At 69.8% G+C, this 114,175-nt stretch carries 100 protein-coding genes and 1 pseudogene (2 of these 101 running past the window's edge); 34 read left to right on the top strand and 67 right to left on the bottom strand.

Features of this window, described 5'->3' with window-relative positions:
- The 3 genes in view from purH to FVO59_RS09900 are tightly spaced (at most 42 nt apart) and all read right to left on the bottom strand, a layout consistent with a single transcriptional unit that may run on beyond the window.
- Positions 1-1,028, bottom strand: the 5' portion of a protein-coding gene (gene purH / locus FVO59_RS09910) for a bifunctional phosphoribosylaminoimidazolecarboxamide formyltransferase/IMP cyclohydrolase (RefSeq protein WP_182252487.1). It extends 580 nt beyond the left edge of the window; the window shows 1,028 of its 1,608 coding nt (coding positions 1-1,028); it begins with the start codon at positions 1,026-1,028; its stop codon lies off the left edge, out of view.
- A gap of 42 nt (positions 1,029-1,070) precedes the next feature.
- Entirely contained in the window at positions 1,071-1,652 is a 582-nt protein-coding gene (purN, locus tag FVO59_RS09905) for a phosphoribosylglycinamide formyltransferase (protein WP_182252486.1), read from the bottom strand.
- Between the two features lie 4 nt (positions 1,653-1,656).
- Positions 1,657-2,925, bottom strand: a complete 1,269-nt coding sequence (locus FVO59_RS09900) for a cell division protein PerM (RefSeq protein WP_182252485.1) — start codon at positions 2,923-2,925, stop codon at positions 1,657-1,659.
- 91 nt (positions 2,926-3,016) lie between these two features.
- On the opposite strand from FVO59_RS09900, the gene FVO59_RS09895 reads away from it, so the two are divergent.
- Positions 3,017-4,456 carry an NCS2 family permease gene (locus FVO59_RS09895; RefSeq protein WP_182252484.1) on the top strand — a complete coding sequence of 480 codons (1,440 nt, stop codon included), beginning with the start codon at positions 3,017-3,019 and terminating at the stop codon, positions 4,454-4,456.
- Positions 4,457-4,484: 28 nt separating this feature from the next.
- On the opposite strand, the gene FVO59_RS09890 is transcribed toward FVO59_RS09895, so the two are convergent.
- Positions 4,485-4,886: a VOC family protein gene (locus FVO59_RS09890; RefSeq protein ID WP_182252483.1), complete on the bottom strand. Its 402-nt coding sequence runs from the start codon at positions 4,884-4,886 to the stop codon at positions 4,485-4,487.
- Positions 4,887-4,961: 75 nt separating this feature from the next.
- On the opposite strand from FVO59_RS09890, the gene FVO59_RS09885 reads away from it, so the two are divergent.
- Positions 4,962-5,540 carry a TetR/AcrR family transcriptional regulator gene (locus FVO59_RS09885; protein WP_182252482.1) on the top strand — a complete coding sequence of 193 codons (579 nt, stop codon included), beginning with the start codon at positions 4,962-4,964 and terminating at the stop codon, positions 5,538-5,540.
- Between the two features lie 172 nt (positions 5,541-5,712).
- On the opposite strand, the gene sucD is transcribed toward FVO59_RS09885, so the two are convergent.
- Complete coding sequence (sucD, locus tag FVO59_RS09880) at positions 5,713-6,615, bottom strand: succinate--CoA ligase subunit alpha (protein WP_182252481.1); 903 nt, start codon at positions 6,613-6,615, stop codon at positions 5,713-5,715.
- A gap of 18 nt (positions 6,616-6,633) precedes the next feature.
- On the bottom strand, positions 6,634-7,800 hold the full coding sequence (gene sucC, locus FVO59_RS09875) for an ADP-forming succinate--CoA ligase subunit beta (RefSeq protein ID WP_182252480.1): 1,167 nt from the start codon (positions 7,798-7,800) through the stop codon (positions 6,634-6,636).
- A 130-nt stretch (positions 7,801-7,930) separates the two neighbouring features.
- Here sucC and FVO59_RS09870 point away from each other — a divergent pair, with 130 nt between their 5' ends.
- A complete protein-coding gene (locus FVO59_RS09870; RefSeq protein ID WP_182252479.1) occupies positions 7,931-8,590 on the top strand; it encodes a TetR/AcrR family transcriptional regulator in 660 nt (219 codons plus the stop codon).
- Between the two features lie 13 nt (positions 8,591-8,603).
- Here FVO59_RS09870 and FVO59_RS09865 read toward each other — a convergent pair whose 3' ends face one another.
- A complete protein-coding gene (locus tag FVO59_RS09865) occupies positions 8,604-9,107 on the bottom strand; it encodes a hypothetical protein (protein ID WP_182252478.1) in 504 nt (167 codons plus the stop codon).
- A gap of 64 nt (positions 9,108-9,171) precedes the next feature.
- On the opposite strand from FVO59_RS09865, the gene FVO59_RS09860 reads away from it, so the two are divergent.
- Positions 9,172-10,620: a phytoene desaturase family protein gene (locus FVO59_RS09860; protein ID WP_182252477.1), complete on the top strand. Its 1,449-nt coding sequence runs from the start codon at positions 9,172-9,174 to the stop codon at positions 10,618-10,620.
- Between the two features lie 43 nt (positions 10,621-10,663).
- Here FVO59_RS09860 and FVO59_RS09855 read toward each other — a convergent pair whose 3' ends face one another.
- Entirely contained in the window at positions 10,664-11,071 is a 408-nt protein-coding gene (locus FVO59_RS09855; RefSeq protein WP_182252476.1) for an arsenate reductase ArsC, read from the bottom strand.
- 22 nt (positions 11,072-11,093) lie between these two features.
- Entirely contained in the window at positions 11,094-12,083 is a 990-nt protein-coding gene (locus FVO59_RS09850; protein ID WP_182252475.1) for a metalloregulator ArsR/SmtB family transcription factor, read from the bottom strand.
- Positions 12,084-12,247: 164 nt separating this feature from the next.
- On the opposite strand from FVO59_RS09850, the gene FVO59_RS09845 reads away from it, so the two are divergent.
- Entirely contained in the window at positions 12,248-13,282 is a 1,035-nt protein-coding gene (locus FVO59_RS09845; protein WP_182252474.1) for an ATP-dependent DNA ligase, read from the top strand.
- A 6-nt stretch (positions 13,283-13,288) separates the two neighbouring features.
- Here the strand turns inward: FVO59_RS09845 and ligD are convergent, their stop codons facing one another.
- From ligD to FVO59_RS09815, 6 genes are all read right to left on the bottom strand, one after another.
- Positions 13,289-14,350: a non-homologous end-joining DNA ligase gene (gene ligD, locus FVO59_RS09840; RefSeq protein WP_182252473.1), complete on the bottom strand. Its 1,062-nt coding sequence runs from the start codon at positions 14,348-14,350 to the stop codon at positions 13,289-13,291.
- Positions 14,351-14,509: 159 nt separating this feature from the next.
- Positions 14,510-15,640: an SseB family protein gene (locus FVO59_RS09835; protein WP_182252472.1), complete on the bottom strand. Its 1,131-nt coding sequence runs from the start codon at positions 15,638-15,640 to the stop codon at positions 14,510-14,512.
- Positions 15,641-15,684: 44 nt separating this feature from the next.
- Positions 15,685-18,162 carry an ATP-dependent helicase gene (locus FVO59_RS09830; RefSeq protein ID WP_182252471.1) on the bottom strand — a complete coding sequence of 826 codons (2,478 nt, stop codon included), beginning with the start codon at positions 18,160-18,162 and terminating at the stop codon, positions 15,685-15,687.
- A 92-nt stretch (positions 18,163-18,254) separates the two neighbouring features.
- On the bottom strand, positions 18,255-19,628 hold the full coding sequence (locus FVO59_RS09825; protein ID WP_182252470.1) for a pyridoxal phosphate-dependent decarboxylase family protein: 1,374 nt from the start codon (positions 19,626-19,628) through the stop codon (positions 18,255-18,257).
- Between the two features lie 84 nt (positions 19,629-19,712).
- The gene (locus FVO59_RS09820) at positions 19,713-20,732 is read right to left on the bottom strand and encodes an ABC transporter permease (RefSeq protein WP_182252469.1); all 1,020 of its coding nucleotides are present in this window, start codon (positions 20,730-20,732) and stop codon (positions 19,713-19,715) included.
- A complete protein-coding gene (locus FVO59_RS09815) occupies positions 20,729-21,685 on the bottom strand; it encodes an ABC transporter ATP-binding protein (RefSeq protein WP_182252468.1) in 957 nt (318 codons plus the stop codon). The genes FVO59_RS09820 and FVO59_RS09815 overlap by 4 nt, the downstream gene beginning before the upstream one ends.
- 35 nt (positions 21,686-21,720) lie before the next feature.
- Between FVO59_RS09815 and FVO59_RS09810 the strand changes: the two genes are divergently transcribed.
- The gene (locus tag FVO59_RS09810) at positions 21,721-22,113 is read left to right on the top strand and encodes a YccF domain-containing protein (RefSeq protein WP_182252467.1); all 393 of its coding nucleotides are present in this window, start codon (positions 21,721-21,723) and stop codon (positions 22,111-22,113) included.
- A gap of 167 nt (positions 22,114-22,280) precedes the next feature.
- Here FVO59_RS09810 and FVO59_RS09805 read toward each other — a convergent pair whose 3' ends face one another.
- Together FVO59_RS09805 and FVO59_RS09800 are read right to left on the bottom strand one after the other, a co-directional pair.
- A complete protein-coding gene (locus FVO59_RS09805) occupies positions 22,281-24,791 on the bottom strand; it encodes a lamin tail domain-containing protein (RefSeq protein ID WP_182252466.1) in 2,511 nt (836 codons plus the stop codon).
- Positions 24,792-24,949: 158 nt separating this feature from the next.
- Positions 24,950-25,933, bottom strand: coding sequence for a glycerophosphodiester phosphodiesterase family protein (locus FVO59_RS09800; RefSeq protein WP_259363148.1), 984 nt, complete (start codon positions 25,931-25,933; stop codon positions 24,950-24,952).
- Between the two features lie 87 nt (positions 25,934-26,020).
- Here FVO59_RS09800 and FVO59_RS09795 point away from each other — a divergent pair, with 87 nt between their 5' ends.
- Together FVO59_RS09795 and FVO59_RS09790 are read left to right on the top strand one after the other, a co-directional pair.
- Complete coding sequence (locus tag FVO59_RS09795; RefSeq protein WP_182252464.1) at positions 26,021-26,950, top strand: Bax inhibitor-1/YccA family protein; 930 nt, start codon at positions 26,021-26,023, stop codon at positions 26,948-26,950.
- 174 nt (positions 26,951-27,124) lie between these two features.
- Complete coding sequence (locus FVO59_RS09790) at positions 27,125-27,394, top strand: GlsB/YeaQ/YmgE family stress response membrane protein (RefSeq protein WP_182252463.1); 270 nt, start codon at positions 27,125-27,127, stop codon at positions 27,392-27,394.
- A gap of 83 nt (positions 27,395-27,477) precedes the next feature.
- Here FVO59_RS09790 and FVO59_RS09785 read toward each other — a convergent pair whose 3' ends face one another.
- Both FVO59_RS09785 and FVO59_RS09780 read right to left on the bottom strand, forming a co-directional pair.
- Positions 27,478-28,767, bottom strand: coding sequence for an RNA polymerase sigma factor (locus FVO59_RS09785; protein WP_182252462.1), 1,290 nt, complete (start codon positions 28,765-28,767; stop codon positions 27,478-27,480).
- A 10-nt stretch (positions 28,768-28,777) separates the two neighbouring features.
- Positions 28,778-29,203 (bottom strand): YciI family protein, encoded by a 426-nt coding sequence (locus FVO59_RS09780; RefSeq protein WP_182252461.1) that lies wholly within the window; start codon positions 29,201-29,203, stop codon positions 28,778-28,780.
- Between the two features lie 109 nt (positions 29,204-29,312).
- Between FVO59_RS09780 and FVO59_RS09775 the strand changes: the two genes are divergently transcribed.
- A complete protein-coding gene (locus tag FVO59_RS09775) occupies positions 29,313-29,975 on the top strand; it encodes a DNA alkylation repair protein (protein ID WP_182252460.1) in 663 nt (220 codons plus the stop codon).
- A gap of 48 nt (positions 29,976-30,023) precedes the next feature.
- Here the strand turns inward: FVO59_RS09775 and guaA are convergent, their stop codons facing one another.
- The 6 genes from guaA to FVO59_RS09750 form a co-directional block, all read right to left on the bottom strand.
- On the bottom strand, positions 30,024-31,610 hold the full coding sequence (gene guaA / locus FVO59_RS09770; RefSeq protein WP_182252459.1) for a glutamine-hydrolyzing GMP synthase: 1,587 nt from the start codon (positions 31,608-31,610) through the stop codon (positions 30,024-30,026).
- Positions 31,607-32,095, bottom strand: a complete 489-nt coding sequence (locus FVO59_RS09765) for a DUF3817 domain-containing protein (RefSeq protein WP_182252458.1) — start codon at positions 32,093-32,095, stop codon at positions 31,607-31,609. Before FVO59_RS09765 ends, guaA begins: the two co-directional genes overlap by 4 nt.
- Positions 32,096-32,213: 118 nt before the next feature.
- Positions 32,214-33,986, bottom strand: a complete 1,773-nt coding sequence (locus tag FVO59_RS16520; RefSeq protein ID WP_259363539.1) for a bifunctional metallophosphatase/5'-nucleotidase — start codon at positions 33,984-33,986, stop codon at positions 32,214-32,216.
- On the bottom strand, positions 33,881-36,475 hold the full coding sequence (locus FVO59_RS16515) for an ExeM/NucH family extracellular endonuclease (protein WP_259363146.1): 2,595 nt from the start codon (positions 36,473-36,475) through the stop codon (positions 33,881-33,883). Before FVO59_RS16515 ends, FVO59_RS16520 begins: the two co-directional genes overlap by 106 nt.
- Positions 36,476-36,634: 159 nt before the next feature.
- Entirely contained in the window at positions 36,635-37,435 is an 801-nt protein-coding gene (locus FVO59_RS09755; protein ID WP_259363144.1) for an SURF1 family protein, read from the bottom strand.
- Positions 37,432-38,550 carry a GuaB3 family IMP dehydrogenase-related protein gene (locus FVO59_RS09750; protein ID WP_182256680.1) on the bottom strand — a complete coding sequence of 373 codons (1,119 nt, stop codon included), beginning with the start codon at positions 38,548-38,550 and terminating at the stop codon, positions 37,432-37,434. The genes FVO59_RS09755 and FVO59_RS09750 overlap by 4 nt, the downstream gene beginning before the upstream one ends.
- A gap of 248 nt (positions 38,551-38,798) precedes the next feature.
- Here FVO59_RS09750 and FVO59_RS09745 point away from each other — a divergent pair, with 248 nt between their 5' ends.
- On the top strand, positions 38,799-39,644 hold the full coding sequence (locus tag FVO59_RS09745) for a type IV toxin-antitoxin system AbiEi family antitoxin domain-containing protein (RefSeq protein WP_182252457.1): 846 nt from the start codon (positions 38,799-38,801) through the stop codon (positions 39,642-39,644).
- Positions 39,645-39,754: 110 nt separating this feature from the next.
- Here the strand turns inward: FVO59_RS09745 and FVO59_RS09740 are convergent, their stop codons facing one another.
- The 6 genes from FVO59_RS09740 to guaB form a co-directional block, all read right to left on the bottom strand.
- The gene (locus FVO59_RS09740; protein WP_182252456.1) at positions 39,755-41,443 is read right to left on the bottom strand and encodes an ABC-F family ATP-binding cassette domain-containing protein; all 1,689 of its coding nucleotides are present in this window, start codon (positions 41,441-41,443) and stop codon (positions 39,755-39,757) included.
- An 80-nt stretch (positions 41,444-41,523) separates the two neighbouring features.
- Entirely contained in the window at positions 41,524-42,972 is a 1,449-nt protein-coding gene (locus tag FVO59_RS09735) for a pyridoxal phosphate-dependent decarboxylase family protein (RefSeq protein ID WP_182252455.1), read from the bottom strand.
- Positions 42,969-44,273 carry an MFS transporter gene (locus tag FVO59_RS09730; RefSeq protein WP_430736348.1) on the bottom strand — a complete coding sequence of 435 codons (1,305 nt, stop codon included), beginning with the start codon at positions 44,271-44,273 and terminating at the stop codon, positions 42,969-42,971. Before FVO59_RS09730 ends, FVO59_RS09735 begins: the two co-directional genes overlap by 4 nt.
- A 207-nt stretch (positions 44,274-44,480) precedes the next feature.
- Positions 44,481-45,032 carry an OsmC family protein gene (locus tag FVO59_RS09725; RefSeq protein WP_182252454.1) on the bottom strand — a complete coding sequence of 184 codons (552 nt, stop codon included), beginning with the start codon at positions 45,030-45,032 and terminating at the stop codon, positions 44,481-44,483.
- 81 nt (positions 45,033-45,113) lie between these two features.
- The gene (locus FVO59_RS09720) at positions 45,114-45,389 is read right to left on the bottom strand and encodes a DUF2277 domain-containing protein (protein ID WP_182252453.1); all 276 of its coding nucleotides are present in this window, start codon (positions 45,387-45,389) and stop codon (positions 45,114-45,116) included.
- A gap of 79 nt (positions 45,390-45,468) precedes the next feature.
- A complete protein-coding gene (gene guaB / locus FVO59_RS09715; protein WP_182252452.1) occupies positions 45,469-46,971 on the bottom strand; it encodes an IMP dehydrogenase in 1,503 nt (500 codons plus the stop codon).
- A 359-nt stretch (positions 46,972-47,330) separates the two neighbouring features.
- Between guaB and FVO59_RS09710 the strand changes: the two genes are divergently transcribed.
- Genes FVO59_RS09710 through FVO59_RS09695 form a run of 4 tightly spaced genes read left to right on the top strand, consistent with a single transcriptional unit; the run spans position 47,331 to position 51,354 of the window.
- The gene (locus tag FVO59_RS09710) at positions 47,331-48,590 is read left to right on the top strand and encodes a branched-chain amino acid ABC transporter permease (protein ID WP_430736347.1); all 1,260 of its coding nucleotides are present in this window, start codon (positions 47,331-47,333) and stop codon (positions 48,588-48,590) included.
- A gap of 1 nt (position 48,591) precedes the next feature.
- Complete coding sequence (locus FVO59_RS09705; protein ID WP_182252451.1) at positions 48,592-49,569, top strand: branched-chain amino acid ABC transporter permease; 978 nt, start codon at positions 48,592-48,594, stop codon at positions 49,567-49,569.
- A gap of 40 nt (positions 49,570-49,609) precedes the next feature.
- Positions 49,610-50,590, top strand: a complete 981-nt coding sequence (locus FVO59_RS09700; protein WP_259363538.1) for an ABC transporter ATP-binding protein — start codon at positions 49,610-49,612, stop codon at positions 50,588-50,590.
- Positions 50,590-51,354 (top strand): ABC transporter ATP-binding protein, encoded by a 765-nt coding sequence (locus tag FVO59_RS09695; protein WP_182252449.1) that lies wholly within the window; start codon positions 50,590-50,592, stop codon positions 51,352-51,354. The genes FVO59_RS09700 and FVO59_RS09695 overlap by 1 nt, the downstream gene beginning before the upstream one ends.
- 100 nt (positions 51,355-51,454) lie before the next feature.
- Here the strand turns inward: FVO59_RS09695 and FVO59_RS09690 are convergent, their stop codons facing one another.
- Positions 51,455-52,717, bottom strand: a complete 1,263-nt coding sequence (locus FVO59_RS09690) for an ABC transporter substrate-binding protein (RefSeq protein WP_182252448.1) — start codon at positions 52,715-52,717, stop codon at positions 51,455-51,457.
- 128 nt (positions 52,718-52,845) lie between these two features.
- Complete coding sequence (rarD, locus tag FVO59_RS09685) at positions 52,846-53,769, bottom strand: EamA family transporter RarD (protein WP_182252447.1); 924 nt, start codon at positions 53,767-53,769, stop codon at positions 52,846-52,848.
- A 177-nt stretch (positions 53,770-53,946) separates the two neighbouring features.
- On the opposite strand from rarD, the gene FVO59_RS09680 reads away from it, so the two are divergent.
- The 3 genes from FVO59_RS09680 (at position 53,947) to FVO59_RS09670 (ending at position 59,236) form a co-directional block, all read left to right on the top strand.
- Complete coding sequence (locus tag FVO59_RS09680; RefSeq protein WP_182252446.1) at positions 53,947-55,713, top strand: Hsp70 family protein; 1,767 nt, start codon at positions 53,947-53,949, stop codon at positions 55,711-55,713.
- Between the two features lie 21 nt (positions 55,714-55,734).
- A complete protein-coding gene (locus FVO59_RS09675; protein WP_182252445.1) occupies positions 55,735-58,284 on the top strand; it encodes a LuxR C-terminal-related transcriptional regulator in 2,550 nt (849 codons plus the stop codon).
- A gap of 130 nt (positions 58,285-58,414) precedes the next feature.
- Positions 58,415-59,236: an IniB N-terminal domain-containing protein gene (locus FVO59_RS09670; RefSeq protein WP_182252444.1), complete on the top strand. Its 822-nt coding sequence runs from the start codon at positions 58,415-58,417 to the stop codon at positions 59,234-59,236.
- A 487-nt stretch (positions 59,237-59,723) separates the two neighbouring features.
- Here the strand turns inward: FVO59_RS09670 and FVO59_RS09665 are convergent, their stop codons facing one another.
- The 5 genes from FVO59_RS09665 to groES all read right to left on the bottom strand — a co-directional run bounded on the left by FVO59_RS09665 (position 59,724) and on the right by groES (position 65,293).
- Positions 59,724-61,346, bottom strand: coding sequence for a dynamin family protein (locus tag FVO59_RS09665; protein ID WP_259363141.1), 1,623 nt, complete (start codon positions 61,344-61,346; stop codon positions 59,724-59,726).
- Complete coding sequence (locus tag FVO59_RS09660) at positions 61,343-63,244, bottom strand: dynamin family protein (protein ID WP_259363140.1); 1,902 nt, start codon at positions 63,242-63,244, stop codon at positions 61,343-61,345. Before FVO59_RS09660 ends, FVO59_RS09665 begins: the two co-directional genes overlap by 4 nt.
- A gap of 36 nt (positions 63,245-63,280) precedes the next feature.
- Complete coding sequence (locus FVO59_RS09655; protein WP_182252443.1) at positions 63,281-63,529, bottom strand: hypothetical protein; 249 nt, start codon at positions 63,527-63,529, stop codon at positions 63,281-63,283.
- 94 nt (positions 63,530-63,623) lie between these two features.
- Positions 63,624-64,772 carry a hypothetical protein gene (locus tag FVO59_RS09650; RefSeq protein ID WP_182252442.1) on the bottom strand — a complete coding sequence of 383 codons (1,149 nt, stop codon included), beginning with the start codon at positions 64,770-64,772 and terminating at the stop codon, positions 63,624-63,626.
- Between the two features lie 224 nt (positions 64,773-64,996).
- A complete protein-coding gene (groES, locus tag FVO59_RS09645) occupies positions 64,997-65,293 on the bottom strand; it encodes a co-chaperone GroES (RefSeq protein WP_099196502.1) in 297 nt (98 codons plus the stop codon).
- A 127-nt stretch (positions 65,294-65,420) separates the two neighbouring features.
- On the opposite strand from groES, the gene FVO59_RS09640 reads away from it, so the two are divergent.
- The gene (locus FVO59_RS09640; RefSeq protein ID WP_182252441.1) at positions 65,421-66,686 is read left to right on the top strand and encodes a class I SAM-dependent methyltransferase; all 1,266 of its coding nucleotides are present in this window, start codon (positions 65,421-65,423) and stop codon (positions 66,684-66,686) included.
- Here the strand turns inward: FVO59_RS09640 and FVO59_RS09635 are convergent, their stop codons facing one another.
- The 9 genes from FVO59_RS09635 to FVO59_RS09595 all read right to left on the bottom strand — a co-directional run bounded on the left by FVO59_RS09635 (position 66,687) and on the right by FVO59_RS09595 (position 73,662).
- Positions 66,687-67,832, bottom strand: a complete 1,146-nt coding sequence (locus FVO59_RS09635; RefSeq protein WP_182252440.1) for a hypothetical protein — start codon at positions 67,830-67,832, stop codon at positions 66,687-66,689.
- A 4-nt stretch (positions 67,833-67,836) separates the two neighbouring features.
- Positions 67,837-68,895 (bottom strand): hypothetical protein, encoded by a 1,059-nt coding sequence (locus FVO59_RS09630; RefSeq protein ID WP_182252439.1) that lies wholly within the window; start codon positions 68,893-68,895, stop codon positions 67,837-67,839.
- Between the two features lie 3 nt (positions 68,896-68,898).
- A complete protein-coding gene (locus tag FVO59_RS09625) occupies positions 68,899-69,336 on the bottom strand; it encodes a hypothetical protein (RefSeq protein ID WP_182252438.1) in 438 nt (145 codons plus the stop codon).
- Positions 69,333-70,400, bottom strand: coding sequence for a tRNA (adenosine(37)-N6)-threonylcarbamoyltransferase complex transferase subunit TsaD (gene tsaD, locus FVO59_RS09620; RefSeq protein ID WP_182252437.1), 1,068 nt, complete (start codon positions 70,398-70,400; stop codon positions 69,333-69,335). The genes FVO59_RS09625 and tsaD overlap by 4 nt, the downstream gene beginning before the upstream one ends.
- Positions 70,397-70,993, bottom strand: a complete 597-nt coding sequence (rimI, locus tag FVO59_RS09615; protein ID WP_182252436.1) for a ribosomal protein S18-alanine N-acetyltransferase — start codon at positions 70,991-70,993, stop codon at positions 70,397-70,399. The genes tsaD and rimI overlap by 4 nt, the downstream gene beginning before the upstream one ends.
- Positions 70,990-71,577: a tRNA (adenosine(37)-N6)-threonylcarbamoyltransferase complex dimerization subunit type 1 TsaB gene (gene tsaB, locus FVO59_RS09610; protein ID WP_182252435.1), complete on the bottom strand. Its 588-nt coding sequence runs from the start codon at positions 71,575-71,577 to the stop codon at positions 70,990-70,992. Before tsaB ends, rimI begins: the two co-directional genes overlap by 4 nt.
- Positions 71,578-71,714: 137 nt before the next feature.
- On the bottom strand, positions 71,715-72,197 hold the full coding sequence (tsaE, locus tag FVO59_RS09605; protein WP_182252434.1) for a tRNA (adenosine(37)-N6)-threonylcarbamoyltransferase complex ATPase subunit type 1 TsaE: 483 nt from the start codon (positions 72,195-72,197) through the stop codon (positions 71,715-71,717).
- Positions 72,194-73,303 (bottom strand): alanine racemase, encoded by a 1,110-nt coding sequence (alr, locus tag FVO59_RS09600; protein ID WP_182252433.1) that lies wholly within the window; start codon positions 73,301-73,303, stop codon positions 72,194-72,196. Before alr ends, tsaE begins: the two co-directional genes overlap by 4 nt.
- Complete coding sequence (locus FVO59_RS09595) at positions 73,300-73,662, bottom strand: holo-ACP synthase (protein WP_182252432.1); 363 nt, start codon at positions 73,660-73,662, stop codon at positions 73,300-73,302. The genes alr and FVO59_RS09595 overlap by 4 nt, the downstream gene beginning before the upstream one ends.
- A 283-nt stretch (positions 73,663-73,945) precedes the next feature.
- On the opposite strand from FVO59_RS09595, the gene FVO59_RS09590 reads away from it, so the two are divergent.
- Positions 73,946-74,779: a DUF559 domain-containing protein gene (locus FVO59_RS09590; RefSeq protein WP_182252431.1), complete on the top strand. Its 834-nt coding sequence runs from the start codon at positions 73,946-73,948 to the stop codon at positions 74,777-74,779.
- Positions 74,780-75,014: 235 nt separating this feature from the next.
- Here FVO59_RS09590 and glmS read toward each other — a convergent pair whose 3' ends face one another.
- Entirely contained in the window at positions 75,015-76,862 is a 1,848-nt protein-coding gene (gene glmS / locus FVO59_RS09585; protein ID WP_182252430.1) for a glutamine--fructose-6-phosphate transaminase (isomerizing), read from the bottom strand.
- A gap of 98 nt (positions 76,863-76,960) precedes the next feature.
- On the opposite strand from glmS, the gene FVO59_RS09580 reads away from it, so the two are divergent.
- Positions 76,961-77,989, top strand: coding sequence for an LCP family protein (locus FVO59_RS09580; RefSeq protein WP_182252429.1), 1,029 nt, complete (start codon positions 76,961-76,963; stop codon positions 77,987-77,989).
- A gap of 15 nt (positions 77,990-78,004) precedes the next feature.
- On the opposite strand, the gene coaA is transcribed toward FVO59_RS09580, so the two are convergent.
- Complete coding sequence (coaA, locus tag FVO59_RS09575; RefSeq protein WP_182256669.1) at positions 78,005-78,958, bottom strand: type I pantothenate kinase; 954 nt, start codon at positions 78,956-78,958, stop codon at positions 78,005-78,007.
- 66 nt (positions 78,959-79,024) lie between these two features.
- Here coaA and FVO59_RS09570 point away from each other — a divergent pair, with 66 nt between their 5' ends.
- On the top strand, positions 79,025-79,759 hold the full coding sequence (locus FVO59_RS09570) for an arsenate reductase/protein-tyrosine-phosphatase family protein (RefSeq protein WP_182252428.1): 735 nt from the start codon (positions 79,025-79,027) through the stop codon (positions 79,757-79,759).
- Positions 79,756-80,124: pseudogene (locus tag FVO59_RS16675) on the top strand (VanZ family protein); the annotation flags it as partial. The gene FVO59_RS09570 and the pseudogene FVO59_RS16675, both read left to right, overlap by 4 nt.
- A 132-nt stretch (positions 80,125-80,256) precedes the next feature.
- Here FVO59_RS16675 and FVO59_RS16505 read toward each other — a convergent pair.
- The 9 genes from FVO59_RS16505 to FVO59_RS09525 all read right to left on the bottom strand — a co-directional run bounded on the left by FVO59_RS16505 (position 80,257) and on the right by FVO59_RS09525 (position 91,446).
- Positions 80,257-81,687 carry a lipopolysaccharide biosynthesis protein gene (locus tag FVO59_RS16505; protein WP_259363138.1) on the bottom strand — a complete coding sequence of 477 codons (1,431 nt, stop codon included), beginning with the start codon at positions 81,685-81,687 and terminating at the stop codon, positions 80,257-80,259.
- 11 nt (positions 81,688-81,698) lie between these two features.
- Positions 81,699-83,189 carry an O-antigen polysaccharide polymerase Wzy family protein gene (gene wzy, locus FVO59_RS09560; RefSeq protein ID WP_182252427.1) on the bottom strand — a complete coding sequence of 497 codons (1,491 nt, stop codon included), beginning with the start codon at positions 83,187-83,189 and terminating at the stop codon, positions 81,699-81,701.
- On the bottom strand, positions 83,186-84,439 hold the full coding sequence (locus tag FVO59_RS09555; protein WP_182252426.1) for a glycosyltransferase: 1,254 nt from the start codon (positions 84,437-84,439) through the stop codon (positions 83,186-83,188). The genes wzy and FVO59_RS09555 overlap by 4 nt, the downstream gene beginning before the upstream one ends.
- A gap of 4 nt (positions 84,440-84,443) precedes the next feature.
- Positions 84,444-85,052, bottom strand: a complete 609-nt coding sequence (locus tag FVO59_RS09550; protein ID WP_182252425.1) for a sugar transferase — start codon at positions 85,050-85,052, stop codon at positions 84,444-84,446.
- A complete protein-coding gene (locus FVO59_RS09545; RefSeq protein ID WP_182252424.1) occupies positions 85,049-85,918 on the bottom strand; it encodes an NAD-dependent epimerase/dehydratase family protein in 870 nt (289 codons plus the stop codon). The genes FVO59_RS09550 and FVO59_RS09545 overlap by 4 nt, the downstream gene beginning before the upstream one ends.
- Positions 85,911-87,017, bottom strand: coding sequence for an ATP-grasp domain-containing protein (locus tag FVO59_RS09540; RefSeq protein WP_182252423.1), 1,107 nt, complete (start codon positions 87,015-87,017; stop codon positions 85,911-85,913). Before FVO59_RS09540 ends, FVO59_RS09545 begins: the two co-directional genes overlap by 8 nt.
- Positions 87,018-87,030: 13 nt before the next feature.
- A complete protein-coding gene (locus FVO59_RS09535) occupies positions 87,031-88,227 on the bottom strand; it encodes a DegT/DnrJ/EryC1/StrS family aminotransferase (RefSeq protein ID WP_182252422.1) in 1,197 nt (398 codons plus the stop codon).
- A 49-nt stretch (positions 88,228-88,276) separates the two neighbouring features.
- Positions 88,277-90,175 (bottom strand): nucleoside-diphosphate sugar epimerase/dehydratase, encoded by a 1,899-nt coding sequence (locus FVO59_RS09530; protein WP_182252421.1) that lies wholly within the window; start codon positions 90,173-90,175, stop codon positions 88,277-88,279.
- A gap of 98 nt (positions 90,176-90,273) precedes the next feature.
- On the bottom strand, positions 90,274-91,446 hold the full coding sequence (locus tag FVO59_RS09525; protein ID WP_182252420.1) for a hypothetical protein: 1,173 nt from the start codon (positions 91,444-91,446) through the stop codon (positions 90,274-90,276).
- 99 nt (positions 91,447-91,545) lie between these two features.
- Here FVO59_RS09525 and FVO59_RS09520 point away from each other — a divergent pair, with 99 nt between their 5' ends.
- Both FVO59_RS09520 and FVO59_RS09515 read left to right on the top strand, forming a co-directional pair.
- Positions 91,546-92,916 (top strand): tyrosine-protein kinase domain-containing protein, encoded by a 1,371-nt coding sequence (locus tag FVO59_RS09520; protein ID WP_182252419.1) that lies wholly within the window; start codon positions 91,546-91,548, stop codon positions 92,914-92,916.
- 46 nt (positions 92,917-92,962) lie between these two features.
- Entirely contained in the window at positions 92,963-94,435 is a 1,473-nt protein-coding gene (locus tag FVO59_RS09515) for a tyrosine-protein kinase domain-containing protein (RefSeq protein WP_182252418.1), read from the top strand.
- A 44-nt stretch (positions 94,436-94,479) separates the two neighbouring features.
- Here the strand turns inward: FVO59_RS09515 and galE are convergent, their stop codons facing one another.
- Complete coding sequence (galE, locus tag FVO59_RS09510; RefSeq protein WP_182252417.1) at positions 94,480-95,502, bottom strand: UDP-glucose 4-epimerase GalE; 1,023 nt, start codon at positions 95,500-95,502, stop codon at positions 94,480-94,482.
- Between the two features lie 79 nt (positions 95,503-95,581).
- On the opposite strand from galE, the gene FVO59_RS09505 reads away from it, so the two are divergent.
- The 5 genes from FVO59_RS09505 to FVO59_RS09485 all read left to right on the top strand — a co-directional run bounded on the left by FVO59_RS09505 (position 95,582) and on the right by FVO59_RS09485 (position 100,906).
- A complete protein-coding gene (locus tag FVO59_RS09505; protein WP_182252416.1) occupies positions 95,582-96,601 on the top strand; it encodes a glycosyltransferase in 1,020 nt (339 codons plus the stop codon).
- 91 nt (positions 96,602-96,692) lie between these two features.
- Positions 96,693-97,349, top strand: a complete 657-nt coding sequence (locus FVO59_RS09500; RefSeq protein WP_275943027.1) for an arsenate reductase/protein-tyrosine-phosphatase family protein — start codon at positions 96,693-96,695, stop codon at positions 97,347-97,349.
- The gene (gene lepB, locus FVO59_RS09495; RefSeq protein ID WP_182252415.1) at positions 97,346-98,095 is read left to right on the top strand and encodes a signal peptidase I; all 750 of its coding nucleotides are present in this window, start codon (positions 97,346-97,348) and stop codon (positions 98,093-98,095) included. The genes FVO59_RS09500 and lepB overlap by 4 nt, the downstream gene beginning before the upstream one ends.
- Positions 98,096-98,301: 206 nt before the next feature.
- Positions 98,302-99,747, top strand: coding sequence for a sugar transferase (locus tag FVO59_RS09490; RefSeq protein ID WP_182252414.1), 1,446 nt, complete (start codon positions 98,302-98,304; stop codon positions 99,745-99,747).
- Positions 99,748-99,760: 13 nt separating this feature from the next.
- Positions 99,761-100,906: a glycosyltransferase gene (locus tag FVO59_RS09485; RefSeq protein ID WP_259363135.1), complete on the top strand. Its 1,146-nt coding sequence runs from the start codon at positions 99,761-99,763 to the stop codon at positions 100,904-100,906.
- Here FVO59_RS09485 and FVO59_RS09480 read toward each other — a convergent pair.
- The 4 genes from FVO59_RS09480 to FVO59_RS09465 are packed head-to-tail and all read right to left on the bottom strand — an operon-like array spanning position 100,870 to position 104,349.
- Entirely contained in the window at positions 100,870-101,877 is a 1,008-nt protein-coding gene (locus FVO59_RS09480; RefSeq protein ID WP_182252413.1) for a MauE/DoxX family redox-associated membrane protein, read from the bottom strand. The genes FVO59_RS09485 and FVO59_RS09480 overlap by 37 nt on opposite strands.
- 38 nt (positions 101,878-101,915) lie before the next feature.
- Positions 101,916-102,188 (bottom strand): PqqD family protein, encoded by a 273-nt coding sequence (locus tag FVO59_RS09475; RefSeq protein ID WP_182252412.1) that lies wholly within the window; start codon positions 102,186-102,188, stop codon positions 101,916-101,918.
- The gene (locus FVO59_RS09470; protein ID WP_182252411.1) at positions 102,185-103,069 is read right to left on the bottom strand and encodes a nucleotidyltransferase family protein; all 885 of its coding nucleotides are present in this window, start codon (positions 103,067-103,069) and stop codon (positions 102,185-102,187) included. The genes FVO59_RS09475 and FVO59_RS09470 overlap by 4 nt, the downstream gene beginning before the upstream one ends.
- 17 nt (positions 103,070-103,086) lie before the next feature.
- Positions 103,087-104,349, bottom strand: a complete 1,263-nt coding sequence (locus FVO59_RS09465) for a glycosyltransferase family 4 protein (RefSeq protein ID WP_182252410.1) — start codon at positions 104,347-104,349, stop codon at positions 103,087-103,089.
- 290 nt (positions 104,350-104,639) lie between these two features.
- Here FVO59_RS09465 and FVO59_RS09460 point away from each other — a divergent pair, with 290 nt between their 5' ends.
- From FVO59_RS09460 to FVO59_RS09445, 4 genes are read left to right on the top strand one after another with little or no spacing between them, the layout of a single operon-like run.
- Positions 104,640-106,481 carry a glycosyltransferase gene (locus FVO59_RS09460; RefSeq protein WP_259363537.1) on the top strand — a complete coding sequence of 614 codons (1,842 nt, stop codon included), beginning with the start codon at positions 104,640-104,642 and terminating at the stop codon, positions 106,479-106,481.
- Complete coding sequence (locus FVO59_RS09455; RefSeq protein WP_259363536.1) at positions 106,481-107,614, top strand: glycosyltransferase; 1,134 nt, start codon at positions 106,481-106,483, stop codon at positions 107,612-107,614. Before FVO59_RS09460 ends, FVO59_RS09455 begins: the two co-directional genes overlap by 1 nt.
- The gene (locus FVO59_RS09450) at positions 107,611-108,651 is read left to right on the top strand and encodes a glycosyltransferase (RefSeq protein ID WP_182252408.1); all 1,041 of its coding nucleotides are present in this window, start codon (positions 107,611-107,613) and stop codon (positions 108,649-108,651) included. Before FVO59_RS09455 ends, FVO59_RS09450 begins: the two co-directional genes overlap by 4 nt.
- The gene (locus tag FVO59_RS09445; RefSeq protein ID WP_182252407.1) at positions 108,648-109,748 is read left to right on the top strand and encodes a glycosyltransferase; all 1,101 of its coding nucleotides are present in this window, start codon (positions 108,648-108,650) and stop codon (positions 109,746-109,748) included. Before FVO59_RS09450 ends, FVO59_RS09445 begins: the two co-directional genes overlap by 4 nt.
- A 55-nt stretch (positions 109,749-109,803) precedes the next feature.
- Here the strand turns inward: FVO59_RS09445 and FVO59_RS09440 are convergent, their stop codons facing one another.
- On the bottom strand, positions 109,804-110,286 hold the full coding sequence (locus FVO59_RS09440) for a hypothetical protein (RefSeq protein WP_182252406.1): 483 nt from the start codon (positions 110,284-110,286) through the stop codon (positions 109,804-109,806).
- 141 nt (positions 110,287-110,427) lie between these two features.
- On the opposite strand from FVO59_RS09440, the gene FVO59_RS09435 reads away from it, so the two are divergent.
- Positions 110,428-112,239 carry an ABC transporter ATP-binding protein gene (locus tag FVO59_RS09435; RefSeq protein ID WP_182252405.1) on the top strand — a complete coding sequence of 604 codons (1,812 nt, stop codon included), beginning with the start codon at positions 110,428-110,430 and terminating at the stop codon, positions 112,237-112,239.
- 5 nt (positions 112,240-112,244) lie between these two features.
- On the opposite strand, the gene FVO59_RS09430 is transcribed toward FVO59_RS09435, so the two are convergent.
- The 3 genes in view from FVO59_RS09430 to FVO59_RS09420 are tightly spaced (each overlapping or abutting the next) and all read right to left on the bottom strand, a layout consistent with a single transcriptional unit that may run on beyond the window.
- The gene (locus FVO59_RS09430) at positions 112,245-113,081 is read right to left on the bottom strand and encodes an alpha-1,2-fucosyltransferase (protein WP_182252404.1); all 837 of its coding nucleotides are present in this window, start codon (positions 113,079-113,081) and stop codon (positions 112,245-112,247) included.
- Positions 113,078-114,016, bottom strand: a complete 939-nt coding sequence (locus FVO59_RS09425; protein WP_182252403.1) for a hypothetical protein — start codon at positions 114,014-114,016, stop codon at positions 113,078-113,080. The genes FVO59_RS09430 and FVO59_RS09425 overlap by 4 nt, the downstream gene beginning before the upstream one ends.
- A protein-coding gene (locus tag FVO59_RS09420; protein WP_182252402.1) for a glycosyltransferase family 2 protein crosses the window boundary here: on the bottom strand, positions 114,004-114,175 show its final stretch. The gene runs 800 nt beyond the window's last position; 172 of the gene's 972 nt are visible here — the last part of the coding sequence; the start codon falls outside the window, past its right edge; it ends in the stop codon at positions 114,004-114,006. The genes FVO59_RS09425 and FVO59_RS09420 overlap by 13 nt, the downstream gene beginning before the upstream one ends.

Genomic DNA, 114,175 nt, shown 5'->3' with positions numbered 1-114,175 from the left:
TCTTTGAGGTTCTCGGCCATCTTGAGGGTGACGGTGCCGTTCGCCGCGATCACCCCGCCGTATGCCGAGACCGGGTCGCATTCGTGGGCGCGCAGGTGCGCGCTGGCGATCGGGTCGAGGGCGCTGGGCGCGGTGGTGGCGATGCCGCACGGGTTCGCGTGCTTGATGATGGCGACAGCCGGCTGCACCATGTCGTACGCGGCGCGCAGCGCGGCGTCGGCATCGACGTAGTTGTTGTACGACATCTCCTTGCCCTGCAGCTGCGTGGCCTGCGCGATGCCGTGACCGCCCGCGCGGGTGTAGATGGCGCCGCGCTGATGCGAGTTCTCGCCGTACCGCAGCGTCGCGAGACGCTCTGCCTTGACGGTGAGGTGCGCGGGCAGGTCGCCGCCCTCGACCAGCGTCCCCTCCGAGAACCACTGCGCGACGGCGGAATCGTAGTTCGCGGTGTGCGCGAAGGCGCGGGCGGCGAGCTCGCGACGGTGCACGAGGGTCGTTCCGCCCTCTTCGATCGCCTCGATGATGGCGGGGTACGACTCGGGCGAGACGACGATCGCGACGTTCGCGTGGTTCTTCGCCGCGGCGCGCACCATGGCGGGTCCGCCGATGTCGATCTGCTCGACGATGGCGTCGGGCTCGGCGCCGGATGCCACGGTCTCGACGAACGGGTAGAGGTTGACGACGACGAGTTCGAACGGCTCGATCTCCAGGTCGGCGAGCTGGCGCTCGTGGTCCTCGAGACGAAGGTCGGCCAGCAGGCCGCCGTGCACCTTCGGGTGCAGGGTCTTCACGCGCCCGTCCAGCATCTCGGCCACGCCGGTGACCGCGGCCACGTCGGTGACCTCGTGCCCTGCGTCGCGGATCGTCTGAGCCGTCGACCCGGTCGAGACGATCTCGACGCCCGCATTCGTCAGCGCCTCGGCGAGCTCGAGCAGGCCGGACTTGTCGCTGACCGAGACGAGGGCGCGCTTGATCCGCACGAGGTCGCGGTCGCGGTACAGCGAGGGATCGAGGCGGGGGCCGGCCATGAGAGTGCTCCTTCGTTCGGGCGGGGTGTCAGCGGGGTGGATTCAGCGGGAGAGCGCCAGCCCACCGGTGGCGATGCGCCGCACGGTGTCGATGAGCAGGCGGCGCTCGACAGGTTTGATGCGGTCGTGCAGGGTGGACTCGGTGTCGCCCGGCAGCACCGGCACGCGCTCCTGCGCGAGGATGGGGCCGCTGTCGATGCCGTCGTCGATCACGATGATGCTCGCCCCGGTCTCGGTGACGCCCGCGGCCAGCGCGTCGCGCACGCCGTGCGCGCCGGGGAACTCGGGCAGGTACGCCGGGTGGGTGTTGATGATGTTCGGCGCGTAGCGCTCTACGACGGCTGGCGGCAGCAGGCGCATCAGACCGCTCAGCACGATGAGATCGGGCTGCCAGGCATCCAGCTGCTCGGCCAGCTCCTGTCCCCACTCCTCACGACTCGTGTACGCGGTGTAGGGGACGGTGAAGGTGGGGATGCCGAACTCCTCGGCGTGGACCAGCCCCGCCGCGTCCCGGTCGGCGCCGACGGCGATGACCCTGGCGGGGAACTCGGGGTGGCTCGCGGCCTCGAGCAGGGCTCGGAGGTTCGAGCCGGTACCGGAGATGAGAACGGCGAGCGTCAGCACCCGCTCAGTCTATCGGGGCGGTGAGCCCCGCCATCTCCTCGTTCCAGCGGTCGGTGCGCTCCTCCGCGAGCTCATCGCGGTGCCGCGGTGCGAGCAGCAGGATGCCGGCGCCGATGAGCACCTCCACGCCGATCGCCAGCGCGAAGGGCCCCACCGCGGGGCCTGCCTCGGCGAGACGGCCGGGGCCGATCGATCCGGATGCCAGCAGTGCGGCGAGAGCGGCGATTCCGGAAGACGACGCAGCGATTCCGGCGGCGATCGCCGCCCGCGGGCCGTAGCCGCGAGCGGTGTCCTCCCAGACGAGGCGAGAGCGCACCATCCATCCGGCCACGGCACCGCACGCGATCGGCACGAGCACGCTCACCAGCATCCAGATCGACGAGTTCTCGGGCACCAGCCCGAGAATCGGGATGCCGGGCACGACACCCAGCTCGGTGCCCGCCGGCGAGACCGACGTGCCGCTGCCGAGGGCGAAGCCCGGCCCTGCGAGCCAGCTCGCCGCCCACACCACCAGGGTCGGCAGGTACGCCAGGTGAGCGAGGGTGAGCATGACGGCTCCGAGCGCGTCGACGTGGGCGGCCTCGAACAGCGCGACCACCTCTCCGCCGCGCAGCACCGTCATCGCTGCGATGCCGACGGCGGATGCCCCGGCCATGGCGACTGTCACGACCGCGGCGCCGCGGACCGTCTCGCCAGGCACCGCCGCCCACTCGCCCCAGCCGTCGATCAGGTCGCGGAGCCGGTCGATCGGCCCGTCATCGCCCTCCGTCCAGGCGTGACCGACCGCTCCGGCAAGCGCGCCGACCGTGTACACGCCGACGGGAACGACCACGGCGACCCATGGCGTGGCTCGCAGCACATCGGAGCCGCCGCTCACCGCGACCCCCGCGGTGAGGATCGCGAACGCGACCACTCCCCCGGTCACTCCCGAGATCCAGCGACCGGCGACCGCCGCGCGTCGGCCCGAGCGCGCCGCGAAGAGCAGGGTGAACAGCAGCAGCGCCAGCGGCGGCACCGAGAGGGCGAAGCGAGCGGCCTCCTTCGGAATGGCGAGGCTCGACAGCAGGGCATCAGGCAGCACGACCTCGAGGGGCACACCGTGCCCGAGCTGCCAGAGCGTCGCGCTCACCGGCCAGAGGGCACCCCAGTCGGCGTCGAGTCCGAACGCGAGCACCCAGAGCAGCGTGAAGGGGGCGAGCACGAGAGCGAGCCCGACCGCGGCCGCGATGGCGGCGTCGAGGGCGGCGAGGAGCGCGACGATGAGGCGTTGCATGACGAATCGAGCCTACGTCGTGCGTGGCCGCCGCGCGCCTGGGCCACGCTCGCTCCGCAGAACCCGATAGATTCTCTGCGGAGGTCCCCCGATGACTGATGCCCCTGTGCGCACCGACGCCGAACCGCGAAACGCGATCGACCGCTTCTTCGAGATCACCCGGCGGGGTTCGAGTTTCGCCGCCGAGATCCGCGGCGGTGTGGTCACATTCGTGACGATGGCGTACATCGTCATCCTGAACCCGATCATCCTCTCCAGCGGAACCGACATCGCGGGCTCTCAGCTCGATTTCGTGCAGCTGAGCGCGGTCACCGGCCTCACGGCCGCGGTCATGACGATTCTGTTCGGCCTGGTCGCCCGGCTGCCGTTCGGCTTCGCGGCCGGCCTCGGCATCAATGCGTTCCTCGCGTTCTCCGTCGTCGGCGAGGTCACGTGGCCCGAGGCGATGGGACTCGTGGTCGTCAACGGCCTGATCATCGTGCTGCTCAGCGCCACGGGTCTGCGCCGCATGATCTTCGACGCCGTTCCGATGCAGCTGAAGATCGCGATCACCGTCGGCATCGGCCTGTTCATCGCGTTCATCGGCTTCGTCAACGCGGGCTTCGTCACAGCTGCCACCTCGCCGCCGGTCGCCCTCGGCGTCGGCGGATCGGTCGCGACGATCCCGACGCTGATCTTCGTCATCACCCTGCTGGTGACCGGCGTGCTCGTCGCGCGAAGGGTGAAGGGCGGAATCCTCATCGGCCTGGTGTCCGGCACCGTGCTGGCGGTCGTCGTCGAGGCGATCTGGCACATCGGCGCCAAGGGCGAGGACAACCCCGGCGGCTGGGGCCTCTCGGTGCCGGCCCTTCCCTCGCAGCTCGTCAGCGTTCCGGATCTGTCACTCGTCGGCCAGGTCGACCTGTTCGGCTCCTTCGGCCGGATCGGCGCGCTTGCGGCGCTCATGCTCGTGTTCACCCTCGTGTTCACGAACTTCTTCGACGCGATGGGCACCATGACCGGTCTCGCGAAGGAGGCCGACATCGCCGACGACCGCGGCAACTTCCCGCGCCTGAAGTCGGCGCTCATCGTCGAGGGCGTCGGTGCAGTGGTCGGCGGCGCCACCTCAGCCTCGTCGAACACGGTGTTCATCGAGTCGGGCGCCGGCATCGGCGAGGGCGCCCGCACGGGATTCGCGAACCTCGTCACCGGCGTGCTCTTCCTCATCGCGATGTTCTTCACGCCGCTCGTCTCCATCGTCCCCACCGAGGTGGCGGCGGCCGCGCTGGTCATCGTCGGCGCGCTGATGATGAGCCAGATACGCTTCATCGACCTCACCGACTTCTCCGCCCTGTTCGGCGTCTTCCTCACCGTGTCGGTCATGCCGATGACCTACTCGATCGCCAACGGCATCGGTGCGGGGTTCATCGGCTGGGTCGCCGCCCGCGCGTTCTCGGGCAAGGCCAAGGAGATCAGCCCGCTGCTGTGGGTGGTGACGATCGGCTTCGTCATCTACTTCGCCCGCGGCCCGGTGGAGATGCTCCTCAGCTGATCCCGCGGGATCGTCCTCTTTCCTGACGTCAGGCGTAGGCCGCCGCGAACTCGGCTGACGGCTCGATCGGCTCGATCACATCCAGCAGCACTCCCCCGGGTGCTTCGACGATGAAATGCCTCTGGCCGAAATCCTCATCGCGCAGCGGAAGACGTTCGACGAGGCGGAGTTCACCGACGAGCCGTGCGTGCTCCGCCTCGGCGTCGTCGACCTCGACGTTGAGAAGCAGGCCGGCCACCGGGACGCGGAATCCCTCCGGGATGGTCTCATGGCGGCGATCGAGCACGGCCAGCTCGCCTCCGTCGACGCGCAGGCTGACGTACCAGTCGGCCTCGAAGGTCGTCTCGAAGCCGAGCACGTCGCGGTAGAACCGCGCCGAGGCGGCGACATCGTCGACCATGAGCACGGGATAGAACGAGGAGATATGCATCGCACTTCCTTTACATACGCAGTGTTTGTATCTGGTTCCACTAAGATACATGCACAGAGTATGTAAGGGAACCCGATGCCCAGAGCCACCGCCGCCGAGGCCGCAGCGACCGCGGCCAGAGTCCTCGACGCCGCTGAGGCGCGTTTCATCGAGCACGGCTTCGCTGCGGCATCGATCGACGAGATCGCGGTCGACGCCGGGGTGACCCGCGGCGCCGTCTACCACCACTACGTCTCGAAGCCCGGCCTCTTCCTCGCCGTCATGAAGCGAATGCAGCAGCAGGTCGCCGACGCCGTGGTCGCGGCAGCCGATGCCTCGCGCTCCCCCTCCGAGTCGCTTCGAATCGGCAGCCACGCGTTCCTCGACGCGATCACAGCGAACGGCAGGGCCCGGGTGCTGCTGGTCGACGCGCCTCGCGCCCTGGGCTGGGATGCCTGGCGGCAGGCGGATGCCGAGGCCTCGGGCGCACATCTGAGCGATGCGCTGCGCGTGATAGACCTCGCTGACGCCGATGTCGCAGCGGCCACCGCGCTGCTCTCGGGCGCCATGAACGAAGCCGCCCTCTGGCTCTCCGAGCGCCCGCACGACGGCGCGGCGCGCGAGTCGGCGCACCGCATGCTCGACGTGCTGCTCGACGCCGTCCTGGCGCACTGACACGCCGAGGGCACCGCTGCCGGGGTCGGCGCTGCCGGGGTCGGCTGCGTATGCCTCGGCGCCCGGAAGCGCACGTCAACCGAGGTCGCACGGCCGCATGCCCGGGCGGCCCGGACATGAACGAAGGCCCCGGGGTGGAGCCCGGGGCCTTCGTATACGAGTCTAGCTCAGGTCAGAGCGCCTCGACGATCGCGCGCATCAGGTCAGCAGTCTCGGAGGGCGTCTTGCCCACCTTGACGCCTGCGGCCTCGAGGGCCTCCTTCTTGGCCTGAGCGGTTCCGGCCGAGCCCGAGACGATGGCACCGGCGTGACCCATGGTCTTGCCCTCGGGAGCGGTGAAGCCCGCGACGTAGCCGACGACCGGCTTCGTCACGTTCGCCTTGATGTAGTCGGCCGCGCGCTCCTCGGCGTCGCCGCCGATCTCGCCGATCATGACGATGGCCTTGGTCTCGGGGTCGGCCTCGAACGCGGCGAGCGCGTCGATGTGCGTGGTGCCGATGACAGGGTCGCCGCCGATGCCGATGGCGGTCGAGAAGCCGAGGTCGCGCAGCTCGAACATCATCTGGTACGTGAGGGTGCCCGACTTCGACACGAGGCCGATCGGACCCTTGCCGGTGATGTTGGCCGGGGTGATGCCGACCAGCGCCTCCCCGGGCGTGATGATGCCGGGGCAGTTCGGGCCGATGATGCGGGTCTTGTTGCCCTTCTCGGTGGCGTACGCCCACGCCTCTGCGCTGTCGCCGACGGGCACGCCCTCGGTGATGACCACGAGCAGCGGGATCTCGGCGTCGATCGCCTCGACCATGGCGTCCTTGGTGAAGGCGCCGGGCACGAAGGCGATCGAGACGTCGGCCCCGGTCTTCTCCATGGCCTCGGCGACCGAGCCGAAGACGGGAAGCTCGACGGCGTTGCCGTCCTTGTCGGTGTGGGCGACGGTGGTGCCGGCCTTGCGGGCGTTGACGCCGCCCACGATGTTGGTGCCGGCCTTGAGCATCAGTGCGGTGTGCTTGGTGCCCTCACCGCCGGTGATGCCCTGGACGATGACCTTGGAGTCCTTGTTGATGAAGATCGACATGTCGTTGATTCCTTCGCGTCAGGCGTTCGCCAGCTCGGCGGCCTTGTCGGCGCCCTCGTCCATGGTTGCGGCGAGGGTGACGAGCGGGTGGTTGGCTGCGGCGAGGATCTGACGACCCTCCTCGACCTGGTTGCCGTCGAGGCGCACGACGAGCGGCTTGGTGGCCGCGTCGCCGAGGATCTCGAGGGCCTTCACGATGCCGTCGGCGACGGCGACGCACGAGGTGATGCCGCCGAAGACGTTCACGAACACGCTCTTGACCTGCTCGTCACCGAGGATGACGTCGAGGCCCGCCGCCATGACGGTGGCCGATGCGCCGCCGCCGATGTCGAGGAAGTTGGCCGGCTTCACGCCGCCGTGGTTCTCGCCTGCGTAGGCGACGACGTCGAGGGTCGACATGACCAGACCCGCGCCGTTGCCGATGATGCCGACCTGGCCGTCGAGCTTGACGTAGTTCAGGCCGGATGCCTTCGCCTTGGCCTCGAGCGGGTTCTCGGAGTCCTTGTCCGCGAGGGCCTCGTGACCGGGGTGACGGATCTCGGAGGCGTTCTCGTCGAGGGTGACCTTGCCGTCGAGGGCGATGATGTCGCCGTCTTCGGTGCGCACCAGCGGGTTCACCTCGACGAGCGTGGCGTCCTCGCCCTTGTAGACCTCGTAGAGCCTCACGAACACATCGGAGACCTTCTCGACGAGGTCCTCGGGGAAGTTGGCGGCCTTGGCGATCTCGACGGCCTTCGCCTTGTCGATGCCGGTGAGCGGGTTGACCTCGATGCGGGCGAGTGCCTCGGGCTTCTCGACGGCGAGCTGCTCGATCTCCATGCCGCCCTCGACGCTGCACAGCGACAGGTACGAGCGGTTCGCACGGTCGAGGAGCACCGAGAAGTAGAACTCCTCGGCGATGCGGGCGCCGGCGGCGACCATGACCCGCTTGACGATGTGCCCCTTGATGTCGAGACCGAGGATCGCCTTCGCGGCCTCGTACGCCTCATCCGGGTTCTTGGCGACCTTGACGCCGCCGGCCTTGCCGCGGCCACCGGTCTTGACCTGGGCCTTGACGACCACCACTCCACCGAGCTTCTCGGCCGCTGCCTTCACCTCCTCGGGGGTGTCGGCGACGATGCCGGCGAGAACCGGCACTCCGTAGGATTCGAAAAGGTCTCGTGCCTGGTACTCGTAGAGATCCACAGTGCAGTCCTTCGCTGGTTGCGGCGGGTGGGACGCGACAGTTCTGTCGGGTGTCGATATCATTCGACCCGATTGGCAAGCCTACTACCGCCGACGACCTGCCCCGCACCGCGGGTCTAGGCTCTCCGGTATGCAGCATCCGACTGAACTGCGCACCGGCGTCGTCGCCGCCGCGATCGATCTGTTCGCCGAACTGGGGTTCGAGGCCACCTCGGTCGAGCAGATCGCGAAAGCCGCCGGGGTCTCGCGTTCGACCTTCTTCCGCCAGTTCGGCGGGAAGGAGGACGTCGTCTTCACCGATCACGAGGCGCTCCTCGACGAGCTGCGCCGGTTCCTCTCCGAATCGCACGACGACCCCTGGGCAGCGGTCTGCGAGGCATCGGAGCGGGTGTTCACGCACTTCGCCCGCGATCCCGAACTCGCCCGCAGGCGCTACGAGATCGTGCGCGAGGTGGCCGTGCTGCGCGATCGCGAGATCGTGACGGTGTTCCGCTACGAGCGCCTGTTCGACGAGTACCTGCGCGATTCGCTGCCAGGCATCGCGCCGATCGACGCGGTCGGCTTCTCGGCGCTGATCACCGCGGTGCACAATCACGTGCTGCGGCAGCTGCTGCGTGGACGCCGGGTGCCGCTGACGGAGCTGCGTGAAGCGCTCGACGACGTGCGGCGACGCTACGGCGTGCTCCCCGAGTCGTCGGAGCCCGCGGACGACGACGTCGTCGTGGCGGTGTTCCCCCGATCGATGCCGATCGCCGAGATCTCGCGCCGGGTGCAGGCTCAGCTGTCGTAGGCCGCCGCCGGCCTCACTCGTCGCAGCCGCACTTGCCCGCGGCGTTCTTCACCATGAAGCACACGTCGCAGACCCCGTAGTCGCGCTCGCTGAGGTTCGTCGCGCGCGGTGCACGCGGCTCGGGCGCGGGACGGGATGCCGCGGGCTTGCGCGCGCCGGATGCCGGACGCCTCACCGCGGCGACACCGGGCAGCCCGCTGGGCTGGGTCACGTAGAAATACGGTGCTCGTCCCTCGCTGGGCAGCAGCGGCAGCACACGGCCCGCGACGCTGACCTGCTCGTCCTCGGCGAACCCGTTGATATACGTCCGGCCGATGTGCAGCGGCGCCTGGGGCGTGCGGCGGATGGCCTCGATGTACCGGCCGCGGTCGATGTAGCTGCTGATCCCGACGGCATCTGTCACCGCTGCGATGAACTCGTGATTCTCGACGGGGATCCGGTGCGCACGCAGCGCCTCCGCGAGAGATCGGTACGGTCGGGAGGTTCCTGCGGGGGTGGGACCCTGTACTTCGTTCATCACATCCATTCTCTCATCCGCAAGGCCCCTGGCCGACCGGTCCACGCGTGCCAGACTGGGGCGCATGGCACGGGCGACGGTGATCGGCAGCGGACCGAACGGACTCGTCGCGGCGGTCTCCCTTGCCCGCGCGGGGTATCGGGTCGAGGTGCTCGAGGGCGCAGACACGATCGGCGGAGGGGTGCGCACCCTGCCCGGTCCGCTGCCGGGCTTCGTGTCGGATGTCTGCTCCGCCGTTCATCCTGCCGCGCTCGGTTCGCCGTTCTTCCGTGCCTTCGGCCTCGCCGAGCGGGTGGACTGGATCACTCCGGAGATCTCGTACGCGCACCCGCTCGATGACGGGCGGGCGGCGATCGCGTGGCGCGACGTCGAGCGCACCGCACGCGAGCTGGGAGCCGACGAGCGCGCCTGGCTCGCTCTCGCGCGACCGCTGGCCGACGGCATCGACGGAGTGGTCGACTTCACCGGGAACGAGCTGCTGCGTATGCCGCGGCACCCGGTTACAGCCGCGCGCTACGCGCTGCGAATGCTCGAGCAGGGCACGCCGTTCGCCCGCTGGACGCTGCGCACCCAGGAGGGCGCGGCGCTGCTGGCCGGGGTGATGGCGCACGCCAACAGCCGGATGCCGTCGCTGAGCGCCGCCGCCGCGGGGCTGCTGCTCGTCGCCCACGGCCACGCGGGCGGGTGGATGTATCCGCGCGGCGGCGCGCAGCGCATCGCCGATGCGCTGGTCGCCGACCTCGAGGCGCATGGCGGCACGGTGCGCTCGGGTGAGCGCATCCGCGACCTGAGCGCGCTCGGCTGGGGCGACCCCGCGCGTGGTGACCTGCTCGTGCTGAACACGTCGCCGCGGCTCGCCCTGACGCTCCCCGACGTGCCCGCAGGCTACGCCCGCGCGGTGCGGGACTACCGCTACGGCGCCGCCGCCGCGAAAGTCGACTTCGCACTCGACGGCCCTGTCCCCTGGTCGAATCCGATGGTCGCGCAGTCGCCGACCGTGCACGTCGGCGGCACGCGGGACGAGGTCTGGGCGAGTGAGAACGCGGTCGCCCGCGGCACAGTGAGCGAGCGCCCCTATGTGCTGGCCGTGCAGCCGTCGGTGCTCGACGACACCCGGGCTCCGGCGGGCAAGGCCGTCCTGTGGACCTACATCCATGTCCCGCCCGGCTCCGAACTCGATGCCACCGAGCTCGTCACCCGCCAGGTCGAGCGCTTCGCACCCGGATTCCGCGACCTCGTGCTCGCCAGCCACGCGGTGCCAGCCTCGGCGCGGGAGATGCTGAACGCGAGCGAGATCGGCGGCGACGTCTTCGGCGGCGCCTTCACGATGGCGCAGGCGGTGAAGCGGCCCGCGATCTCCACGGCACCGTGGCGCACACCCATGCGCGGCGTGTATCTGGCATCCGCCGCGACGCCGCCGGGGCCGGGCGTGAATGGGATGGCTGGCTGGCACGCTGCCCGCACCGCGCTCCGCGACGCCGGACTCCCCGACGCCCTCGACGATCTCTTCTGACGCGCTCTCGATGGATCGGCATCGCGACCCGCGGTGCACCGCGTCAGACGAGTTCGCCGACGAGCTTCTCGATGCGTGCGCGGATCTCGTCCCTGATCGGGCGCACGGCGTCGATGCCCTGCCCCGCGGGGTCGTCGAGCTTCCAGTCCTCGTAGCGCTTGCCGGGGAAGAACGGGCAGGCGTCGCCGCAGCCCATGGTGATCACGACGTCTGATGCCTGCACCGCCTCGGTGGTGAGCACCTTGGGCTGTTCGGCGGTTATGTCGATGCCGAGCTCGCCCATGGCCTCGACGGCGACCGGGTTGATCCGATCAGCGGGCATGGAGCCCGCCGAGCGCACCTCGACCCGGTCGCCGGCGATGTCGCGCAGGAATCCTGCGGCCATCTGGGATCGGCCCGCATTGTGCACGCAGACGAAGAGGACGGAGGGCGTGGTCGTCGTTTCGGTCATGAGAGGGTTCCTTCGGGATGGGTCAGCGGGTGAGGTCGTCGATGAGAGCGCGAACGCGTTCGGCGATGTCGTCGCGGATGGCTTCGACGCCTTCGGGCGATGCGAGGGCCGGGTCGCCGACGGCCCAGTCCTCATATCTGATGCCCGGGATGACAGGGCACACATCGCCGCACCCCATGGTGATCACCACGTCGGCGGCGCGGACCGCGTCATCCGTCAGAGGCTTGGGGAAGCGCTCGTCTGCGGCGTCGCCCTCGATCTGAGCGAGGATCGAGCGCACGTGGGGGTGGATGACCTCGGCGGGACGGGAGCCCGCCGATCGTGCGACGATCCTGCCGCCGCCCATCTGGTTCACCAGCGCTGCAGCGAGCTGCGACCTGCCGGCGTTGGCGACGCACACGAACAGCACCTGCGGCGTCGACCCGTCCCGGTCACGAGTGAGGTCGGCGAGCCGCTGACGGGCGAAGCGCTCGGTGAGCGGGATGAGGGCCCCTGTCACCTTCGCGGTGCGCGCGAGCGACGTGTACGACTCGCGGACCACGCTGAGCACGGTGGCGGGGCCGAGCTCGGGAACGGCGGCGGCGAGCTCATCGGCCAGGCGGGTGATCCTGGCATCGAAGTCCGGGCGCGGGTCGGCGACCGCCTCTTCGGACGACGCCGTGACCGTCGCCGGCGCGAAGGAGTCCAGGAGCGCGGTGACAGCGCCACGGCGGCTCGCGTTGATGCGGTACCAGACCCAGGTGCCGCGCCGCTGGGATGCGAGCACGTCGACGTCTTTGAGCACCTTCAGATGATGCGACACCGTCGGCTGCGACACGTCGGCGAGCTGGGCGAGATCGCACACGCACGACTCTCCGCGCGGGTCAGATGCGATCGCCGAGAGCATCCGCAGTCGCAGCGGATCCGACAGGGCCTTGAGAGTCGCTGCGACCGTCGCGGCGGCCTCCTGACCGATGGCGTGCGTCGTGACAGGACTGCAGGATTCCACGGTCTCGATGAGCGGCACGTTCATGGAGTTGCCCTTTCGCCGATGTGCTCGGAGTCGTCGCCGACCGCTCTATATTGACACACTTCGATTCAAGGTGACCCGATGCCCGAGGATGTTCACCGACCGTTCACCGTGCGCGATTCACGCGGAAGGTTGCGTCAGCCGGTCGCACGGGAGCTAATAGGGAGATGTACGACATCCCCGCCCCCATGCTCGCCAAAGCGGCGGCGTCCATCCCGGATCCTGCGAAGAGGCCGATGCTCTACGAGCCGAAGTGGGACGGCTTCCGCGGACTCGTCGCGTGGGACGGTGAGACGCTCGAGATCGGCTCCCGAGGGGCGAAGCCGCTGACCCGGTACTTCCCCGAGCTCGTCGAGCAGCTGGCCGAGACTCTGCCGGGGCCCTGCCTTCTCGACGGCGAGATCGTCGTCGCGACAGGACCTGCCGGAGCCCAGCGGCTCGACTGGGAGGCGCTCAGTCAGCGCATCCATCCGGCCGCCTCACGGGTGGCGAAGCTCGCCGCCGAGACCCCGGCGATGTTCATCGCCTTCGACCTCCTCGCCGATGGCGGCGAAGACCTTCAGGCGCTCCCCTTCCGTGAGCGTCGAGCGCGGCTCGAGCGGATGCTGGCGGATGCCCCGCATCCGCTCCACCTCACCCGAACCACCGACGACCCCGACCTCGCCCGTCGCTGGCTGGCGGAGTTCGAAGGGGCGGGCCTCGACGGCGTCGTCGCGAAGCCGCTCGACGACCCTTACGCGCCTGGCAAGCGCACGCTGATCAAGATCAAGCACGCGCGCAGTGCCGATGTGGTCGCCCTCGGCTACCGCGTGCACAAGAGCGGGTCGGGCGTCGGGTCGCTGCTGGTCGGCCTGTACGACGACGCGGGAACCCTGCGACAGGTGGGCGGCGTCGCGGCATGGACGGATGCCATGCGCCGCCGGCTCGTGGACGACCTTGCTCCTCTGGTCGAGCGCGACGACTCCGGCGACGCGGTCACCGGCGAGAGCGAGCGCTCGCGGTTCACCGGCTCGAAGGACATGACCTTCGTGCGGCTGCGCCCCGAACGCGTGCTCGAGGTGCGCTACGACCAGCTCGAGGGCGACCGCTTCCGGCACACCGTGCAGTTCGAGCGCTGGCGCCCTGATCGCGACGCCCGCTCATGCACCTATGAGCAGCTCGAGACGGTGGCCGGGTACGACCTGGCCGACGTGCTGCAGTAGCCCGCGTCAGTCGTCGACCCGCTCGCCGTTCTCGTCCCAGTTCTCGGCGACCTTCTTGCTCGGCTGCACGCGGGGCGGCTCGCCGGGCATCTTCGGGAACTCGGGCGGGAAGGGCATCTCGCCCAGCCCGTTGGCGACGTCGCGCTCCCACCACTCGAGAAGCGTGTCGATGCGACCGGGTGAATCCTGCATGTCGGCCCACGGGTCGCCGATCTCGGCGAGACGGGCGGGCACGGTGCGCACGGTGAACCGCCTCGGGTCGAGGTCGTCGAGCTCCTCCCAGTGGATCGGCGTCGAGACCGGCGCTCCGGGCAGAGCCCGTGCGCTGTACGCACCCGCCATGGTGCGGTCGCGGTTGGCCTGGTTGAAGTCGACGAAGATCCGCTCGCCGCGCTCCTCCTTCCACCAGTTCGTGGTGACGCGCTCCGGCATCCGCCGCTCGAGCTCGCGTCCCGCGGCGATCACTGCGTGACGCACGGTCAGGAACTCCCATTCGGGCACGATGGGGCAGAACACATGCAGGCCCCGGTTTCCGCTGGTCTTGATGTGCGGCTCGAGCCCTGCCTCGCGCAGCACCGCGCGCAGCTCGTGCGCGGCGACGATCGCCTCGGCGATCGCCGTGCCGGGCTGCGGGTCGAGATCGATGCGCAGTTCGACCGGGTTGTCTGTGTTCGAGGCGAGGGATGCCCATGGATGGAAGACCACGGTGTTCATCTGCACCGCCCACACGATCGCGCTCGGCCTGGTGAGCACGAGCTGCGGGTGCCTGCGCCCGCTGTTGTATGTGCACATGACCGAATCCACGTAATCGGGAGTGCCCTTGGGCGGGTTCTTCGAGAAGAACTGCTCGCCGCTGATCCCGTCGCGGAAGCGCTCGAGCGAGACCGGCCTGTGGCCGGTGGATGCCAGGAACGCACCCGACACCTGCTGGACGTAGTCGGCGTATTCCGCCTTCGTGATCCCTTCGCCGTCGTCCGTCGGCCAGATCACCTTGTTCGGACTCGACAGGTCGACGACACGTTCGCCGTCGGGGTCCTGCACTGTCACCTTCACTCGCTCAGAGGCCATGCTCTGACACTAGGCGGTGCGGCACTCCGAACACAGGGGCTTGCGACCCGCACGGTCGGAACCCTCGGATCGAACGTGCGCCCCACGGCATGTCGCAGGGCGACACGCCGGTCCTGCCGCGGACGGTCTGAGAACTCCGACAGGGCGAGCCCGTGCGGGTCAGTCCTCGCCGATCTCGATTCCGAGCACCAGCACCGCGCTCAGCGCATCGCGCTCGATCGCGATCGACGGGCCGGCGACATCGACCAGCACTCCCGCGATCTCGGAGTGCTCGCCGAGGACCTTCGCCAGCTGCTCGGGCTGGAAGGGCATCGGAGTGTCCTTGCGTCCGAGGGCGACGACCTCGAGCGGGTGCGAGAACACCTGCAGGAAACGGCGCCCATCTGTCGCGTGCGCCTCGGCGATGCCGACCGGCTGGCCGTTGGAGCCGTCATTGACGGCCACCCAGCTGCGTGTCCTGGCGAGCGCCTCGACGACGCGTACGGCGCTCTGCTCGTCGCGCGGGGCCGCGAGCGCCGCCTTGATCGCCATGTCCTCGTCGGCCTGATCGACGGCCTTCTTCAGCAGCTCGGTCGGGAACACGGCCCGGTGCGGGGCCGAGGAGTTGTCGAGGATGATGCCGCTGAATCCGCCGGAGATCACCTGCTGGTAGACGGCGGTCGTCGGCTGGGCGATTGCGGAGGTCGCCGCCGCGTCCTCCACCCCCTGGAGCGACTGCTGCAGGGCACGGCCCGAGCTGTACGCGAGCATGAAAGAGCGCTCTCCGTCGCGCACCACTCCTACCGAGAGCGGCTTGCCCGAGCTGATCTGCTCGCGGGCGTCGCCGTGCACGCGGAGGTAGAGATGGCCCTGCAGCGACTGGCGCAGCACGCCGAGCAGCTGCTCGTTGGTGGCTCCCTGCTGCAGTTCGCCGAGCGCCTCGCGCAGCAGGACGTTGTCGATGAGCCCGTCGGTGGTGTGCGTCTGCTCGGGCGGCATCGCCGGAGCCAGCGGGAGCCTCGGCGCTGACTGCTGCTCGCTGGGGAGCCCCTGCGCCGAGCGGGAGACGGGGCGGACGGGGGCCTGAGGACCGGCAGCGGGCGTCGGGGCGTCGGCGGGCAGGCTCACCTCGGGGCCGGCGTCCGCGCCGACACCACGGAACGCCTGCACAGAGATGCCGACCTCCGGAACAGGCTCGGCCGCTGGCTCCGGTGCCGCATCGTCGACGGTCTCGGAAGCGGTGTCCTCGGCGGATGCCGAATCGGCGGCCGGCTGGTCGACGGACTTCTTGCGGCGTGAGAAGAGGGCCATATCAGCCAGCCTAATCGCACCGGGTGCGCGCGGGCCGACCCGCCTCAGAGCTTCGTGATGGGAGCGATCTTGATGAGCAGCTTCTTCTGCCCGGCCGAGTCGAAGCGCACGTGCGCGATGCGCTTCGCCCCTTCGCCGGTCACCGCCTCCACGCGCCCATCGCCGAAGTCGTCGTGACGGATGCGGTCGCCGGAGGTCAGCTCGAGGTCGCCGTTGTCGCGCACCTTGCCCGTGACCTTGTTGGGGAAGCGGTCCATCGCGGTCGACAGCGGCTTGAGCGACTCGCTGCGCCCCAGCGGCTGCGGGCTGAATCGGTCACGACCCTGCGAGCCGCCGCCTGAGCCGCCCCAGCCACCGGCTCGCCGGGCGTTGAGCGCCCGCGACTGCATACCGCCGCGCGAGTTCACGTCGCCTGGCGACTGGCGCCAGTCGATCAGGTCACCGGGTATCTCCTGCAGGAAGCGGCTGGGCATCGCGACCGACACCTCGCCGAACTGCGCACGCGTCATGGCGAGCGACAGGTGCAGGCGCTTGCGGGCGCGGGTGATGCCGACGTAGAACAGCCGCCGCTCCTCCTGCGGGCCGCCCGGCTCCCCCGCCGAGATGCGGTGCGGGATGAGATCTTCTTCGACGCCGGTCACGAACACCGCGTCGTACTCGAGCCCCTTGGCTGTGTGCATGGTCATCATCGAGACCGTGCCCGATTCGTCGTCGAGGTCGTCAGCGTCGGACACGAGCGCCACCTCGGCGAGGAAGTCGGCGATCGCACCGTCGGGGTTGTTGCGGGCGAAGTCGCGCGCGACGGCCACGAACTCGTCGAGGTTCTCGAGTCGCGCTTCGTCCTGGGGGTCGCGGCTGGCGCGCAGCATGTCGAAGTAGCCGCTCTTGTTCAGCAGCACCGTGAGGCCCTCGGCGACGGAGGTCGCCGGCGGCACCTCGCCCGACGACGGCGTGAGGATCTCCGACGCCTCGTTCAGCACGGCGTCGAGCTGCGTGATCGCGGCCTGGATCTTCGGTCCGACACCCAGCAGCGGCGCGTTGCGCAGGGCGTCGCGGAAGCTGAGTCCGTTCTCTTCCGCGAAGCGCGCGATGGACGTCTCGGTCACGTCGCCGATTCCGCGCCGCGGCTTGTTCAGGATGCGGCGGACGGCCATCTCGTCGGCCGGATTCGCCACGGCGACGAGATACGCCAGGGCGTCTTTGATCTCGGCGCGCTCGTAGAACTTGGTGCCGCCCATGATCTTGTACGGCACAGCCGCACGGATGAAGATCTCCTCGAGTGCGCGGGACTGCGAGTTGGTGCGGTAGAACACGGCCATCTCGGAGTACGGGATGCCCCCTCGCCGCAGCGCCTCGACCTCGTCTGCGACGAACTGCGCCTCGTCGTGCTGCGAGTAGCCGGTGAAGCCGACGATCTTCTCACCGGGCCCTCGGTCGCTCCACAGGTTCTTCGCCTTGCGGTCGAAGTTGTTGCCGATCACGGCGTTGGCCGCCGACAGGATGTTCTGCGTCGAGCGGTAGTTCTGCTCGAGCAGCACCACCTTGGCGCCGGGGAAGTCTCGCTCGAATTCGCTGATGTTGCGGATGTCGGCGCCGCGGAAGGCGTAGATCGACTGGTCGGAGTCGCCGACCACCGTGAGCGACGCCCCCTCGAGACCCGAGTCGGAGGCCGGGGCGGCATCGGGCTCGAAGATCATCATGCCGTTCATGGCATACGGCTCGGCCTGCGCCCCCTGACCGGAGACCGGACGGGTGAGCTCATGGATCAGCGCGTACTGCGCGTGGTTCGTGTCCTGGTACTCGTCGACGAGGATGTGGCGGAACCGGCGCCGGTAGACGTCGGCGACATGCGGGAAGGCGCGGAACAGGTAGACGGTCTGCCCGATCAGATCGTCGAAGTCGAAGGCGTTGGCCTTCTGCAGCGCGCGCTGGTAGTCCGTGAAGATGTCGGCGAACTTTCGTTCGGCGGGGTCGCCCAGGTTCGCCTGGCGGGCGAAGCCCTCGGCATCCGTCAGCTCGTTCTTCAGCTTCGAGATGCGCGACTGCACCGATCCGGGTGTGAGCCCGAATGCATCGGCCTCGTGCTCCTTCACCAGACGTTTCAGCAGCGCCCGCGAGTCGCCCGAGTCGTAGATGGTGAACGACTTGGTGAAGCCGAACTGCTCGGCTTCGCGCCGCAGGATCCGCACGCACGCCGAGTGGAAGGTCGAGATCCACATGCCGCGGGCGACGTCCCCGACGAGGCCGGTGACGCGCTCGCGCATCTCGGCGGCGGCCTTGTTGGTGAACGTGATCGCCAGGATCTGACTGGGCCACGCCTCACGCTGACGCAGGAGCAGTGCGATCCGCCTCGTCAGCACGCTGGTCTTGCCGGAGCCGGCGCCTGCCACGATGAGCAGCGCGCTGCCGCGGTGCGTGACGGCTTCGAGCTGCTGCGGATTGAGACCCGCGAGAAGCTCCTCGCGCCCGTCAGAAGGGCGAGGACCGGAGGAAGCGGGAACGATGAGAGGGGCGTCGGTCATGGCTCTTCGAGTCTAGGCGCGCCGACCGACACCGGCCTCCGCGGCCGGTGTCGGCCGCAAGGGGCCGGATGCCCCGAGAGCCGGACGACGGCTCAGACCATGGTGTCGAGGATCGCCACCAGCTCCTCGAACGTGGTGAGCGGGTTGAGGATCGCGAACCGGGTGTTGGGGCGGCCCGCGTGCGAGCTGGGCACGACGAAGGCGTGCTGCGTGTCGAGCAGCGCGGCCGACCAGCGGTCGTAGTCGGCGCGCGCCCATCCGTCGCGCTCGAAGACCACGACCGAGAGCTGCGGATCCCGCACCAGCGTGAAGCCGTCGCGACGGCTGATCTCCTCTGCGATGCGGTGCGTGAGCGCGATGGTCGCCGACACCGCCTGCCGATACGCGTCGACACCGTAGGTGGCCAGCGAGAACCAGAGCGGAAGCCCGCGCGGGCGACGCGTCAGCTGGATCGAGTAGTCCGACGGGCTGAAGTCCTCGGTGTCGGTGAGGGTGTCGAGGTACTCGGCGTGCTGGGTGTGGGCACGGCGCCCGCCTTCGGGATCGCGGTACAGCAGCGCACAGCAGTCGAACGGCGCGAAGAGCCACTTGTGCGGGTCGACGATGAGCGAGTCCGCGCGCTCGACGCCCGCGAAGATCGGCTTCGCCTCCGGAGCCAGCGCAGCGGTGAGACCGTAGGCGCCGTCGATGTGCAGCCAGAAGTCGAACTCGTCCTTCAGGGCGGCGCTGCCCGCGATATCGTCGACGATGCCGAAGTTCGTCGACCCGGCGGTGGCGACCACTGCGCATACGGCGTCGCCATGCTCCTCGAGCGCCGCCCGCACCGCGTCGGCACGCAGCACTCCGTCTGCTCCGGCCGGCACCGCCACGACCTCGGCATCCATCACCTTCGCGGCCGACTTGTTCGATGAATGCGCCTCGATGCTGCACACGATCTTCCAGCGCGCCGGAGCCGGGCGTCCGGCCGCCGCGAGCTTCTCGCGGGCCGTCTCGCGCGCCGCCACGAGCGCGGAGAGGTTTCCGATGGTGCCGCCCTGCACGAACACCCCGCCGGCGGACTCGGGCAGGCCGAACTCAGCCGCCAGCCAGGAGAGCACCTCGTTCTCGGCGTGCACCGCCCCCGCACCCTCCAGCCAGCTGCCGCCGTAGAGACCGGATGCCGAGACGACCAGGTCGAAGGCCATCGCGGCGATGGTCGGCGCGGTGGGGATGAACGACAGGTAGAGCGGGTGACTGGTGGTCAGGCACGCGGGCGCGAGGATGTGCTCGAACACGCTCAGCGCGCGCTGAGCGCCGAGCCCCTCGTCGGTGATCGTGCGCCCCGCCAGTCGGCTCAGCTCGGCGGGTGTCTGCGGCTTGTCGAGCGGCACGTCGTCTGACAGCATCCGCCGGCGCGAGTAGTCGAGCACGGAATCGACGATGGCCCTCGACTCGGCCGAGGCTGCGTGCATGCGCACCGCGTCCATGGGCTGTCCTTTCGACGCTGAACGGCACGGCTCTGGTGACGCCGCCGATACACGTTACATCCAACGGCACCCGCGCCATGCGCCCTATGCGATGCGGGTTCCGGGCGGCAGCCGGCGGGCGGGAGTGCGCGTGCGACCCCAGGCGCCGGCGAAGAGGGCGCCCGCGATCACCAGCTGGATGCCGAGGCCGACGAACCAGCTCGGCACGGTGCCGCGCATCCGCTCCTCGGGAGTGGGCGTCGACTCGAAGCCGCCGGCGCAGGCATCCCACCGTTCGGAGCCGGGTGGAAGCTGCGCCATCCGCACGCCGTATTTGATCTGCCCGAACAGATCCTGCGGGTAGCCGTCGTCGAACGTCGTCGGCGTCGCGTCGGCGAGCACGACGAACGGGTTCGCGGCGAGGAATCCCCACACGTAGTCGAACCGCGGCTGCTCGTAGGTGTACTCCTCCCACGAGTCGCATACCGGCTCACCCGTCGAGTCGTCCCAGGGGCGCTCGTAGTGGGTGACATCGGTGCGGATCGCCGCTCCCCCGAGCGCGAACGCGATCAGGGTCCCGATCACGAGCGCTGCGACGGCGAGGTAGGTGGCGGCGATCGAGAACAGCGGCCTGGCGATGAGCCCGCTCAGACCCACCCCCATGGCGGCGACGACGACGATCTCGGCGAGCAGCACGAGCAGCGACACGAAGAGCATCCCCGGCGTCACCCCGCCGCCGACCATCCCGGCGGCCAGGAAGGGCACCGCGATCAGCAGGAACGCGCATCCGGTGGCGACCGCCGCCAGCAGCTTGCCGACCATGATGTCGCCGGTCGTCGCCGCCGTCACCTGGACCGGCGCGAGGGTCGCGGCATCTCGATCGCCGTTGATCGCGTTGCCGCTGAGCGTCGGCGAGACGAGCACGACCAGCAGCAGCACGAAGTTGACGATGATCGAGAAGACGCCGGCGCCTGGCAGGTCGCTGTTCGAGAAGATCAGGAACGACAGCGCCGTGATGCCGAGCAGCAGCACGACGAAGACGCCGAGCAGGACGTACCAGCCGACGCTGCGCAGGCGCTGGATCAGCTCGAGCCGGGCGATGGTGAGGATGCGCGCGGCGCTCATCGCGTCCCTCCTTCCTGGGGCGACGCTGGTGGCTGCGGCACCCCAGGCGGCGGCTCGGGATGCCTGAGGGCGAGGAACGACGCCTCCAGCGCGCTCTGCGCAGGTGCGTACTCGAGCACGGGCAGGCCTGCGGTCACGAGTGTGCGCAGCGCCGCGAGGGCTGCGGTCTCGTCGGCCACCACGAGGAGTGCATCTCCGCGGTCGGCGCCGACCAGCTCGCGCGGCATGCCGAGCGCGTCAGCCACCGCGGCCGAGGCGTCGGGGGCCGCGAGGCGCACACGATAGGTGCGTGAGGTCGGTGCCACGCCTCCCGGCACGACCGAGCCCGCGATGAGGAAGACGGCGTCGTCGATCACCTCCTCGAGCTCGGAGAGCACGTGGCTGGAGATGAGGATGGTGGCTCCCTGCGCGGCCAGGTCGCGCAGCAGGATGCGCAGGTGCACCCGCGCCTCCGGGTCGAGCCCTGACGCCGGCTCGTCCAGCAGCAGCACCCGGGGGCGGTGCACCAGTGCGCGGGCGAGTCCGAGCTTCTGCTTCTGCCCGCGAGAGAGCACCCTGGCGGGCGATCCGGCGTGGGAGGCCAGGCCGACGAGTGCGAGCAGCTCGTCCGCCCGCGCCGCGGCGTCGGCCGCTGGCATGTCGTGCAGCCGAGCCGTCGTCACGATGCTCTCCCGAGCGGTCAGCGACGGCCAGGCGCCGAGGGTGTCCGGCATCCAGCCGAGCATCCGTCGCACGGCGGCGGGATCCTCGACGGGGTCGACCCCTTCGACGCCGATACGTCCGGCATCCGGGGCGAGCAGCGATGCGAGCATCAGCAGCAGCGTCGTCTTGCCTGCGCCGTTCGGGCCCACCAGGCCCGTGATCCGCCCCGGCATCGCGTGGAAGGTGGCGTCGACCACGGCATCCACCGCCCCGAACGACCGCCTGACCCCCTGCGCGACCACTCCGCTCATGACCCGAGCATAGGCGAGGGTGGCAGAATCACCCCATGCGCACGATCCTCAACATCATCTGGGTCATCTTCGCCGGGTTCTGGCTGTTCATCGGCTACGTCGTGGCCGGCATCGTGCTGTGCATCCCGATCATCACCATCCCCTGGGCGATCGCGTCGTTCCGCATCGCCGGGTACTCGCTGTGGCCGTTCGGGCGCCAGGTGGTCGACAAGCCGACCGCGGGTCTCGGGTCGGCCCTCGGCAACATCGTGTGGGTCATCCTCGCCGGCTGGTGGCTCGCACTCGGCCACATCTTCTCGGGAATCGCCCTGTGCATCACGATCATCGGCATCCCGATGGGCATCGCCGACTTCAAGCTCGTGCCCGTCTCGCTCATGCCTCTCGGCAAGGAGATCGTGCCGAGCCGCAGCGGCGCGTTCGCTGCCTGACTCCGGGCTCGCACCCGCGCCGGGTCACCCGGCCAGGTCACCCGGCGCAGGCGAACGCACGAGAACAGGACGGATCACGCTAATCCGGCCTGTTCTCGCGTGATCTCCTGCCCTCGATGACGAAGGCGCCGGCCACCGCATCGCGGGGACGGGCGCCTTCGTCGTGATCAGGCGCGGCGGCGGCGCAGGGCCATCGCTCCGAGACCGGCCAGGGTCAGGATGCCGCCCAGCACGAGGCCGGCGAGCGGAATCCCCGCGCCGGTCGTGGCGAGCTCCGGACCGGCACCGGGCTGCGCCGTGGCAGGTCCGCCCGTGCCCGGTCCGCCAGTACCCGGTCCGCCCGTACCCGGTCCGCCCGTACCCGGCTCGCCCGTACCCGGTCCGCCCGTACCCGGCTCGCCTGTGCCCGGCTCCTCCGTGCCGCCGGGAAGCGTCCCGACGCGCAGCGCCTCGGAGGTGAAGCCGTCGGCGAACCACCACACGGGGCGCCGGCCATCGACCGACAGCGAAGCGGGAGCGGTGGCGAAGCCCTCGTTGTTGATGTCGGGCAGCCCGGTCGGGCGGGCGAAGTGCGCGACGTCGGGCGATGCTGTCCCGTTCAGCGCGATCTGCGCGGAGCGGCCCTGGCATCCGTCGTCGCACACGGCCCACAGCACGTCGAGGGCCGAGTCGTAGTCCAGCCCCATCACTCCGGAGAGCCCGGGCGCGATCTCGCTCACCTGCGTCGCGGTGCCGTCAGCAGCGAGTGCGAACGCGTAGACGTGGCCGTTGTCCTCCATCGCGACGAAGAACAGCCCGTCACCGTGTCCGGCATAGTCCGCGGGATCGTACGCTCTGCCGGTGCGGTCGTCGAACAGCAGCCCGGCGAGCGCAGCATCGGGAACCCATTCGACCGCCTCGATGCCGAGGTTCGCCCCCACCTGCGACAGCTGAGCGGTGAGATCCCACTCCTGCACGGCCACCAGGTCGTCCTGCGGCTGCGTCGGGTCGACCTTCAGCACGACGTTCCGATTCACGCCCTTGACGCTGTTGTCGCGCTCGGCCGCGGCGTACACGAAGCCATCGCCGTCGACCGTCACGCCCTCCGTGTCGGGTCCGGCCGCGCCGGGATCATCGGCGTCCTTCTGGAAGCGGATGCGCCTGCCCTGCTCCCAGCCGTCGGCCTGCGTCACCGAGCCGTCGGCTTCGGCCCGCATCTTCCACAGCCTGCCCTCGCCGTTGTCGATCCCCCACAGGAACACGCCGTCGGCGCTCTGCTGCGCGTCGAGACCCGAGCTGTCCTCGAGGAAGGTCGCGATCGGGTCGAGCACGCGCACGTCCTGCGAGCCGGGCCATGCTGCGACGACGACCTCGCCGGCGCAGACGTTCGCGCTGCCCTTGGTCGACTCGGCCGTGACCGCGAAGCCGCCGGAGATGTCGGGGCAGCGCCCCCACGTGACCGCTGCATGCTGGGCACCCCAGGCCGTGTCGTCGATGAGCAGATCACCGTCGAAGAGACGCACGCGGTCGTCCTTGCCGAGGCCGAATCCGAGCTCGTCGCGTTCAATGACGAGGTACCCGAACGCCTCGATCGAGGTGCCGTCCGCGATGACGTGGCCGTGTGCTTCGTCATCGTCCTTCACGACGATGCCGCTCACGTCGAGCGGAGCCGCAGTCGGGTTCACCAGCTCGATCCAGTCGTCAGGCGATCCGCCGTCGGACTCGACCTCGTTGATGCGCACGGGGCTGCCGCACGCATTGGGCTCGCCCTTGGTCGAGTCGGGGATGTCGACGAATTCACCCGAGCCGTCGGCGCAGCGCGCCCACACGCCCTCGGCGTGATCCGGATACACGTGCTCGTCGATCGCGCGCCCTGCCGCATCGCGCACCGTGACCGTGTCGCCACCGCCGAGGCCGAACACGAACGCATCGGGCTGGTCGAACACGAACCGCGCCCCCGCCTCCAGGATCGTGCCGGCCGGCAACGGCGTGGTCTCCCCCGCGTGGCCGACGGGATCGGCATCCATCACCGTCCAGCCGGTGATGTCGACCGCGGATGCCGAGGTGTTCACGATCTCGACCCAGTCGGTGACGTCTGCGTTCGACTCGATCTCGTTGATGACCACCGACGGCAGCACGCATGCGTTGGCGGCTGCCGGGGTCGGGTGCGCGAGCACGAACGCGCCCTGGGCGTCGGGACAGCGCGCGAGGGTCGCCGCTGCGGTATCGCCGTCGATGGCGGCGTGACCGTCCCACGGAAGGGTGTCGTCGACGAGAGCGCCGGTCGCGTCGAAGAGCCGGATGCGGTCGGCGCTGCCGATGCCGATGGGGTCGCGGAACGCGGTCTCGATGCCGCCGACCAGACCTATGGACGCCTCGTCCACGACCAGGAACTCACCCGGTGCGATGGCGGTGCCCGGCGGGAACTGCCATCGGTGATCGTCGGAGTTGTCGCGGATCTCGTAGCCCGAGATGTCGAGCACCCCTGTTCCGGGGTTGTGGAACTCCACCCAGTCCGCGGGCTGCGAGTCGACCTCGTTGATGCGGATGGAGCCGCCGACCTGACCGGCGGCGACGCTCTCGTCGAGCGCGAGGGTGAGGGCATCAGCGCCCTGGGCGGCGAGGGGCGTGGCGATGAGGGCGGCCGCGCCGAGCGCGAAGACCGCCGTCGCTGCCAGCCCGCGGTGCAGACGGGACATGGGGCTCCTGAGGGAGAGAAGGACGGGTCTCCCTCAACCAAGCGGCACCGGCTTGCCGCGCTCCGACGAGCAGGTGTCCGACAGGTGAATTCTTGCGCGGGCAGAGCTGCCCGAGACCGGATGCCCGAGACGGGATGCCCGAGGGCATTCCAGCCGGATCAGCCGAAGAACGCCACGCCGAGGTCGGGGTGATCGACGAAGACGCCGTCGACGCCCGTGTCGGCGATCTGCTGCCACTCGGCCTCGTAGTCGCCGTATGCGGCCTTGCCCCCGCCGGCGCGGAAGCGCCCGTCGAGGAAGCCGTTCTCGGGCCGGCAGGTCCAGGTGAACACCCGCAGACCGCGCGCATGCGCGTCGTCGACGATCGTGTTGCCAGGGGCCAGCAGCATCTTCTTGCTGACGCTGATGCCGTCGAGCGTGCCGGCGAGTCGGTCGAGACCATCCGGCGTCACGGCGGAGGCGTAGTCGGGTGCATGGCGCCCGAGTGCGGCGACGAGATCGAACGGCTTGCCGGTCGACTCGATGAGATACACGAACGACGCGGCGATCCCGGTCCGCTGCAGTCGGTGCAGGATGGTCGACTCGAAGGCCTCGATGATCAGCGGCAGATCGCCGTCGGCCCAGCCGCCCGCTCGCAGGTCGCGTTCGATCAGCGGCGCGAGGTCGAGTCCGATGCTCTCGAAGTAGGTGGCGTGCTTGATCTCGAGCACGATCCCGATCTCGCGGCCGTGCTCCTCCGAGCCCGCCCGCACGAGGTCGAGCAGATCGGGCAGACGCAGGATCGGCTGGCCGTCGTCGAAGGTCGCGCTGGAGCGACGGATCTTCGGCAGCCGCTCGCGGGTGCGCAGCGTCGACAGCTCAGCCCAGGTGAAGTCCTCGGTGAACCAGCCGGTCAGCGAGACGCCGTCGATGCGCTTCGTCGTGCGGCGGTCGGCGAACTCGGGATGATCGGCGACATCGGTGGTGCCGGAGATCTCGTTCTCGTGCCGCAGCACGAGCACGCCGTCACTGGTGGCCACGATGTCGGGTTCGACGGCATCCACCCCCATCGCAAGGGCGAGCTCGTATGAGGATCGACTGTGCTCCGGGCGGTATCCGGGGGCGCCTCGGTGTCCGATGACGAGCGGGGTTCTCCTTGGCACGCTCACAGCGTAAAGCACCCATTGCATAGGTTCTCGCGGGTATCGTTGAGGAAAGAGTTGACCGATCCCTCGGGAGTAGAGGCCACCATGAGCAATTTCGCATTCAACAACCCGGCGTTCCAGCAGCAGGATCCGCGCAACGTGGCGTCCTACCCGGGTTCGTCGCAGGGCACATACGCGCCGCCGCCCGCGCCCGGTGCCGCCGCCGGAACCGCGTCGTTCCAGCACGCGGGCATGGATGCCGCAGCGAACGCGCAGCTGGAGGGCATGTACACCGCTCCGGCGGCCGGCGCCCTCGAGACCGACCGCATGACCGTCGAGGACACGATCTGGAAGACCGCCGGGCTCTTCGGCATCCTTCTGGTGACCGCTGTCGCCGGCTGGATGTGGACCGCCGCGAGCTTCGTGAACACCGGCCGTGCCGACATGACCCCCTGGATCGTGGGCGCCCTCGGCGGCTTCGTGCTGGCCATGGTCGTCACCTTCACCTCGCGCAAGAAGGTCCGGCCCGCGCTGATCTGGGCCTACGCCGCATTCGAGGGGCTCTTCGTCGGAGCCATCTCGGCGTTCTTCGAGCTCATCTGGCCGGGTGTGGTCATCCAGGCGACCCTCGCGACCATCGCGGTCGTGGGTGTGACCCTCGCCCTCTTCGCCAGCGGCAAGGTGCGCGCCAGCGCGAAGATGACGAAGATCGTCATGATCGCGATGTTCGGCTACCTGGCCTTCTCGGTGCTGAACCTCATCCTCATGTGGACGAACGTGCTCCCCGGTGACCAGGCGTTCGGCCTGTACAGCATGAAGGTCGCAGGCATCCCGCTCGGTCTCATCATCGGCGTCCTGGTCGTCTTCATGGCCGCGTACTCGCTGGTGATGGACTTCGACCAGATCCAGCAGGGCGTGCGCAACGGCGCTCCCCGCAAGTACGGCTGGCTGGGCGCCTTCGGCATCATGGTCACGGTTGTCTGGCTGTACGTCGAGATCCTGCGCATCCTTGCGATCCTGCGCGGAAACGACTGATCAGATCTTCTTTCGGAACGGGCTGTCCTCCGCGGAGGGCAGCCCGTTCCGCATGCCGGGATGCCATTAGCGCATTCCGAACTCCGGCACAAGGGTATGCCCCACATTCGAGGCCATCGGGCAGGGTTAGTGCATCCGGAAACCCCGGATATCACTCACAGATCGGAGACTCTCATGGGCTTCCTCGCCTTTCTCCTCCTCGGACTCATCGCCGGCGCGATCGCGAAGCTGATCCTTCCCGGCAAGCAGGGCGGCGGCTGGATCGTCACCCTTCTGCTCGGTGTGGTCGGCGCTCTGCTCGGCGGCTGGCTGGGCAGCGTCCTCTTCGGCGCTCCGCTCGAGGAGTTCTGGAGCCTGCAGACCTGGCTGCTCGCGATCGGCGGTTCGATCATCGTTCTGCTGATCTACGGCCTCATCGTGGGACGCGGTGACCGTCGCGCCTGACACGCCACTCGCCTGACTCGGGCCCGTGACTCGCGGCCGCTGCCTTCGCCTTGGCAGCGGCCGCGACTGCGCGCGCGGCGCACTCACGCCGAGCCGGCGTCGTCGAGCGCCTTCTGTTCGAGGATCGAACGTTCCCTCGCATTGCCAGCCAGGCCTGCCGCGACCCTGAACTCCGACCGCGCCTCATCGTGCCGGCCCAGTCGCAGCAGCATCTCGGCGCGCGTGGCAGGGAGCAGATGGTACCCCCGAAGCGTCCCCGACTCGACGAGGCGGTCGATGATCTGCAGCGCCGATGCCGGGCCGGTCGCCATCGCGACCGCTGCCGCTCTGTTCAACTCGATCACAGGCGACGGCGTCAACTGGCCGAGCGCCTCGTACAGCAGCACGATGTGCTGCCAGTCGGTGGCATCGACCGATTCCGCCACCGCGTGGCATTCGGCGATGGATGCCTGCAGGGCGTAGCCGCCCCTGCCCCGCCCGAGGGCGTCCACTCTGGCGAGAGCGGCCCTGCCCCTGGCGATGGCGCTGCGGTCCCACCGCCGGCGATCCTGATCGGCCAGCAGCACCGGTTCGCCGTTCGCATCGGTGCGGGCCGGGAAGCGAGCCGCTGTCAGCTCCATCAGTGCGAGCAGGCCGTGCACCTCCGGTTCGCCGGGCAGCAGCTGGGCGAGGACGCGCGCCAGCCTGGTCGCCTCACGACCGAGGTCGGGGCGCAGCCAGTCTTCGCCGGAACTCGCCGAGTGCGCCTCGTTGAAGATCAGGTAGAGCACCGCCAGCACGGCGCCGACCCTGGCACCGTGCTCTTCGCGCGGCGGCAGCTCGAACGGCACGTGTGCCGCCGAGAGCGTCTTCTTCGCTCGCACGATTCTCTGCTGCACGGTGGCCACCGGCACCAGGAAGGCGCGGCCGATCTGCTCGGTCGTGAGACCGCCGATCACCCGCAGGGTCAAGGCGACCTGCGCCTCCCTCGAGAGCACGGGGTGGCAGGCGATGAACAGCAGCCTGAGCACGTCGTCATCGATGGCATCCGGGTCCCAGGGCTCGGCCTCGAGGGCCTGCTCCCGCTCGAGGTCGTGCGCGACCGCCGCGACCCTCTCGTCATAGCGCGCGCGGCGTCGCCAGGAGTCGATCGCGCGACGCTTGGCGACCGCGGTGAGCCAGGCGCCGGGATTGGCGGGCACACCCGCAGCCGGCCACTGCACGAGCGCCTCTGCCAGGGCATCCTGCGCGAGGTCCTCTGCCAGGGCGAAGTCCCCCGTCAGCCGCGTCAGGGTCGCGATGATCCGGGCGGACTCGATGCGCCAGACGGCGGCGACCGCGCGCCCGGCGGAGCCGTCGGCTCCGCCGGGTCGCGGCGTGTCTTCAGGCTTCATGAGCGCAGCCTCACTCCGCTGCTCGGCGCGCCTGCTCCTCGCGCCAGCCCGCCTCCTTCTCGATCCACTCGTTGTCGGCGGGGAAGTCCTCCATCTCCGTCACCCGGCGCACCTCGAGGAACGAGCCGGGCCCGAGCGGCGCGCGGCCGGCCCACTCCGCGGCCTCTTCACGGGTCGCCGTCTCGATGATCCAGAACCCGTTGAAGAGCTCCTTCGTCTCGCCGTACGGGCCGTCGGTGATCAGGGGCTTCTCGGCGCTGAAGTCGACGACGAAGCCCTCGGCCGCGTCGGTGAGCCCCTCCCCCGCGAGCAGCACGCCCGCCTTCATCATCGACTCGTTGTACGCCCCCATCGCGGCGATCACCTCGTCGAACGGCATCTGCTCGTACGCCTTCACTGCCTCGTCGGTCGCGCGCATGATCAGCATGAACTTCATGGTCTCTTCTCCTCGTGGTGGGGCCGTGTCTCGACCCTCTCACTCCGTACGTCGAACGAGAAGCGCGCAGATCGACATCGACGCCGAGAATCTCTGAGATTCTTTTCGGATGAGCCTCGTCGATCAGATCCGCTCCGCCCTTCGGGAAGCGGCCGACCCCTCCCTCGCCCCCGGACAGCAGGCGTACATGAAGTCGGCCATGCCCTTCCTCGGCGTGCGGGTTCCGGCGGTGCGGGCTCTCGTGCGCGCAGCCGGGCGGGATGGCGCGGATGCGGCCGAGCTGATCGGCACCGCCCTCGCGCTGTGGCGAGAGGCGGAGTTCCGCGAGGAGCGCTACGCCGCGCTGGCCGTGATGGCGCTCAGGCCCCTGCGGGGCGATGCGTCGCTGCTGCCTGTGCACGAGGAGATGATCCGCACGGGAGCATGGTGGGACCTCGTCGACGAGGCGGCGGGCCGGCTGCGGGAGACCTTCGACGCCGACCCGGCGCTGATGGCCGTCGAGATGCGCATCTGGTCCGATGACGAGGACATGTGGGTGCGACGGGCGGCGATCATCTCGCAGCTGGGCCGCCGGGCCGCCACCGATCTCGACGTGCTCGAGTACGCGATCCTCGCCAACGCGCACGAGCGGGAGTTCTTCCTGCGCAAGGCGATCGGCTGGGCGCTGCGCGAGTACGGCAAGCACGACCCGGACTGGGTTCGGGGCTTCGTCGCCAGGCATCCCGAGCTCTCGGCGCTCTCGCAACGCGAGGCGCTGAAGAATCTCGGCTGACGCGCGCCGCCCGAAGACGAAGAAGGGGCCGCTGCGCGACCCCTTCTCTCACTCCCACTCGATGGTTGCCGGCGGCTTCGACGTGACGTCGAGGACGACCCTGTTGATCTCGCGCACCTCGTTGGTGATGCGGTTCGAGATCTTGGCGAGCACGTCGTAGGGCAGCCGCGTCCAGTCGGCGGTCATGGCGTCCTCGCTCGAGACGGGGCGCAGCACGACGGGGTGGCCGTAGGTGCGGCCGTCGCCCTGCACGCCCACCGAGCGCACGTCGGCGAGCAGCACGACCGGGCACTGCCAGATGGTCTCGTCCAGGCCCGCCCTGGTGAGCTCTTCGCGAGCGATCGCGTCGGCTTCGCGCAGGATGTCGAGGCGCTCGCGGGTCACCTCGCCGATGATCCGGATGCCCAGGCCTGGGCCGGGGAACGGCTGGCGGCCGACGATCGCCTCGGGGATGCCGAGCTCGCGGCCGATCGCGCGCACCTCGTCCTTGAAGAGGGCGCGCAGCGGCTCGACGAGTTCGAAGTCGAGGTCGTCGGGCAGCCCGCCCACGTTGTGGTGCGACTTGATGTTCGCGGTACCCGCTCCTCCGCCCGACTCGACGACGTCGGGGTACAGGGTGCCCTGCACGAGGAACTTCACCGGGGCGCCGCCGGTGGCCTTGGCCTCTTCGACGAGATCGCGCTGCACCTGTTCGAACGCGCGGATGAACTCGCGGCCGATGATCTTGCGCTTGGTCTCGGGATCGGTGACGCCGGCCAGATGCCCGAGGAAGGTGTCGACCGCGTCGACGGTGATCAGTCGGACGCCGGTGGACTCGACGTAGTCCTTCTCGACCTGCTCGCGCTCGCCCTTGCGCAGCAGGCCGTGGTCGACGAAGACGGCGGTGAGCTGGTCGCCGATCGCCTTGTGCACGAGGGCGGTCGAGACGGCGGAGTCGACGCCTCCGGAGAGAGCGGAGATGACGCGCGCGTCGCCCACCTGCTCGCGGATGCGCTCGATCTGCTCGGCGATCACGTTGTCGCTGTTCCAGTCGGCGGGAAGGCCGGCGCCGCGGTGCAGGAAGTTCTCGATGATGGCCTGGCCGTGATCGGAGTGCTTGACCTCGGGGTGCCACTGCACGCCGTACAGCCTGCGCTCCTCGTTGGCGAAGGCCGCGACCTTCGTCGCGTCGGTGGTGGCGAGCACCTCGAACCCATCGGGGGCGCGCGAGACCTGGTCGCCGTGGCTCATCCACACGTTCTGCTCTGCGGGCTGCCCGGCGAGCAGCGAGCTCTCGGTCGCGGGGATGTGCGCGTCGGTCGCGCCATACTCGCGCAACCCGGTGTGGGCGACCTCGCCGCCGAGGGTCTGCGCCATGTACTGGAAGCCGTAGCAGATGCCGAGCGTCGGCACGCCGAGGTCGAACACGGCCGGGTCGAGCTTGGGTGCGCCGTCTTCGTAGACCGACGAGGGGCCGCCCGAGAGGATGAGCGCCACGGGGTTCTTCGCGGCGATCTCCTCAGCGGTGGCGGTGTGGGGCACGATCTCGCTGTAGACGCCCGCTTCGCGGACACGGCGGGCGATCAGCTGCGCGTACTGCGCTCCGAAGTCGACGACCAGCGCGGGGCGCTGCTGGGTCTCGGTCTGCTCGGTCAACGGGCACCTTCCGGGGTGGTGGTCGTGGTCGCGGCGGTCTCGGACTGCACGGCGGCCTCGCGGTGGGCAAGATAGGTCTTCACGTCACGCGCGACGCGCGTCTCCATGAAGAACGACAGCAGGGGGATGACGCCGCCGAGGGCGAGCAGGACGAACCGCACGAACGGCCAGCGCATCATGCTCCACATGCGGAAGCACGCGAAGAGGTAGACGACGTAGAACCAGCCGTGGGCGACGAGGATGCCCTGCGAGACGTTGAACCCGTCTCCCGTTGATTCGAGGCCGTTCGCCGTCTCGACGACCTCGGCGAACCAGAGCGGCCCGCCGGATCCTCCGAGGAACAGTTCGAGGTGGATCGGCGTGTACTTCAGCACCATCTCGGCACAGAGCAGCAGCAGCATGACGCCGGTGATGATCGAGGCGATCTGGTAGAACTTCAGCGCTCCGCGGATCGCCGGAAAGCTGGCGACTCTGGGCTCGGGCATGCCCTCCATTCTAGCCGCCGGATCGGGGTGCGCCGGTGTGCCGGGTGCGGCGCCCGATCGGGACACGACGAAGGCCGCCGGGATCGTCCCGGCGGCCTCCGTCTTCGTCCGTGCGTTGTCAGCCGAACACCAGCGGGAGCGTCACGGCTGCGCCCACGTTCGGCGTCGCCGTGAGGGTCTGACCCGCGACACCGGCCGGAACGGTGAAGGTGAACGACGCTCGCCCTCCCTCGTCGGTGGTGTCGACGATCGCCCCGTCGACCGCCGCCGTGCCCAGCTGGACCTCGCCGATGGCGAAGCTGACCTCGGTCGGCTTCTGCTCGCCCGCGCTGAATGCGAGCGATGAGAGCGCCACGGTGACCTGCTGGCCGGCCTGATAGCTGCCGGCTGCGGGGGTGACCGTCGCGCCGACTGCACGCTGGACCAGGTCCGGCGCGGCAGCCGTGGCGTCGTCAGCGGCGTTCGCCGCGAACCAGTCGACCATCGACTGCAGGTCGATCTTCCCGGTGTCGGCCTTGTTCGTGCCCTGTGCGAGCGTGCCGAAGTTGTCGCCTCCGGCGGCGAGGAACGAGTTCGCCGCGACCTTGTACGAGGCGGCCGGGTCGACCGCGGTGCCGTTGAGCGTGATCGACGTGATGCGCTGGCCCTGAGGCGCCGCGGGGTCGTACGTGTACGACAGCCCCTTCGACACGCCCAGCTTCAGGAACGGTCGGCTCGCACCGGCCGGCTGCCACTGCTCTTCCAGCACCGCCTTCAACTGGGCTCCGGTCAGCTGCAGCGTGACCAGCGTGTTGGCGAACGGCTGCACCGTCGCCGCCTCGCGGTAGGTGACGTTGCCGTCGGGGTCGCTCGCGCCCGACGACGCGTAGGTGAGGTCGGCGCGGATGCCACCCGGGTTCATCAGGGCGAGGTCGGCGTCGGTGGCCCACTTCTGCACGTCGGCGACGAAGTTGCCGATGGTGGACTCGCCACCGCGGTTCTCCCTGCCTGTGCTCAGACGAGCGCGGTTGAAGTCGCCCGAGATGCTGCCCACCTTGACGGCACCGAGCACGTCGGCCTCGGCGGTGGCCTTGTCGACGATCGCCTGGACCTCGGCGTCGGCCGGGTAGTTGCCGGCCAGCGGCCGGATCTCGTTGGTGATCGAGAGCAGCTCGACCTTGTTCTTCTTCACCTGGAACTGCAGGTTCATCACGCCGAGGTTCTCGCCATACTGACCCGCCGAGACGACGGGGCGACCGTCGATGACGTGGTTGTAGGCGAGGTGGGTGTGGGCCGAGACGATGGCATCCACGTCGTCGTCCACGCCGTAGACGATCTCGCCCAGCGGCGAGTCCGGTGTGATCGACGAGAGGTCGGAGGTCGTCGCGCCTTCGTGCACCAGCAGGATGACGACGTCGGCCTCACCGTTGCCGGCCTTGCCGTCGGTGAGGTCGTCGGCGACCGCGTTGACCGAGTCGACGATGCTGCGCACCTCGAGATCCGCGATTCCGGCCGGGGAGACGAGCGAGGTGAGGTCCTCGGTGACGGCTCCGACGAAGCCGACGCGAACGCCGTCGAGCTCCTTGACCCAGGCGGGCGCGAGAGCCGGCTCGCCGGTCTCGGTGAGGAATACGTTCGAGGAGATGTACTCCCAGTCGGCGCGCTCCTGCACGCGGTCGCGCAGGTCCTCCCAGCCCTGGTCGAACTCGTGGTTGCCCGCCGCGCTGACGTCGAGGCCGGCCGCGTTGAGCGCGTCGATCGTGGGGTTGTCATCGTTGATGAACGACGTGAACGTCGATGCGCCGATCAGGTCGCCGGCCGCGGCGAAGATCGTGTTCGGGTTCTCGTCGCGCAGCTGATCGACCGCTCCCGCCAGGACCGCGGCCCCGGCGCTGGCGCCGTTCGCCTCGATCCGGCCGTGGAAGTCGTTGATCGTGGCGATGTCGATGCTGACCGGCACATCCTTCGCCTTCTTGGCGATGCCGACGAGGATCGGGTCGTGGTCGCTCGAGCGGTAGGGCGTGCCGGTCTCGGCCGCGCCGTACGCGTAGCCGCGATCGCTCCACTCGGGCGAGTTGATGCCCCATACCGCCGCCCCGTGATCGAGCTCTTCAGCGACGGGGATGCGATGACGTGGTCGAGCGAGCCGAGCTCGCCGTCGAACGTGTAGGTGTACTGCCCTGCGGTCTTGTCGTCGACGAGGTCGCTCCAGCCGGCGTCGGTGAACACCCGGATCGGGTCCTCTTCGCTGTAGGCGTTGAAGTCGCCGATCAGCAGCATGTCATCGCTGCGGCTCTGCGTGGCGAGCTGCTCGGTGAACGCGAGCACCGACTTCGCCTGCTCGACGCGCTCGGCGTTGAACTGGCCCTGGCCGTCGGCCGGCTCCTCGCCGTCGCCGCCCTTGGACTTGAAGTGGTTCGCGACGACCGTGATCGTCCTGCCCTTGAACGAGAACGCCTGGGCGATCGGCTCACGGGCGATGTCCCACACGCTCTCGTCGACGATCGTCGAGCTCGCGCCGACGGGCTTGACGGCCTTCTTCTTGTAGATGATCGCGTTCTTGATGAAGTCCGTCGTCGCGGCGTCGTTCAGCGCCTTCGGCGTGGGCACGTACGCCCACACATCGCTGCCCGCGGCGGCGTTGAGGCCGTCGACGAGGTCTGCGAGCGCCGTGTCGGCGGGCTTGCCGAACTTGACCGAGTTCTCGATCTCCATAAGCGAGACGACCTCGGCGTCGAGGCCGTTGATCGCTGCGACGATCTTCGACTTCTGGATCGCGAACTCGGCGGCGTTCTCCGCGCCACGGGCGTCCTCGTCGTCTTCCGAGAGGGTCGTGAAGTAGTTGTAGACGTTGAACGACGCGACCTGCAGGTCTCCGCCGACCGCCGGCACCTCGGGACGGGGGTTGTTCGTCGTGAACGACACCTTCCGGTCGGCGGGCGAGGCGCTGTCAAGCGGCGTCACAGGCTGCAGACGCCAGTCATCGAATCCGTACTGCAACACGTAGGAGCGGCCCGTGAAGTCGACCGCGTCGCCATTGCGGACGACGACGTCCTTCGTGAAGTAGGGCTGGTCGGCCGGGTGATCCTTGTTGGTGACCTGGATGCTGTAGCCGTCATCGAGCAGGATGCGGTCGGCGCGGTTGGCGGCGGCGATGGCATCCGCTCCGGCACCGGGGCGCTTGAGCTCGGTGCTCTTGACGTTGAGCTCCTCGGGGTTCAGCCACAGCGTGCCGAAGTTGAAGAGCTGGTGGCTGGAGGCCACGAGGTAGTCGCCGGTGGGCGAGACGAGCATGTTCTCGTACGCCTCGCGTGCCGTGCCGACCACGCTGGTCGGCAGTGCGGTCGCCGCGGGGACGCCGACGGAGGCGGTGACCACCGTGACGGCGGATGCCGCTGCAGGGACGATCTGCGTCTGCCCGAACCGCTCGCCGACCACGCCGGTCACCGAGACGAGGTCGCCGATCTCGCCTGGCACGCTCTTGTCGTCGAGGAACACGAAGACGCCGTCGGAGGCGCCGGGCGTGCTGTCGTTCGCGCCGCCGGAGCCGGCGGTCTGGATGACGATGCCCTTGTACCCGCCCGTGCGGTAGTCGGCGGTGATCACGCCCTGGACGGTGACGTTCTGGCCGCTGAGCGGTGAGACGTCCTTGGTGCCCTGCACCTCGGCGATCGTCGCCGTGATGCTCGGCTCGGGGTCGGTGCCGCCGGTGCTGCCGGATCCGGTGGGCGTGATGGATGCCGAGAGCGAGAAGTCGGCCTTGTTGCTATCGGTGTCCTTGCCGTCGGTGCGGTTCAGCGACTTCACATCGGTGTTTCCGGCCGGAGCGCCGGCAACGGCGCCCTCGAACGTGTTGGAGGCGCCGTAGCCGAGCAGATCGACGACTCCGGACGAACCGGCTGCGTCGCCGACGGGCAGCGTCACGGCCGTGGTCGACTGCACGAGCGCGATGGTGCCCGTGGTGCCGCTCGGGGTCAGCGTGCTGGTCTGGTCCGGCGCAGGAAGGTCAGCACCGGCTGTGCCGTTGCTGTTCGCCTGCACGAGGAAGTAGCCGCCGGCCTTGATGGTGCCCTTGAGCGCGACGACGCCGTTGGAGGCGCCGGTGCCGGTCGCCGAGCGGTACTGCAGCGACATCCCGTCGAGGACGACGTCCTTGTCGGTCGGGTTGTACAGCTCGATGAACTTGTTCTTGAAGGCGGCGCCTGCGCTGCCGCCCGACAGGTACGCCTCGTTGATCACGACGCCGGTGCCGGCGACATCCGCCATGGCGGCGGGGGCTGCGATGAGCGCTCCCATGCTCATCGTGAACGCCGTGGTGAGCGCGAGCGCCGCGATGCGCCCCCGCTTCCTCTGTGGTGCGACGGGAACAGCGCGGTTCCGGTCGGCGGGGTCGGGCATCATGAATGCGGTCTCCTCGTTCAGGGTAGGTCGACGGATCTCGTGGATCAGCCTTCGCGTGCGCGAGGACGCGCACGCGCATGAAGTGACCCTAGGCCCGACTCCCGACATCCGGCAAGAGTCTTCGCCGGCCCGTCATCGGATGGTCACCAGGCGGACGCCTCAGGTGTGGGAATCCTCGAATTCCTCGACCTCGCGCTCCCAGGCATCCCGTGCCAGGCGGTACCAGAGATAGAACGCGAATCCGGCGAAGATCGCCCACTCCGCCGCGTAGAAGATGTTCAGCCAGTTGATCGGCGACTTCTCGGCCGGTGCGGGAGAGTCGATGTCGACGAGGCCGGCCGGGGCCGTGAGGGACGCCAGGTACGGGCGGTACATGTCGAGCTGCTCGACGTCGTGCCACTGCCCGAGCAGCGCTGCAGGAGACATCCGCGTCAGCGCATGGATGTCGTCGGCCGGCGGCACCTCGACACCCTCATCGTCGATGATCCGGCCGGTGAGCGAGACGGGCGCGCCCTCGGCGCGGGCGAGGGCCTCTGCGGCGGCATCCGCCTTCTCGCGGGTCGGCGCCCAGCCGAGCGCGACGGCGATCGACGTGCGCTCGGCCACCCGGAGCTGACCGGTGACCCAGTACCCCTCTTCGTCCCTGTTGAACCGCGACGAGATCACGATGAAGTCCTCGGCGACCCACTCGCCGCTCGTGGTGACCTTCTGGCCGCCGAGCGGCTCGGGCAGATACTGCCCCGGCTCGATCACATCGGCGAGCGGTCGCACCTGCTCGGTCGCGCCGGGAGGCGGCGGGTCGGTGTCGATCGCGCGCGAGAGCTGCCACTGGCCGAGCCAGGCGAACACGCCGGCGACCACGAGGCACAGCACGAGCACGCCGATCCAGCGCCCCCGCAGCATCACCTCGCGCAGCGTCGGCGGGAACTCCAGCGGCGCGGCCGGCTGCGACTGCGTCATCCCAGCTCGTAGGGCGCGAGCACGACCTCGACCCGCTGGAACTCCTTGAGGTCGGAGTACCCGGTGGTCGCCATCGACTTGCGCAGTGCGCCGATGAGGTTGGCCGTGCCGTCGGCGACGGGGGCCGGTCCGAACAGGATCTGCTCGAGGTCCGCCACGCGGTCGACCTCGACGCGGCGACCGCGGGGCAGCTCGGGGTGGTGCGCCTCGGCGCCCCAGTGGTAGCCCTGGCCCGGTGCGCCGGTCGCGCGCGACAGCGCGACGCCCAGCATCACGGCATCCGCCCCCATCGCGAGAGCCTTGACCATGTCGCCCGACGTGCCGACGCCACCGTCGGCGATGACGTGCACGTAGCGTCCGCCCGACTCGTCGAGGTAGTCGCGGCGGGCGGCCGCGACGTCGGACACGGCGGTCGCCATCGGGGCGTGGATGCCGAGGGTCACGCGGGTGGTCGATGCCGCTCCCCCGCCGAAGCCGACCAGCACGCCAGCGGCTCCTGTGCGCATGAGATGCAGGGCGGCGGTGTATGTGGAGGCGCCTCCGACGATGACGGGAACGTCGAGGTCGTAGATGAACTTCTTGAGGTTCAGGGGCTCGAGGGCGCTCGACACGTGCTCGGCCGAGACGGTGGTGCCGCGGATGACGAACAGGTCGACGCCGGCGGCGACGACGGTCTCGTACAGCTCCTGAGTGCGCTGCGGGGTCAGCGAGCCCGCGACCGTCACGCCCGCCTCGCGGATCTCTGCCAGGCGCTGCTTGACCAGCTCAGGCTTGATCGGCTCGGAGTACAGCTGCTGCATGCGCACGGTGGCGCCGTCGGCGGGCAGCGCGGCGATCTCGTCCAGCAGCGGCTGCGGGTCGTCGTAGCGGGTCCACAGGCCCTCGAGGTCGAGCACTCCGAGGCCGCCGAGCCTGCCCAGCTCGATGGCGGTCGCCGGGCTGACGACCGAGTCCATGGGCGCGCCGAGCACGGGGATGTCGAACTGGAACGCGTCGATCGTCCAGGTCGTCGAGACGTCGGAGGGGTTGCGGGTGCGTCGCGATGGGACCACCGCGATGTCGTCGAACGTGTACGCGCGGCGCGCGCGCTTGCCTCGGCCGATCTCGATGTCCATGCTCACCCTTCCAGCCTACCCGTGGTGCTGCGAAGGCCCGGTTCTGGCGTCTGGGCCCCGTACTTCGTCGCCCGGAACAGGATGGTTCTCCAGAACAGGTCGGATTCCTGGCATCCGTCCTGTCGTCGACAACCGTCCGGTTCTCGGTGACTGCCACTCTTCCCGCACATCCACGCCCAACGGCGACTTATCCCCTGATCGTGGGTATCGGCGCTCCGACCGGCACCCGAGGTCGCCATCGTCGAAGGATGAGGGCTCCGATCATGAAGTGGATGCAGCAGCGCAACGGCATCGCGCACAGCAGCGACCTGCGCACGGCCGGTTACACGCAACATGAGATCCGCCGCGCCGTGGATGCCGGACAGCTCGAGCGGATCCGACGTTCCTGGCTGGTCTCGGCCGAATGCTCGCCTGCACGACGTGCGGCTGCTGAGGTGAGCGGCCGCGTGACCTGCGTCACCGCGGCATCGCAGCTGCACCTGTGGTCGGTCGTCGATCCGAAGATCCACCTCGCGGTGCCCTCGACGTCGTCGCGAGTCAGTGCGCCCACCCGGGTCATGCACTGGGCGTCCGGGCCCGCACCGGTCGCCCGGTTCGCCGTCGACGACCCGATCCTGAACGTGCTCTATCACGTCGCACGCTGTCTCGAACCCGCAGAGGCGACGGCGATCTGGGAATCGGCGTTGCGCAAGACGCTCGTCACGCTCCCGCAGCTGCGTCGCACCGCGTGGCACAGCACCGCGGCGGGTGCCGTGCTCGAGATGGTCGGGGCGCTGTCGGACTCCGGCGTCGAGACGGCCTTCCTGCGTATCTGCCGCAGCTGCGGCGTACCCGTTAGGCAGCAGGTGGTGATCGACGGGCATCCGGTGGATGCCCTGATCGGCGAGCGTCTCGTGGTGCAGCTCGACGGATTCGAGTTCCACGGCTCCGCGAAGGATCGCCGCCGCGATCTGCGTCAGGATGCCCGGCTCGCCCTGCTCGGGTACACGGTGCTGCGCTTCGACTACCAGCAGGTCATGTTCGATGCCGCGTACGTGCAGCAGACCATCGTCAACGCCGTCGCACAGGGACTGCACCTTGCGCGCCGGCGTTGATCGAGGCGGTTGGACGAGCTGAGAACAGGACGGTTCGCCAGAACAGGCCGCATTCCTGGCATCCGTCCTGCTCTCGACAACCGTCCTGTTCCCGGCGACGGCCGGCCCGCTCAGCGAGCGCGCGCCACGCGCCGCTCGTCCCACACGGGCGTCTCGGACTCGTACACCTCTCCGTCCTGCCCGAACACGAGGAATCGATCGAAGGAGCGCGCGAACCAGCGGTCGTGGGTCACCGCGACGACCGTGCCCTCGAAGCGGGCGATCGCCTGTTCGAGCGCCTCGGCGGATTCGAGGTCGAGGTTGTCGGTCGGCTCGTCGAGCAGCAGCAGCGTCGCTCCGCTCAGTTCGAGCAGCAGCACCTGGAACCGGGCCTGCTGGCCGCCCGAGAGCTGGTCGAACGCCTGCTGCGCCTGCCGCACCAGCCCGTAGCGATCCAGCGCCGAGCTCGCGGCATCCCTCGGCATCCCCGCGCGACGATCGTCGCCGCGATGCAGGATGTCGAGCAGGGTGCGCCCGATGAACTCCGGATGCGCGTGCGTCTGCGCGAACAGACCAGGAACCACCCTGGCGCCGAGCGTCGCAGAGCCGGTGTGCTCGACAGGGTCGAGTGCCTGCGCGGCGTCGGTCAGATGTCCGAGCGTCGGGTCCGGATCGCTGCCGCCACCGGCGAGCAGCCGCAGGAAGTGCGACTTCCCCGAGCCGTTCGAGCCGAGCACGGCGACGCGGTCGCCGAACCAGATCTCGGCGTCGAACGGCTTCATCAGCCCGGTGAGCTCCAGCGCAGAGCACACGATCGCGCGCTTGCCTGTGCGCGCCCCGCGCAGTCGCATGTCGAAGTCCTGCGCGGGCGGACGCTCCTCCGGCGGTCCGGCGTCCTCGAACCACTTCAGCCGCGTCTGCGCCGCCCGATATCGCGAGGCGAACCCGTCGTTCGCGGTCGCCTTGACCTTAAGGGTCGCGACGAGCTTCCTGAGTTTGTCGTGCTGCTCGTCCCACCGCCGGCGCAGCTCGTCGAGCCGCTCCATGCGCTCGTCCCTGGCCCGGTGATACGTGCCGAAGCCGCCGCCGTGCACCCACGCCGTGGCTCCCGCTCCGCCGACCTCCAGCGTCACGATGCGATCGGCCGCCCTGGCGAGCAGCTCGCGGTCGTGCGACACCAGCAGCACCGTCTTCGATGTCTCCCGAAGGCGCTGCTCGAGCCACCGCTTGCCGGGGACATCGAGGTAGTTGTCGGGCTCGTCGAGAAGCAGCACGTCATCCGGTCCGCGCAGCAGCACCTCCAGGGCCAGCCTCTTCTGCTCGCCGCCCGAGAGGGTGTCCAGGTCGCGGAACCGCGCCCGCTCGAACGGGATGCCGAGCGCCGCGACCGTGCACTGGTCCCAGACCGTCTCGTGCTCGTAGCCGCCCGCGTCCGCGTAGTCGGCGATCGCGGCGGCGTAGCGCATCTGCGTCCGCTCCGTGTCGTCGTCGATGAGCGCGTTCTCAGCCTCTTCGAGCGCCACGGCCGCCGTGCGGATGCGGGCGGGCGCGACCCGGACGAGCAGATCGTGCACCGTCGTTCCCGAATCGCCGTGACCGACGAACTGATCCATCACCCCGAGCGATCCGTCGATCGTGACGACGCCCGAATCGGCCCCGAGCTCACCGCGGATGATCCGCAGCATCGTGGACTTGCCGGCGCCGTTCGGGCCGATCAGGGCGCTGGTCGAACCGGCGCTGACGCGGAATGTCACCTCGTCGAGCAGCGGCCGTCCGTCAGGCAGCGTCAGCGCGATCGCGCTGACATCGATGTGGCCCACAGCGGGCTCCTTCCGCCCGCCCTGTCGAGCAGCGAGCCGACCAGGCTATCAGTCCCGCGAGTCGCGCGTGAACAGCAGGGTCAGGGCTCCGACATCCGAGCGAGCAGTTCGGTCAGGAGCGCCTCCGCCACCGGCCTCGGCAGCTGCTCGATCAGCGCCATGAGCATCGACATCGGCTGATCGGCCGACACCGATCCCGCACCGGCGAGCCGAAGCAGCCGCCACGCGGCGGCCGGTCCGGGCACGCGACCGCCTTCGCCGTAGCCGAGCGCGCGCAGAGCGGCGAGCAGCATCCGCGGATCCGCCTGCCCCTGACCGCGCACCTCGTCGGCAGATGCCGCCAGCGCGCCGATGAACTCGCCCACCCGCTGCTCGAGCACCGGCGTCAGGGTGAGATGCGCGCTGTGCGAGATGCGCACCCCGTCGCTCTGCACGAGGCCCGGCTGCGGCTGGATCTTCCAGCCATGCGCCACCAGCGCGTCGGCCAGTCGATGCGGATCGACGCGCTTCTCCTCGGGCACGCTCGGGTCGGCGCCCAGCGCGATCGCGGGGCCGGTCGGATCGCCGATGACCCTCAGCCCTGGAATGCCCTCCACCGCAGCCGCGACAGCGGAGGCCACCCGGTGGATCGACCCGGTCAGCCGCGCGTAGCCGTCGGAGCCGAGATGCTGCGTGATCGCCCACGCAGCGGCGAGGGGCGACGCCGAGCGCGAGCCGAGCAGAGTCGGGTTCACGACGGGGTAGCCCGCCCACCCGGTCGTGGCGAAGAACTGCGCGCGGTGTCGCCGCCTGCCCCGCTGCAGCAGTACCGACACCCCCTTCGGCGCGTAGCCGAACTTGTGCAGGTCGGCGGAGATGCTCGTCACGCCGCGGACGCGGAAGTCCCAGGAGGGCAGGTCGGGCCACCACGGCAGCACGAATCCCCCGAAGCACGAGTCGACGTGGCAGGAGATCCCGCGAGCGGATGCCGCGGCCGCGACCTCCGCGATCGGGTCGAGCGCCCCGGTGGGATAGGAGGGAGCGGAGACCACGACGAGTGCGACGTCCTCTCCGAGGCGCTCGATCACGTCCGACGCCGAGACGACGCCGTCGGGCGAGCAGGGCACAGGGTCGAAGTCCAGGTCGAAGAGCTGCGCCGCCTTGATGAATGCGGCGTGCGCAGTGGCGGGGGCCACGAGGCGCGGGCGGCGAGAGGCGTGCTCAGGATGCGACGAGCGCCACAGATCCCGCGCGGTCTTCACCGCGAGCAGGCAGCTCTCGGTCCCCCCGCTCGTGACGGTGCCGACCACGCTGCGGCCGCCGTGCAGCATCCGCCTGGTGAAGCCGATCACGTCGCGCTCCATGGCCGCGATCGACGGGAAGACCGTCGGATCGAGGCCGTTCAGCGGGCGCGCGAGGCGCGCGGCGGCATCGGCCAGGTCGTCGATCTCATCCAGACCCGAGTCGTACACGTAAGACAGCACGCGACCGCCGTGGGTGGGCGCATCGCCCTCCCGCATCCGGCGCAGCCGCTCGAGGATGTCGCTCATGCAGACGTCCCGACGATGTCCTGCTCACGCAGCCGATAGCGTGCGAGCACGACCATGCTGAGCAGCATGAGCGCGGCCGGAAGCAGGCTGAAGGCCACCGCGATGCCCGCGACCGCGGCATCCGGCTGTGCTACCTCGACCGCGGCGGTGGTCTCGATGTATCCGGTCAGGGCGAGCACGACAGACAGCACGGTCGCGCCGAGCGCCATCCCCGTGGTCTCGCCCGCCGTCCAGACCCCGCTGAACACTCCCGACCTGCCGTCGCCGCCTCCTGCGGTGCGGTCGTGCGCGATCACGTCGGGCAGCATCGCCATCGGCAGGGTCTGCATGCCGGCGTACGCCGCGCCCGCGAGCGAGACGGGCGCGAGGATCCACCACCCTGGTATCCACACCATCAGGCCGAGCACGACGGTCGCGACGAGGAAGACCGCGCTCGCGAGCCGGAAGCCGCGCTCCTTGCCGACGCGGTCGGCGACCGCCTTCCACACCGGTGCCATCAGCAGGGCCGGTGCGATCAGCGCGACGAACAGCGGCGTCACCGCGCCCTCATCGCCCAGCACCCACCGCGCCACGAACTGCGCGGCGGCGAGCATGAGGCCGGTGGCGAGCCCCTGGAGCATGAAGGTACCGAGCAGCACGCGGAACGGCTGACTCTCGCGGAGCACCGTGATGCCGTCGCGGTAGTGCATCGCGATCGAGGCGCCGGGGCGGACGGGCAGCGGAGGGCGGCTCTGCGCGACGGTCGACGCGATCACGAGTCCGAGTCCGAGCAGCACTGCGGCGACGACCGCCATCACGAGGTATCCGAGCCGCGGGTCGTCGGGGAACATGCCGCGGATCTCCGGCCCGCCGGCTCCGAAGAGCAGGATCGCGACCGTGAGCACCACCACGCGCCAGGTGAGCAGGCGGGTGCGCTCGCGGTAGTCGTCGGTCAGTTCGGCGGGCAGGGCGATGTACGGCACCTGGAAGAGGCTGAAGCATGTCGCTGCGAGCATGAACGCGATCAGCACCCAGGCACCGGAGGCTGCGGGCCCCATCCCCGCCGGCACGGCGAACGTCAGCGCGAAAGCGATCGGCAGGCCGATCGAGCCGATGAGCATGAGCCCGCGGCGCGAGCCGGTGCGGGCGAGCGCCGCGTCGCTGAGCCCGCCGATCACCGGGTCGATGAGCACGTCCCAGACCTTCGCTCCGGTGACGATCGCTCCCGCGGCGAGCGCGGTCACGCCCAGAGAGTCGGTCAGATAGTAGACGAGCACCAGGCCGGGCAGCGTGGCGAACCCGCCGGTGCCGAGCGACCCGATCGCGTAGCGGGTGATCTGTCCCGAGTGAGCGGATTCGACGCTGAGCGCATGTGGCTCACTCTAGTGGCGGCGTCGCGTGGCGAGTCGGGCGCGTCCGCCGCATCATCCGGTGCAGGAGAACACGCGAGCGCAGGAGCGGAAAGCGGATGCCGATCCTGCGTCGGACGAATAGCCTGCGTCTGATGAGTCGGCGGGCGACGGATGCCGTCAGACGAGGGCGCCCGACACCGGCACGGGGTTCGCGAACAGATCGAGCACGGGGCAGTGCTCGTCGACGACGGCACGCAGCCGGTCGTACTCCTCGGCCGTGTTCGGCCCGGTGATCTCCACTCGCACGCGCACGTCGTGGAATCCTGCGCGACCCGACTCGTCGATGCCGAAGAGCTTGCGCACATCGAGGTCGCCCTCGGCGGAGATCTCGATCTCGTCGATCGTCAGGCCCAGAGCCTGCGCGTAGAGGCGGAAGACGACCACCTGACACGAGACGAGGGCGCCCAGCGCGTACTCCACCGGGCTCGGCGCGGTGTCGTCGCCGGCCAGACCCGCGGGCTCGTCGACGAGGAAGCGGTGCCGCCCCGACTGGATCTCGGTGCCGACCGAGCCGACCCCTCGTCCGGTGACCCGGTAGGTGAGAGCGGCGTTGGTGACGTCGCGGGCGATGCGCTCGTTCCACACCTCGCCTGCATCGGTCAGGCGCTCCGCCCGCTCATCGGCGGTGACGTCGGGAACGGCGGTGAACCGGTCGCTGAGAAGAGTCATGCGGCGACGGTAATCGGGCATCCGGATGCCCGGCCACCCGCCCCGTCATCACCCGCAACACAGGGTCACGGAATGTAACGCTCAGGCCGCGTAGCGGCCGGAGGCGACGGCCTTGGCGCGGGCCTTGGCCGCCTCCTCCTCGCGGTTCTTCGGCGGACGGGTCGCGACGAGGTCGTCGAGCAGGTGCTGAGTGACGTGGGCGATCTCGGCGACGGCTCGGTCGAAGGCCTCCTGGTTGGCCTTCGACGGCTTCGTCGTGCCGGCGATCTTGCGCACGTACTGCAGTGCTGCGGCGTGCACCTCGTCGGAGGTCGCTGCGGGCTCGAAGTTGTGGAGGGTGTGGATGCTGCGGCACATGCCGTTCACGGTACGCCCGGCCCAGGACATGCGAAAGGGGCGGATGCCGAGCATCCGCCCCTTTCGCAGAAGGATCGGCTCAGCGCTTGTAGTTCGGCGCCTCGACGACGATCTGCACGTCGTGCGGGTGCGACTCCTTGAGCCCAGCCGCGGTGATTCGCACGAAGCGGCCGCGGGTCTTGAGCTCATCGATCGTGCGGGCGCCGACGTAGAACATCGACTGCCGCAGTCCGCCGACCAGCTGATATGCGACGGCCGAGAGGGGGCCGCGGTACGGGACCTGTCCCTCGATGCCCTCGGGGATCAGCTTGTCGTCGCTCGGCACATCGGCCTGGAAGTAGCGGTCCTTCGAGTACGAGGTCTGCTTGCCGCGCGTCTGCATCGCGCCCAGCGAGCCCATGCCGCGGTACTGCTTGAACTGCTTGCCGGACTGGAAGACGATCTCACCCGGCGACTCGTCGGTGCCGGCGAGCAGCGAGCCGAGCATGACGGCGTCGGCTCCGGCCACGAGCGCCTTGGCGATGTCGCCCGAGTACTGCAGGCCGCCGTCCGCGATCACGGGCACTCCCGCGGGTCCGGCGGCGAGCGACGCCTCGTACACCGCGGTCACCTGCGGCACGCCGACGCCGGCGACGACTCGCGTGGTGCAGATCGACCCGGGGCCGACGCCGACCTTGACGGCGTCCACGCCGGCATCCACCAGAGCCTGCGCTCCCTCGCGGGTCGCGACGTTGCCGCCGATGACATCGATGTGCTCGAACGAGGCGTCTGCCTTGATGCGCTTGACGAGGTCGATGACGCCCTGCGACTGCCCGTTGGCGGTGTCGACGACGAGCACGTCCACTCCCGCATCCCGAAGCGCCTCGGCGCGCTCCCACGCGTCGCCGAAGAAGCCGATGGCCGCGCCCACGCGCAGACGACCCTGGTCGTCCTTCGTGGCGAGCGGGTACTTCTCGCTCTTGTCGAAGTCCTTGATGGTGATGAGTCCGGCGAGCTTGCCGTCCTCGTCGATCAGGGGAAGCTTCTCGACGCGGTGCTTCGCGAACAGGGAGATGACCTCGCCTGCGGCCACGCCGACCTTCGCCGTCACCAGGTTCTCGCTCGTCATGACGTCCTTCACCAGGGTCGTCTGACGCTCGAAGCCCGACACGAAGCGCATGTCGCGGTTGGTGACGATGCCGACCAGCTTGCCCGCGTCGTCGACGACGGGCAGCCCCGAGATGCGGTACTTCGCGCACAGGTTGTCGACCTCTTCGACCGTGGCGTCGGCGGTCGTGGTGATCGGGTCGGTGATCATGCCCGACTCGCTGCGCTTGACGCGGTCGACCTGCGCCGCCTGGTCGGCGATCGAGAGGTTGCGGTGCAGGATGCCGATGCCGCCCTCACGCGCCATGGCGATCGCCATGCGGGCCTCGGTGACGGTGTCCATCGCGCTGGAGAGCAGCGGGGTGGCCACGGAGATGCGCCGGGTGATCCGCGAGGAGGTGTCGGCCTCACTGGGGATGACGTCGGTGTGCCCCGGAAGCAGGAGCACGTCATCGTAGGTGAGTCCGACGAAACCGAACGGGTCGTGCTGCTGCATGGAAGCTTGCTCCTCTGCGCCGGAGGCGCGATCGAATGGCGAATGCGCGGGACGTCTGCGACCGGAACGGGCGTCACCCGCGGTGTATAGATTCTAAGCGCGGGACGTCCTCTCTTATTCCGAGAACGCCGAGAACGCGAGGCGACACTCCCGATATCCCGATCCGGCCACGATGGGTGCGCTCCCACGTGCCGACGGGATACGCTCAGTGCGACGTCCAAGCGGAGCGACGACCCGAAGTCGCTCGATGCACTCGATGTGGAGGATGCGTGGGACTCAGAACAGTGGCGCTTCATCGCCCCCGGAACGGCGTGGTCGCGCTTCTCGCGACACTGCTCGCCGCCTTCCTCGTCCTCGGCATGCCGGCCGGTGCCGCGCACGCCGAGACGACGCCGGACGGTCAGGAGGTGACCGACTTCTACTTCGCCGGCAACATCACCTACGACGACGAGCCCATCGAGGGCGTGGAGCTGTCGGTGAAGGGCGGCGGGTTCGAGGGAGAGACCGAGACCGACGCCGAGGGCAAATGGCGCCTCTACGTGCCCGAGAAGGACAAGTACACGATCGCCGTCGATGAGGACACCCTCCCCGACGGAGTGATCGTCGACGTCGAGAGCCTTCCGGACGGCGTCGAGCCGGTCGCAGGCACGAGCGGCGAGTTCGAGGCGGAGTTCGGGCTGACCGGCACGAAGATCGTGAATCTGTTCCTCGGCGAGGGCGAGCGCATCACCATCTCGCTGCTCGATCAGCTGGCCTCGCGCCTCGTCGGCGGCCTCAACTTCGGCCTGCTGCTCGCCCTGGCCTCCATGGGCGCGGCCCTCATCTACGGCACCACGCGACTGTCGAACTTCGCGCACGCGGAGATGGTGACGTGGGGCGGCCTGGTCGCCCTGGTCACCACGACGATCTGGCAGGCACCGCTGTGGGTGGGCATCGTCGCGGCGGTGATCGCCGGCGGGCTGTTCGGCTGGGCGATGGATGCCGCGCTGTGGCGGCCGCTGCGCCGCCGAGGCCTCGGCGTGGTGCAGCTGATGATCGTCAGCATCGGCCTCTCGCTCGCGCTTCGCTACCTCTTCCAGTACTTCATCGGCGGCGGCACCCGCCAGCTGCCCGGCGCGAGCCCGGCGCCTATGCAGTTCGGGCCGGTGTCGCTGTCGTACATCGACCTGATCGGCATGGGCGTCAGCATCGTCGTCATCCTCGCGGTCGCCTGGTTCCTCACCCGCACCCGCATCGGCAAGGCGACTCGCGCCATCTCCGACAACCCGCAGCTGGCCGCGGCATCCGGCATCGACGTCGACCGCGTGATCCGCTACGTGTGGATCCTGTCGGGTCTGCTGGCGGCGATCTCGGGCATCCTGTGGGCCTACTTCCGCCCGGGTGTGAAGTGGGACATGGGCATGCAGATGCTGCTGCTGATCTTCGCCGCGATCACCCTCGGCGGCCTGGGCACGGCGTTCGGCGCCCTGGTCGGCTCTCTCATCGTCGGCATCGCCGTCGAGGTCTCGACGCTGTGGATCCCGTCCGACCTGAAGTACGCGAGCGCGCTGGTCGTGCTCATCGTGATCCTGCTGGTCAGGCCGCAGGGCCTGCTCGGCCGCAAGGAAAGGCTGGGCTGACATGGACTTCGGAAGCATCTTCTCCAACACGGCCGTCTACCTGTTCAGCCCCGTGACCATCGCCTACGCGCTGGCCGCGACCGGACTCGCCGTGCACTTCGGCTACGCGGGCCTGCTGAACTTCGGCATGGCGGCCTTCATGGCCGTCGGCGGCTACGGCTACGCGATCTCGGTGCTCAGCTTCGGGTGGCCCTGGTGGGTGGGCATGCTGATCGGGCTGCTCGGCGGCGCCCTGTTCGCCGTGCTGCTCGGCATCCCGACCCTGCGCCTGCGCGCCGACTACCTCGCCATCGCGACCATCGCGGCGGGCGAGATCGTGCGCCTGCTGTTCACCACTCAGCTGTTCGACGAGTGGACCAACTCGGCCGACGGCCTCGCCCAGTACAACGGCGGGTTCCGCGACGCCAACCCGTTCCCCGCCGGCACCTACGGCTTCGGCCCGTGGACGTACACGGCCAACGATCTGTGGAACCGCGTGTTCGGCGTGATCGTGCTGGCGCTCGCGGTGCTGCTCGTGTGGGCCCTCATGCGCAGTCCCTGGGGTCGTGTGCTCAAGGGCATCCGCGAGGACGAGGACGCCGTGCGCTCGCTGGGCAAGAACGTGTTCGCCTACAAGATGCAGGCGCTCGTCGTCGGCGGCGTGATCGGCGCGGCCGGCGGCATCGTGTTCGTGCTCCCCTCGGCGGTCGTGCCGGGCAGCTACACGACCTCGCTGACCTTCTTCCTGTGGACGATCCTGCTGCTCGGCGGGGCGGCGACCGTCTTCGGACCCACGCTCGGCGCGATCCTGTTCTGGGTCGTGTTCGCGTTCCTCGCCAACCTGCTGCCGAGCATGGCGCGCAGCGGAATGCTGCCGATGTCCGACAGCCAGGCCTCGACCCTCGTGTTCATCTTCGTGGGCGTGGCGCTGATGCTGCTCGTGATCTTCCGCCCGCAGGGCATCCTCGGAGACAAGAGGGAGATGACCTTTGTCAAGTGAGAACACCCCCGAGCAGGTTCCCGACGCCGACGCGGCGCCGGTGACCGGCAGCGTCCGGCGTCCGAAGACGACGGGGCTCGCGAAGGGCCCCGCCGCCCCCGGCGTCGCGAAGGTCGACCCGATCCTCGTCGTCGACGCGGTGGAGCGGCACTTCGGCGGCCTGACCGCCGTCAACGTCGAGCACGTCGAGGTGCCGCGAGGCGCGATCACCGCGCTCATCGGCCCCAACGGCGCGGGCAAGACGACCCTGTTCAACCTGCTCTGCGGCTTCGACAAGCCGAACAGCGGCACCTGGAGCTTCGACGGGAAGAACCTCTCGGGCGTCCCCTCGTTCAAGGTCGCCCGCATGGGGCAGGTGCGCACCTTCCAGCTCACCAAGTCACTGTCGCTGCTGACCGTGCTCGAGAACATGAAGCTCGGCGCCACCAAGCAGCGCGGCGAGGGCTTCTGGTCCAGCCTGATCCCGGCGCTGTGGCGTCGGCAGGAGGCCGAGATCGAGGAGCGCGCCCGCGAGCTGCTGCGCCGGTTCAAGCTGGACGCCAAGGAGAAGGACTTCGCCGCATCGCTCTCGGGCGGTCAGCGCAAGCTCCTCGAGATGGCCAGGGCGCTGATGAGCGACCCCCAGCTCGTGATGCTCGACGAGCCGATGGCCGGGGTCAACCCCGCACTCACGCAGTCCCTGCTCGACCACATCCTCGACCTCAAGGAGCAGGGCATGACCGTGCTCTTCGTCGAGCACGACATGCACATGGTGCGCCACATCGCCGACTGGGTGATCGTGATGGCCGAAGGCCGTGTCGTCGCCGAGGGCCCGCCCGAGACGGTCATGGAGGACCCGGCCGTCGTCGACGCGTACCTCGGCGCCCACCAGGACGTCGATCTCGGAGCGGTCACCGGGCGCATCCCCGTGGCGGCGGGCGACGCCTCGAGCGCCACAGCGACGCGCATCCGGGAGAAGATCGAGGCCGAGGCGGAAGCCGAGTTGGATGCCGGATCCGACGGCGAAGAGGAGAAGAAGTGATGGATGCCGAGAACTCCTCCCCCGAGGTCGCCCACGGCGATGTCGTCGTCGAGCTGACCGACGTGCATGCCGGCTACCTTCCGGGGGTGAACATCCTCAACGGGGCGAACCTCGTTGCCCGTCAGGGTGAGCTGATCGGCATCATCGGGCCGAACGGCGCGGGCAAGTCGACGCTGCTGAAGTCGATCTTCGGCATGGTGAACGTGCGCAAGGGCGACATCACCGTGAACGGGGAGAGCATCGTCGGGCTCAAGGCCGACAAGCTCGTGGGGCGCGGCGTGGCGTTCGTGCCGCAGACGAACAACGTGTTCCCGTCGCTGACGATCGCCGAGAACCTGCAGATGGGGCTGTATCAGAACCCGAAGATCTACGCCGAACGGCTCGAGTTCGTCAGCAGCATCTTCGCCGAGCTGGGCAAGCGGCTCGGCCAGCGCGCCGGCTCCCTGTCGGGTGGTGAGCGCCAGATGGTGGCGATGTCCCGCGCTCTGATGATGGACCCTTCGGTCCTGCTGCTCGACGAGCCGTCGGCCGGCCTCTCCCCCGTCCGCCAGGACGACGCGTTCATCCGCGTCTCCGACATCAACAAGGCGGGCGTGACGACGATCATGGTGGAGCAGAACGCCCGCCGCTGCCTGCAGATCTGCGACCGCGGCTACGTTCTCGACCAGGGCCGCGACGCCTACGAGGGCACCGGCCGCGACCTGCTGAACGATCCGAAGGTCATCGGCCTGTACCTGGGAACGCTGGGCCAGGACGCGGCCTGACGGCGCCAGCGCGGCGCTCGACACGCGCTCGACGCCGCGCAGGCCCTGACAGCGAGAAGGCCCCGGATGCGAGCATCCGGGGCCTTCTGCGTGAGCGGTGTCAGTTGGTGCGCTCGATGGTGTTGTCGGCCTTGTACTTGTAGATGCCGATCGTGGCGCCCTGCGGGTCGCCCGCCTCGTCGAAGGTCACCTCGCCGGAGTAGCCGTCGTAGTCGGCGGTGCCCCCGTCGTTGATGATCTTGGCGCACTCGGCGAACGTGGTGCACTTCTCACCGTCGCCGGATCCGCCCGAGACCTCCTGCATCTTGGCGGCGATGTCGGCGCCCTCGGTCGAGCCGGCGGCCAGCGCGGCGAGTGCCACGAGGATCGCGGCGTCGTAGGCCTCGCCCATGTAGGTGAAGTCCTTCACCTCGGCGTTGCCCTCACCCGTCCAGTACGCCTGGATGCGCTCGACGAAGTCGTCCTCGAGCACGGGACCGGCCTTGGTGCCCTGCGCGCCCTCGAGCGAGACGGGCATCTCGGTGCCGTAGTCCGACAGGTTCCCGTCGACCATGTAGAACTTGTCGGCCGTGATGCCCGCGTTCACCAGCAGCGGTCCGATGGTCTTGAACTGGTCGAACGAGACGATCGCGACGGCATCGGGGTTCGCGGCCTTGATGGTCTCGACCTGTGCGTCGAACTGCGCGTCGCCGACGTTGAACGACGCCTCGGCGACGACCTCGCCGCCTGCCGCTTCGAACGTCTCCTTGATGGCGGCGTCGAGGCCGGTGCCGTAGGCGTCGTTCTGGTAGATGATGCCGAGCGTCTTGCGGTTGTCCTCGGCGATCAGGTTGCCGAGCACCTCGCCCTGCAGCAGGTCGCTGGGGGCGGTGCGGAAGTAGAGTCCGTTGTCCTCCCAGTCGGTGAAGTCGGGGCCGGTGTTCGACGCCGAGATCTGGAGGACCCCCGCGCTGACGTTTCCGTCGAGGATCAGTCGAGAGACACCGGATGCCGCTGCTCCGACCATCGCGGTGACGTCTGCGCCCTGCAGCTTGGTGATCGAGGTCTCGTACGCCTTGGTGTCGGTGTCGCCCTCGTCCTCAGCCGTCAGCTCGACGGTGATGCCGGCATCCGCGTCGTTGATCTCCTTGACGGCGAGGCCGACGCCGGACTCCATGGGCGGGCCGAGGAAGGCCAGCGAGCCGGTCTGCGGAAGCAGCGAGCCGAGCTTCAGCGTGAGGTCGGCGGCCGGCTTCTTGCCGTCGTCGCCGGACGGGTTCTCGGCGGGCGTGCTGCTGCAGCCCGCGATGATGAGTGCGGACGCGCTGACCATCGCAGCCGCCGCGAAGATCCTCGCCGGACGCGAGCCCTTCAATGCGTTCATGTTGCTCCCTTGCGTAACTGAACGTGGATATCCACTTCGGGTGATCTCACCCTATTGGCTGATATGCCGGTGGTGTCGACGCTTCTGTCTCGGTCGCCTAACGATCCGCATCGGAGCGACGGGGCGCGTCAGACCAGGTCGACGGGCGCTGTCGCGGGCGAGCCGGCGTGCGATCGGCGGCTGTGCAGCAGCAGGTCGGCGACGAAGACGACGATGGCGATCCAGACGAGGATGAAGCCGATCCAGCGCTCGAGCGGCATGGGCTCGCCCAGCAGTGCCCACCCCACGACGAACTGCATGATCGGGGTGATGAACTGCAGCATCCCGACCAGACTGAGGTCGATGCGCCGCGTCCCCGCGGCGAAGAGCAGCAGCGGCACGGCGGTGGCGATTCCCGCGCCCGCGACGAGCAGGGTGTGCAGCGGTGAGACCTGCCCGAAGGTGATCCCGTCGGTCTGTGCGACGACGATGAGCGTCACCACGGCGATGGGGATGAGCCAGAACGATTCGAGCGTGAGGCCGCTCGTGGCGTCGACGGCTGCGCCGATCCGCTTCTTGACGAGACCGTAGACCCCGAACGACGCGGTCAGCGTCAGTGCGATCCAGGGGAACGAGCCGTAGGCGACGACGATCACGATCACCGCGAGCGCGGCGATGCCGATCGCGGCCCACTGCAGCCGGCGCACGCGCTCGCGCAGCACGAACACGCCGAGCAGCACGGTGAAGATCGGGTTGATGAAGTACCCGAGGCTGGTCTCGATGACGTGGCCGGTGAGGGTACCGATGAGGAACGTCTGCCAGTTGATGTAGATGAGCACTCCGGCGAGCGCCGTCCAGCCCAGGAGGCTCGGCTGCCGGATGATGGCGATGAGAGCAGGCCAGCCGCGCATGACCGTGAGAAGGATCAGGCAGAAGACGAACGAGAGCAGCACCCGCCAGGCGACGACCTCCCACGCGCCGGTCGGCACCAGGGCGAGGAAGTACAGCGGCAGCACACCCCAGATCAGATAGGCGCCGACGGTGCAGGCGACTCCGAGGTTCCTCGTGCTCACCGATCAAGCCTAGCGGCGCGTGTCCCGTTCGGGCGCGGCACCGCCCCCGGGCCGGCGCCGACCGATCCCCGTGCGCACCCCCTGGTTACCCCGGTAGAAACCCCCTACCGCCGCCTGGGCGATGGGCGTATGGTGGCGGCATCCGATTCTCGGAGACTGGGGAAAGACGACGGGACGATGAGCGAATCACGGTTCGCCCTCGCGCTCGACGCAGGCATGACCTGTGTGAAAGCGGTCACGCACGGCGATGGGGCGCACGGAGGGGTGCAGGGCAAGCGGCTCGCGCTGATGCGCGAGGGCTTCGTGATGCCGGCGGCGGTGTTCATCACGGACGACGGGGACGTGCGCTTCGGCGACGAGGCCGTCGAGTGCGGTGCCGCGCGGCCAGAGCGCCTGGTCCGCGACCTGACCCGAGAGGTCGGCGACGGCACACCGCTCGTCGTAGGAGGTTTCGCCGTGACCGCCGCCGAGCTCTTCGCGCGCATGGTCGCGTGGATCGTCGAGAGGTCTGCGTCCGAGGCGGGTGCGCTGCCCGGCGCTGTGGCGGTCGTGCACCCCACCTCGTGGTCAGGGCACAGGATCGATGCCGTGCGCCGGCGTCTGCACGAGATGGCGCTCGACGACGTCACCTTCGTGCCGGCTGCGGTGGCGGCAGCGGGTGCGCAGGATCGCACCGGCATCACCGCCGTCTACGACCTCGGGGCGCAGACCCTCGAGGCGAGCGCGCTGCGCGGCCGCCGCCTCATCGACGAGCCGCTCGTCGCTCCTCTCGGTGGCATCGACCTGGATGCCGCCGTGCGAGCCCACGTGGACGCGCTCGTCCCCGGCTCCGCCCATGGGGCAGAGGTCGCGGCGGCCAAGGAAGAGCTCTCGTTCCGCTCGGATGCCGCGCTCTCGGTCGACGTCGCCGGGCGGCATGAACGGCTGCGACTGACGCGCGCCGAGTTCGAGACGCTGACATCGGACGTGGTGGCACGCACGGTCGGAGCGCTCGAGGCGATGCTCGAGCGCGCGGCTCTCGAGCCGGAGGACGTCACCGAGATCACACTGATCGGCGGCTCGGCGCGGCTGCCCCTGGCAGCCCAGATGCTCTCGGAGCGCCTCGATCGTCCGCTGCGCCTTCCGGAGGATCCGCAGTTCGCCGCAGCGCTCGGCGCCGCAGAGCTGAGCTGGGAGCGGATGCCGGCCACGACCGTCCCTGTGCCCGTGGAGCCGGCCCCGATCGAGGCGGATCAGCAGAGGACGACCCGACCGGCACGGCGGTGGCACCTGCGCATCCCGTACGGCGTCGCCGCCACGCTGGCGGCGGCAGCGGTGGTGATCGCAGCCGGCGTCGTGTTCAGCTCGGCGACGCCGCTGGGCGGCTCCGATGCCGCGGAGGGCGCGAGCCACGACGATGCCTCGGGTGCCGCCGAGCTGAGCCTCGTCCGCCGCGCGGACGGATACAGCAGCGGGGCCCTCGCCCCGCAGCCGGACAGACAGCAGGCAGCTCAGCCGGATGCACCCGGTGCGCGCAGCGGCGAGGATGCGCCGCCGCGCACCTCGCGCGGGGGCGGCCCCGCGATCGCCGCCCCCGACTCGGACACGGCGGAGGCGAGCGGCTCTGCGACGACGACTCCGGATGCCGGCCCGTCCGCCCCGCCGGTGCGCGCTGCGGATGCGCCGACCGACCCCGCACCCGCGGACCAGGGTCCCGAGCCGACCCCCGATCCGACGCCGGACCCGACACCCATCCCGGAGCCAGACCCCACTCCCGATCCCACGCAGGAGCCGACCCCCGAGCCCACGACTGCGCCGACCACCGAACCCGCCTCGGGTCCGGAGCCCTCCCCCGAGCCGCAGCCGACCACTCCCCCGTCCGCCACCGAACCCACACCGGATCCGCCGGAACCCGCACCCCCCGCACCCGCAGCCCCGTCGTCCACGGAAGCGACGGCATCATGACGAAAGGCGGCCCCCGACGCCATGTCACACTCATCCTCCGCGCTCACCGCACTCGACGAACTCGAGTTCGACGGCGCCTCCGCTCCCTTCCCCTTGGCGTGGGATCGGCAGCTGCGCCCTCTCGTCGAAGGCATCGGATCCGGCATCGCGCGCGCCGCACTGATCGGCACCGCCGGTTCCGGCAAGTCGACCGTCCTGCAGCGGCTGCGTGACCTGCTCCACCGGCAGTCGCGCGTGGTGCGCCTGCTGCACGACGTCGATGACGACCCGCTGCCGGCAGAGCACGTGCTGCTCGTCGACGATCTGCATCTGCTCTCCGATGAACAGCTGAGGCTCATCGCGCTGCGGGCGGACGATCCCACCGCCTCGCTGATCGTCGCGAGCAGGCCGTGGCCCGCGTCCAGCGCGGCACGGGCGATCACGACGAGGCTGGAGCAGGATGCACCTGCCGTCGTTCTCGGCCACGTCTCGCGCTCCGACATCCTCGATCACCTCGCGATGCACGAGAGGATCATGCTCGACGCGTGCATCGATCACATCCTCGAGCGCACCTGCGGAGTGGCCTGGCTCGTCGCCGCGGCGCTGCAGCATCACGACGCCCGTGACTGCGGCCACGACGGTGATCACGACGAGCTCGACGAGGCGCTCGGCGAGCTGATCGCGCACCGCCTCAGCACGGTGCCGACCGCTCTGCGTGAGCTCGTCGAGGAGGTGTGCCTCGTCGACGAAGGGGTTTCCGCGGCGACCGACGACCGACGTGCGGGACAGGCGGACGTCGAGACCCTGATCGCACGCGGTCATGCGGAGGGGCTGCTTCTGGCCAACGGCGGAGCTTCGCCGCTGGTGCGATCGGTCGTCTGCGGCACGATATCGACCCAGCGTCTGATCGAGCTCTCGACCCGGTTCCCCGAGCACGTCGCGCAGCGCGACGACATCAGGCCCATCCGCAGTGCCCGTCTCGCGGACTCGATCACCGAGACCGCCGACCGCCTGCTGACCGCATCGCCACGACGCGCGCTGGAGCTGTACGACAGCGCCATCGCGAGCGGGGCCGATGAAGATGCACTCGCGGCACGGCGCGCTCGCGCGGCTTGGATGATCGGCGACCTGGAGCACGCGTCGCGCATCGTCGAGACCGCCCTCGGCCCGGCATCACGGGCGCAGCGGGACGCACTGGCGCCCGTGTCGGCCGCCCTGTGGTCGGCCCGCGCGATGATGGATCGCGCGCACGCGGTGTTCCAGCTGGTGCCGCCTCGGGATGCCGCAGCCGCAGCCGGTGCAGTGACCGCTGCGCTCGGTGTGGGCTCTGCACCAGAGCCGGACCGCGAACGGAGCACCGCGGAGTTCCCGTCGACTCTCAGCGTGTCGATGGAGCTGCTCACATCGGGCATGCTCGCATCGATCGAGGCCGACGCCGACGACGCCGTGCTGCCGGGGCTCGTCCGATCGGCGGAGATGTACACCCAGGCCCACAGCAGCGAGGCGCTGTGCGAACTGCCGGCAGTGATCGCCGCCGTCGTCGCCCTCAGCCTCGGCAGACCCGCGACCGCGCACGCGGTGCTCGAGGAGGCGATCGCGCACGACCACGGCGGAGCGTGGGCCCGGCGGCGCCTGCTGCTGTGGAGCGCGTGGGTCGCGGTGCAGCGTGCCCAGCCATCCGAAGCGCGCGACCTGCTGGAGCGCTCCGAGACGGCGACCGCCGGGCCGGTATGCGCTCGGGACGCGCTGCTGATGCACGCCGTGCGCGTGGCCATCGCGCGGCGCTACGACGACGCATCCGGGCTGGAGGCGGCGTGGCGCGAAGCCCGGGTGTGGCTGCTGCGCGCCGATATCGATCTCTATCTGCTGCACCCGCTCGGCGAGCTGGTGAGCGCGGCCGCCCGTCTCGGCGACACGGCCCGCGTCGACACGCATCTCGCTCACGGCTTCGAGATCGTCGAGGCGCTCGGCGACCCGCCGCTGTGGGCGGCGCACGTGCACTGGGCGGGGATTCAGCAGGGCATCCTGCTCAGCAGCCCTGAGCGTCTCGCGCCCCATGCCAGGGCGCTCGTGAAGCAGGCCTCGCGCAGTCGCGTGGCGGCGGCGATGGCGCGGGCGGGCAGGGTATGGACCGATGTCCTGGCCGGAACGGTCGATCCGGATGCCGTGATCAGCGCGGCGCAGCAGCTGGCGGGCGTCGGACTGATGTGGGACGCGGCGCGCCTGGCCGGGCACGGTGCCGCACGCGCCTGCGACCGCCGGGTCGCGGCCCAGCTTCTCGCCTGCGCCAGGGAGCTGCATCCGAACGACGGTCTTCGCCGGCCTGCTCCGGCGACCGATGACGATGCCCCGGCGCAGACCCAATCGGCTCCGCAGGAGGTGCTCAGCGATCGTGAGCTCGAGGTCGCCCGGCTCGTGGTGCTGGGCAAGACCTACGCCGAGATCGGCGAGACGATCTTCATCTCGCCGCGCACCGCCGAGCACCACATCGCGCACATCCGTCGCAGGCTGGGCGCCGCCTCGCGATCGGAGCTGATCGCCAGGCTCAGGATGCTGCTGGGCGAAGGAGCGATGGGTGACCAACCCCCGTGATGTTCTTCGCGGGTATCGGGGCTAGCCCCGATGCCGGCGGGCGGAGGGCCCGCCTACCATCCGAGTAGAGGTTCGCGTCGGTGCTGAGGGGCCCGGTCGAACGAATGCAGATTTGTGAAGGGGGCTGCAGATGGCTTCACCGGTCGAGACCCTGGCGGATGCGCTCATCGCGTTCATCCTGAGTCTCTTGAGAGATCCCGACGCCGCAGAGGAGTTCGCGGCGGCACCGCAGGCGACGCTGGCGAGCAAGGGCCTGCAGGACGTGTGCCGCGCCGACGTGGACGTCGTGAGGCCGATCATCATCGATCGCCCCGACGTCGTGCAGCACGGGGGCCCGCCGCCTCCGCCGCCGCACGGGCACGACCACGACCCCGTGCAGGAGATCGTGCGGATGGTGCAGCACTTCAGCACCACGGTCGATGCCCGCTCGACGGTGGTCGATCAGTCGGTCAACCAGAACATCTGGACCGAGGGCGGCGACGTCACGCAGCTGTTCGACCAGGACGCCGTGGTCGCATCCGGCGATGACTCCATCGCAGCCGGCGACGACGTGCAGGTCGTCGACTCCGAGACCGATATCTCGATGGGTGATGTGTCGATCGGCAACGAGACGAACGAAGGCAGCTTCAACCAGACAGGCACCCTGCCCGACGACGCGGCGGACGAGGAAGCGACGCCCGATGCGTCGGAGGCGCTGGATGCGGCACCCGGAGGAGTCGACGCGGTCGCCGTCGCCGAAGGGGTCGCGGACCAGTCCGCGGATGCCGTCGGCGCCGGGGTAGAGACGGCTGCAGCGGCCCCGGCGGCCGCGCCTCCGGCCGACGTGCCGGAGCCGGCAGACCTGCTGGAGGGCGACATGACCTCGGGCGCCGGCGATGCATACGAGGCCGACGCCGCCAGCGCATCGGTCGTCGACGACCCGGCGGCAGAAGTCCCGCTCGAGGATGACTGAGCCGTCGCCCACGCCCGACCCGGCGCCCCGTTCCCCCTCAGGGGAGCGGAGCGCCGGGTCGCTCGCGCGGCGCGATGATCAGGCCGGCGCGATCGGCGGCGGGCGCGAGCTGCCGGTCAGGCCCCCACTGGCCAACCCGAACAGCGCACCGGTGCTCGTGAAGGCGACCCCGCCGTTCTCGATCCGCATGACGCAGCTGCTGTGGATCCTCAGCTTCGCCGCCGGCGGGTTCGCAACGGTGTACTTCTTCGTCATCCGCAAGGATCTGCTGCCGCTCATCGCCGATGTGGCGCGCGGCGTCACCGAAGGACGAAGCGACGAGACCTACGAGTCGGCCGCCGACATCGTCTTCTGGTCGGTGTTCGCGATCATCGTCGCCGTGCTGCTGGTGCAGATCACCCTGCTCGTCTCGTTCATGAACCGTCGCCCGCACGTGCGCTGGTGGCAGCTGCTCACCCTCGGTGTGCAGGCACTTCTCGTACTGCTCTCACCCGAGTGGGTGGCGCTGGGCGCGCAGGGCGCGGCGATGCAGCCGCTTCTCGCGGCCCAGGCCGGACTCGTGCTGCTCGCTCTGCTCTGCAGCGTCATGCCCAAGGGCATCGCCTGGTCCGCCAGGCGCTTCGACCTTCGCGGCGGGCCGCAGAGTGCGCAGGCCCCCGGACGCTGACGCGACCTCGGCCAGGCTTCGCAGCACGGCGGCATGCACCTCGCGCCGCGCACGCTCGACGGCGGCGGCGTCGAGCGCGCGCCAGCGATCCAGTTCCGTCAGCACCCGCTCGCGCACGGCATCGTCGTCGGCATCCGCCGCCAGCCCGAGTCGCGAACGCGCGTCGACTCCGGACGCGCCGAGGATCCTCGCCGCGTCGGCTGCCGGCTCAGCCTCGAGCGGCAGCCCTCGCGAACGGGCCTGCGCGAGCAGAGCCAGCTCGCGCAGGACGTGCGCCGAGACCGTGAAGCGCTCGATCCCCGCCCTCACCTCCGCCGCGTCGGCCGGCGGGCTGCGTCGCAGGAGCGCGTGCAGCTGGAGCACGACACCGCGCGCCTTGAGCGTGTCCGCCCGCGGACGGAACTGGCGCTCGATGAGCTCCTCCAGCTCGGTGAGCCCGCTCTGCTGCACGAGCGCCCGAGACAACTCGGACGACGTGGCGGCGCCGCCGCGGATCAGCGCAGCCGCCAGTCGCACACCGAAGATGCCGAACCGGTGCAGCAGCCCCTCGCGCACCGTGACGCTCAGCCCGGTCGCCTCACTCGGACGCACGAAGCGGTCGGCCGAGACCAGCAGGGTCTCGCGGGCCGCGCGCTCGAGGCCTGCCAGTTCGCGCAGGGCGATGAACTCGCTCTCGCGCAGGGTCCGCGCGCCTTCGGCGAGCAGACCGGCGACCGGAACAACGGCGAGCGCGAGCGCCGACAGGTCGCCGTCGCCCTCGTAGCGCTGAGCGACCCGCCTGGCAGAGAGCAGCGAGTCGATACGGCCGGAACCGACCTCGTCTGCTCGCGAGAGCACTGCCACCGCGCACACGCTCTGCGCCGCTCCGGCGGCGGTGTCACGGAACGCCTCGAGGAACCTCACGTCGGAGCCGTGCAGGTGGCGCATGAGATAGACGACCGCATCCGCCGCGGACGGCGCATCGTCGGGAGTGAGGAACTGCGCCGTCCGCGCGGAGGTGTCGCCCGAGAGCGACGCGATGCCGGGGGTGTCGATCAGGATCAGGTCGGCGAGCGCCTCGAGCGGCCAGCCGACGTCGATCCATTCGATCTGCTCCGCCGTTCTGCCGCCGAGGTCGAACACCAGCAGCCCGTCGTCTCGGTTGATGCGCATGCGCACCTCTGTCCCGTCGCGCAGGTGCATGGTGACCCGTGGGGTCGCCGAGTGCCGGTACCACGTGACGACCCTGGTGCACTCGGCGGCGTCGGTCGCGGCTATCCTCTCACCGAGCAGCGCGTTGAGCAGAGTGGACTTGCCCGCCTTCACCATCCCTGCGAGCGCCAGGCGCAGCGGCTCGTGCAGACGCACCTCGAGCTGGTCGATCAGCATCCGCGCCGCGCGGTCTCCGGCGTACGCGGTGCGAGCCGCCTCGAGCAGCTGCTGGGTCTCGTCGATGACGGTCACGAACGCGCTCCCCGGCCGCCTATGGCTCGGACGGCACCCGATGCGCCGACGGCGTGCGCCGCGGATGAGCGCCCCTCGGCCACGGGCAGCGGCGGAAGCGGCGGTATCGCGCGTCGCACCCGCTCGAGCTCGTCGATCCGCGCCCGCAGCGTGCTGACCCGCTGGTCGCGGCTCGCCGTGTAGCCGGTGGCGGCCTGTCGCGCCCGCTGCAGCGCATCGGACAGCGAGCTGTGCAGCTCTTCGGCGAGGGAGCCGAAGTGATCTCGAGCGGTGCGCTGCACCAGGCGCAGCCGATCCTTCAGCTGCTTGCCGACCTGGAAGGTCACCTCGTCGATGTAGCGGCGGACGATGCCCTTCGCCTCCTGCTGGCGCCGCGAGAGCCGGTTGCCCATGTCCTCCCGATATGCGCGGCGTCCGACCAGCACCCCGGCCAGCAGCGACAGCGGGTTGATCAGCGCCATTCCGATCAGGCCGGTGGCGAGCCCCACCATCAGCACGCCGCCGTATGAGCCCCGCACCCCGATGTAGATCTTCTCGCCCGCGCTGAGCTGCCCGGCCTCGAGACTCGCGATGTCGTCGACGGGGTCGAGCACCCCGCGGATATCGGCCACATCGCTCAGCGGTATGTCGGCCTCGTCCTGGCTGAAGAGCTCGGCGACCTCCTCCGACAGCCAGCGCGAGCGCTCGTCGGTCCACACGAACGTCTCCGACACCGCCGCCGTGACCCTCTGGTCGAGCCACTCCCTGATCTGATCCCAGATAGGGCCTGGATCGCCCTCGTCGATCGCCTTCTCGGCCTCGCGCTGCACCTTGCGCAGCCGATCGCGGATGTCGTGCTCCATGTCGGCGACGAGGTCGGCGATGCCGTCGGTGAGCGTGACCTGCCAGCGGGCGGAGCGCCCGCGGAACTCGTCGGCACGCGATTTCGCCTCCTCCAGATCGGCGATCAGCCGGGGAGTGTCCTCGGGATGCAGCAGGGCGTTCAGCTCGGCGTGCAGCGACATGCCGAGCTGGTCGACGACCGAGCGCAGATCGTGCACGGCGCTGCGCTCGTGGATGAGCTCGGCGCGTCCCAGCACCTCTCGTCGCAGATGCGCGACCAGTGCGGGGAACCCCGATTCGTCGTTGAGGCTTCGATCCTGCGTCTCGGCCGCCAGCAGCCGCAGGTCGCTCGAGACGGAGAAGATGGGCACGTCGCCGGCATCCCTCAGGTGATCCCGGTCGATCTGCTCGATCCGCCGCCACTCCGGATACAGGTCCGTCTTGGCCAGCACCGCGGCGACGTTCGGGGAGATGCGCATCGCGTGGCGGAGGAACTGCACCTCGGGCTCGGTGTACTCCTGCGAGGCGTCCGACACCAGCAGCACGGCATGCGCCGATGAGAGCGCGGCCAGGGTCGCGAGGGAGTTCGACGACTCCAGACCGCCGACGCCGGGCGAGTCGACCAGCTGCAGACCGCCGCGCAGGATCTCACGAGGCAGCACGACCTCGGCGGCGACGATGCCGCGCTCGTTGCCGGGGTTCCCGCGCTCCGAGACGAAGTCGTTGAGCTCGGCTATCGGGATCTCCCGCCGTCGCGGGATCGTGCCAGGGGCGTCAGGCTGCTCGGTCACCCACGCCGATGCCTCGGCGCCGTACGCGACGGTGGTGGGGACGCTCGTGGCCACGTCGTCGTCGACGGGGCAGGCCGGCGCGTTGACGAGCGCATTGATGAGCTTGCTCTTGCCCTGCTTGAACTCCCCGACGACGATCACGCGCACCGCGGGATCCGCGAGTCTGTCCCTGGTGTGCGCGAGGCGGCCTGCGAGATCGTGTCGCCCCGCGGACGCGGCGAGATCGCCGACGTCCGTGATGACGTCGACGATCCGATCCTGATCTGTCCTCGGCTGATGCGGCACCGGCTCTCCCGTCCCCTCGTATCGGAGCGACGGCGGTCAGCCGAAGACGTCGAGGTCGGGCGGGCTGTCCCCCGCATCGGCGGCCGGTGCGTCGTCGCCCCACAGCAGGTCGGCGTCGACATCCCAGTCGGATTCGGCGATGTTCTCGATCTCCTGGGTGAACGCGTCCGGCGTGAAGGCGTCCTGCGTGAACCCGTCGCGGCCGAACAGGCCGGTCGTCCCCGGCGCACCCCAGACGACCCCGGGCTCGGAGTCCTCGGGCTGAAGCTCGTTTTGCTCTGACATCGCTCTCGCTCCCCGTCAGGTGCTCAGGAGTGTAGTGGTGTGCCCGGCCGTCCACCAGAGGACGGCCGGGCAGGTCGTGCGACGCGTCTGTCGCTCAGAAGTCGACCTCGTTCGCGTCTCCGAACGGGCTGCCGACGTTCGAGTTGTCCACATCGACGTCGATGTCGAGATCGGTGCTCTCCGAGTTGTCCTGGAAAGAGTCGTCCACCGACCAGTTGTCGGAGTTGTCGGTCATCGAGTTGTCCTGGAACGAGTCGTTGATCGACCAGTTGTCGGAGAAGTCGTCGTTGAACGAGTCGGTGTTCCAGGTGTTCCCGATCGAGATGTCGCCCATGTCGATGTCGGTGTCGATGTTGTGGATCGTCACGTCGTCGCCGGCCGCGACCGAGTGGTCACCCGATGCGATGTTGCTGCTCTGACCGAAGTACTGGCTGACGTTGCCGCCGTCCGCATCTCCGCCCGTCGCTCCCGCAGCCCCGCCGGCGCCGCCGTTCGCGCCGCCGCCGTCCGCGAGCGAACCCGCTGCGCCGCCCGCGCCGGTCGCGCCGCCCGCGCCGCCGGTGGCCGCTCCGCCTGCACCGCCGTCACCGAGCACGCCCATGCCGCCGTCGCCTCCGGTGCCGCTCCCACCGGCACCGCCGGCACCGGTGTCGCCGCCGCCCGCGCCCGAGAACGCCGGCCCGCCCCAGCCTCCGTCGGCGTCTCCTCCGACGGCGATGGCCGCGCCGCCGCTGCCCGACGAGGCGGTGATGTTCTGGTTGACGGACTGATCGTTGACCGTCGAGCGTGCATCGATGTCGATGTCGACGTCACCGCCCATCCCCTTCATCGCCGCCATGCCCCCGGCTGCACCTCCGAAGTCGAGGTTGAGGTCGTTGAAGCCGCTGTTGTACTGCCGGATGCCCGCGTTCACGGAGTTGTCGTTCAGCGAATCCGTGTTGTACGACTGGATGTCGTTGTAGGACTCGTTGTCGGAGTTGTCGTTGTACGAGTCGTCGTTGTTCGAGTCGTGATCCGAGTAGTCGTTGTGCGAGTCGTCGACGTTGCCGTTGTTCGAGTTGTTGTCCGAGAAGTCGTTGAGCGAGTTCTCGTTGTTCGACTGCTCATCATTGAACGAGTTGTTGTCGGAGTTGTCCGTCGTCGAGTTGTCCGAGTTGTCGGAGTTGTCGGTCTGGTTGCCCGAGTGCGCGATCCCCAGATTCCACTGGGTTCCCAGAACGTTGACGTTGTCTTCCAAAGCCATGATCGATCCCCTTGTTCGTGAGTGCCACGTGGCGCTTGATACGAGTGTGCGTCTGCAGCCGCGCCGCGGCATCGGGGGACAGCCCGAGCGCTTCGGGGATCGAACGGGGGCATCGGGGGGCTCCTCCGGGGGACGGATAGGGGCATCCGAAGGCGCCGCGGGGTACGGCAGAGGGCCCGGATGCCATGGCATCCGGGCCCTCTGAGAGCTGTTGTCGAACCGCGTCAGCGGACGACGACGGCGAGCACGTCGCGAGCCGACAGCACGAGGTACTCGTCAGCGCCGAACTTCACCTCGGTGCCGCCGTACTTGCTGTAGAGCACGCGGTCGCCCACGGCGACGTCGAGCGGAACGCGGTTGCCGTTGTCGTCGATGCGGCCGGGGCCCACTGCCACGACCTGGCCCTCCTGGGGCTTCTCCTTCGCGGTGTCGGGGATGACCAGACCGCTTGCGGTGGTCTGCTCTGCCTCGACCTGCTGGATGACGATGCGGTCCTCGAGCGGCTTGATGGAAACCGACACGGTGTACCTCTTCTTTCGTGCTTGAGATCAGAAGACTGTTAGCACTCTCGTGGTGAGGGTGCTAACTCCAGTGTATGCCGACCGTTGGCACTCATGCAATGCGAGTGCCAGCCCGTAGGCTCTCGGTGTGGAGATGTCTGAGCTGAAGGCGCTGCTCACGCGCGAAGGACTCGCGCTGCTCGACGAGGTCGGGGCGGTCGAATCGTCGGCCGACGTCGCGCGATCGGTGTCCAGGCTGCGCGCCGCCGGGCACTCCCCCGACCTCGTCTCGGCCGTGGTCGGGCAGGCGCACCTGCGGGTGAAGGCGCGGGCGAAGTTCGGCGAGTTCGCCGACCGGATGCTCTTCACCCGCGCCGGTCTCGAGCAGGCGACGCGCCTCAGCGTCGCCACCCTGCATGCCGTGCGGCTGCGCCGTGCCGGGCTCACCAGCGTCGCCGACCTCGGCTGCGGCATCGGCGGCGACAGCCTCGCCTTCGCCGGTGCAGGGCTCGTGGTCGAGGCGGTGGACGCCGACGAGGTGACAGCGGCGATCGCCGCGTACAACCTGGCGCCGTTCCCCGACGCCACCGTGCGTCAGGGAACCGCCGAGACGTCGGTCCCCGAGGTGAGCGCCCGCATCGGAGATGCGCACCTGCCGCCGACGGATTCCACGGATTCCTCCGCGCCGAGCGCACAGCTCCGCGGCGGGCTCTCGGCGGTCTGGCTGGATCCCGCCAGGCGCACCGCCGGGCACAGCGAGACGACCCGCACCTCGGCCGCCGACTGGTCGCCGTCGCTGGACTGGTGCTTCGAGGTCGCGCGCCGTCAACCCACCGGCATCAAGCTCGGCCCTGGTCTCGACCGCGATCTCATCCCCGAGGATGTCGAGGCCCAGTGGGTGAGCGCCGATGGCAGCGTGGTCGAGCTGGTGCTCTGGAGCGGGGAGCTGGCGCGACAGGGCATCCGTCGCTCGGCACTGGTGCTGCAGGGCGGCGAGGCGCACGAGATCACGGCGGCGGCCGATGCCGACGACGAGCCGGTGCGTGCCCTCGGCGCCTTTCTGCACGAGCCCGACGGTGCGGTGATCCGCGCCAGGCTGATCGGCGAGGTGGCCAGGTCACTGGAGGCGGGCATGGTCGACGATCAGATCGCGTACCTCACCGGCGACGCAGCGCTGACCAGTCCGTTCGTGCAGTCGTTCCGGGTGCGCGAGACGATGCCCGCGCACGTGAAGACGATCAATCAGGCGCTGCGCGCGAACGACATCGGGCGGATCGAGATCAAGAAGCGCGGCATGGACATCGATCCCGCGGCGTTCCGCAGGAAGCTGAGCCTGAAGGGGGCGAAGGCGGCGACGCTGATCCTCACCCGCACCCCAGGCGGACGGGTGGCGATCCTCGCCGACCGGGTCTGATCAGCCGCTGGTTTCGCCGGTCCTGTCGTCGACGCCGCAGTATCCGGAGTCGGTGTCGCAGACGATCGAGTCCGGGGTGCGGATGATCGTCAGCACCGGATCCATGTTCTCCGACAGGTTCAGCTGGTACACGGCCCTGTCGGTGCCGAGATCGAGGCGCCCGCCGGCCGACGGGTCGAGAGAAGCGCAGCCCTCGGCGATCAGGGCGTCGGGCTCGGCGACGAGCATGCAGAGCTCACCGGGCTCGAGCGTCATCCAGATGGGCAGCGTGTCGTCGTAGCCGATCAACTGCAGCGCATCGCCCCGGTAGCCGCTCGAGTCGAGGAACTCGGCGATCTCGAGGTCGCGTCCCGAGTACTGCGACCTCCAGTCGTACCTCTCGCCCGAGGCGATCTCACGTTGGATGATCGCCACGCGTTCGCCGTCGGTGTCCTCGAGCAGCACCGCCCAGATCATGACGTGCTCGCCGTCGGCCCGCAGGCCGAGGTTGGCCTGCAGGCCGAAGCTGTTCGGCTGCCCGGCCTCGGCGCATGCGGTCTGGCGCTCCTCTTCGGCGATCAGCACGAGGCACTCGCTCTCGCCTGCGCCCTTCGTGGCATGCCATGCCTCCGCGCCGTGCTTCGTGCCGACCAGCGCGACCGAGCCGGCGTCGAACTCCCCCGACGAGTCGAGCTGCACCAGCGTCTCGCGCTGCGCGCCCGTCATGCCCGGCCCGCCTCCGGCTCGCCCGAAGGCCAGCCAGCCGACGCCGAGGCCGAGAAGCACCGCGACGACGGCGGCGAGGAGCAGGATCGGGATGCCTGGACGCGGCCTGTGTCGTCCAGGAGCCGTCGCATCGCGTCCAGGAGCGGTCGCATCGTGTCCAGGAGCGGTCGCCTCGTCTTCGCCCGGTCCCGCGAGATCCGAGCGGCGCTCCGCCTCCCCCTCCGATCGCAGGGCGTCGCTCCCGCCGACGGGCGCCGCCAGCGGCTCCTGCGCTGCCGGCGGCTCCTGCTCCCCCGGTTCCGGATCCGCCGGTTCCGGATCTGCGAGCGGCGCACTCAGCACCCGAAGCTCCGAGGCCTCGGACTCCGTCAGACCGCCGCCGGGCGAGAAGGCACGCCGCTGGAGCTCTCGGCGGCGGTCGTCGCGCGCGCGGTCAGGCATCCTCTCAGCCGCCGGTTCGCACGACGGTGAGCATCGGGCCCCGCGAGGGCGTCTCGCGCACCTCGTACGTCGTGCTGCCGACGCTCAGGATGTAGACGCCGTCGTCGGGCTCGCACGATTCGACAGCGGCGTCGCTCGTCGGGTCGACGACGTACACACAGGGCCGCCCGGCCTGCGAGATGAAGACCGGCACGTCTGCGTCGTAGCCGACGACCTGCAGATACTCGGGTGCCACCCCCTGCGCGGTGAGCTTCTCGATCTGCTCCAGCTCGCCCTCGGTGAACTGCGACCGCCAGTCGAACCCTGCCGACATGTCGTAGCGCTGGATGACGAGCACCTCCCGCTCTGTGATGTCGCTGACGAGGGTCGCCCAGTACGACCACTGCTTCTCGCCGTCGACCTGACTGAGGGAGACGCCGACGGGCTCGCTGAACGGGCTGTCGTCGGCGTCCTCCGGCGGGGTGGTGCACTGGTACTCGTTCCGGTCGGCGACGTGGATCGCCACACAGACCTTCGCTCCGTCGTCTGAGGTCGCGCGCCACACCGACGCGTCGTACTTCTCGCCGAGGTAGACGATCGACCCGGGATCGAACCGAGCGGTCTTCTCGATCTCGGCCATCGCGCTCGCCTGATCGGCCGTCATGGTCGGAGTGTCGGCGCGATTGAGCAGCATCCATGCACCTGCGAAGCCGAGCACGAGCGCAACGAGCGTGGAGAGGACGAGGATCGGGACGCGCGGGCGCCTGCGCCCGTCAGGTGCGACGTGCTCCTCGGCATCGTCGGACGCCTCCTCGCGCGCCTCGTCCTCCTCGGGTACCGCATCGCCGACGCGGGACGGAGGGTGCCCTTCGTCCCCGCCCCTCGCAACTGGCTCCGGAGTCGAAGACGGGTCCGCCGGCTCGGAAGCCACCGAGGGAGCCTGCTCTTCTGGTTCGACGATCGGAGCCGCACGGGCATCCAGATCCCGCAGTTCCGCGAGCTCCGCCTCGCTCACTCCCCCGCCGGCGGCGTACGCCCGGCGCTGCAGCTCACGTCGTCGTGAGCTCTCCGCCTCGTTCAGCATCCCTCACCCCAGACTCTCGAGCTGCATCGCGGCCCACAGCAGCCATCCGGCGCTGAACAGCGTCGCGCACAGTCCGAGCACGAGCGCCCAGACCGCCACCGAGCGGTTCTCGATCGGCCGCCGCAGCGACATGATCGCGGCGATCACGGCGATAATGGCGACGGGGATCCCCCATCCGACGAACATCGACGTCGCCAGCGCGACCACCGCCGCGACGAGCGCCCACGGCGCGAGCCTGGCGTCGTCGACGGGCAGGCCGCCGGTCGACGGCTCCCACTCCGCCGGCTGCTCGTCGGCTTCCGGATGCACCGCCGCGGCCTGCTCGACGGGCACCGGCGCGGTGGGCAGCTTGCCGTACCCCCTCGACGCACCGGGCAGCGCCGCGTCGCCGCCGGGCTTCTCGACTTCGGGGGTGGGCTGCTCGATGCGCGGGTCGCTCATGCCGGCTCCACCTGGATCTCGGTCACCGGCAGCGTCGAATCCGCTCCGAAGGCGAGGGTCGACGGGCCGCGTCCGGCCGCGATCAGCTCGGCGGCGAGACCGGCTATCATCGCGCCGTTGTCGGTGCAGAGGGACAGCGGCGGGATGCGCACGGCGACACCTGCCGCCGCCGCCCGCTCGAGCGCCACCTCGCGCAGGCGCCGGTTGGCGATCACACCGCCGCCGAGCAGCAGTCGCGGCACACCCCGGTCTTCGCACGCGGCGAGCGCCTTGGTGACCAGCACGTCGATCACGGCCTCGCGGAAGCTCGCGGCGACGTCGGCGACCGGAACCTGCTCGCCGGCGGCCTCGGCGCGCTCGACCCAGCGGGCGACGGCCGTCTTCAGACCAGAGAACGAGAAGTCGTAGCGATGCGTGGCCATGTCGGATGCCTTCGACAGACCCCGCGGGAAGCGGATCGCCTTCGGGTCGCCCTCGGCGGCGGCCATGTCGATCTGCGGTCCGCCCGGATACGGCAGGCCCAGCAGCCGTGCGACCTTGTCGAACGCCTCGCCCGCCGCGTCGTCGACCGTCTCGCCGAGCAGCTCGACATCGGTGGTGAGGTCGCGCACGTGCAGCAGAGAGGTGTGCCCGCCCGAGACGAGAAGCGCGATCGTCGGGTACTCGAGCGGGGCCGTGGAGCGGTCGTCGGAGGTGAGGATGTCGGCGGCGATGTGCCCGACGAGGTGATTCACCGCATAGAGCGGCTTGCCGAGCGAGACCGCGAGGCCCTTGGCTGCGCCGACTCCGACCATGAGCGCTCCTGCGAGGCCGGGGCCGCTGGTCACCGCGATCGCATCGAGTTCCTCCAGCGTCACCTGCGCCTCGGCGAGTGCGCGGTCGATCGACGGCTGCAGCGCCTCGAGGTGGGCACGCGCCGCGACCTCGGGCACGACGCCGCCGTAGCGGGCGTGCTCGTCCATGCTCGAGGCGATCGTGTTCGACAGCAGCTGCCGACCGCGGACGATGCCGATGCCGGTCTCGTCGCAGCTCGTCTCGATCCCGAGCACCAGGGGGCCGGTCATGCGTTCGTCTCCTCTGCGGCATCCGGTTCTGCGGCATCCGTGTCGCTCGGGGTGCCGGAGTCCACCTGGATCGCAGGACCCGACCGGGCATCCGCTCCTGCGTTTCGCGTGCTCTCCTTCGTCTCGGACGCAGCCCCCGGGGCCCACGACCGCAGGTCGAGACGCATGACGACGGCATCCACATTGCCCGGCTGATAGTAGCCGGGCCTACGGCCGAGCTCGGAGAAGCCCTCCGAGCTGTAGAGCGCCTGCGCGACGGCGTTGTCGTCGCGCACGTCGAGGAACAGCTCCCGCGCGCCGCGCTCGACGGCGACCGCGATCAGGGCGCGCAGGAGCGCCCGCCCCCGCCCGCGCCCCCGCTGGGCTGCGTCGAGCGCGATGGTCTGGATGTCGGAATCGGCCGATCCGCGCAGAGCGCGCACCCCGCCGTACCCCACGACGCGGTCGCCCTCGAGGTCGACGAGGTACACATTGTGCAGACTGGCGATCTCGGTGCCCATCGTCTGCTCGCTCCACGCGTCCGAGGGGAAGCTGCGCCGCTCGAGCTCCATGATCGCGGCGAGGTCGTCGAGGGTCGCCGTGCGAAGCGTCATGAGCCGACCCGCTTCGGCGCACCCGGCTGCACCACGTCGGGCGAGCGCAGGTAGAGCGGTTCGACGTCGGCGAGCACACGGCCGCTCGCGATCGCCCTCGCGCCGACGCGGGCGAGCGCCGCGGCCGACAGCTCTGTGGCCTCGTGCGCCGGCTCGTCGAGCTCGACGCCCCTCTTCTCGAGTCGGGTCGGCGTGATCAGGTTCGGGATGCCGTCGGCATCCGCTCCGTCGAAGACGCTCACGGCGATCTCCCGCCGCCGCGCGTCGGTGACGACGGCGAACGGCCCTTCGTCGGGCGCGTCGAGCGCGATCGCGAAGTGGCTGGGGACCGGGACGAGCGGGACGCCTCGGCCGAACGCGAACGCGCGAGCCGCCGCGATCCCGATGCGCAGCCCTGTGAAGGGCCCTGGTCCCATGCCCGCCACGACGTGCGTGATCCCGGGGCGGACGACTCGCGAGAGCAGATCGCCGATGACCTCGGCGTGACCGAGCGGGTCGGGGGTGCTGGCCTCGGCGACGGTGCGCCCGTCGGCGTCGATGACGGCGACGGCCGTTCCGAGCGAGGTGTCGACGGCGAGGATCACCCTCCCAGGTTAGTCCGCGTCGCCGCCCGCGAGCCCAGGCGCACTCACGGAGAACAGGCGAACACGCGAGAACAGGACGAGATCGCGCAGATCGTCCTGCGTGCGCTCGATCGCCTGTGGCGAGCGAGTCGACGCGCTCAGCCCTCGATGCGTCGGATCGTCACGAAGCGAGGAGCATCGGCATCGAGGTCCTCGTCGCCGAGGTCGTCGTCGCCCCCGACGGGACGCTCGAGCTCGATGTCCCACCACGAGTCTGCGACGGCGGAGGCCATCGGCCGGCCCCACTCGATCACGACGACCGAGCGGGCGAAGTCGATGTCGAGGTCGTCGAGCTCGGCTGCCGATCCGAGCCGGTACGCGTCGACGTGCACGAGCGGCGCTCCCCCGACCAGCGACGGGTGGGTGCGGGCGATGACGAATGTGGGGCTCTGCACGGGACCGCGCACGCCGAGGCCCTCGGCGAGTCCGCGGGTGAAGGTCGTCTTTCCGGCACCGAGGGGTCCGGTGAGGATCAGCAGGTCGCCGGGCTGCATCTGCTCGCCGATGCGCAGGCCGAGGTTCTCCATGGCATCCGCGGTGCGGATCTCGACGCGCCCGAGGAAGGCGGGATCGACGCTCATGAGTGCGCGCTCCGCGGAACCCGCGCACCGATGCGGGTCACGATCTCGTAGTTGATGGTGCCTGCGGCATCCGCCCAGTCGGTCGCGCTCGGCAGCCCGACGGCCGGATCGCCGAACAGCACCACCTCGTCGCCCGGGCGCACCTCGTCGTCGCCGACGTCCACCACGAACTGGTCCATGGCGATGCGACCCGAGACGGTGTACCGGCGCCCGTTGATCATCACCGGGCCGCGGTCGGATGCCTGGCGGGGAACCCCGTCGGCGTAGCCGAGGGGCACGAGGGCGAGCGTCGTCTCGTTCTCGCAGCGGTAGGCGTAGTCGTACGAGACCCCGGCGCCGGCGGGCACGTGGCGCACAGCCGCGACCGACGCGCGCAGTCGCATCGCGGGGCGCAGTCCGAGATCGGCGGAGGTGCGGTCGGCGAAGGGCGAGAGACCGTACATCCCGATGCCGACGCGGACCGCGTCGAGCCGCGCCTCGGGGATGTCGATCGCGCCGGCCGTCGCGGCGAGGTGCCGGAACTCGGGGCGGATGCCGTGCGACCCGGCCTGGGCGACGATCTGCTCGTACCTGGCGAGCTGGGCGCGGTCGTCGCCGGCGCTCGCTCCGGAGAGGTGGCTGAAGATGCTGAGCACGCGGATGCGGCCGATCCGCTCGAGGCGGGCCGCCTCGGCGAAGACGCGGTCGAGATCGTCTGTCGCGATGCCGTTGCGGGAGAGGCCCGTGTCGACCTTGAGGTGGACGGATGCCGGCGGCTGCGCGGCGGCGGATGCCGAGAGCAGCTGCTCGTACGAGGAGATGCCGATCTCGATGCCCGCGTCGACAGCGTCGTCGAACCGGCGGTCGGGGGCGTGCAGCCAGGCCATGAGCGGTGCGGTGATGCCCGCCTTGCGAAGCGCCAGCGCCTCCTCGAGCGTTGCCGTTCCGAGACGGGTGGCGCCTCCGGCGAGCGCCGCCGTGGCGACTTCGGGAGCGCCGTGTCCGTATGCGTTCGCCTTGACGACGCCGATCACCTCGACGCCCGTGAGCGCGCGGAACCTCGCGACGTTGTGCGCGATCGCCCCGAGGTCGATCGACGCCTCGCGAAACGGGAAGGTGCGGGTCACAGGGCATCCGTCCTCTCGGCGATCACGTACGCGACGGCGAGGCCGGCGTCGTGCGTCATGCTCAGGTGCAGCGCGGTGATGCCGCGCTCTGCGACGACCGCCGCGGTCGAGCCACTGAGCACGAAGTGCGGTTTGCCCGACGGCTCGGCGCCGATCTCGATCTCGGTCCAGTAGACGCCGTCGCTGCCGCCGAGCGCCTTGATCAGCGCCTCCTTCGCCGCGTAGCGCGCGGCCAGCGAGCGCAGCTTCAGCCGCTGCTCCGATTCGGTGAACAGCCGGGGCAGCAGGCGAGGGGTGCGGGTGACCGAGCGCTCGAACCGCGCGATGTCGACGAGGTCGATGCCGGTGCCCATGATCACCCGTTCAGCCTACTCGGCGGCATCCGGCCCTCCCCCGCCCTACCGCCTCCTGCCCGCCCGCCTCGCCGTCTCCTGCCGCCCGCCCGCCCGCCGCACACATGTCGGCGCAGACCACGGATGCAGGCGGAGACCGCCCATTCGCGCCGACATCCGTACATCCCGCCGACATTCGTCCGCCGCGAGGCCTTCCCACTCTTTCTGCACAGACGGCCGACTCGGCCGATCCATCCACAATCTCCTCTGCCTCAACCCGCTGACGCCCCTGTCCGACGATGCTCGAGGAGTGCTCGCTCCCGCTGACCTTCTCGCCCGCTTCGGCGGCATCGCCCGCGGTGTGCAGCTGCAGGAGTACGGATGCAGTCGGCATGTTCTCGCGGATGCCGTGAACCACGGCAGGATCCGCCGCGTCCGCCCCGGGGTGTTCGCCCTGCCGACTGCCGACCCGAAAGTGGTCGCCGCCGCGGCGCACGGAGGCGAGCTCACGTGCGCCGATGCGCTCCGTGCCCGCGGAGTGTGGACGCTCTCCGGCTCCAACGACCGCGTGCACGTCTGGCTGGGCCGCGCCGGCCGGCGTCACACTCACCCCGGCTGCGAGTGCACCGCGCACCACTCGCCCGGCATGGCGCGGGTCGGATGCGCCTCGGCGGCGACGGCGCTGATCCATGCCTACCGCTGCCTCCCCGCCGAGGAGTTCTTCGCCGCCTATGAGTCGGCCTGGAACCGCCGCCTGCTCTCGGCATCCGACCGCCGCCGCATCGCCGCGGAGCTGCCGGCCGCGGCCCAGTGGATGCTGCAGCTCGCGCGATCCGACGCCCAGAGCGGGCTGGAGTCGCTGCTTCGCTTCCGCCTGCACCTTCTCGGCATCCGTCTCGACTGCCAGGTGGCGATCGAGGGAGTCGGCCGGGTGGATTTCGTCGTGGGGAGCCGGCTCATCCTCGAGGTCGACGGCCGCCAGAACCACCACGGCGCCGAACGACGTCACAACGACCTCGTGCGCGATGCGGCGGCGTCCGCCCTGGGCTTCGAGACGCTGCGCTTCGACTACGCGCTCGTGGTGCACCAGTGGAACATGGTCGTGCCTGCGATCCTCGCGGCGATGGGCCGCATCGGCGACTGAACTTCGCTGCTCGAGGCGGCTTCGCGCCCACCACCCGCCTGCCCGAGGCGGCTTCGCGCCCACCCCCCCGCCTGCCCACCCGCCCGCACGCCCGCCTGCACCACGCGCTCACATGTCGGCAGAAATGACGGATGTCGGCGGGATCGGCCGATTCCTGCCGACATCCGTAAGGCCTGCCGACATCCGGCGGGCCCGACCTCAAGAAGGGCGGCCCCGACGCGTCGGGGCCGTCAGCTCACTCGACCGTGACGGACTTGGCGAGGTTGCGCGGCTGGTCGACGTCGAGGCCCTTCGCCGTGGCCAGCGCCATGGCGAAGATCTGCAGCGGAACCACGGCGAGCACCGGCTCGAACATGGCCCCCGCGAGCGGGATGCGGATGACCTCGTCGGCGAAGGGCAGCACGGCGGCGTCGCCCTCCTCCGCGATCACGATCACGCGAGCGCCGCGGGCGCGGATCTCCTGGATGTTCGACACCACCTTCGAGTGCACCAGCGCAGAGTGGCGCGGCGACGGCACGAGCACGAAGACGGGCTGGCCGGGCTCGATCAGCGCGATCGGGCCGTGCTTGAGCTCTCCGGCTGCGAAGCCCTCGGCGTGGATGTACGAGATCTCCTTGAGCTTGAGCGCGCCCTCGAGCGCGATCGGGTAGCCCACGTGGCGGCCGAGGAACAGCACCGAGCGGGTGTCGGCCATCCAGCCGGCCAGCTGCGAGACGTGCTCCTCTTCGTCGGCGAGCACCGCGGCGATCTTCTCGGGCAGCGCCTGCAGCTCCGCCACGTCGGCGGCGGCTCCGGATGCCAGGGTGCCCCGCACACGGCCCATGTGCAGGCCGAGCAGCAGCAGGGCGGTGATCTGCGCCGAGAACGCCTTGGTCGACGCGACGGCGACCTCGGGGCCGGCGTGGGTGTAGACGACGGCATCCGACTCGCGCGGAATGGTCGCGCCCTGGGTGTTGCAGATCGACAGTGTTCGCGCACCGCGCTCGCGGGCGTACTTCACGGCCATCAGGGTGTCCATGGTCTCGCCGGACTGGCTGATCGAGATGACCAGGGTGCGGTCGCCGATCACCGGGTCGCGGTAGCGGAACTCGTGCGCGAGCTCCACATCGACCGGGACGCGGGCCCACTGCTCGAGGGCGTACTTGCCGACCAGCGCCGCGTACGACGCCGTGCCGCAGGCGGTGATGATGACGCGATCGATGCCCATGAACAGCTCGTCGAGCCCGTCGAGCTCGGGGATGACGACCTCGTCGCCCTGCACGCGTCCGCGGATCGTGTTGGCGACCGCCTCGGGCTGCTCCGCGACCTCCTTGGCCATGAACGAGGGCCATCCGCCCTTCTCGGCCGCTGCGGCATCCCACGAGACCTCGAAAGGCTGCGCCTCGACAGGGTTGCCGTCGAAGTCGGTGACCACGACCTCGTCTGGAGTGATCGACACCATCTGGTCCTGGCCGATCGCCAGCGCCTTGCGGGTGTGCTCCACGAAGGCCGCGACGTCGGAACCGAGGAAGTTCTCGCCCTCGCCAAGGCCGATCACGAGCGGCGAGTTGCGTCGCGCGCCGACGACGACCCCCGGCTGGTCCTGGTGCATGGCGAGCAGCGTGAAGGCGCCCTCGAGGCGGTTGACGACGGCGCGGAAGGCTGAGGCGAGATCTCCGGATGCCCGGTACTCGCGCCCCAGCAGCGCCGCGGCCACCTCGGTGTCGGTCTCGCTGCGGAAGGTGACCCCCTCGGCGACGAGCTCGTCGCGCAGCACGCTGAAGTTCTCGATGATGCCGTTGTGGATGACGGCGAGCCTGTCGTCGTCGGCCAGGTGCGGGTGCGCGTTCACGTCGGTGGGGCCGCCGTGGGTCGCCCACCTGGTGTGCCCGATGCCGGTGGTGCCGTCGCCGAGCGCGTGGTCGGCGAGCGAGTCGCGCAGCACGGCGAGCTTGCCGGCCTTCTTGCGCATGCCCAGGTCGCCCTGCTCATCGATCACAGCGATGCCGGCCGAGTCGTACCCGCGGTACTCGAGGCGGGCGAGGCCTGCGAGAAGGATGTCCTGGCTGGGCCGCGGGCCCACGTATCCGACGATTCCACACATGATCCCCAGGATAAGCGGCGGGTTTTGCGAGGGTTCCGAACGAACCCGATGCCCCCTCTGCGGGGGCGGTTCACAGCCGGATCCGCGATGATCTGTGTATGGCAACTTCTGACCCTGTCGCGGACGCGCGCCGAAACGGCCGCTCGCGGCGTGCTCGTCGGTGGATCTGGGGCATCGTGTTCGGCCTGGTCGGCGTGCTCGTCGCCGTCGCCGTCATCGGCGTGACTTACATCGCCGGACTGTCGTCGTCGTATGACAAGGCGGAGACGCTGCCGTCGGCGGAGGTCTTCCCCACCGACGTGCCCCGGCCGACGCCCACCAAGAACGTGGATGCGAAGAACATCCTGCTGCTCGGATCGGACTCCAGGAAGGGCCTCGGAGGGTCGGTCGAGGAGATCCGCGGTCAGCGCGCCGACAGCATGCTGCTCGTGCACATCCCCGCCGACCGATCCGGCGTGCAGGTGATCTCGTTCATGCGCGACAACTGGGTGCAGATCCCCGGTCACGGCGGCGCGAAGCTCAACGCGGCGCTGGCATTCGGCGGGACGCCGCTGCTCGTGCAGACGCTGGAGGAGATCACCGACGTGCGCATCGACCACGTCGCCATCACCGACTTCGAGGGCTTCAAGGGGCTCAGCGAGGCCCTCGACGGGGTCACCGTGAACAACTCCGTGGCGTTCAAGAACCAGGGCTTCGAATTCCCCCAGGGCCCGATCGACCTGCGCGGCCAGGAGGCGCTCGCCTACGTGCAGGCGCGCTACCCGTTCAAGGACGGCGACTACCAGCGCGTGCGCAACCAGCAGGCGTTCATCAAGGGCATGCTCGACAAGCTGGTCAGCAGGGAGACGCTGACCGATCCGGGGCGCATCGCCGCCTCGGTCGACGCTCTCGCCCCCTTCCTCGCCGTCGACGAGGGTCTGGACGCCGGCACGGTGGCGTCGCTGGGTCTCAGCCTGCGCGAAGTCGACAAGAGCGAGATCATCTTCCTCACCTCGCCCACACTCGGCACGGGCATGGTGGGCGATCAGTCGATCGTCCGCCCCGACTGGGACGGCCTCGCCGCCCTCTCGGAGGCGCTGAAGAACGACACCGTCCCGCAGTTCGCCGCGGAGTACCCGAGCAGGTGACCGTCGGGCCGCTGCTCAGACCTTGCGCAGCTGCACGCTCTCGACGGCATGCTCGGCGCCCTTGCGCAGCACGAGCGTGGCGCGGTGCTTCGTCGGCATGACGTTCTCGACGAGGTTGGGCATGTTGATCTCGTTCCAGTAGCCCAGCGCCGTCGTCACCGCCTCGTCGTCTGTGAGGTGCGCGAACACGTTGAAGTACGACGACGGATTGCTGAAGGCGCCCTGCCGGAGGGCGAGGAATCGATCGATGTACCAGCGCTCGATGTGCGCGGTGTCGGCGTCGACGAAGATCGAGAAGTCGAACAGGTCGCTGACGGCGACGTCGTTCGGCGCGGGCGGCGGCTGCAGCACGTTGAGCCCCTCGACGATGACGACGTCGGGGCGACGGACGACCACGTGCGCGTCGGGGACGATGTCGTAGCGCATGTGGGAGTAGAAGGGCGCGCGCACCTCGGCGGCGCCGCTCTTCACCTCGGTGAGGAATGAGATGAGCGCACGGCGGTCGTACGACTCGGGGAAGCCCTTGCGGTCCATCAGCCCGCGCCGTTCGAGCTCGGCGTTCGGGTAGAGGAAGCCGTCGGTGGTGACGAGCTCGACGCGCGGGGTGCCTGGCCAGCGGCTCATCAGCTCGCGCAGCAGTCGCGCGATGGTGGACTTGCCCACGGCGACCGAGCCGGCGACGCCGACGACGAACGGGGTGGTCGTGTCGCTCTCCTGTAGGAACGCGCTGGTGGCCGCTCCGAGCTCCCTGGTCGAGCTGGCGTACAGACTGAGCAGGCGGCTCAGCGGGAGGTAGACCTCGCGCACCTCGGTGATGTCGAGCCGGTCGCCGATGCCGCGGATGCCGACGACCTCCGTCTCGGTCAGCGGCTGATCGATCCCCGCTGCGAGGCGCGCCCAGTCGGCGCGGTCGATCTCACGATACGGAGACAGCGGCAGTGTCGAATCGGCGACGGTCACGGTGTCAATCGTAGCGATCGCACCGTCGGCATCCCTCCGGGGCGGTTCTCATGGGCGAGGTCATAGGCTGAAGGGGTGACCGATCGCGATGACTTCAGCGCTCCTCGCCTGCGCCGATCAGATCTGCGACGTCTGCGCGACTCGCTTCTGAAGGGCGAGACATCGCTGCCCGTCGGGGTTCCGGCACCGGTTGCCCTGGCCGCGGAGTCGTCTGCCGCCGGAGGCGGGACGATCATGACGGTCTGCACCGGGAACATCTGTCGCTCGCCCATGGCCGAGGTGCTGCTGCGTGCAGCGCTCGTCGGCACGGGGATCCGCGTTCACAGCGCGGGCACGCATGCCCTGGTCGACGAGGCGATGACTCCGCAGGCGCTGCAGCTGGCGCTGTCGAACGGTGCGGATGCGTCGGGGGCGGATGCCCATCGCGCGCGCCTGCTCACAGAACCGCTGCTCGCCGAGACCGACCTCGTCCTCACGATGGCTCGGGAGCATCGGTCTGCCGTGGTGCAGATGGCCCCGGCTCTGCTGCATCGGACGTTCACCGTGCGGGAGTTCGCCCGGCTCGCCGCCACGCTCGGAGACGACGAGGTGCGGGGCGGCGTGGCCGCCGACGGCTCCGACGCGGGGGCGCGCCTGCGGTCCCTCGCGCGGCTCGTCGGGGGGCAACGAGGGCTTATGGCCGCTCGTCCCGACGACGACGACGTCATCGACCCTTACCGCCGATCCCAGACGACGTACGACCTGTCGGCCTCGCAGCTCGTGCCTGCTGTCGCCGAGGCCGCGCGGGTGATCCGCGCCGCGCTCCCGTGACGGCCACGCGGCCGTCGAGCGAACGCAGCGTATCGAAGCGCCTCATCCTCTCGCGCGCCGCGCGCGTGCTGCTCGTGCCCTACCTGATCGCGCTCGCGCTGATCGTGTGGCTGCCGGCCCCTGAAGCGTCGACGGTGACCGGTGTCGTCTTCGAGATCGCACACGAGGTCAGCCGGCTCTCCGGGATGACCGTCGAGATCAGCTACGCGATCTTCGAGTTCGTCGCGAACATCGTCCTGTTCGTGCCGTTGGGGCTGCTGCTGTCTCTGTCGTGGCCGGGCGCCGGCCTCTGGACCATCGTGCTGCTGGGCTGCTCGACGAGCGCGACCATCGAACTCGTCCAGCTGCTGCTGCCCAGCCGCGTCACGGCACTGTCCGACGTGATCGCCAACACTCTCGGCACGGCGGCCGGGGCGCTGACGGCCGGCATGATCATCGGACTCGGTCGACGCGAGCGCCGCCGCTGGCGTGCGGCCCCCGCCGTCCGTCGTGCAGCGTCACCCGGCTCGTCCGTGGACGGGTCGAGCACTCGATGCGCGCATCATCTGCCGGACCGAGCGAACCCCGTGCGCGAATGGCCGCGCTGCGAAGGTCCAGTAGCCGCACAGGGCCAGCGCCACGCATCCGAGGGCGGGCAGCGGCTCGAGCCACCAGGCCGACGCCATGAACACGGCCACGACGCCGAGCTCGGCCAGGGAGAGGGCCGACCATCGGAGGCCGAAGACCCGTCGCACCTTCGCCTCGACGAGTGATGCGCGCAGAAGCGTCACGATGAACACCGATATGACCACGAGCTCGAGACTGCGCATCGCGAATGCGGCGACGACGGCCAGGACGAACACCGTCGCGACGCCGATGAGATTGTGCGCCATGAGCGCCTTCTCGTACCGCATGGCCTTCAGGTAGTTCGTTCCGATCAGCCGCAGCTGGGCCTCGTAGACGAACACCGGGAACATCAGAGCCAGGAACCGCAGTCCGTCGCGGTAGTCGGGCAGCGCCCACGATGCGAGTGCCATCAGCGGTATGCAGAACAGCAGCAGTGAGAGCATCGTCGACATGATGATCGGTCGCGCGGCGACATACACATCGCGAAGGCGAGATGCATCCAGCAGACGCAGCCAGGGGAACACCACGACGGCCACAGACGTCACCGCCACCAGCACGATGTTCGCCGTGTTGAACGCCAGCGACACCGAGCCGAACACCGCGACCGACCATTCGGCTTCGATCATCCAGCGCGCGATGCTGGGCACCAGCATGGCCGACAGATTCGCGATCAGCACGCTCGTTCCCGCACGTCCGTTCCCGACCAGCTCCGCCCATCCCCGCCGAGCCGACGCGAGTCGGCCCCACACGCTCGAGCGCGCCACGATGACGGCGAGGACGAGCGCGGTCGCCTTCCCCGCGATGTCGGCCTGGAGCAGAGGGATGATGTCGCGCACGCCGCCGAGGACGAGGGCGAACGTCAGCACGACCACGATCAGGCGCTCGACGGCTGTGATCGTCGCGTAGGCCGTCATCCGGAAGGTCGCCTGAAGGGTCATGGTCAGCAGCGTCCGGGGCACGAAGAGCACGGCGCCCACGCAGGCGTAGACCATGATCTGAGCCCGCAGATGGTCGGGCGCGAGCGCGATGAACGCAGCGGCGATCCCCAGGTTGGCGACGAAGACGACGCCGAGGTACAGCCAGAACTCCGTCCGGAAGAGAGGATGATCCAGTTCGCCGTACTGCCTCCCCGCATAGCGCAGCTGCACTCCGTCGGTCACGCCGAACGTCACGTAGCCCAGCACGAGCGTGTACAGCTGGAAGAGCTGCCAGTACCCGTACTCCGTGGGAGAGAGGAACAGGGGGAGCCCGAATATCAGCACGGCGTTGAACGCGAGAACGGCGAGGTTCCCCGTGAGCACCGATGCGATGCCGCGCATCACGCCCATCACGCTCATCTCGTCGCCACCGCTTCCCGGTTGTCGGGGTGCCTCGTGACGACCAACGTGGCCGCGATCATCGCGTACACCGCGAGGAATGCGGTGCCGAGAGCCTGGACGATGAACTGCGTGAAACCGCCCCGGGGAGCGAACATCACGCCGTAGAGGAGGGCCAGCACGAAGAGCCGCACGAAGTACGGACCGTTGAGCAGACGCGGTGCAGCCATGAGCATCGCTCCCATGGCCATCGAGCCGAGCACGACCGCGAGGATCCCGCCGTCGACGAGCAGCTCCGCCACGAAGCTCGAGCCGTAGCCGCTGCCCCGGAGATAGTCGTCGCCAAGGGCCAGGTAGCTGATGGCATGGGACAGCTGGTGCCCCTCGGCCGCTCGCTCGATCGTCTGTCCGCTGCCGACGCCCCGACCTCCGAACACCGGGAGCAGATAGGCCTGGATCGATTCGATGATCTGGCCGAAGGAGTAGAGCCGATCATGCGGGAGCGTGCCCTCGTATCGGATCGCGTAGCCGATGACATTGACACTGACGCCCTGGTCGAAGAGGAAGTCGACCGCCGGGCCTCCGGGCAGGCCCAGTGCGCGTGTGCGACCGCGCAGTGTGTTGAGCAACGCGAGCAGGCCCATCAGCGCCACGCCGCCGATGGCGGCGATCAGCCCGTACCTGAGCGTCACCCAGCGCTCGCCCTTCGGGGCCGTGAGGTGGCGGTGGAGCCAGTACAGGCCCACGAGCAGAAGTCCGAGCACGAAGGACGACCGCTGCCATGTGATCAGTGTGAATCCCATCACCCCGAGGTAGACGAGCGAGTGGAAGATCGCCGGGCGGCGGGCGGGGACGGATGCCAGATATGCGAAGAAGGCGGGAGTCGCCATCTCGGCGACGAACTCGAGAGGAGCGGGCATGAGTCCGACGGCGAGGCGTGCTTCGTAGAACCCGGACGTCTGCCCGCTTCTCGCCAGAAGCAGCGCCTGGAGCGCGACGAACGGGATCGCGACGTAGAAGATCGTCAGCGCCACCACTCGCACTCTCGCCGGCGCGGGACGCCGGCTGCGTGCATCGGATCCCCGTTTCCCACCCGCGCTGAGCAGCGACGCCCCGGCGATGAGCGCGATCAGACTCGTCGTCAGCACAGCGAGCATCTGTCCGACCAGCAGTTCGTCGGTGAAGTTCGTCCCGAGGATCCCCAGACGCAGCTGGCTGCCGTCCACCAGCAGGTAGGTGCCGATTCTCGCGAGAAGGAACAGCCCGAACGGGGCGAGGAAGACGGCGAGCACGTAGCGCCGTGCGAAGTCCGCCGCGCACCACGCCCAGGCTCCGCCGTAGCTGATGAAGAGAGCCGCCACGAGTGTCGCGAGGTGCCAGGTGCTCACCCCGACGAGAAGCAGCGACAGCCCGGTGACGAGCATGAGGAGTGCGCAGGCGCTGACCCCGACATGACGCGATGCCGCCGTCGCGCGCGGGGCGCGTGCCATGAGGGCCGGCGGAGTCATCCGTCCGCGTCCATGAGCTCGATCAGTTCGTCGGCGAAGTCGCCGAAGACGACGTCGCCGTTCCAGTTCTCCGCCCACTCGCGGCGCATGGACGTGCCCAGTCTCCGGTACTCGTCGTCGGGAAGCTCCAGCACATCCCGGATCGCTTCGGCCAGATCGGCTGCGGCGCACCCCGCATCGAGCACGTACGGCCACCCCTGCGGAAGAAGCTCCGTCGTGCCGCCGACATCCGTCACGACGACGGGCACGCCCGCCCGCATGGCCTCCATGACCGAGACCGGCACTCCTTCGCTTGTCGACACGTTCACGAACGCACTCGCGCCGGCGGCTCGGTACCACTCCCCTATCTCGCCGTTGTCGATGTGACCACGGAACTGCACGGCATCCCCCAGGAGTCGCCGGCTGGACTCGACGAGCGTCGACGCGTACTTCTCCGCTCCCCAACCGAGGTGGACCCACCGCACGTCCAGACCGTCGGACCTCAGACGGGCGACAGCCTCGGCGACCAGTTCCAGCCGCTTGAGCGGGCGGATCGTCGAGCATGTGACGATCACCCGCGACGTCCTGTCGGAGACGGGCGACGTCCCGGCCGGCACGACACCGAGTCGTCGTACGCCGACCTTGGGCGCATGCTCGGGATACTCCGCCCTCAGCCTCCGCGCGGAGTACTCCGCGACGGGGAACACCGCGTCCAGGCCGGTGAGAAGCCGCGACCGGGCCGGGAGGTAGTTGACAGGTGACGCCGCGGCGTTGATGTCGTACCCGTGCGCGCGGCTGACGACCCTGGGCCTCCACGTCGCCAGCGGGCCCTCTGCCAGGAGCATGCCGACTCTGGCGGTGACGTAGAGCCAGTAGCTGTAGATGAGGATGCTGTCTTGATCCGAGAGATCGCGATCCCGCAGCGCCGAGGCGACGCGAGCGGCCACCTCGCGCGAACGCCCTTCGAAGTACGACTCATATGCGATCCGCACGGGGAGGTTCCACGGAGTGCTCCCGATCGGCTTCGCGCGATGGGGGAATCCCGCGCGGAGCTGCCTCGCCTTCGCAGCCATCCCGCTGTCGTAGCGCGTGTCGACCAGTACTGCACCCGGCGGAAGCACGCGCGTCTGAGACATGGAAGCAGAACGCATCGTCGGTACGACGAGTACCTGGTCGAATCGCTCGACGAGGTGCGTCAGCTCGCGCTCGACGTACTCCTCGCCCCGGAAGAACGGATAGTAGTTCGTCAGGAGGACGAGTCTCTTCGCCATCGCATCAACTCCGATTCCGGTGAACACCGTGCCCGGTGAGCACGACCCTCACTGTGCGCAGCACGATCCGCGCATCCAGGCGGAGCGAGATCTCGTCGACGTACGACACGTCGAGCCTCGTCCGCTGTTCCGCGGTCGCGAGGTTGCGCAGATACGCCTGCGCGTATCCGGTGAGTCCCGGCCGCACCTCGAATCGACGCCGGAACTCATCAGAATATCGGTGCTCGTTCCCCAGCGGGCTCGGGCGGGGACCGACGATGCTCATCTCGCCCCGGATCACGTTGATGAGCTGGGGCAGCTCGTCGAGGCTCGTGCGGCGGATGAAGCGCCCCACGCGGGTGACACGGGGATCGTCTGCGCTGTTGAACGTGGACCCGTCGTCGTTCCTGATGTCCGGGGCATCGACCTTCATCGAGCGGAACTTGAAGAGCGGGAAGTGCGCCATCCGCTGCCCCAGTCGCGGCGCCGCGTAGAACACCGGGCCCCGGTCCTCGAGCTTGATCGCGATCGCGACCAGCAGCGCTACGACGGCAGTGACGGGCAGCGCGAGCACGGACACGGCGATGTCGAGCGCCCGCTTCCCGCTTCGCGTATAGAAGGTCGAGTGGGTCACGACACCTCCCTGTGGATCTCCCCGAAGGCGACGACGGCCGAGGTGGGCCGGTACCCCAGTTCGCGCTGCGCCTTCGCGATATCCATCGAGCTCGCCGGCACCAGCGCCCGCGGATCCGACGTCTTCACGATGCGGGAGGACGAGCCGAAGCCTTCGATGATCGCCTCCGCCATCTCCAGCGAGCTGCGCGGCGTACCCGATCCGATGTTGTAGACGCCCTCGGCGGCCTGGGTGGACAGCGACTGCACGACCCCGCGAGCCGCGTCCTTCGCATACACGAAGTCCCTCCGGGCCGATGCCGCCGTATTCACCTCGATGTCCTGACCTGCTGCCGCGCGGCGCATGAAGCGATTGATCATGTAGTCGTTGTGCTCGTTCGCGCCGTAGAGGTGGCCGAGACGGAGCGATCGAACCTGCAGACGCGGATACTGCGGCACCAGCAGCTCGACCGCATGCTTCATCACGCCGTAGGTCAGCGCGGGTGCGATCGCGGCCGATTCGGACCACGGCAGCGACCCCGCACGGTCGTAGACCCCGATCGTCGAGGCGTACGCGATGTCGCGGACCCCGACCGCTGTGGCCGCCTCGAACAGGTTCTGGGCACTGGTCAGCGATGAGATGTGCGCCCCGACCGATCGCTCGGACGATCGCGACGCCGCGAGGTGCACGACGGCGTCGATCCCGAGGTCGCCGAGCGACGATGCGAGCGAGTCGACCTCGTACGACGTCGCGACCGCGTTCGGCACCGAGCCTCGACGGCCCTCGCGGGTCAGGACGACGGTCTCGACGCCTTGCTCCTGCAGCTCCGCGACGACGTATCGACCGAGCAGGCCCGTCCCTCCCGTGATCGCGACCCGGCTAGGCATCGGACCTCACCCGGTATCCGACCTTGTCCATCCGCCCGTTGATCGGACGCACGACATCGTCCTGCGCGTAGTAGTACTGCTCGAAGTCGGCTTCACGGTCGTCGAAACGCTGGTTCATCCGGCCGGGCGGCTGCGCGAGGAACTCGAGCGTGCCCGCCACCTGCCGCGCCGGCTCGAACCGCTTCCGATCCGGCACGTCGCCGTTCAGCAGATGGTCGACGACCACATCGAGCAGGTTCACCCCCCGGGTGTACTCGATGAGACGCCAGAGGTGGCATCCGTCGAGTCGCGGCGAGACCTCGAGCACGAAGGGCTCTCCGTCGACGACCTTCATCTGGGCGTAGATCGGGCCGTTCGCCACCTTCATCGCCGTTGCCAGCTGCTCCAGGAGATCGCGAGCCAGCCCGACCGTCCTCTCGGTGGCGTTCAGCGACGGCAGCCGGTGCTCTCTGACCAGACCGACGTGGCCGTCCCACGTGTTGCGATCCGAGACGGCGCAGAACACCAGCTCGCCGTCGACGAGATAGCCGTTGACGGAGATCTCGGGCCCGTCGAGGTACCGCTCGACGATGGCCTGTCCGTTCCTGCTGTGCGCGACAGCCGCTTCGACCGCATCCCGGTACTCGCGTTCGTCATGCACCAGGGCGACACCTCGCTGGCCCTGCGAGTCGTTCGGCTTGACGATGAACGGGAACGCGAGCCCTGGCACGGGTCCGGCACCCGAGCTGACGCGGAAGAAGGGCACGTTGCCTGTCGTGTCCGGCCCGAGGCGCTCGCGCATCAGGAGCTTGTCGTTGCATACGAGGGCCGAGGCCGCGGACGCGAGAACAGGCAGTCCCAGTCGCTCACTCGCCTCCCCGACGACGGGCATGGCGCGATCCGACCCCACCGAGTAGATCGCATCGACCGCGTGCGCCTCGGCCAGAGCGACGATCTCATCCACCTCGGCGAAGTTCTGTTCGATGAAGACGTCGGCGCGGGCGGCGCCGGGGCCGTCGGCCGAACCCGCGCAGGCGATCACATGATGGCCGTCGCGCTGCGCGCGCACGATGAGGTCGTCCTGCACTGCGGCGACCCCGAGAACGAGTAGGCGGGACATCCGGTGCCTCGCCTCAGAGCCCGAGTCCGACGAGAGTGTCGGCGATGCGATCGATCTGGGCCTCGGTCAGCGTCGAGTGGAGCGGGAGGCTCAGCTCGTTGCTGAACTGCTCTATGGCGTTGGGGAAATCCGATGCGGAGAACCCCAGTGCCCTGTACGCCGTCATCATCGGCAGCGGCTTGAAGTGGACGTTCGCGGTGATGCCCTGGGAGGCGAGCCCGGCGATGATGCCGTCGCGGAACTCCCTGCCGCGTCCGCCCAGCTGCAGCATGTAGAGATGTGCGCTCGAGCGCTGGGTGGCGTCGAGGTGCACGAGAGAAGCGCACTGGCGCCCCGCCAGCGTCGAGTCGTAGTACTGCACGAGTTCATGGCGACGATCGATCATGCCGTCGTAGCGGGCCAGCTGCACCCGGCCGATCGCGGCGGCGATGTCGGTGAGGTTCGCCTTGTACCCGAGCGTGACGATGTCGTACTCCCAGCCGCCCGAGACGGACTTCGACAGAGCATCCTTCGTCTGCCCGTGCAGCGCGAGAAGTCGAAGCCGACGGTGGACGTCCGCGCCGCCCGGAAGAGCGGCGCTCCAGGTGGCCGCACCGCCTTCGGCCGTCGTCAGGTTCTTGACCGCATGGAACGAGAACGCGGTGAAGTCGGCTGCGGAACCGCTGGACACCCCTCCACGCGAGGCCCCCATGGAATGGGCGGCATCCGCGATGATCGCGATGCGCCCGAGCGCCGCCTGCATGTCGCTGCCGGGGCGGTGCAGTCCTTTTCGCTCATCCGCCACGGCGCGGATCTCGTCGTAGTCGCACATGACACCGCCGATGTCGACCGGGATCACCGCTTTGGTGCGGTCGGTGATCGAGCGATGGATCTGCTCGGGGTCGATGGCGTACGAGCCGGGCGCGGTGTCGACGAGTACCGGGACCGCGCCGACATGCGCGATCGCGCTCGCGCTCGCGGAGTAGGTGTAGGCGGACGTGATCACCTCGTCGCCGGGTCCGACACCAAGGCAGCGCAGGATGAGTTCCAGCGCTGCGGTCGCGGAGTTCACCGCGGCCGTGCCGCCGGCCCCCGTGTACGCCGAGATCTCGGTCTCGAACTTCGCCGTCTCGGGTCCCGTCGTGATCCAGCCCGAGCGCATCACACGCGCGACCGCGTCGATCTCGGCCTCGCCGATGTCGGGAGGGGAGAACGGGATGGTGTCTGCCATGTGCGGGCCTATCTGAGGGATCGTCGTTCGTGTGTCGGAGGGTGCGGAGCTATTCGGCCGATTCGGGACCGCCGGGCCCTGGCGCCTCGCCGGCCGTGCCGTCGGGCCGCGTCGGGAGAAGCATCCTGGCCATCCATCCCTGCTTGTCGAGCCGCTCCGGACTGATCGGGTCGGCGGTCGTGTGGGAGATCTTCGGGTGGAAGGGCCGCTCGAGGTTCTCGCGCGAGCCGACGAGCTCCTCATGCAGCTTCTCGCCCGGCCGCAGGCCCGTGAAGACGATCTCGATGCTCTTCCCCGACATCGAGATCATGCGCTTGGCCACCTCGAGGATCGAGACGGGCTCCCCCATGTCGAGGATGAGCACCTCGCCCGCGCGGCCGATGCCGCCCGCCTGGATCACGAGCTGACAGGCCTCGGGGATCGTCATGAAGTAGCGCGTCGCCTCGGGATGGGTCACGGTGAGGGGCCTGCCCTCGCGGATCAGCGTCTGGAAGGTCGGCAGCATGGATCCCCGGCTGCCGATCACGTTGCCGAAGCGCACCGACACGTAGTGCTGCCCGGTCTGCTCCCCCGCCCAGGCCGTGAGCTTCTCGGCCACTCTCTTCGAGTGTCCGAGGACGCTCGTCGGGTTGGCAGCCTTGTCGGTCGAGACGTTGACGAAGTGGGTCGTGCCGACGCGCATGGCCGCGCGCAGGACGTTCAGCGTCCCCAGCACGTTGGTCTTCCAGCCCTCGTCGGGATACTGCTCGAGCATCGGCAGGTGCTTCAGGGCTGCGGCGTGGAAGACCACCTCGGGACGGCGCTCGTCGAAGATGGCCGTGAGTGTGTCGTGCTCGCGGATGTTCGCGAGCACGACGTCGTCGGTGTGCAGCAGACCATGACCGGCGACGCCGAGCTGGGCCGCCTGCAGGCCGGTCTCGTCACGGTCCAGCATGATCAGCTCGGCCGGACCGAACTTCGACAGCTGGCGGCACAGTTCCGATCCGATCGATCCGCCGGCGCCGGTGACCAGCACGCGCTTGCCGGTGATGTAGCCGGCGATGAGCTCGACATTGGTGTCGACGGGATGACGACCGATGAGATCCTCGATGCTGATGTCTCGCACGTCGGTCAGCGCTTGCTCGCCGGACAGCATCGCGTTCAGCGAGGGGGTGACGGCGACACGGGCGCCCGCCCGCGCGGCGCGATCTGCGATGGAGCGCAGCATCACGCTGTCGGCCTGCCCCATCGCGACGATGACCAGCGATGCACCGGTCTGCGTGATCGCGGCCTCCACCTCCGACGTCCTGCCGACCACGGGCACGCCGCGAAGGACGAGGTTGGCCTTCGCGGGATCGTCGTCGAGCAGACCGACCGGGCGGATGGCGGAGACCGGATCCGTGGTGATGTGGTGCAGCAGCCGATCGGCGATGAACCCGGCCCCCAGGATCAGCGCCGGCTCTGCGTCGTCGCCCGGCTTGCGCGAGCGGTCCATCACGAGGCGAGCCACGTAGCGCACCCCGAACATCAGCAGCATCACGATGGGCGCAGCGAGGAACATCGTGCCTCGGGGGATGCCGATCACGGTACCGGCCGTGACGACCAGCAGCCCGAGCACGGTGGTGATGCCCAGGACGATCAACGCGAGTAGACGGACCTCGTCGAAGGACCCGTACGGATGGCGGCCGCGATAGAGCTTCGTGACCACACCCGCCCCGAGGTGCACGGCCGCAGCGACACCGGCCAGGAGGATGGTCGCCAGCCAGTCGTCTAGCGGCACCGCGAAGTCGAACCTGAGGGCGACCGCAAGCAGCACCCCGGCGCACCAGGCCGCGACATCGACCGCGGCGGACGCGGTGCGCCGGCCCCGTTGAGCCGCCGATACGGGTCGTACGGCGGCGATCTCGCCGGTTGCCGTGCTGAGCTCTCCTGCGATCTCATGCGAAAGCAGGCCCTGTCCGCCCTTCATGGTTGCAGGAATCCCCTCGTATCGACGATCCCCAGACCCAGAGGCGCTCCCCCACAGAGCACCTCGGTAAATATACTGGCATATTTCGTCGGGCGAGATCACTCCTCCGGTGACGGCGAGGGCGACGGCGACGGCTCCGTCGGCGGGTCGTCGGACGGAGTCGTCGGGCCGGAGTCGGGCTCCGGCTGGCTGCGGCGCCGCTCCTGCTCGCGCTGCAGTTCGCGCTCGCGCTCCTCTTCGAGGCGACGCGCGTGGACGTGATCCTCCGCGAGAGCGATGACCGCGTCCCGGAATGCTCCGAGCGTCGATCGCCCTGCTCCGGTGCCGAGATCCGCCTCGGCCACTGCCTCGGCGGCGGCGATCACGGCATCCTGCTCATCCTGCCCGGCTTCGGGGTGGTCGCGCACAGCGCGCTCGGCGGCCGCGGGGAATGTGGCGCGGAAGCGGTCCAGTGCATCGCCCAGCACCGCGCGGCTCGTCTGAAGGCCCTCCCGCACCTCTCGGAGCTCGACGGCGGCGCGATCGAGGTCCGAAAGCCGCTTCTGCGCCGCATCGAGAGCCTGACCCACGCTCTCGAGGTCGTCCGCTCCCCCCTGCGCCCGCCTGTACTGCGTCGGCAGCGAGGGCAGCTCGGTCGCAGCCAGCGCGGATCGATGCGCGTCGACGGCACTGAGTGCGGCGTCGAGCGCCGCAGCATCCGCGATCGGGATGACACCGGCACCGTCGCCCGGTTCGGCGGAACCAGGCGGGATGTCCGCCGGATCCGTCGCCTCCCGCGTCACCTCGAGCGCCGCTCGAATCTCGTCGACGCCGACGAGGGATTCCTCCAGCTCCGCCGCCAGGCGGCTGCGCGCCGTCGCCAGCCCCAACTCCACGCCTTCGATGGTCCTCTCGTCGTCGGCGAGGATGGTCAGCGCGTCGGATGCAGGATCGGCTGTCGCCGCCTGAACACCCCAGGTCAATGAGGCCGCGGCGACCGCGAGCGCGGCGAGGCTCGCCGCGGCGACGCTGACGGCGTCCCTGCTTCGACGCGGGCGACCGCCGTAGGGCGCGGTGCGCGTCGCTGCCCGAGGCGCCTGCGGCTGCTGCCCGGTCGGCGTCGACCTGACGAGCGCGATCAGCGCGTCGCGGCTCGACGCGGTCGACGGGTCCGGCTGGGCCGGGCGACGGTCGCCGAGCAGCGAGCCCAGCCGATCAGCCTGTGACCGGTCGGCTGGGGCATCCTGGCAGCGGCGGCCCCCTTCGGGGAAGAGGTCGTCGAGTGTCGTCATGGATGGATCCCCGGTCGAACGGCGCATGGCCTGCGTGGTCAGCAGATAGTCTCAGACGATATACCGGTACATCCGGTCACGCCCACCCGCAGGAGCAGCATGGATCTTCACGACCTCATCCGCATGGTGCGGCGGCAGGTCGTCCTCATCCTCGCCGCCGCGCTGGTCGGCACGAGCGTCGGCGCCATCACGGCGCTGCTGACGCCGCAGCGCTTCGAGGCGACAGCCCAGATGCTGATCTCGGTCGATGTGGCTGACACCGCAACGGCGGGCGAGTTCGCGCAGGCGGGCAGCTATGCGGTCCAGGTCGCCGAGAGCTACCGCATCCTGCTCACCAGCTCGGGGGTGCTGCAGCCGGTGATCGACGACCTGGGGCTCGACACGACTCCCGACGCCCTGGCCCCGAGCGTCCGGTCGCGTCTCGCGCCCAACGGCGTGCTCATCTCGGCCACCGTGAGCGACGCCAATCCCGGGCAGGCTGCGCGCATCGCGAACGCCGTGGCCGACAGCTTCCGCACGATGATCACCGAGCAGCTGGAGAGGCGCGACGCGGCAGCCTCCTATCGTGTCGACATCGTCCCCGTGCAGGCTGCGACAGTCCCTCGGTCGGCCGCCGCGCCGAACCTCGGCCTCTCTATCGCGCTGGGCGCCGCGATCGGACTCGCTGCCGGAGTGGCCCTCGCCTTCCTCCGAACGATGCTGGATCGGCGCATCCGCACGCTCGACGACGTGGAGGATGCGCTCGAGTCCCCGCTGCTCGGGGGCATCCCCTTCGATGCTCAGGCGTCAGACCGTCCCCTGATCATGGTCGATGCGCCTCGCGAACCACGGGCCGAGGCGTACCGATCCCTGCGCACGAACGTGCGGTTCCTCTTCCCCGAGAACGGCTCGGCGGTGTTCGTCGTCTCCAGCTCCCGGCAGGGGGAAGGCAAATCGACCGTGGCCGCGAACCTCGCCCTCGCGTTCGGAGAGGCGGGCTACCGCGCGGCTCTGATAGACGCGGACCTGCGAAGGCCGCGGGTCGCCACGCTGTTCGGCATCGAGGGCGCGATCGGGCTCAGCGATGTGCTGATCGGCCGCATCGGCGTGCAGGACGCGATGGTGCGCTGGGGGCGCAACCGGATGTTCGTCATGCCGGCAGGCACGATCCCTCCCAACCCCGCCGAACTGCTCGGCTCAGGGGCGATGGAGCGACTCCTCGACGATCTCCGCGCCGCATTCGACGTGGTGATCCTCGACGCGCCCCCGGTGCTGCCCGTCACGGATGCCGCAGTGCTGACGCGTCTCGCCACCGGCGTGCTGCTCGTCGCAGCCGCCGAGTCGACGACGCTCGATGACCTGGCCTCGGCTGCGCAGCGATTCACGGGAACCGAGCGGGTGCTCGGGAGCGTCGTCACGAAGGTGCCCACCCGCGGCGCCGACCGCACCGCTTACGGCGACTACGCATACGGCACTCTGGCCGGAGTCTGACCGCGCCCGACCACGACTCGGGCGCAGAACTAAGGAGATCGATCGCGTGGAACTTCGCGACTACGTGCGCATCCTGCACAAGAACTGGATACTCATCGTGGCGCTTCTGGTGCTCGGCCTGGTCGGCGGAGCCGGCTTCGCAGCCGTGCAGACACCGAAGTACGTGGCGTCGACCCAGCTGTACGTGTCGGTGCGCACCGACGGTGCAGCCACCGGCGACCTCGTCCAGGGCACCACCTTCGCCCGACAGATGGTCGCGAGCTACGTCGACGTCGTCGACACCGCGCTCGTGCTGGAGCCGGTCATCGACGAGCTCGGGCTCGACACGTCCGTCTCCGCGCTGGCATCGCGCGTCACGGCGACCACCCCGCTGAACACCGTGCTGATCGACATCGCCGTGACCGATCGCGACCCGCGCCAGGCGGCGGAGATCGCGAACGCCGTCGCGGAGAGCTTCGGCGGCGTCGTGCAGAACAGGCTCGAGCGTCCCACCGGCGATGCGTCGACGAGCCCTGTGGTCACGACCGTCACCGAGCCCGCCGTCGCGCCAAGCGCACCCAGCGCACCCAACGTTCCCCTGCTCGTGCTGCTCGGCACTCTGCTCGGCCTCGCGCTCGGCGTCGGAGCTGCCGTGCTGCGCACCGTGCTCGACAACCGGGTGCACACGCTGCACGATCTCGAGGGAATCACCGACCGACCCATGCTCGGCGGCATCGCCTTCGATCCGGATGCCGCGAAGCGCCCGCTCGTCGTGCACGCCGATCCGCGCAACCCGCGCGCGGAGTCGTTCCGCACGCTGCGCACCAACCTGCAGTTCCTCGACGTGGAGGACGGACCGCGCATCTTCGTCGTCTCGAGCGCGGGTCCGGGCGAGGGCAAGTCGACGACCACCGCCAACCTGGCGATCGCGCTCGCCGAGACGGGTGCGCGCGTGGCTCTGATCGACGGCGATCTGCGTCTGCCCCGCGTCGCCGACTACATGGGACTCGAGGGCGGCGTCGGTCTGACCGACGTCCTGATCGGGCGGCTCGATGTCGCCGATGCCCTGCAGAAGTGGGGCAGCACGGATCTGTTCGTGCTCGCCAGCGGCCGCATCCCCCCGAACCCCAGCGAGCTGCTCGGCTCGGGCGCGATGACCAAGATGCTCGCATCTCTCGGCGAGTACTTCGACTACGTTCTCATCGATGCCCCGCCTCTCCTGCTGGTCACCGACGCAGCGGTGCTGGGCAAGAAGACGCGTGGCGTCATCCTCGTCGCGGCATCGGGCAAGACCAGGAAGCAGGAGCTCTCCGGTGCTGTGCGATCGCTCACCACCGCCGGGGTCCAGCTGCTCGGAACGGTCGTCACCATGCTGCCCACGAAGGGTCCCGACAGCTACGGCTACGGCACCTACACCTACGGCGCGAAGCACGTCGCAGAGACCGCGGGCGGGGGTCGGACTGCGAAGCGCCGGAAGAAGAAGTCGGCGTCTGCGCGTGCAGACGCCGAGCCGCGCCGGCGCGTGTCAGCCGGGAACTGACGCTCCTCGCCGGGACGCCTCATGCGTCCCGGCGGGGACGCACATCAGCGGCCCGCGTACCCGTTCGGGTTCTGCGACTGCCAGGCCCAGGAGTCGCGGCAGGCGTCTTCGATCGTCCGGGTGGCGCGCCAGCCCAGCTCGCGGTTCGCCTTCGCGGGGTCGGCGACGGCACGCGCGACGTCACCGGGGCGAGGGGCGACGACCTCGTAGCGCACCTCCTGGCCGCTGGCCGCCGAGAACGCCTTCACGATGTCGAGCACGCTCTGCCCGTCGCCGGTGCCGAGGTTGTACGCCTCGACTCCGGGGCGCAGCCCGTCGAGCGCGGCGAGGTGGCCCTCGGCGAGATCCATCACGTGGATGTAGTCGCGCACGCCCGTGCCGTCGTGGGTGGGGTACTGGTCGCCGAAGACGGCGAGGTGGTCGCGCCGCCCGATGGCGACCTGCGTCACGAAGGGCATCAGGTTGTTCGGGATGCCCGCCGGGTCCTCGCCGATGCGGCCCGACGGGTGCGCGCCGACCGGGTTGAAGTAGCGCAGCAGAACGGCTTCGAGCTCAGGCCGGCCCGTCTGCACGTCGCGGATGATCTGCTCGTTCATCGCCTTGGTCCAGCCGTACGGGTTGGTGATCCCCGTGCCGGACGGCTGCGATTCGTCGAGGTTCAGCACCCCTTCGGCAGCGGGGCTGTACACGGTCGCCGAGGAGCTGAACACGAGCTTGGTGACGCCGTGCTCGGCCATGATGTCGAGCAGGTTGAGAGTCGAGACGAGGTTGGTGCGGTAGTAGCGCGAGGGCTGCGCCACCGACTCGCCGACGGCCTTGAGCCCGGCGAGGTGGATGACGGCGTCGAACGCCTCGTCGCGCAGCGCTGCAGAGGAGGCCGCCTGGTCGGCGAGATCGCACTCGATCGTGTCGATCGAGCGCCCGGTGAGCTCCTCGACACGCTCGATCGCCTCGCGCGAGCTGTTCGAGAAGTCGTCGAGCACGAGGACGTCGTGCCCTGCCTCCAGCAGCACGAGAGCGACGTGGGACCCGATGTAGCCGGCACCGCCGGTGAGAAGAATGCGCACGTATCGACTCTACGGGGTGCCGCCTTCCAGCCACCTGTAGCGTGGATGCGCGCACAGGAGGCACCGGGAGGTGAGGGGTTTGTCAGATCACGTCCACTTCTGGACGCGTCATCCGGAGGCACACGAGCCGTGGAGTCCGGACGACGCCCCGGGGCTGCACCTGACCGCGTACGGCCACGCCTTCCTCGAGCTGTTCCAGCGCCTGCGCGCCGCAGGCCGTCCGGTCTCAATCGGCGAGAGCATTCCGGCGAGGGCGACATCGGTCGTCGCCTCGATGGAGGAGCTCGTCGCCCACCAGCCTCAGATCCCCGCGAGGATGCGTCTGCGCCTCGCAGCGGCGCTGGCCCGACGGGCGCTCGCCCCTCGTCTGCCTGGCGTGGTCGTCCTGCGAGTGGACACGTATCTGAGCGTCGACGCGCCCTCGTTCACGACGCTCGAGGCGATGCCGACGAGGGCCAGCATCCGCCTCCCCCGCCAGCGTGTGCTGCCGCTTCTCCCTCAGCGCGGCATCGTCCCCAGAGACCCGGCTCGCGGCGATCGGCTCGAGACGGTCGCGATCAAGGCGTACTCGTACAACGTGCCGTCATGGGCTGACGACGGCTTCCGCTCTGCTCTGGCGGAGCTCGGCTTCACGCTGCGCATCGACACCGAGCTCGACGGTCGCTGGGAGGACTTCGCCGAGGTGGACGTCGTGCTCTGCACCCATGGAGCCGGAGTCGACCCGCGCAGCAAGCCGCCGACCAAGCTGATCGCGGCGTGGCACGGTGGCGCGATCCCGGTGTGCGGACGCTACACGGGGTACATCGAGGCCGGCATCGACGACGAGAACATGGTGCTGGCCTCAGGCGGCGACGCGGTGGCGCTGATCGGAGCGCTGCGGCGTCTCCGTGATGACCCTGCGGTGGCACCCCGGATCCGCGCGGCGCTGCCGGCTGCGGTCGATGCCCACTCGATCGGCGCCGTGCTCGACGCGAACTGGGGTGCCCTCACTTCGGCGCCGGCTCTGAGCCGCACGAAGCTGCTGGGCTCGCTGGCGATCGCCGCACCGGCGGCTGCGATCAGCCGCGTGCGCCGGCTGCTGAGCGGACGGCGCGGGTAGCCCGCGAAGGCCGACCAGCGGCACGGGCACGCGCCACACCCGCACGCGCGCATCGCCTCCACCCGGGCGATCCCGGCCTATGCTGAAACGCATGTCCGCCGCATCCGCCCCTGCTCCTCGTCGCGCCCAGACGCGACGCGAGCGGCGCAGAATGGCCGCCGGCGCAGTCCCCCGGATCCTCACCGTGTGCACAGGCAACATCTGCCGTTCGCCGCTGGCCGAGGCGCTGCTGCGGCAGCGCCTGAGCGATCTCCGCGTCGAGGTGCACAGCGCCGGCACCCACGCCCTGGTCGGGCACGGTATGACCACGCAGACGCTCGAGCTCGCCGCGCGCGCGGGCATCGACGGCGCCGTCGCGCAGGCGCACCGAGCCCGCTACCTCGTCGAGCCGATGCTGATCGAAGCGGATCTCGTGCTCGCGATGACCCGCGAGCACCGCGACATCGTGCTGCAGATGACCCCGGGCAAGCTCCGCCAGGTCGTGCCTGTTCGCGAGTTCGCCCGGCTCGCCGAGGCGGTGTCCGACGGCCGGATCCGCGCAGCGGCCGACCGAGGAGATCACGTTCCCGCCGACCGCGTCGCGCACGCCGTCGCCCTGATCACCGGCATGCGCGTCACGGCGGCGACCGCAGACGACGACGTGATCGACCCGTACCGCCAGTCGTCGAAGATCTACGAGCAGGCGAGCGCCGAGCTGCTGCCTGCGATCGCCCAGGTCGAGCGCGTCATACGGCTGGCGCTGGAATGAGCACCCCTGCGCCGGACGCCCCGGAGGATGCGCGCAGCGCCGACGCACCGGATGCGGTGAAGCCGCCGCTCTGGCGCCGGATCACCGGAAGCTTCTGGTTCCACCTCGTCGCGGCTTTCGCCGTCACCGGACTGCTCCTCACGTTCGTGGCGAAACCCTACGTCGTGCCCTCCGGCTCTATGGAGCAGACGCTGCAGGTGGGCGATCGGGTGCTGGTCGATCGCCTCGCCTATGTCGGCGGTGACCCCCAAAAGGGGGATGTGATCGTCTTCGACGCCGGCGCCGAGTGGGACACGGGCACGTCGCCCGAGGAACCACCCCTCAAGGCCTTCGCACGGTGGGTCGGCGAGGCGACCGGCTTCGGCCCTTCAGGGCGGCACACCCTGGTCAAGCGCGTGATCGGCACACCGGGGCAGACGGTGGCCTGCTGCTCGGCGAAGGGCGAGATCCTCGTCGACGGCGAGCCGCTCGACGAGCCCTACGTGCACGACGATCTCGCTTTCGACCAGGGCATTCTCGACTGCACGACGGCACCTCGCTCGGCACGCTGCTTCGACGAGGTGACGGTGCCGGAAGGGCGGTACCTGATGCTGGGCGATCATCGCTCGAACTCAGCCGATTCCGCAGTCGCCTGCCGCACCGACGACGCGAGGTCGGATTGCTGGCGGTGGGCCGAGCACGACGGGATCGTCGGCCGGGTCGGTGTCATCCTGTGGCCGGTGCCGCGCTGGTCCCTCGTGCGCTGACTCCACGAGCCGAGACGACCTTCCGCGGTTCTACGCGCGTGGGTATACTCCGAATGTCACCGTCACGTCACTACTCGAGGACTGGACGGCGGCGGGCGCAGCCGTTGACTGGGGAGTAGCCGGCACGCTCTATCGACCTGGGGATGGGGTACGTCGGTGGGGAACTGCAAAGCGATCGTGCTGTGGGGCGCGAGATGGTGAGCTTCATGTCGCTGATCCGCGCGCCGCGGGCCGAGACGTGGCTTCGTGCGTTCGCATCCCGTCTGCTGTTCACCGACACGCTGATCGTCGTCGCAACCGTGTTCACGGCCCAGGCGCTACGCTTCGGATTGAGCACCGAGGACGTGCTGCCAGACGTCGGCACCGCACTCGAGATCGACATCGCGTACACCGCCATCTCGGTCGTCGTGGCGGCGGGCTGGCTCGCCGCCCTCGCCGTCTACGGCACGCGAGATCTGAAGGTCATCGGAAACGGCTCGACCGAGTACCGCCGTGTGGCAGACGCCAGCCTGCGGTTCTTCGGCGTCCTGGCGATCCTCGCGTTCGTGTTCAAGCTGCAGATCGCCCGCGGCTATCTGCTGCTCGCCCTGCCGATCGGCATATTCCTGCTGCTGGTCAGCCGCTGGGCGTGGCGGAACTGGCTGGCGGCCCGCCGCCAGCAGGGCGGCTTCGTCCGCCGAGCCCTCGTCGTCGGCGAGCACGACAAGGCGAGGCACGTCGCCGAGCAGATCGTTCGCGAACCCGACTCAGGCATCGTGGTCGTCGGCGCGTTGACCGATTCCCTGGAGGATGAGCTGAGCCCCTCCATCCCTCGCGTGGGTGGCTTCGACGACGTCTCCTCCGCGATCTCGGGCATCGGGGCCGACACCGTCGTCTTCGCGGGAAGCGACTCGATCTCCCCTGCGCGGCTGCGTGAGCTGGGCTGGGATCTCGAGTCCCGCCGGGTCGACCTCATCGTGGCCCCGGCACTGACAGACATCGCCGGCCCCCGCATTCACGCTCGCCAGGTGGCGGGGCTGCCTCTCATCCACGTCGACTACCCCTCGTTCACAGGCATTCGGTATGCCACCAAGAGAGCGTTCGACATCGTGGTCAGCGCCATGCTGCTGATCCTGCTCAGCCCCGTGCTGCTGACGATCGCCCTGCTCGTGCGCCGCGACGGCCATCCTGCCCTCTTCCGCCAGCAGCGCATCGGCCACGGCGGCCGCGATTTCGCCATGATCAAGTTCCGCTCGATGACCGCGAACGCCGAGAAGCACTTGGCGAGCCTGCTCGACCAGAACGAGGGCAACGGCGTGCTGTTCAAGATGAAGGACGATCCCCGGATCACCAAGATCGGCAAGACGCTGCGCCGGTACAGCCTCGATGAGCTGCCCCAGCTCTGGAACGTGCTGCGCGGCGACATGTCGCTCGTCGGACCGAGGCCCCCGCTGGCGAGCGAGGTCGCCCGGTACGGCGACTGGATGCGGCGCCGGTTCCTGGTGAAGCCGGGCATCACGGGCCTGTGGCAGGTGAGCGGACGCAGCAACCTGTCGTGGGATGAGAGCGTGCGCCTCGACCTCTACTACGTTGAGAACTGGTCGCTCACGACCGATTTCCTGCTGCTGTGGCGCACCGTGCGTGCGGTGACGAAGGCCGACGGCGCCTATTGAGGAGGACCTGCCGATGACGGGCGCTATCGTCCACGAGTGGCTGGAGCGCTTCGGCGGAGCCGAGAACGTCGTCGAGAGGCTGAACGGGTTGTTCCCGGATGCCAGGGTGCACGCCCTCTGGAACGACGCTCCCGATCGTTTCTCGCCCGAGACGGTGTCGGAGACCTGGCTGGCCCGCACCCCGCTGCGGCGGCGGAAGGCCCTCGCGCTGCCCCTCGAGCCGTCGACGTGGCGTCACCTGGGTCACAGCGACGCGGAGTGGGTGCTGTGCAGCTCGCATCTGTTCGCCCACCACGCGCGCTTCGCGGGCCCTGCGAGGCAGGCGCCGAAGTTCGTCTACGTGCACACCCCCGCGCGATACATCTGGAGTCCTGAGCTCGACGAGCGCGGCCGATCGCTGCCCGTACGGCTGGCGTCGCCCCCGCTGCGCGCGATCGATCGCCGTCGGGCGCAGGAGGCGCACTCGGTCGTCGCGAACAGCGAGGCGGTGCGCGAGCGCATCCGACGGCACTGGAACGTGGATGCCGGAGTGATCCACCCTCCCGTCGAGGTCGACCGGTTCACCGGCGAGCACCAGCTGGATGAGCGGGATGCCGCCGTGCTGGAGTCGCTGCCGTCGGAGTACCTGCTCGGCGCCTCCCGGTTCGTATCGTACAAGCGGCTGGATCTGGTCATCCGGGCGGGCGCCGCGGCGGGGCTGCCTGTCGTGCTGGCCGGCGACGGTCCGGAGCGCGATGCCCTGGGACAGCTGGCGCGCGAGCTCGGCACCGAGGTGCACGTCGTCTCCCGGCCGTCACACGCGCTGCTTGTGGCGCTGTTCCGCCGCAGCGTGGCATTCGTGTTCCCCGCTGTCGAGGACTTCGGGATCATGCCGGTGGAGGCGATGGCCACAGGGACGCCGGTGATCGCCCGCGACGTCGGCGGTACGGCGGAGACGGTGCTCGACGGGGTGTCGGGCGCGCTCGTGCCCGACTTCTCGGATGCCACCGTGCGCGACGCCGTCGAGCGCGTGCGAGACCTTCCCCCGCGGGCATCGTCGCTCGTGCCCGCGAGTTCGACGCTACCGTCTTCGACCGTCGGATCCGCGACTGGCTCCGCGTCTGAGCCCGGCGGACTCGAGGGTCAGGCGGGAGGACGCTCGCCGTGCAGGCTCTCGTAGACGTCGCCCACGAAGTCGCGGATGGCGTCGGCCCCGCTGACCGGTCCTCCGGCCAGCATGCCGTCCATGCCGAACAGCACGGCCGACGGCGTCGACGAGTACCCGAGCGAAGGGCCGACGTGGTTGGCGGAGTCGTGCATCGACATCGGATGCTCGTGCTCGACGAGCTGGCTGTGCTCGGGGGCGGAGGTCAGCACCAGTCGGATGTCGACCTCGGGCAGCAGTTCTCGCCACCGCTCGCGACTCTCGATCGTGCTCGTGCACGACCCGCAGGTCGCGCTGACCGCGAGCATGAGCAAGGGCTTGCGGCCGCTGAGCTCGCGCAGCGTCTGCGTCGATCCGTCGGCGAGCGTCACCGGCACGGCCGGGGTGATCGAGCGGATGTAGTCGAGCTCGTCGTCTGCAGCGATGCCGCTCCCGACGCCTGATGACTGCGGCGCGGGGTTTCCGGCATCCGCCGGCTCGGGCCACATCACCAGCGCGACGGTGGCTGCCCCGGCGAGCACGACGACGAGCCATGCCCATCCTTCGACGCCGAGTGCGGCCAGCGGGCCGCCGATGAGCGGCAGCGACCATGCCGTCACCGCGGCCAGTGCACCCAGCAGAGTGAGCCACGCGTTCCGCAGGACGGTGGTCGCGGTGATCCTCTTCGTGCTGCCGAAACAGGCGCACGATGCATCGGGAGTGGCCCGTCGGGCGCGCGCCACGAGCACGAGATAGGCGGCCATGAGCAGCGTCGCCGCGAGGGCCGCAAGTGCTCCGAGCCAGCCGCCCGCGACCAGCAGCACGGCGCCGAGCAGAAGCTCGCCCCACGGGTGAGCGGCGGCGATCCACGGGCGGCGCAGCGCCGTCGGAACGCCCAGCTGCTCGAACTCGGTCAGGTCGGCCGGGGTTCGAAGCTTCAGGGCTCCACTGGCGATGAGCACGGCACCGAGCAGCAGAGCAGGGCCGATGAGCAGGGCGGGGGTCACCTCCCCATGCTATTCGGCGCGCCGCCCCACGAGGCTCGCTAGACCCCTGGAGTGACGACGAGAAGCCCCCTGCTCACCAGGTCATCGAGGAACGCATCGATGTAGGGACGGACGGCTTCCGGCGCCTCCCCCGTCGCCTCAACGACCCGCGCGACAACGTCGGCACGGGAACCATAGGCGGCCGAGCGCCAGATCAGCGCCGACACCTCGTCGAGCGCGAGAATCGGGCCGTCGGGCAGACGCGCCACATACAGCTCTGCGCCGTCGTCGAAGACTCCGCAGAGCGGATGCGGATGCAGCGTGTCGCTCATCGCCTGCCCGTCTTCCGGACGAGCATCGTCACGCCCTCGCGAACGCCGCGCACGCCCCGTGCGAAGAACTCCACGACGACCTCGTGGGGTCGCGGCTCACGCCCGAGCCGGCGGGTGAGCCGGTCGGTGTTCACAAGCGGAGCCTGCGCCGTGACTCTCAGGCGTCCGCGCAGCGTCGGCTGGGCGAGGATCCGCCCCCACCACTCGGCGATCCGGGGCCCGCCCTGCACGGTCACCCTCCACAGCAGGTGCTCACGACGCCGACGGTAACGGTCGAGTCCGCCGGTGAGGGCTGCGACCGCGACCTCGGCGCGCAGCCGCGCGACGAGCGAGTTCAGGCGCCGCCTGCCGTCGCCGTCGAGCTGACTCCAGGGCTCTGGCACCCGGCCGCGGCTGCGCGCGGCGTTGAGCACGAGGATGAGCAGCTGGGCATCGATGCTCGGCGTCTGAATGGGGATCCCGCAGGCGTCGCGCTGGGTGCGGTCCTGCCAGAGCTGGTCGAACGCCTCCTGGTCGGGAAGCCCGATGCCGGGGAACCGACGATGCAGGTCGAGATATCCCCAGATCGCGTGAGTGTAGGTCTGCGCGTGCTCGAATGACGATCCGAAGCGGAAGGTGCTGTACACCCGCCAGCCGTGGGCGAGCAGTGCGCGATGCAGCACGGCGATGCGTGCGGGGTCGGCGAGCAGATCCACATCAGACCCCGGTCTCGGCAGGGGGCGCAAAGCAGGGTCGACGGCGTCGCCCTTGATGTGCAGCAGACGCACGTCGATGCCGTCGGCGATCACCTGCACCGCCGCCCGTGCGAGCGCAATCCGAGCGCGGCCCGGCACGCTCGGCGTCGGGCGCGAGGTGGGCGCACCCGGCGCAGACTCGATCACGCCGTCAGCCTAGACGATCAGGTGGTCCGCGCTCCGGCGACGGGGATGGCCTGGAAAGCTGCGATCGGGTGCGACGATTCGAGCGGGATCGGCACAGGCGTGAGATCGACGTGGTCCATGCGTCCGGTGTAGGCCGTTCCGATCACGTCACGGTACAGGTGCGCGTGGATCGTCGCGATGTCGGCGTCGTCGAGCAGACCCGGTGTCGCCCTGGCCGCGCGGCCCAGTCGCATGCGCAGCTGCGGGTCGTCGGCAAGGCGGCGCAGGGCTGCAGAGAGCGCATCGACGTCGCGCGGTGCGACTCGGAGTCCGTTCTGCTCGTGGTGCACCCACTCGACCGGCCCGCCCTCATCGGCGGTGACCAGTGCCGTACCTGCGGCGAGGCATTGCAGCACGTTCTGCCCGAGCGGCTCGGGTCGCATCGAGTACTGCACGGTGATGCTCCATGAGGCGAGCAGCGGCGCAATGTCGTCGACGTGCCCGAGGAAGTTCACGCGGTCAGCGACGCCGAGCTCTTCGGCGCGGCGCCTGAGCTGCGCAACGAACGAGTCGTGCTCGAACAGGGCGGCGCCGGCGAGGTCGAGCTCGACATCGCCGTCGGGGAAGGCCCTGGCGAACGCCTCGATGAGATCGAGCTGGCCCTTCCACGGGTCGAGGCGAGCGAGCATCCCGATCCGCAACGGCTGCCCCTCTGCACGCGGCAGAGAACGCAGCGCCCCGAGGCCGGACGGGCTGGGGATCACCGCGCTGACCGCGTCATGACGCAGGAACGACGATGCAGTCGCGAGAGTTCCCCTGGAATTCGCGACGACCCCGTCGGCACGCGGCAGCACGAGTCTGGTCATCATCTTGTAGCCGAACGAGCCGAGCGACTCGGGGGTGACGTGGTCGCGCAGGTGCACGACGAACGGCCGTTCGGTGCCGAGGACGGCGAGAGCGCCGTACGCGGCGGCGCGTGTGGAGTTCGCGACGACGAGGTCGCTGTCGCGCACGCGGTGATGCCAGCGCGTGACGGCTGCCTGCACGAGCAGTCGCGCCGCCAGCCCGACCATGCGCAGCGGACCGCCGGAGCTCGCCCCCGCGAGCTGGCGCACGCCGCGCACCGATCGGCTGCTCACCTCGGAGAAGACGTCCTCCTCCTCGCGGGCGGGAACGAGCAGGCTGGCCTGCCAATCGGATTCGGCGTCGAGCAGGCGCCTGAGCGCGAGCTCGGCGCCCCCGGCCGCCGTGGTGTGCGCGAGGTGCACGATGTGCGGACTCGCGAAACGCGAAGCATCCATCCCCAGAATCCCCAGCAATCCCCAGATTCACGGCTCCCAGTTGCCGCGCTCCCTGATCTCCCCCGACGAACGTTTCCCGACGTCCGCCAAGTGTCACCTCAGGCACCAGGGAGTAGTGCCTGCGGTCTATTGTTGTCATAGCCTACAGGGGAGTCGGGTTGCGTGTACTGAGAATTTCCCACAGCGCGACGGTGGGGCCGTGGCGTGCACGGGAAAGGGCACTGCGGGGACGAGGTGAGCAGATCGAGCTCATCACGGCTCGGCGCTGGCATGCGGGCGGCGCGGAGGTGATGCTCGACGACGCCGAGCCGTGGGTGCGCCCGGCGTCGACGCTGGGCAGGCATCCTGCGCTGTTCCTCTACTCCCCCGGACCGCTGTGGCAAGCGCTCGGCGAGCAGTGGGATGTGATCGACATCCACGAGGAGCCCTTCGCGCTGGCGACGGCAGAGGTGCTGCTGCTGCGCTGGCTGCGCCGGCAGACCGCGCCGTTCGTGCTGTACTCCGCGCAGAACATCCGCAAGCGCTACCCGGTGCCGTTCCGCTGGTTCGAGCGGATGGCGCTTCGGGCGGCGTCCGGACTCTCGGTCTGCAACAGCGAGGCGGGCGCGATCTGCGTCGACAAGGGGTTCTCCGGCCGTCCGCAGCTCGTCCCGCTCGGCGTCGAGACCGAGAGGATGCCTGATGATGCCGGTCGCCCCGCCGTGGCCGACGACGAGCCGATCGTCGTCGGGTTCGTCGGCCGGCTCGTCGAGGAGAAGGGCCTGCAGGTGCTTCTGCGCGCGGTCGCCGCTCAGCCGAGGCTGCACGCGCGACTCGCCGGCGACGGCCCGCTCGCGGGCGAGATCGGCGAACGGAGCAGGGTTCTCGGCATCGCCGACCGCGTCGAGCTCGTCGGGGCCGTCGCGCCAGCGCGGATGCCCGAGTTCTACGCCTCCATCGATGTGCTCGCCGTGCCGACGGTGCCGACGCCGGCGTGGACCGAGCAGTTCGGCAGGGTCGCCGTAGAGGCCATGGCCGCGGGTGTGCCGGTCGTCTCGAGCGATGCGGGCGCGCTGCCCGAGGTGGTCGGCGGCGCCGGGCTCATCGTGCCCCGTGGAGACGCGGCGGCGCTCTCCGAAGCACTGGTTCGGGCATCCGGTCCCGAGCACTCGGCCCTGCGCACCGCGGGATTCGCCCGTGCGCGGGAGTGCTCGTGGGAGGCGGTCGCCGATCGCCTCCGCGACCTGTACCGGGCGACGACTCGCGCGGTCTCAACCGCTCCGCACCGGCTCGAGGTCGTCGTCGTCGCCTACGGGTCGCCCGAGCTGCTGCGCCGCTCCCTCGAGCCGGTCGCCGGGCTTCCGGTCACGGTGATCGACAACTCCTCGCTGCAGGAGATCCGCGACCTCTGCGCGGAGCTCGGGGTCCGATATCTCGACGCCGGCGGCAACCTCGGTTTCGGGCCGGCCGTCAACCGGGTGCTCGCCGACCGGCTCGCGCCGGGCGCCGACGTGCTGCTGCTGAACCCGGATGCCGTGATCAGCGAGTTCGACGCCCACCGCCTGCACCGCGCGCTGCGGGCCGACCCGAGCCTGGCGAGCGTCGGTCCGCGACAGGCCGACGAGACCGGGCGCCAGGCGAGGGTGCGCTGGCCGTTCCCCTCGCCGGCGGGGGCGTGGCTCGATGCGGTCGGCGCCGGCCGACTGCGCCGCGGCGGCGGCTTCGTGATCGGCTCGGTGCTGCTGCTGCGCTCCGAAGCCCTCGAGCACGTCGGCGCGTTCGACGAGCGCTTCTTCCTCTATGCCGAGGAGACCGACTGGGCGTACCGCGCCCACCTGATGGGGTGGCGGCACGGCGTCGCGGAGGACATCGAGGCCCTGCATGTCGGTGCAGGCACCAGCAGCGACCCCCGTCGGCGCGAGGCCCTGTTCTTCGCGTCTCAGGAGCGCTACTTCCGCAAGCACCATGGCGCGATCGGCTGGGCTTCGGCGCGCACGGCGGGATGGCTGGGCGCGACGATGCGCTCGGTCGCGCTGCGCGGCGAGCGCGGCGCTCAGGCACGACGGCGGGCGGCCCTCTACCGGCTCGGCCCGGTGCGGATCGAGAAGCGGTTCCGCGAGACGGCGCCGGCGGCCGAGTCGGCGGTGGCGTGATGCACATCGTGCAGATCGTTCCCACCATCGGCTCGGGCTCAGGCGTCGGCGGCACAGCGCAGCGGCTGGCGCTCGAGTTCGAACGGCTGGGGCACCGGGTCGAGAACTTCACCGCCGACACCGCGCGCGGTCACAGCCGCAGGCGGTTCCGTTCGCTGCTGCTGCACCGGCTCTCCCGGGTCTGGTACGCGGTCGACTTCTCGCTCGCGGGCACGCGCAAGGCGAGACGCTTCCTCGCCGACCGCCCTGGTGCCGTCTCGATCTGTCACAACGCGGTGATGACCGGCGATGTGTACGTCAACCATGGCATCGTGTTCTCGTCGATGCGCGCTCGAGGCGACGCCGTGTGGCGCATGGCGCGCAATCCGCTGCACACGTTCACGTTCGTCCGCGACCGCATCCGCTATCGCGGTCACTCGCACCGCGCGATCGTGGCCCTCACCGATCGCGAGGTCGACGAGCTCACCCGCGTGTACGGCCGCCTCGCGGCTCCTGTCACCGTCATCCCGCACGGCGTCGATCTCGACAGGTTCGGGCCGCCGGATGAAGCGCAGCGGACCGCCGCACGTGCTGCCCTCGGTCTGGACGCAGAGCATCGGGTGGCTCTGTTCATCGGACACGAGCTCGAGCGCAAAGGCGTCGCCGAGGCGATCGATGCGCTCGTCCACGCGCCGACGGTCCTGCTGCTGGTCGTGGGCGGCGACAGCGCGGCGATCGAGCGCATGCGGCGTCGAGCAGGTCGTGCCGGGGTCGCCGCCCGGGTGCTGTTCGTCGGGCCGCAGAGCGATCTGCCGCGGTACTTCTCGGCTGCCGACATGTTCGTCTTCCCGAGCTCGTACGAGTCGTACGGCCTGGTGATCACCGAGGCGCTGGCCAGCGGCGTCCCCGTCATAGCGACGCCCACCGGCTGCGCGCCCGACGTCATCGTCGACGGCGTGAACGGCCACCTCGTCGACCGCGATCCTGCCGCGATCGGCGAGCTGCTCGAGCGCGTCGCCGCGACCGATGTCGACGACTGGCGCTCGGCATGCCGGTCGAGCGTGGAGCACCTCACCTGGCGGGCAGCAGCCGAAAGGTACCTCGCGCTGCTGCGCGAGGTCACGCAGCAGCGCGCGCCGGAGGCTGCCCGATGAGACGCCTGCGCATCCTGCACGTGACGACCTCCGACCGCTTCGCAGGCGTCGAGCAGTTCATCCGCCGGCTCGCGACGATCCAGGCCGCGGACGGCCACGATGTCCTCGTCGCCGGCGGCGACCCCGCGATGATGGCCGGGCCGCTTCGCGAGGCCGGCGTGCCGTTCGCGCCCTCGGCGAGCTTCGGTCAGGCGCTCACCGCCATCCGCTCGGCGGACGTCGACGTCGTCAATGCGCACATGACCTCCGCTGACCTGGCCGCCATCGCCGCGAGCCTCGTCACCCGCCCGAGCCCGGCTCTCGTCTCGACACGTCACTTCGCGCTCCGGCGCGGGTCGACGGGCCCCGGTGCGGCCTACCGCCTCGCCGAGCGGATGCTGGATGCCGAGATCGCGATCAGCGATGCGGTGGCGGAGTCGATCCGCGTGGCGTCGACCGTCGTGCATCCCGGCGTCGATCCGGTCGACGACGCAGGCCTGATCCGCGCGAGATCGGTGCTGATGGCGCAGCGGCTGCAGCCAGAGAAGAGCACGGCAGACGGCATCCGCGCCTTCGCCGCATCGGGGATCGCGGCAGACGGCTGGCGTCTGGACATCGCGGGAAGCGGCCCCGACGAGCAGCACCTGCGTCGACTCGTCGAAGAGCGGGGGCTCGCAGACCACGTCCGCTTCCTCGGGTTCCGGGACGACCTTCCTCACCTTATGCAGGCGGCGGGGATGCTGCTCGCCACCTCGCCGTTCGAGCACTTCGGATTGACGGTGGTCGAGTCGATGGCATCCGGTCTGCCCGTGGTCGCGACGGATGCCGGAGGGCATGCCGAGATGCTGCGGGATCTCGACGGTGCCGCGCTGTTTGCGCCCGGAGACGAGCAGGGTGCCGCGGCGCTGCTGCGCACCCTGGCCGCCGACGCTCCGCGCCGGGCTGCGCTCGCCCAGGCGCAGCGGCGACGCCAGCGAGAGCGGTTCACCCTGCGAGGTCAGGCCGGTGCCACAGAGCTCGTGTATCGACGCGCGATCGAACGGCGGAGGGCGCGATGACCGACCTGGTGGTGCAGTCGCTCGAGCCCTGGGACGACGTCTGGCGTCGCAACCAGTACCTGATCGCGGGTCTGCTCGCGCAGGACTCGACCCTGCGAGTGCTGTTCGTCGAGCCCCCGGACGATCCGCTTCACGCCCTGCGCCGTGGGCGCGTGCCCGAGTTCGGTCATGGGGTGCGCCGGGTCACCGACCGACTGTGGACGCTGCGTCCGCTGAAGGTGCTGCCGCGACGACTCGACGGGCGAGCCGATGAGCGGCGTGCACGGGCCGTGGTCGCCGCGGCGGCGAAGCTCGGGATGACCTCGCCGATCATCTGGGTGAACGATCCGGGTGCGGCCGTCGTGGCCCGCCTCTCAGGATGGACGTCGCTGTACGACATCACGGATGACTGGCTGGCGGCCGAGCGTCCGGAGGCTGAGCGCGCCCGCATCCGCGAGGGCGAGCAGTGGCTGATGCGCAACGCAGCCGCTGTGGTCGCGTGCTCCCCCGAGCTGGTGCGACGCAAGAGCGACCAGCGCGACGACATCGTGCTCGTGCAGAACGCCGTCGACCTCGCGCGCTACCGGATGCCGACGACCCGCCCCGCTGACCTTCCCATCGGTCGCGCTGCCGTGTACGCCGGCACTCTGCACCGCGATCGGCTCGACGTCGAGCTCTGCCTGCGCACCGCTGCGGCGCTGGGCGCTGAGGGCACGCTCGTGCTGGTCGGGCCCGATGCTCTGCCGGCGCCTGACTCGGTGGCGCTGCGTGCCGGCGGCGTGATGATGGTCGGCGCGAAGAGCCGCGACGAGGTCCCCGCATACCTGCAGCATGCGGATGCCCTGGTCGTGCCGCACGTGGTGACGCCCTTCACCGAGAGCCTCGACCCGCTCAAGCTCTATGAGTATCGCGCGGTGGGCCGGCCGGTCGTCTCGACGGCTGTCGCCGGGTTCCGCGACGACCCGTCAACCGTCGTGGTCGACAGCGACGGGTTCGCCGCAGCCGTGACCGATGCCATGCGCTCGTCGAAGCCGTTCCCCCATGGCGCGAGCGGTCGCGGCGATGACTGGAGCGCACGCGTGACGCGACTGCGCTCGGTGCTCGACGGCCTGAGGTGATGACACAGAAGAGGCTCGCACCGTAGGGTGCGAGCCTCTTCTGAGAAGTCGTCGATCAGATGGCGACGTCGCTCTGGAACGGGAAGGTCTGCAGCGTGCAGCCTGCGCCGCCACCGGTGGTCGGAGGCAGGTCGTTGAAGCCGGTCGCCGCGGTGCTCTGCACTCCGTCGATCGTGTAGTACAGCGTCGCGGTGCCGTTGGCGCTGTCGCCGTAGAGGCCAGCGCGGATGGTGATCGTGCGCTTGGTGTTCGGCGGCACGGTCGTCGACGTCGGGTCGACATCGCGCTTCACGCCTTCGATGTCGAGCTGGTCGAACTCCACGGTCACCGGGTACGGGTTGTCGTTGGTGATGACGACCTGGAAGCGGTAGTACTTCGGGTTGCCCGGCTCCTTGCACGCGATACCGGTCAGCTCGACCGGAACGTACGATGCGGCCGCGAACGGCACGGTCGAGGCGACGGCCACGGCGGGAACCGCCCATGCCATGGCCTTGGTCACGGTGCGACGGCTGATGCCCGTCTGCTCATTCTCAGACATTGAGATGCCCCCAGTCGATTCGCTCAGTCCCCAGAGCGATAAGTGTGTGAAACGACGACTCCATCCACGCCGCCGCGACAATGCTAGCGTATTCGCAGGTCCACCGACACCCCGTGTGGATATCGATGACAAGGACTGCGGATGAGTGAGGCGCGCACCGCCCCCGGTGTCATCGCGCAGATGATGATGGTGCTGCGCGCGACGGGCGCGAAGCCATCGCACTGGGTGACGGGAACGGTCATCGCATCGGTCGCCCTGGCCGCCCTCGACATGCTCGGCGTCGCCGCCATGGTGCCGCTGATGCAGCTGGTCACCGTGCCGGGCCCGCCGGACGGATTCAACCGAGTCGTGGCCGACCAGCTCGGCACCGAAGACCTCACGGTGCTGATCCCGGTCGTGGCGGGGATCGTGGTGCTCGCCTTCCTGCTCAAGAGCGTCGGCTCCGTGCTGTTCCGCTGGTGGCTGCTCGGCCGCACGACGAAGGTGTCGGCGCAGGCATCCGTCGAGCTGATGCGACGATACGTGCTGGCGCCCTACGACCGCCATCGCCGACGCAGCCTCAGCGAGATCTACCGCAACATCGGCGACGCGACGACGCAGTCCGCGAGTGTGCTGCTCGCCGGCCTCACGCTGTGCACGGATGTGCTGGTGCTCGTGGCGATCGTCGCCGTGCTGATGCTCAGCTCCCCGCTGGTGACCCTCTTCGCCGTCGCACTCTTCGGCCTTCTCGTGTTCGGCGTGCAGCATCTGCTGCGCAGACGCCAGATCGCGATCGGCGAGAACCTCGCCGCCGCCGGCCTGCTCGGCTGGCAGTCGCTCATGCCCGGTCTCGACGGCTTCCGCGAGACGCGGCTGACCGGAAGCTCCGAACGGTTCATCGCCGGCTATCGCCGAGCCAAGCTCGACGCCGCGCACCAGTCCCGCCTGATGGGCCTGTTCGCCGACATCCCCCGCTACCTGCTCGAGGTCAGCTTCATCCTGGCCATCGTGGGTATCGCCGTGCTGCTGTTCGCCCTCGGGCAGGGCGCGCAGGTCATCCCGGTGCTGGGGCTGTTCGCCGCGGCATCCATGCGCGCACTCCCCACGCTCAACCGCGTCACCGCCAACCTCGCCACCGTACGGGCCGGGCAGGCGGGTCTGAAGATCTTCGTCGAGGCGCTCGACGAGCTCGACACCGAGGGCATGCACGACGACAGTCCCGCAGCCGCAGAGCCGTTCGCGGGAGACATCGAGCTCGACGGTGTGACGATGCAGTACGCCGATGCCGACGTGCCTGTGCTCGAGAACCTCTCGCTGCGCATCCCCGCCAACGCGACGACCGCGTTCGTCGGATCCAGCGGCGCCGGCAAGAGCACGCTCCTCGATCTGATCCTCGGCCTGCTCAAGCCCAACGCCGGAACCATCAGCTGCGGCGGGCGCAGCATCGACAGCGATCTCGCGACCTGGTACGCGGGCCTCGGCGTCGTGCCACAGGACGTCTTCCTCGTCGACGACACCATCGCGGCGAACATCGCGTACGGCCTGACCCCCGATGGGTTCGACCGCGAGCGCATCGTCGAGGTCGCGTCGATCGCACAGCTCGACGACCTGATCGCGGAGCTGCCGGACGGACTCGAGACGATGGTCGGCGACCGCGGCGTGCGCCTGTCGGGCGGGCAGCGGCAGCGCATCGGCCTGGCCAGGGCGCTCTACCGCCGCCCTCGCTTCCTCGTGCTCGACGAGGCGACCAGTGCTCTCGACAACGCGACCGAGCACGAGATCGCAGCCACGCTCGACCGGCTGCGCGGCTCGATGACGGTGATCATCGTCGCCCACCGCCTCTCGACGGTGCGCAACGCCGATTCGCTGATCTTCCTCGAGGCGGGGCGGATCGCCACCCGGGGGACCTTCGACGAGGTGCGCGCCGCGAACCCGGAGTTCGCCCGTCTGGTCGAACTGGGCAGTCTGGACTGACTGCCTCAGGCGAACCCGTCCAGCGCGGTCCACGACGGGTCGAGCTGATGAGCGTCGTGCCCGTGCGCCATCCGAGCGAGGAACCGCGGCATCACGATCTGAGCGTGCTCATGCGTCCGGTCGGCGATGTACGCGCCCCAGTACGAGAAGGTCGAGTTCGCTCCAATGAGCCGCTGGGCGCTCGCGATGGCGCGAAGGTTGGCCAGCGGGTCGGGTGCCGCGTACTCGATGTCCCCGATCCGGTCGATGAGCAGATCGCCGAGGTGCGTGCGGCACCAGTCCGCGTCGTCGGAGACGACGAGCGCGCTCCGCGCCCCGTCGAAGTGAGCGACGGCGGCGGTCACGTAGCCGACCACATCGAAGCCGTGCTTGGCCTCGAACTCGGTGGCGTAGAAGTCGCCTCGGCGCACGTTGATCACCAGCCGTCCGTCCGATGGACCCGGCGCGAGAGCGGGGATCAGCGCATCGTCGATGAAGGCATGCAGCTGCGGGCGGGTGAAGTCGATCCCGAACCGCTGGTACAGCCACTCGGGTTCCCATTCGCGCCGGTCGCTGAAGCGCAGCTCGTCACGGGTGACGCTGAGATCGCGCAGTCGCGGGAAGATCTGCCACCACTGCGCCATGCCGCGCGATTCGAGCACGCGCACCGGGCGCTCCGGTGTCGATCGGCCGTGGGCGTGCAGCCACAGATACAGGAAGTTGCCCAGCCGCATCCCGGCCGGCGGCGTGCGCAGCACGGTGCGGTCGCCCAGCCGCAGCAGGTCGACGGCGGCACCCGCCTGCCTCGTCGTCGCGTCGACCGCACGCCTGGCGGCGCGCTTGGCCGGGCGCAGGACGCTCACAGCTGCTCCGGGTCCCGAGCATCGACGGCGCCGGAGGCGTCGACCGTGTGCGGCACGTCGACGGCGATCGGCTCGCCGCCCGGCGGCTCGGGGATGCGAGCCAGGCGGTAGCGGCCGTCGTCCTTTCGTCGAAGCGGCGAGGTGACGACGGTGAGCAGCGGATGCCTGGTGCGCCACAGCCAGCGCCGGAGCACGATCGGCGGGCGCATGAACCTGGTGTGCCCCGACCAGCCGAACTTGCGCCTGATGACGTCTGGGTGGCGCACCCACGAGAAATGAAGCACCGCGCTGTCACGCGGGATCACCGCGTGCACGGGCGCGTCTGCGGGATGCCAGGGGTCGGTGTTGCGCGCCGCGAGATCGACGCGGAACAGTCGACCGTCGATCTGCCTGGCGTGGCGAAGGGCCGTGCCCGCGCGCACGGCGAGCGGGCCGGGGTACGACGACGCATCGCCCCAGAACCGCGTCGTGACCTCGAGATATCGCCCGCGGCCCGTGCGGGTGTAGAGCCATCGCGCCGGATAGTCGAGCCCGGTGGCGCCCTCGGCATCCGCCCGCTCGATCATCGCGATGAAGGCCTGCGGGTCGACCATGACCTCGTCGGTGTCGAGCTGGATCACCCAGTCCGCGCCGGCCGAGGCCGCGTCGAGGGCCGCCTGACGCTGGAAGGTGTCGTTCTCGAGCGGCTCGTGGTCGAGGCGGGCGAAGTCTCCGGGGGCGCGCACGCACTTCCCGTCGACGTCGATCTCGTCGATGATGCGCAGGCACTGCTCGACGGGCAGCGGGGTGCCTGTCCACGAGGTCGCGGTGCGGTCGTACGAGAGCACGATCCGATCGACGTGCGGGTAATAGGCGCTGAGGCTCTCGCGCAGGTAGCTCGGATCGGCGACGAGCACGTAGGCGTGCAGTCGCAGCGGCGTGGTCACCGTCGCCATTCCCTGGATGCCTCGGCCGCGCGGTCGACGGGGCGGATGGACGCCGAGAGTCCTGCGAGGGTGCCGACCAGATCGGCGCCCGCGCGCGCGACGCCGCCCCCGACGCTGCGCGCCTTCGCGACGAGACCTGGTTTGCGCGCGACGGCGGCGATGCCGGAG

Origin of the sequence: Microbacterium esteraromaticum (assembly GCF_014084045.1) — a bacterium.
In the GTDB taxonomy this organism is placed as follows: Bacteria; Actinomycetota; Actinomycetes; order Actinomycetales; family Microbacteriaceae; genus Microbacterium; species Microbacterium esteraromaticum_D.
Note: the sequence above shows the minus strand (reverse complement) of the source record. Positions and strands in the feature narration are given on the sequence as shown.

Coding starts and splice junctions, on each gene's coding strand:
- FVO59_RS09900 (WP_182252485.1), bottom strand. CDS start 2,925: ATGCAACGCCTCATCGTCGCGCTCCTCGCCGCCCTCGACGCCGCCATC.
- FVO59_RS09895 (WP_182252484.1), top strand. CDS start 3,017: ATGACTGATGCCCCTGTGCGCACCGACGCCGAACCGCGAAACGCGATC.
- FVO59_RS09890 (WP_182252483.1), bottom strand. CDS start 4,886: ATGCATATCTCCTCGTTCTATCCCGTGCTCATGGTCGACGATGTCGCC.
- FVO59_RS09885 (WP_182252482.1), top strand. CDS start 4,962: ATGCCCAGAGCCACCGCCGCCGAGGCCGCAGCGACCGCGGCCAGAGTC.
- sucD (WP_182252481.1), bottom strand. CDS start 6,615: ATGTCGATCTTCATCAACAAGGACTCCAAGGTCATCGTCCAGGGCATC.
- FVO59_RS09870 (WP_182252479.1), top strand. CDS start 7,931: ATGCAGCATCCGACTGAACTGCGCACCGGCGTCGTCGCCGCCGCGATC.
- FVO59_RS09865 (WP_182252478.1), bottom strand. CDS start 9,107: ATGAACGAAGTACAGGGTCCCACCCCCGCAGGAACCTCCCGACCGTAC.
- FVO59_RS09860 (WP_182252477.1), top strand. CDS start 9,172: ATGGCACGGGCGACGGTGATCGGCAGCGGACCGAACGGACTCGTCGCG.
- FVO59_RS09855 (WP_182252476.1), bottom strand. CDS start 11,071: ATGACCGAAACGACGACCACGCCCTCCGTCCTCTTCGTCTGCGTGCAC.
- FVO59_RS09850 (WP_182252475.1), bottom strand. CDS start 12,083: ATGAACGTGCCGCTCATCGAGACCGTGGAATCCTGCAGTCCTGTCACG.
- FVO59_RS09845 (WP_182252474.1), top strand. CDS start 12,248: ATGTACGACATCCCCGCCCCCATGCTCGCCAAAGCGGCGGCGTCCATC.
- ligD (WP_182252473.1), bottom strand. CDS start 14,350: ATGGCCTCTGAGCGAGTGAAGGTGACAGTGCAGGACCCCGACGGCGAA.
- FVO59_RS09835 (WP_182252472.1), bottom strand. CDS start 15,640: ATGGCCCTCTTCTCACGCCGCAAGAAGTCCGTCGACCAGCCGGCCGCC.
- FVO59_RS09830 (WP_182252471.1), bottom strand. CDS start 18,162: ATGACCGACGCCCCTCTCATCGTTCCCGCTTCCTCCGGTCCTCGCCCT.
- FVO59_RS09825 (WP_182252470.1), bottom strand. CDS start 19,628: ATGGACGCGGTGCGCATGCACGCAGCCTCGGCCGAGTCGAGGGCCATC.
- FVO59_RS09820 (WP_182252469.1), bottom strand. CDS start 20,732: ATGAGCGCCGCGCGCATCCTCACCATCGCCCGGCTCGAGCTGATCCAG.
- FVO59_RS09815 (WP_182252468.1), bottom strand. CDS start 21,685: ATGAGCGGAGTGGTCGCGCAGGGGGTCAGGCGGTCGTTCGGGGCGGTG.
- FVO59_RS09810 (WP_182252467.1), top strand. CDS start 21,721: ATGCGCACGATCCTCAACATCATCTGGGTCATCTTCGCCGGGTTCTGG.
- FVO59_RS09805 (WP_182252466.1), bottom strand. CDS start 24,791: ATGTCCCGTCTGCACCGCGGGCTGGCAGCGACGGCGGTCTTCGCGCTC.
- FVO59_RS09795 (WP_182252464.1), top strand. CDS start 26,021: ATGAGCAATTTCGCATTCAACAACCCGGCGTTCCAGCAGCAGGATCCG.
- FVO59_RS09790 (WP_182252463.1), top strand. CDS start 27,125: ATGGGCTTCCTCGCCTTTCTCCTCCTCGGACTCATCGCCGGCGCGATC.
- FVO59_RS09785 (WP_182252462.1), bottom strand. CDS start 28,767: ATGAAGCCTGAAGACACGCCGCGACCCGGCGGAGCCGACGGCTCCGCC.
- FVO59_RS09780 (WP_182252461.1), bottom strand. CDS start 29,203: ATGAAGTTCATGCTGATCATGCGCGCGACCGACGAGGCAGTGAAGGCG.
- FVO59_RS09775 (WP_182252460.1), top strand. CDS start 29,313: ATGAGCCTCGTCGATCAGATCCGCTCCGCCCTTCGGGAAGCGGCCGAC.
- FVO59_RS09765 (WP_182252458.1), bottom strand. CDS start 32,095: ATGCCCGAGCCCAGAGTCGCCAGCTTTCCGGCGATCCGCGGAGCGCTG.
- FVO59_RS16515 (WP_259363146.1), bottom strand. CDS start 36,475: ATGATGCCCGACCCCGCCGACCGGAACCGCGCTGTTCCCGTCGCACCA.
- FVO59_RS09755 (WP_259363144.1), bottom strand. CDS start 37,435: ATGACGCAGTCGCAGCCGGCCGCGCCGCTGGAGTTCCCGCCGACGCTG.
- FVO59_RS09750 (WP_182256680.1), bottom strand. CDS start 38,550: ATGGACATCGAGATCGGCCGAGGCAAGCGCGCGCGCCGCGCGTACACG.
- FVO59_RS09745 (WP_182252457.1), top strand. CDS start 38,799: ATGAGGGCTCCGATCATGAAGTGGATGCAGCAGCGCAACGGCATCGCG.
- FVO59_RS09735 (WP_182252455.1), bottom strand. CDS start 42,972: ATGAGCGACATCCTCGAGCGGCTGCGCCGGATGCGGGAGGGCGATGCG.
- FVO59_RS09725 (WP_182252454.1), bottom strand. CDS start 45,032: ATGACTCTTCTCAGCGACCGGTTCACCGCCGTTCCCGACGTCACCGCC.
- FVO59_RS09720 (WP_182252453.1), bottom strand. CDS start 45,389: ATGTGCCGCAGCATCCACACCCTCCACAACTTCGAGCCCGCAGCGACC.
- guaB (WP_182252452.1), bottom strand. CDS start 46,971: ATGCAGCAGCACGACCCGTTCGGTTTCGTCGGACTCACCTACGATGAC.
- FVO59_RS09710 (WP_430736347.1), top strand. CDS start 47,331: ATGCCGGCCGGTGCCGCGCACGCCGAGACGACGCCGGACGGTCAGGAG.
- FVO59_RS09705 (WP_182252451.1), top strand. CDS start 48,592: ATGGACTTCGGAAGCATCTTCTCCAACACGGCCGTCTACCTGTTCAGC.
- FVO59_RS09695 (WP_182252449.1), top strand. CDS start 50,590: ATGGATGCCGAGAACTCCTCCCCCGAGGTCGCCCACGGCGATGTCGTC.
- FVO59_RS09690 (WP_182252448.1), bottom strand. CDS start 52,717: ATGAACGCATTGAAGGGCTCGCGTCCGGCGAGGATCTTCGCGGCGGCT.
- FVO59_RS09680 (WP_182252446.1), top strand. CDS start 53,947: ATGAGCGAATCACGGTTCGCCCTCGCGCTCGACGCAGGCATGACCTGT.
- FVO59_RS09675 (WP_182252445.1), top strand. CDS start 55,735: ATGTCACACTCATCCTCCGCGCTCACCGCACTCGACGAACTCGAGTTC.
- FVO59_RS09670 (WP_182252444.1), top strand. CDS start 58,415: ATGGCTTCACCGGTCGAGACCCTGGCGGATGCGCTCATCGCGTTCATC.
- FVO59_RS09655 (WP_182252443.1), bottom strand. CDS start 63,529: ATGTCAGAGCAAAACGAGCTTCAGCCCGAGGACTCCGAGCCCGGGGTC.
- FVO59_RS09650 (WP_182252442.1), bottom strand. CDS start 64,772: ATGGCTTTGGAAGACAACGTCAACGTTCTGGGAACCCAGTGGAATCTG.
- FVO59_RS09635 (WP_182252440.1), bottom strand. CDS start 67,832: ATGCCTGACCGCGCGCGCGACGACCGCCGCCGAGAGCTCCAGCGGCGT.
- FVO59_RS09630 (WP_182252439.1), bottom strand. CDS start 68,895: ATGCTGAACGAGGCGGAGAGCTCACGACGACGTGAGCTGCAGCGCCGG.
- FVO59_RS09625 (WP_182252438.1), bottom strand. CDS start 69,336: ATGAGCGACCCGCGCATCGAGCAGCCCACCCCCGAAGTCGAGAAGCCC.
- tsaD (WP_182252437.1), bottom strand. CDS start 70,400: ATGACCGGCCCCCTGGTGCTCGGGATCGAGACGAGCTGCGACGAGACC.
- rimI (WP_182252436.1), bottom strand. CDS start 70,993: ATGACGCTTCGCACGGCGACCCTCGACGACCTCGCCGCGATCATGGAG.
- tsaE (WP_182252434.1), bottom strand. CDS start 72,197: ATGAGCGTCGATCCCGCCTTCCTCGGGCGCGTCGAGATCCGCACCGCG.
- glmS (WP_182252430.1), bottom strand. CDS start 76,862: ATGTGTGGAATCGTCGGATACGTGGGCCCGCGGCCCAGCCAGGACATC.
- FVO59_RS09580 (WP_182252429.1), top strand. CDS start 76,961: ATGGCAACTTCTGACCCTGTCGCGGACGCGCGCCGAAACGGCCGCTCG.
- wzy (WP_182252427.1), bottom strand. CDS start 83,189: ATGACTCCGCCGGCCCTCATGGCACGCGCCCCGCGCGCGACGGCGGCA.
- FVO59_RS09555 (WP_182252426.1), bottom strand. CDS start 84,439: ATGGCGAAGAGACTCGTCCTCCTGACGAACTACTATCCGTTCTTCCGG.
- FVO59_RS09545 (WP_182252424.1), bottom strand. CDS start 85,918: ATGCCTAGCCGGGTCGCGATCACGGGAGGGACGGGCCTGCTCGGTCGA.
- FVO59_RS09540 (WP_182252423.1), bottom strand. CDS start 87,017: ATGTCCCGCCTACTCGTTCTCGGGGTCGCCGCAGTGCAGGACGACCTC.
- FVO59_RS09535 (WP_182252422.1), bottom strand. CDS start 88,227: ATGGCAGACACCATCCCGTTCTCCCCTCCCGACATCGGCGAGGCCGAG.
- FVO59_RS09530 (WP_182252421.1), bottom strand. CDS start 90,175: ATGAAGGGCGGACAGGGCCTGCTTTCGCATGAGATCGCAGGAGAGCTC.
- FVO59_RS09525 (WP_182252420.1), bottom strand. CDS start 91,446: ATGACGACACTCGACGACCTCTTCCCCGAAGGGGGCCGCCGCTGCCAG.
- FVO59_RS09520 (WP_182252419.1), top strand. CDS start 91,546: ATGGATCTTCACGACCTCATCCGCATGGTGCGGCGGCAGGTCGTCCTC.
- FVO59_RS09500 (WP_275943027.1), top strand. CDS start 96,693: ATGTCCGCCGCATCCGCCCCTGCTCCTCGTCGCGCCCAGACGCGACGC.
- lepB (WP_182252415.1), top strand. CDS start 97,346: ATGAGCACCCCTGCGCCGGACGCCCCGGAGGATGCGCGCAGCGCCGAC.
- FVO59_RS09490 (WP_182252414.1), top strand. CDS start 98,302: ATGTCGCTGATCCGCGCGCCGCGGGCCGAGACGTGGCTTCGTGCGTTC.
- FVO59_RS09485 (WP_259363135.1), top strand. CDS start 99,761: ATGACGGGCGCTATCGTCCACGAGTGGCTGGAGCGCTTCGGCGGAGCC.
- FVO59_RS09475 (WP_182252412.1), bottom strand. CDS start 102,188: ATGAGCGACACGCTGCATCCGCATCCGCTCTGCGGAGTCTTCGACGAC.
- FVO59_RS09465 (WP_182252410.1), bottom strand. CDS start 104,349: ATGGATGCTTCGCGTTTCGCGAGTCCGCACATCGTGCACCTCGCGCAC.
- FVO59_RS09460 (WP_259363537.1), top strand. CDS start 104,640: ATGCTCGACGACGCCGAGCCGTGGGTGCGCCCGGCGTCGACGCTGGGC.
- FVO59_RS09455 (WP_259363536.1), top strand. CDS start 106,481: ATGCACATCGTGCAGATCGTTCCCACCATCGGCTCGGGCTCAGGCGTC.
- FVO59_RS09450 (WP_182252408.1), top strand. CDS start 107,611: ATGAGACGCCTGCGCATCCTGCACGTGACGACCTCCGACCGCTTCGCA.
- FVO59_RS09445 (WP_182252407.1), top strand. CDS start 108,648: ATGACCGACCTGGTGGTGCAGTCGCTCGAGCCCTGGGACGACGTCTGG.
- FVO59_RS09440 (WP_182252406.1), bottom strand. CDS start 110,286: ATGTCTGAGAATGAGCAGACGGGCATCAGCCGTCGCACCGTGACCAAG.
- FVO59_RS09435 (WP_182252405.1), top strand. CDS start 110,428: ATGAGTGAGGCGCGCACCGCCCCCGGTGTCATCGCGCAGATGATGATG.
- FVO59_RS09425 (WP_182252403.1), bottom strand. CDS start 114,016: ATGGCGACGGTGACCACGCCGCTGCGACTGCACGCCTACGTGCTCGTC.